The 91,204-nt window shown below is 28.3% G+C and carries 95 protein-coding genes, 3 tRNA genes, 1 other RNA gene, 1 pseudogene and 1 other annotated feature (1 of these 101 only partly in view); of the genes and pseudogenes, 17 read left to right on the forward strand and 83 right to left on the reverse strand.

The features are described 5' to 3' along the window. A protein-coding gene (locus ABHC41_RS02655; protein WP_271892034.1) for a ComEC/Rec2 family competence protein crosses the window boundary here: on the reverse strand, positions 1-231 show its beginning. The gene continues 1,041 nt to the left of window position 1, outside the view; the window shows 231 of its 1,272 coding nt (coding positions 1-231); it begins with the start codon at positions 229-231; its stop codon lies off the left edge, out of view. A gap of 611 nt (positions 232-842) precedes the next feature. Between ABHC41_RS02655 and ABHC41_RS02660 the strand changes: the two genes are divergently transcribed. Beyond that, positions 843-2,489 (forward strand): EAL domain-containing protein, encoded by a 1,647-nt coding sequence (locus tag ABHC41_RS02660; protein ID WP_176698705.1) that lies wholly within the window; start codon positions 843-845, stop codon positions 2,487-2,489. A 228-nt stretch (positions 2,490-2,717) separates the two neighbouring features. Here the strand turns inward: ABHC41_RS02660 and ABHC41_RS02665 are convergent, their stop codons facing one another. After that, positions 2,718-3,875 carry a GNAT family N-acetyltransferase gene (locus ABHC41_RS02665; RefSeq protein WP_195236820.1) on the reverse strand — a complete coding sequence of 386 codons (1,158 nt, stop codon included), beginning with the start codon at positions 3,873-3,875 and terminating at the stop codon, positions 2,718-2,720. 1 nt (position 3,876) lies between these two features. Further along, positions 3,877-4,782 (reverse strand): phosphatidylglycerol lysyltransferase domain-containing protein, encoded by a 906-nt coding sequence (locus ABHC41_RS02670; RefSeq protein WP_092927189.1) that lies wholly within the window; start codon positions 4,780-4,782, stop codon positions 3,877-3,879. Positions 4,783-4,971: 189 nt separating this feature from the next. On the opposite strand from ABHC41_RS02670, the gene ABHC41_RS02675 reads away from it, so the two are divergent. Beyond that, positions 4,972-5,814: a ComEC/Rec2 family competence protein gene (locus ABHC41_RS02675; protein WP_195236819.1), complete on the forward strand. Its 843-nt coding sequence runs from the start codon at positions 4,972-4,974 to the stop codon at positions 5,812-5,814. A gap of 55 nt (positions 5,815-5,869) precedes the next feature. Here the strand turns inward: ABHC41_RS02675 and ABHC41_RS02680 are convergent, their stop codons facing one another. From ABHC41_RS02680 to ABHC41_RS02730, 11 genes and pseudogenes are all read right to left on the reverse strand, one after another. Further along, positions 5,870-6,202: a helix-turn-helix domain-containing protein gene (locus ABHC41_RS02680; protein ID WP_092927193.1), complete on the reverse strand. Its 333-nt coding sequence runs from the start codon at positions 6,200-6,202 to the stop codon at positions 5,870-5,872. A gap of 188 nt (positions 6,203-6,390) precedes the next feature. Next, positions 6,391-7,003, reverse strand: a pseudogene (locus ABHC41_RS02685) (FAD-dependent oxidoreductase). A 19-nt stretch (positions 7,004-7,022) separates the two neighbouring features. Then, positions 7,023-7,340 carry a thioredoxin gene (trxA, locus tag ABHC41_RS02690; protein WP_092927195.1) on the reverse strand — a complete coding sequence of 106 codons (318 nt, stop codon included), beginning with the start codon at positions 7,338-7,340 and terminating at the stop codon, positions 7,023-7,025. 145 nt (positions 7,341-7,485) lie between these two features. Beyond that, complete coding sequence (locus ABHC41_RS02695) at positions 7,486-8,193, reverse strand: tRNA threonylcarbamoyladenosine dehydratase (protein ID WP_092927197.1); 708 nt, start codon at positions 8,191-8,193, stop codon at positions 7,486-7,488. 348 nt (positions 8,194-8,541) lie between these two features. Further along, positions 8,542-8,638 (reverse strand) — tRNA-Sec (locus ABHC41_RS02700). Positions 8,639-8,995: 357 nt separating this feature from the next. Further along, a complete protein-coding gene (locus ABHC41_RS02705) occupies positions 8,996-9,310 on the reverse strand; it encodes a rhodanese-like domain-containing protein (protein ID WP_092927199.1) in 315 nt (104 codons plus the stop codon). 170 nt (positions 9,311-9,480) lie between these two features. Continuing rightward, positions 9,481-10,155 carry a uracil-DNA glycosylase gene (locus ABHC41_RS02710; protein WP_092927201.1) on the reverse strand — a complete coding sequence of 225 codons (675 nt, stop codon included), beginning with the start codon at positions 10,153-10,155 and terminating at the stop codon, positions 9,481-9,483. Positions 10,156-10,169: 14 nt separating this feature from the next. Further along, positions 10,170-12,059 carry a selenocysteine-specific translation elongation factor gene (gene selB, locus ABHC41_RS02715; RefSeq protein WP_092927203.1) on the reverse strand — a complete coding sequence of 630 codons (1,890 nt, stop codon included), beginning with the start codon at positions 12,057-12,059 and terminating at the stop codon, positions 10,170-10,172. Positions 12,060-12,080: 21 nt separating this feature from the next. Beyond that, complete coding sequence (gene selA / locus ABHC41_RS02720) at positions 12,081-13,481, reverse strand: L-seryl-tRNA(Sec) selenium transferase (protein WP_166504903.1); 1,401 nt, start codon at positions 13,479-13,481, stop codon at positions 12,081-12,083. A gap of 220 nt (positions 13,482-13,701) precedes the next feature. Then, positions 13,702-14,742 carry a selenide, water dikinase SelD gene (gene selD, locus ABHC41_RS02725; RefSeq protein WP_271892035.1) on the reverse strand — a complete coding sequence of 347 codons (1,041 nt, stop codon included), beginning with the start codon at positions 14,740-14,742 and terminating at the stop codon, positions 13,702-13,704. A 100-nt stretch (positions 14,743-14,842) separates the two neighbouring features. Continuing rightward, the gene (locus ABHC41_RS02730; protein ID WP_207733495.1) at positions 14,843-15,505 is read right to left on the reverse strand and encodes a helix-hairpin-helix domain-containing protein; all 663 of its coding nucleotides are present in this window, start codon (positions 15,503-15,505) and stop codon (positions 14,843-14,845) included. Between the two features lie 78 nt (positions 15,506-15,583). Here ABHC41_RS02730 and ABHC41_RS02735 point away from each other — a divergent pair, with 78 nt between their 5' ends. Beyond that, a complete protein-coding gene (locus ABHC41_RS02735; RefSeq protein ID WP_166504901.1) occupies positions 15,584-16,894 on the forward strand; it encodes a D-alanyl-D-alanine carboxypeptidase family protein in 1,311 nt (436 codons plus the stop codon). A gap of 111 nt (positions 16,895-17,005) precedes the next feature. Then, positions 17,006-17,251 (forward strand): hypothetical protein, encoded by a 246-nt coding sequence (locus ABHC41_RS02740; RefSeq protein ID WP_092927211.1) that lies wholly within the window; start codon positions 17,006-17,008, stop codon positions 17,249-17,251. Positions 17,252-17,363: 112 nt separating this feature from the next. On the opposite strand, the gene sdaAA is transcribed toward ABHC41_RS02740, so the two are convergent. From sdaAA to nadD, 8 genes are all read right to left on the reverse strand, one after another. Further along, positions 17,364-18,242 carry an L-serine ammonia-lyase, iron-sulfur-dependent, subunit alpha gene (gene sdaAA / locus ABHC41_RS02745; RefSeq protein WP_092927213.1) on the reverse strand — a complete coding sequence of 293 codons (879 nt, stop codon included), beginning with the start codon at positions 18,240-18,242 and terminating at the stop codon, positions 17,364-17,366. A 21-nt stretch (positions 18,243-18,263) separates the two neighbouring features. Next, positions 18,264-18,938 carry an L-serine ammonia-lyase, iron-sulfur-dependent subunit beta gene (gene sdaAB / locus ABHC41_RS02750; RefSeq protein WP_092927215.1) on the reverse strand — a complete coding sequence of 225 codons (675 nt, stop codon included), beginning with the start codon at positions 18,936-18,938 and terminating at the stop codon, positions 18,264-18,266. A gap of 357 nt (positions 18,939-19,295) precedes the next feature. Beyond that, complete coding sequence (locus tag ABHC41_RS02755) at positions 19,296-19,676, reverse strand: RidA family protein (protein WP_092927217.1); 381 nt, start codon at positions 19,674-19,676, stop codon at positions 19,296-19,298. 160 nt (positions 19,677-19,836) lie between these two features. Continuing rightward, positions 19,837-21,054 carry a threonine ammonia-lyase gene (ilvA, locus tag ABHC41_RS02760; protein ID WP_271892036.1) on the reverse strand — a complete coding sequence of 406 codons (1,218 nt, stop codon included), beginning with the start codon at positions 21,052-21,054 and terminating at the stop codon, positions 19,837-19,839. Positions 21,055-21,401: 347 nt separating this feature from the next. Beyond that, a complete protein-coding gene (gene leuS / locus ABHC41_RS02765) occupies positions 21,402-23,822 on the reverse strand; it encodes a leucine--tRNA ligase (protein ID WP_195236818.1) in 2,421 nt (806 codons plus the stop codon). Positions 23,823-23,878: 56 nt separating this feature from the next. Continuing rightward, positions 23,879-24,071: a binding site (T-box leader), on the reverse strand. Between the two features lie 29 nt (positions 24,072-24,100). After that, a complete protein-coding gene (gene rsfS, locus ABHC41_RS02770) occupies positions 24,101-24,451 on the reverse strand; it encodes a ribosome silencing factor (protein ID WP_092927223.1) in 351 nt (116 codons plus the stop codon). A gap of 70 nt (positions 24,452-24,521) precedes the next feature. Continuing rightward, positions 24,522-25,097, reverse strand: a complete 576-nt coding sequence (gene yqeK, locus ABHC41_RS02775) for a bis(5'-nucleosyl)-tetraphosphatase (symmetrical) YqeK (RefSeq protein ID WP_092927225.1) — start codon at positions 25,095-25,097, stop codon at positions 24,522-24,524. Positions 25,098-25,099: 2 nt separating this feature from the next. Further along, entirely contained in the window at positions 25,100-25,786 is a 687-nt protein-coding gene (gene nadD / locus ABHC41_RS02780; protein ID WP_092927227.1) for a nicotinate-nucleotide adenylyltransferase, read from the reverse strand. Positions 25,787-25,903: 117 nt separating this feature from the next. Here nadD and recX point away from each other — a divergent pair, with 117 nt between their 5' ends. Both recX and ABHC41_RS02790 read left to right on the forward strand, forming a co-directional pair. After that, positions 25,904-26,542, forward strand: coding sequence for a recombination regulator RecX (gene recX, locus ABHC41_RS02785; RefSeq protein ID WP_092927229.1), 639 nt, complete (start codon positions 25,904-25,906; stop codon positions 26,540-26,542). A gap of 276 nt (positions 26,543-26,818) precedes the next feature. Beyond that, on the forward strand, positions 26,819-27,736 hold the full coding sequence (locus ABHC41_RS02790; RefSeq protein WP_271892037.1) for a ribonuclease Z: 918 nt from the start codon (positions 26,819-26,821) through the stop codon (positions 27,734-27,736). 101 nt (positions 27,737-27,837) lie between these two features. On the opposite strand, the gene ABHC41_RS02795 is transcribed toward ABHC41_RS02790, so the two are convergent. From ABHC41_RS02795 to ABHC41_RS02835, 9 genes are all read right to left on the reverse strand, one after another. Next, positions 27,838-29,172 (reverse strand): CoA-disulfide reductase, encoded by a 1,335-nt coding sequence (locus ABHC41_RS02795; RefSeq protein ID WP_092927233.1) that lies wholly within the window; start codon positions 29,170-29,172, stop codon positions 27,838-27,840. 183 nt (positions 29,173-29,355) lie between these two features. Next, a complete protein-coding gene (locus tag ABHC41_RS02800) occupies positions 29,356-29,727 on the reverse strand; it encodes a YhbY family RNA-binding protein (RefSeq protein ID WP_092927234.1) in 372 nt (123 codons plus the stop codon). Positions 29,728-29,745: 18 nt separating this feature from the next. Further along, positions 29,746-31,023, reverse strand: coding sequence for a GTPase ObgE (gene obgE / locus ABHC41_RS02805; RefSeq protein WP_092927236.1), 1,278 nt, complete (start codon positions 31,021-31,023; stop codon positions 29,746-29,748). Between the two features lie 137 nt (positions 31,024-31,160). Further along, a complete protein-coding gene (gene rpmA, locus ABHC41_RS02810) occupies positions 31,161-31,451 on the reverse strand; it encodes a 50S ribosomal protein L27 (RefSeq protein WP_071121257.1) in 291 nt (96 codons plus the stop codon). A 13-nt stretch (positions 31,452-31,464) separates the two neighbouring features. Next, the gene (locus tag ABHC41_RS02815; RefSeq protein WP_092927238.1) at positions 31,465-31,782 is read right to left on the reverse strand and encodes a ribosomal-processing cysteine protease Prp; all 318 of its coding nucleotides are present in this window, start codon (positions 31,780-31,782) and stop codon (positions 31,465-31,467) included. 13 nt (positions 31,783-31,795) lie between these two features. Then, a complete protein-coding gene (gene rplU, locus ABHC41_RS02820) occupies positions 31,796-32,107 on the reverse strand; it encodes a 50S ribosomal protein L21 (protein ID WP_092927240.1) in 312 nt (103 codons plus the stop codon). Positions 32,108-32,223: 116 nt separating this feature from the next. After that, the gene (locus ABHC41_RS02825; RefSeq protein ID WP_195236817.1) at positions 32,224-33,627 is read right to left on the reverse strand and encodes an Rne/Rng family ribonuclease; all 1,404 of its coding nucleotides are present in this window, start codon (positions 33,625-33,627) and stop codon (positions 32,224-32,226) included. A 65-nt stretch (positions 33,628-33,692) separates the two neighbouring features. Then, entirely contained in the window at positions 33,693-34,394 is a 702-nt protein-coding gene (locus ABHC41_RS02830) for a TIGR03936 family radical SAM-associated protein (protein WP_092927244.1), read from the reverse strand. Then, positions 34,394-36,238 carry a TIGR03960 family B12-binding radical SAM protein gene (locus ABHC41_RS02835; RefSeq protein ID WP_092927245.1) on the reverse strand — a complete coding sequence of 615 codons (1,845 nt, stop codon included), beginning with the start codon at positions 36,236-36,238 and terminating at the stop codon, positions 34,394-34,396. Before ABHC41_RS02835 ends, ABHC41_RS02830 begins: the two co-directional genes overlap by 1 nt. A 340-nt stretch (positions 36,239-36,578) precedes the next feature. Between ABHC41_RS02835 and ABHC41_RS02840 the strand changes: the two genes are divergently transcribed. Then, entirely contained in the window at positions 36,579-37,772 is a 1,194-nt protein-coding gene (locus ABHC41_RS02840; RefSeq protein WP_092927247.1) for an FprA family A-type flavoprotein, read from the forward strand. 115 nt (positions 37,773-37,887) lie between these two features. Here ABHC41_RS02840 and mgsA read toward each other — a convergent pair whose 3' ends face one another. The 26 genes from mgsA to polA form a co-directional block, all read right to left on the reverse strand. Continuing rightward, a complete protein-coding gene (gene mgsA, locus ABHC41_RS02845) occupies positions 37,888-38,301 on the reverse strand; it encodes a methylglyoxal synthase (protein WP_166504898.1) in 414 nt (137 codons plus the stop codon). A gap of 29 nt (positions 38,302-38,330) precedes the next feature. Next, positions 38,331-39,449 (reverse strand): rod shape-determining protein RodA, encoded by a 1,119-nt coding sequence (gene rodA, locus ABHC41_RS02850; protein WP_092927251.1) that lies wholly within the window; start codon positions 39,447-39,449, stop codon positions 38,331-38,333. Positions 39,450-39,532: 83 nt separating this feature from the next. Next, a complete protein-coding gene (gene minE, locus ABHC41_RS02855; protein WP_092927253.1) occupies positions 39,533-39,817 on the reverse strand; it encodes a cell division topological specificity factor MinE in 285 nt (94 codons plus the stop codon). 19 nt (positions 39,818-39,836) lie between these two features. Then, positions 39,837-40,634 (reverse strand): septum site-determining protein MinD, encoded by a 798-nt coding sequence (gene minD, locus ABHC41_RS02860; protein ID WP_092927255.1) that lies wholly within the window; start codon positions 40,632-40,634, stop codon positions 39,837-39,839. A 31-nt stretch (positions 40,635-40,665) separates the two neighbouring features. Further along, positions 40,666-41,337: a septum site-determining protein MinC gene (locus ABHC41_RS02865; RefSeq protein ID WP_092927257.1), complete on the reverse strand. Its 672-nt coding sequence runs from the start codon at positions 41,335-41,337 to the stop codon at positions 40,666-40,668. A 59-nt stretch (positions 41,338-41,396) separates the two neighbouring features. After that, positions 41,397-44,396, reverse strand: a complete 3,000-nt coding sequence (locus tag ABHC41_RS02870; RefSeq protein WP_092927259.1) for a penicillin-binding transpeptidase domain-containing protein — start codon at positions 44,394-44,396, stop codon at positions 41,397-41,399. 11 nt (positions 44,397-44,407) lie between these two features. Beyond that, a complete protein-coding gene (mreD, locus tag ABHC41_RS02875) occupies positions 44,408-44,896 on the reverse strand; it encodes a rod shape-determining protein MreD (protein WP_092927261.1) in 489 nt (162 codons plus the stop codon). Positions 44,897-44,910: 14 nt separating this feature from the next. Continuing rightward, entirely contained in the window at positions 44,911-45,807 is an 897-nt protein-coding gene (gene mreC, locus ABHC41_RS02880; RefSeq protein WP_240276287.1) for a rod shape-determining protein MreC, read from the reverse strand. A 10-nt stretch (positions 45,808-45,817) separates the two neighbouring features. Beyond that, the gene (locus ABHC41_RS02885) at positions 45,818-46,894 is read right to left on the reverse strand and encodes a rod shape-determining protein (RefSeq protein ID WP_092927265.1); all 1,077 of its coding nucleotides are present in this window, start codon (positions 46,892-46,894) and stop codon (positions 45,818-45,820) included. Between the two features lie 29 nt (positions 46,895-46,923). Continuing rightward, positions 46,924-47,583 (reverse strand): DNA repair protein RadC, encoded by a 660-nt coding sequence (gene radC / locus ABHC41_RS02890; RefSeq protein ID WP_141664395.1) that lies wholly within the window; start codon positions 47,581-47,583, stop codon positions 46,924-46,926. Between the two features lie 44 nt (positions 47,584-47,627). Next, a complete protein-coding gene (locus tag ABHC41_RS02895) occupies positions 47,628-48,212 on the reverse strand; it encodes a Maf family protein (RefSeq protein WP_166504897.1) in 585 nt (194 codons plus the stop codon). A gap of 197 nt (positions 48,213-48,409) precedes the next feature. Continuing rightward, on the reverse strand, positions 48,410-49,381 hold the full coding sequence (locus ABHC41_RS02900) for an RnfABCDGE type electron transport complex subunit B (protein WP_166504896.1): 972 nt from the start codon (positions 49,379-49,381) through the stop codon (positions 48,410-48,412). A 15-nt stretch (positions 49,382-49,396) separates the two neighbouring features. After that, positions 49,397-49,972, reverse strand: a complete 576-nt coding sequence (gene rsxA / locus ABHC41_RS02905; RefSeq protein ID WP_092927272.1) for an electron transport complex subunit RsxA — start codon at positions 49,970-49,972, stop codon at positions 49,397-49,399. A 13-nt stretch (positions 49,973-49,985) separates the two neighbouring features. Further along, positions 49,986-50,579, reverse strand: coding sequence for an electron transport complex subunit E (locus ABHC41_RS02910; protein ID WP_092927274.1), 594 nt, complete (start codon positions 50,577-50,579; stop codon positions 49,986-49,988). Between the two features lie 10 nt (positions 50,580-50,589). Further along, positions 50,590-51,168 (reverse strand): RnfABCDGE type electron transport complex subunit G, encoded by a 579-nt coding sequence (locus tag ABHC41_RS02915; RefSeq protein WP_092927276.1) that lies wholly within the window; start codon positions 51,166-51,168, stop codon positions 50,590-50,592. Beyond that, positions 51,168-52,148, reverse strand: a complete 981-nt coding sequence (locus ABHC41_RS02920) for an RnfABCDGE type electron transport complex subunit D (RefSeq protein ID WP_271892039.1) — start codon at positions 52,146-52,148, stop codon at positions 51,168-51,170. Before ABHC41_RS02920 ends, ABHC41_RS02915 begins: the two co-directional genes overlap by 1 nt. 21 nt (positions 52,149-52,169) lie before the next feature. Then, the gene (gene rsxC / locus ABHC41_RS02925; RefSeq protein ID WP_092927280.1) at positions 52,170-53,507 is read right to left on the reverse strand and encodes an electron transport complex subunit RsxC; all 1,338 of its coding nucleotides are present in this window, start codon (positions 53,505-53,507) and stop codon (positions 52,170-52,172) included. 129 nt (positions 53,508-53,636) lie between these two features. Further along, the gene (locus tag ABHC41_RS02930; protein WP_195236814.1) at positions 53,637-54,569 is read right to left on the reverse strand and encodes a hypothetical protein; all 933 of its coding nucleotides are present in this window, start codon (positions 54,567-54,569) and stop codon (positions 53,637-53,639) included. A 105-nt stretch (positions 54,570-54,674) separates the two neighbouring features. Beyond that, the gene (locus tag ABHC41_RS02935; RefSeq protein WP_240276147.1) at positions 54,675-55,439 is read right to left on the reverse strand and encodes an endonuclease/exonuclease/phosphatase family protein; all 765 of its coding nucleotides are present in this window, start codon (positions 55,437-55,439) and stop codon (positions 54,675-54,677) included. Positions 55,440-55,518: 79 nt separating this feature from the next. Next, on the reverse strand, positions 55,519-56,121 hold the full coding sequence (locus tag ABHC41_RS02940) for a hypothetical protein (RefSeq protein WP_195236813.1): 603 nt from the start codon (positions 56,119-56,121) through the stop codon (positions 55,519-55,521). Between the two features lie 340 nt (positions 56,122-56,461). Beyond that, positions 56,462-56,674 carry a heavy metal-associated domain-containing protein gene (locus ABHC41_RS02945; protein WP_092927286.1) on the reverse strand — a complete coding sequence of 71 codons (213 nt, stop codon included), beginning with the start codon at positions 56,672-56,674 and terminating at the stop codon, positions 56,462-56,464. 146 nt (positions 56,675-56,820) lie between these two features. Continuing rightward, positions 56,821-56,907: transfer RNA gene (locus tag ABHC41_RS02950), tRNA-Leu, on the reverse strand. A gap of 63 nt (positions 56,908-56,970) precedes the next feature. Beyond that, positions 56,971-58,551: an ABC transporter substrate-binding protein gene (locus tag ABHC41_RS02955; RefSeq protein WP_195236812.1), complete on the reverse strand. Its 1,581-nt coding sequence runs from the start codon at positions 58,549-58,551 to the stop codon at positions 56,971-56,973. Then, on the reverse strand, positions 58,551-59,111 hold the full coding sequence (locus ABHC41_RS02960) for a lytic transglycosylase domain-containing protein (RefSeq protein ID WP_195236811.1): 561 nt from the start codon (positions 59,109-59,111) through the stop codon (positions 58,551-58,553). The genes ABHC41_RS02955 and ABHC41_RS02960 overlap by 1 nt, the downstream gene beginning before the upstream one ends. Next, positions 59,104-59,706 carry a dephospho-CoA kinase gene (coaE, locus tag ABHC41_RS02965; RefSeq protein WP_195236810.1) on the reverse strand — a complete coding sequence of 201 codons (603 nt, stop codon included), beginning with the start codon at positions 59,704-59,706 and terminating at the stop codon, positions 59,104-59,106. Before coaE ends, ABHC41_RS02960 begins: the two co-directional genes overlap by 8 nt. Before the next feature lie 8 nt (positions 59,707-59,714). After that, positions 59,715-62,363 carry a DNA polymerase I gene (gene polA / locus ABHC41_RS02970; protein WP_166504892.1) on the reverse strand — a complete coding sequence of 883 codons (2,649 nt, stop codon included), beginning with the start codon at positions 62,361-62,363 and terminating at the stop codon, positions 59,715-59,717. Positions 62,364-62,515: 152 nt separating this feature from the next. On the opposite strand from polA, the gene ABHC41_RS02975 reads away from it, so the two are divergent. Continuing rightward, positions 62,516-62,601 (forward strand) — tRNA-Leu (locus ABHC41_RS02975). 45 nt (positions 62,602-62,646) lie between these two features. Here the strand turns inward: ABHC41_RS02975 and ABHC41_RS02980 are convergent. The 3 genes from ABHC41_RS02980 to ABHC41_RS02990 all read right to left on the reverse strand — a co-directional run bounded on the left by ABHC41_RS02980 (position 62,647) and on the right by ABHC41_RS02990 (position 64,533). Further along, positions 62,647-63,525, reverse strand: coding sequence for a metallophosphoesterase (locus tag ABHC41_RS02980; RefSeq protein WP_195236808.1), 879 nt, complete (start codon positions 63,523-63,525; stop codon positions 62,647-62,649). A gap of 64 nt (positions 63,526-63,589) precedes the next feature. Beyond that, positions 63,590-63,772: a hypothetical protein gene (locus ABHC41_RS02985; protein ID WP_271892040.1), complete on the reverse strand. Its 183-nt coding sequence runs from the start codon at positions 63,770-63,772 to the stop codon at positions 63,590-63,592. 53 nt (positions 63,773-63,825) lie between these two features. Further along, the gene (locus tag ABHC41_RS02990; RefSeq protein WP_195236807.1) at positions 63,826-64,533 is read right to left on the reverse strand and encodes a hypothetical protein; all 708 of its coding nucleotides are present in this window, start codon (positions 64,531-64,533) and stop codon (positions 63,826-63,828) included. Between the two features lie 199 nt (positions 64,534-64,732). On the opposite strand from ABHC41_RS02990, the gene ABHC41_RS02995 reads away from it, so the two are divergent. Beyond that, positions 64,733-65,638, forward strand: a complete 906-nt coding sequence (locus tag ABHC41_RS02995) for a selenium metabolism-associated LysR family transcriptional regulator (protein ID WP_195236806.1) — start codon at positions 64,733-64,735, stop codon at positions 65,636-65,638. Between the two features lie 51 nt (positions 65,639-65,689). On the opposite strand, the gene ABHC41_RS03000 is transcribed toward ABHC41_RS02995, so the two are convergent. The 3 genes from ABHC41_RS03000 to ABHC41_RS03010 are packed head-to-tail and all read right to left on the reverse strand — an operon-like array spanning position 65,690 to position 68,822. After that, positions 65,690-67,084 carry an aminopeptidase gene (locus tag ABHC41_RS03000; RefSeq protein WP_092927304.1) on the reverse strand — a complete coding sequence of 465 codons (1,395 nt, stop codon included), beginning with the start codon at positions 67,082-67,084 and terminating at the stop codon, positions 65,690-65,692. 39 nt (positions 67,085-67,123) lie between these two features. Next, complete coding sequence (locus tag ABHC41_RS03005; protein ID WP_092927306.1) at positions 67,124-67,342, reverse strand: DUF896 domain-containing protein; 219 nt, start codon at positions 67,340-67,342, stop codon at positions 67,124-67,126. 58 nt (positions 67,343-67,400) lie between these two features. Next, on the reverse strand, positions 67,401-68,822 hold the full coding sequence (locus ABHC41_RS03010) for a PLP-dependent aminotransferase family protein (protein WP_092927308.1): 1,422 nt from the start codon (positions 68,820-68,822) through the stop codon (positions 67,401-67,403). 108 nt (positions 68,823-68,930) lie between these two features. Here ABHC41_RS03010 and ABHC41_RS03015 point away from each other — a divergent pair, with 108 nt between their 5' ends. From ABHC41_RS03015 to ABHC41_RS03025, 3 genes are read left to right on the forward strand one after another with little or no spacing between them, the layout of a single operon-like run. Beyond that, on the forward strand, positions 68,931-69,725 hold the full coding sequence (locus ABHC41_RS03015; protein ID WP_092927310.1) for a histidinol-phosphatase HisJ family protein: 795 nt from the start codon (positions 68,931-68,933) through the stop codon (positions 69,723-69,725). A 50-nt stretch (positions 69,726-69,775) separates the two neighbouring features. Further along, positions 69,776-71,113 carry a polysaccharide biosynthesis protein gene (locus tag ABHC41_RS03020; RefSeq protein WP_195236805.1) on the forward strand — a complete coding sequence of 446 codons (1,338 nt, stop codon included), beginning with the start codon at positions 69,776-69,778 and terminating at the stop codon, positions 71,111-71,113. Between the two features lie 9 nt (positions 71,114-71,122). Further along, a complete protein-coding gene (locus tag ABHC41_RS03025; protein ID WP_195236804.1) occupies positions 71,123-71,758 on the forward strand; it encodes a hypothetical protein in 636 nt (211 codons plus the stop codon). Between the two features lie 42 nt (positions 71,759-71,800). Here ABHC41_RS03025 and ABHC41_RS03030 read toward each other — a convergent pair whose 3' ends face one another. Beyond that, positions 71,801-72,922 carry a hypothetical protein gene (locus tag ABHC41_RS03030; protein WP_271892045.1) on the reverse strand — a complete coding sequence of 374 codons (1,122 nt, stop codon included), beginning with the start codon at positions 72,920-72,922 and terminating at the stop codon, positions 71,801-71,803. 177 nt (positions 72,923-73,099) lie between these two features. Between ABHC41_RS03030 and ABHC41_RS03035 the strand changes: the two genes are divergently transcribed. After that, on the forward strand, positions 73,100-74,110 hold the full coding sequence (locus ABHC41_RS03035; protein WP_271892046.1) for a hypothetical protein: 1,011 nt from the start codon (positions 73,100-73,102) through the stop codon (positions 74,108-74,110). A 37-nt stretch (positions 74,111-74,147) separates the two neighbouring features. Here the strand turns inward: ABHC41_RS03035 and ssrS are convergent. Further along, positions 74,148-74,332: non-coding RNA, 6S RNA (ssrS, locus tag ABHC41_RS03040), on the reverse strand. A gap of 83 nt (positions 74,333-74,415) precedes the next feature. After that, complete coding sequence (locus ABHC41_RS03045; protein WP_243239958.1) at positions 74,416-75,225, reverse strand: hypothetical protein; 810 nt, start codon at positions 75,223-75,225, stop codon at positions 74,416-74,418. Between the two features lie 205 nt (positions 75,226-75,430). Between ABHC41_RS03045 and ABHC41_RS03050 the strand changes: the two genes are divergently transcribed. Then, positions 75,431-75,871, forward strand: coding sequence for a hypothetical protein (locus tag ABHC41_RS03050; RefSeq protein ID WP_092927320.1), 441 nt, complete (start codon positions 75,431-75,433; stop codon positions 75,869-75,871). A 36-nt stretch (positions 75,872-75,907) separates the two neighbouring features. Here ABHC41_RS03050 and ABHC41_RS03055 read toward each other — a convergent pair whose 3' ends face one another. The 12 genes from ABHC41_RS03055 to ABHC41_RS03110 form a co-directional block, all read right to left on the reverse strand. Next, positions 75,908-76,549, reverse strand: a complete 642-nt coding sequence (locus ABHC41_RS03055; protein ID WP_092927322.1) for a cyclodeaminase/cyclohydrolase family protein — start codon at positions 76,547-76,549, stop codon at positions 75,908-75,910. Between the two features lie 14 nt (positions 76,550-76,563). Further along, positions 76,564-77,829 carry an imidazolonepropionase gene (hutI, locus tag ABHC41_RS03060; protein WP_092927324.1) on the reverse strand — a complete coding sequence of 422 codons (1,266 nt, stop codon included), beginning with the start codon at positions 77,827-77,829 and terminating at the stop codon, positions 76,564-76,566. A gap of 4 nt (positions 77,830-77,833) precedes the next feature. Continuing rightward, positions 77,834-78,727, reverse strand: coding sequence for a glutamate formimidoyltransferase (ftcD, locus tag ABHC41_RS03065; protein WP_092927326.1), 894 nt, complete (start codon positions 78,725-78,727; stop codon positions 77,834-77,836). Between the two features lie 81 nt (positions 78,728-78,808). Next, entirely contained in the window at positions 78,809-80,848 is a 2,040-nt protein-coding gene (locus ABHC41_RS03070) for a urocanate hydratase (protein WP_195580830.1), read from the reverse strand. 21 nt (positions 80,849-80,869) lie between these two features. Next, a complete protein-coding gene (gene hutH / locus ABHC41_RS03075) occupies positions 80,870-82,438 on the reverse strand; it encodes a histidine ammonia-lyase (RefSeq protein ID WP_166504886.1) in 1,569 nt (522 codons plus the stop codon). Positions 82,439-82,592: 154 nt separating this feature from the next. After that, positions 82,593-83,603 (reverse strand): LacI family DNA-binding transcriptional regulator, encoded by a 1,011-nt coding sequence (locus tag ABHC41_RS03080; RefSeq protein ID WP_166504885.1) that lies wholly within the window; start codon positions 83,601-83,603, stop codon positions 82,593-82,595. 245 nt (positions 83,604-83,848) lie between these two features. Further along, on the reverse strand, positions 83,849-84,043 hold the full coding sequence (locus ABHC41_RS03085; protein WP_092927334.1) for a hypothetical protein: 195 nt from the start codon (positions 84,041-84,043) through the stop codon (positions 83,849-83,851). A 137-nt stretch (positions 84,044-84,180) separates the two neighbouring features. Then, positions 84,181-84,366 (reverse strand): hypothetical protein, encoded by a 186-nt coding sequence (locus ABHC41_RS03090; RefSeq protein ID WP_092927336.1) that lies wholly within the window; start codon positions 84,364-84,366, stop codon positions 84,181-84,183. A 154-nt stretch (positions 84,367-84,520) separates the two neighbouring features. Continuing rightward, a complete protein-coding gene (locus ABHC41_RS03095) occupies positions 84,521-84,709 on the reverse strand; it encodes a hypothetical protein (RefSeq protein WP_092927523.1) in 189 nt (62 codons plus the stop codon). 198 nt (positions 84,710-84,907) lie between these two features. Beyond that, the gene (locus tag ABHC41_RS03100; protein WP_092927338.1) at positions 84,908-85,120 is read right to left on the reverse strand and encodes a hypothetical protein; all 213 of its coding nucleotides are present in this window, start codon (positions 85,118-85,120) and stop codon (positions 84,908-84,910) included. 175 nt (positions 85,121-85,295) lie between these two features. Then, positions 85,296-85,499, reverse strand: a complete 204-nt coding sequence (locus tag ABHC41_RS03105; RefSeq protein WP_092927340.1) for a hypothetical protein — start codon at positions 85,497-85,499, stop codon at positions 85,296-85,298. A gap of 51 nt (positions 85,500-85,550) precedes the next feature. Beyond that, entirely contained in the window at positions 85,551-85,952 is a 402-nt protein-coding gene (locus ABHC41_RS03110; protein ID WP_092927342.1) for a hypothetical protein, read from the reverse strand. Between the two features lie 150 nt (positions 85,953-86,102). Between ABHC41_RS03110 and acpP the strand changes: the two genes are divergently transcribed. Beyond that, positions 86,103-86,330 carry an acyl carrier protein gene (gene acpP / locus ABHC41_RS03115; protein ID WP_092927344.1) on the forward strand — a complete coding sequence of 76 codons (228 nt, stop codon included), beginning with the start codon at positions 86,103-86,105 and terminating at the stop codon, positions 86,328-86,330. A 44-nt stretch (positions 86,331-86,374) separates the two neighbouring features. On the opposite strand, the gene ABHC41_RS03120 is transcribed toward acpP, so the two are convergent. The 3 genes from ABHC41_RS03120 to ABHC41_RS03130 form a co-directional block, all read right to left on the reverse strand. Continuing rightward, positions 86,375-86,599, reverse strand: coding sequence for a hypothetical protein (locus ABHC41_RS03120; protein WP_092927346.1), 225 nt, complete (start codon positions 86,597-86,599; stop codon positions 86,375-86,377). A gap of 238 nt (positions 86,600-86,837) precedes the next feature. Further along, the gene (locus tag ABHC41_RS03125; RefSeq protein WP_092927348.1) at positions 86,838-87,842 is read right to left on the reverse strand and encodes a nucleoid-associated protein; all 1,005 of its coding nucleotides are present in this window, start codon (positions 87,840-87,842) and stop codon (positions 86,838-86,840) included. Between the two features lie 23 nt (positions 87,843-87,865). After that, positions 87,866-88,768, reverse strand: coding sequence for an RluA family pseudouridine synthase (locus ABHC41_RS03130; protein ID WP_092927350.1), 903 nt, complete (start codon positions 88,766-88,768; stop codon positions 87,866-87,868). A gap of 278 nt (positions 88,769-89,046) precedes the next feature. Here ABHC41_RS03130 and ABHC41_RS03135 point away from each other — a divergent pair, with 278 nt between their 5' ends. Then, the gene (locus tag ABHC41_RS03135) at positions 89,047-89,847 is read left to right on the forward strand and encodes an NAD(+)/NADH kinase (protein ID WP_092927352.1); all 801 of its coding nucleotides are present in this window, start codon (positions 89,047-89,049) and stop codon (positions 89,845-89,847) included. Positions 89,848-89,869: 22 nt separating this feature from the next. Then, positions 89,870-90,430, forward strand: a complete 561-nt coding sequence (yfcE, locus tag ABHC41_RS03140) for a phosphodiesterase (protein ID WP_092927354.1) — start codon at positions 89,870-89,872, stop codon at positions 90,428-90,430. A gap of 48 nt (positions 90,431-90,478) precedes the next feature. On the opposite strand, the gene ABHC41_RS03145 is transcribed toward yfcE, so the two are convergent. Further along, positions 90,479-90,685, reverse strand: a complete 207-nt coding sequence (locus tag ABHC41_RS03145) for a hypothetical protein (protein ID WP_141664393.1) — start codon at positions 90,683-90,685, stop codon at positions 90,479-90,481. A 55-nt stretch (positions 90,686-90,740) separates the two neighbouring features. Next, a partial coding sequence (locus tag ABHC41_RS03150) for a hypothetical protein (protein ID WP_347553578.1) occupies positions 90,741-91,204 on the reverse strand: 464 nt, incomplete at its 5' end.

A 91,204-nucleotide genomic window follows, 5' to 3' on the forward strand; every position in this document is an offset into this window, starting at 1 on the left:
ATCTACATTTACTTTTAATCCAACCATAATATTTTTTCTCTTGGTATAATCTCTTACTAAGAATTTATCTATTATATATTCATCGTATTTCGCTTTTGTTTTTTTCCCTTTAACTATACCTATTAAATTTATATTAGATTTATCTTCATAAACATCTTCACAAAAAATATTAGTTATAGGGTATGACACTATTAATACTAATATAAATATTATAAGAAGCGGCCTTCTCATTTTTCCTCCTGCTGGTTTTTATCTTGATTATATTCAAATTTTATATTTTATAAACTAATTTCTTATAATTAACTTATACTTAATTTACTTACCGTTAGTTTCAGACTATTCTTCAACCAAGAAAATACATCTTTCCTCTAATATTTACATAGATTCAAATTACATAAAATTTAGTACTCATAAAAAATATACTAAAATATAGGTTAAAACCAAGCATTCTCAATAAAAATAAATAAATGATTTTTGAACTATCTATCAGTGATTTTTTATTTATAATAATGAAATTTCAAGTAAAGTTTTTAAATCGACAATATTATTGTAATATAACTAAAATATGAAATTAAATTACAAAATAAATAAAATATATGAAAATTTTTGTATGAAAGTGCTAAAATAAATATAAGGTAAAATAAGGTAAATAAAGGGTGATTAGTAAGAAATATATTTTAATAAATATAAAGTGCTTGATAGATATTAATTTTTAATATGGAGTAAATTAAAATGGGTGTAAAGCATATAAGAATTTTTATATAGTTAAATTAAGTAAAATACAAGTTTATGGTCACTACTTTATGAATTATATTTTTAAGGGCAAAAGGAGATTATTGACTATGGGAAAACACAAAATTAAAAGTATATTAATTTTAATTATAGTATTTTTAATAACTATATCAAGCTACAATACTTTATATGCCAATGAAAAAGATAGAACTGTAAAAGTAGGAGTGTATGATTTAGATCCATATTTTAATATAAAACCAAATGGTAAAGTAGAAGGTTATTACAAGGATATTTTAGACAAGATTATTTTTAATATAAATAAAAAATTGCCTATAAATAAAAAAGTAAAAGTTAAATATGTAAAAGGTAACATTCCTTCTTTAATTGAAGATTTAGAAGAAAATAAAATCGATATGATGATTGGACTTCATTACACCAATGAAAGAAAAGATAAGCTTATTTATTCTAAAGAAACTATAGGTACTGAACTATTAGGAGTTTACGTTAATAAAGATTATAAAGATATAAAATCTCTTAATAATAAGAAAGTTGCTTTTATAAAAAGTGAATATGAATCTAAATGGTTAATGGATGAGTTAAAAAGAAAAGGAACAAAGCCAATACTTGTATGGGGAGAAAATTTAGATCAAATAATAGATATGCTAAAAGATAAATCTGTAGTAGCAATTATAGCTCCTGTAAATCAAAAGAAATTAAGTAGATTTAAAAAAATCTATGAATTTTCACCAGGACCTGTATATATAACAGCATCAAAAAATAGCAAATGGATTATAGAAGAGATTGATAACTCACTAGAAAACTCTACTAAACATGAAAAAAATGAATTGGAAAAAATACACCTAAATTATTTTTTTAAAGGTATAAACTCAAAAGAAATAGTAACCTTATCTATTATAGCATCAACATGTATTTTATTTATATTGATAAAGCATATAATACCAGCTATAAAGATAAATAAATTAAGAAAAAATATAAAGGAAAACTTATCAAAAAATAGGTATAAACTTTATTATCAACCTATAATTAATCCTAAAAACGATAAGGTTGTAGGGTTTGAAGCTTTAATTAGATACATAAACCATGATGGAAAAATAATCTCTCCTTATTTTTTTATAAGTGATATTGAAAAATGTAATATGACAGAAGAATTATCAATATGGATATTTAAAACTGTATTAGAAGATTATGAATGGTTTAAGCTAAATACAAACTTAAAAAATGAGGAGTTTTATATTTCTATAAATATATCATACAATGAAATAAGGAGCAAAGAATTCTTAGAAAAAGTTAATTATATAATTGATAATGACAATGATTTTAAGTCGAAAAAAATTGTTTTTGAAATTGTTGAAAATATAGAATCAGGTAACTTTAAACAAATAAAAAGCGGAATGGAATTTTTGCAAAGTAAAAATATAAAAATAGCTGCTGATGATTTTGGTATTCAATATTCAAATCTAGATATATTATCTAAATTTGATTTTGATGTTGTTAAAATAGATAAATATTTTATAGATGAGATTAAAGAAGGTAATTTTAATTATGAGCTTATAATATTTTTAAGTAAAATTTGCAAATTATCTGGCACTAAGATAATCGCAGAAGGTGTTGAAAATAAAGAGCAAGTAGATATTATAAAAAATATAGATAGTGATAATATATTTATACAAGGATATTTTTATGCACAGCCTCAAGATAAAGAGGATATAGCTTTAATTAAAATAATTAAAGAATAAAATTTGATAAAACAACAATATAAAGCAAAAAGGAGCTGACAAAGTCAGCTCCTTTTCTATAATTAGATCTTCCCAATTTACACACTGGTATAGACATATTATCTATAATTCTAAGATTATGCTTTTATATCTAATTAATTTTTTTATTATCAAATTCATTCCATCTAAACCTTAGTAATCCATCTATTATATACTATTAAATATATTTAATATACAATTTAGCATCTTTTATACATATTCATTTATATAATTATCTTTCTTATCAAATATAGTTTTAAACAGCTTTATAACATTATCACTAGCTTTATTATTATTTATAATTAAAGCATCTTCTATGTCTATATATGAAAATCCTAACTGAGTCATTGTGTTTATGTTAAATGTAACATCAGCTTCAGATTGTATTTTTTCAACATAAATTCTTTTATTTTCTAATTTTATATTAAATATTCCATTATTTTCTTTTATAAACTTATCTTCAACTTCTATATTAGCACTTAAGATTAAGTCACTTTCTATATTTAAACTTTCTAAATATCCTTTTAAATTTATTATTCTTCCCATCATAAAAGGCTTAATTTTTATGTCTGACGTTTTAGGATTATCTAGTATAAATCTTATCTTATCATTTATAGGAGCTGATATAGTAACTTTCTTACATTGCGTATTATGATTATATATAAACTTAAGCATAGTTTTTAGAGAATCTATATTTTTATAATATATTTCTCTTACAAACATATTATCTCCATTTAAAAAATATATTATATATCCTTTTGCTTTTTCATCTTCATGAATATATATATGACCATTTTCACTTTTTACTTCTTTAAATAAGTTTTCATAGTATGCTTGATCTCTTTCTATATTTCCATTTGTATCCTTAAGAAAAGAATTACTTATATTTATTAAATCTTTAATGTTAGAATCCTTTGCTTTTATCATCTTTCCTTTTATTTTAAAGTTCTTTAATTCTTCTACATCTAAGTTATATTCTATCTGATCGTAACATTGTTCATATCCATATTTTCTATATAATCTATAATCAATAGGCATTAATATAGATACAAATTGACCTTTATTGTACATTTCATTAAGAGAAAATTCCATGATATTTTTCATATATCCCATCCCTCTTGCTTCTGGGAATGTTGATACTCCTACAACATATGATGTATCGTATATTTTGCTATTTAATTTTAACTTATATTGATTTAGTTGAAGAGAAGAAACTATATTTTCATCTTCTTCTATGACAACTGTATTATAATTTTTATATTTATAATTAAAGTAGTAATCTACGAAACCTTCTTCATCATTAAAACAATAATTCCATATATCTTTTATACTATCTATATCATTGTCTTTGGCATATCTTATATTCATATTATTTCTCCCTAACAGTATACTTTTCAACAAATTTACATGGGTGATATGATAATTTAGCTTTTCTAAGGCCTTCTATACCCATATCTTCTTCTCTATTTACAAATTCTACATCTGGAAATTCATTTACTATAAATTGTTGATTTATATAAGGATATAAGCCTCTTATATCTGGATTCGCTTTTTCTATATGAACTAGTGCCATGTTTTTATTTAAAAGTTCTCCTATTGTAAATGCCTCTAACTTTCCATCTACATATATACCAGCTATTTTTACTCTATCTTTTAGTATGTCATAGCTATCAAATATTTTTTTTATTCCTATTAACTCATCATCCATACCTTCATCAAATTCATTGTGTTCTTCCTTATTTATACTCCACTCTTTTAGTAAATTTAGACACTCCCCAAAGTTTTCTTTATCTAAAAGCTTATATTCAAATCTTCCTTCATATTCCTTTAAGAAGTAATTTATATGATTTCGCTTCTTTTGATTTTTTCTTCCCCCTAAAGTTCTTAAGCTCTCTCCTTCATATATATAATCAAATAAATCTCTTTCTTCTATATATTCAAATCTATCTTTAAAATCTTCTTTAAGTGCTTCTATTACCTCTTTTGTTACACCCCTTAAATATATTTTCTTATTTTCTTTTTCAAAATATTCTATAACAAAATCTATAACTTTGTTTAAATTCTCTTTTTTAGTTAATGGTAATATAGAGAAACTATCTCCTTCGTATTCACCAACTAATACTGCGAAATCTTCTTGTGTATAATAACTTGTTTTGTAAACATGTTGCCACATATATAATGTAGCAAAACAATACTCACATGCTTCATAGTCTACCAAATCAAAATATGGATCTAATTCCTTTTTTGCATTTATATCTATTTCTTTAAAAAACATAACTTCCTCCTGTTTACTATCTTCTGTATAATCTTGACTTTCATAATTTTTATCTATGTATAACTTTAAAAATCTCTAAAGTTGAATTTTTCTTTATTTTTTTGTTTAAAATCTTAACATAATAATCAATATTAACTTATATTACCCAAATTATTTTTTAATAAACATTTAAGTGAGGTGGTTTATCACTTGAGAAGTATAATTTTCTCGCTAATACTTATTATAATATCACTTTTATCTGGTTGTGACAAAGTTTCTCATTTAGAAATTCATATTATCGATGTTGGACAAGGCGATAGCATTCTAATCCAAACACCATATAATAAAAATATCTTAATTGACGGTGGAGACGAAGATAGTGATAACATAGTCAAAAGATATCTCAAAAAACAAAATGTAGATGTTATAGACTATTTAATAGCTACACACCATGATTCAGACCATATCGGTGGTCTTGATAACATAATTAATAACTTCAAAGTTAAATCTATTTATATGCCTGAATATAAGCATGATTCAACTTCCTACTCAAACTTAATATCAGCATGTTCTAATAAAAATCTATCTATAAATTACCTGTATAAAAATGATACTTTGCATGTAGAAGATAATATAATTTTATCAGTGTTAAGTCCTTCTTTTATACAAAAAGATAGCAATTTAAATTCTATAGTATTTAAGCTATCTTACCTGAACAAATCATTTTTATTTACTGGTGATGCTGAAGAACCAAATGAAATTGATATTATAAATTCATTTGATATTAAGGATATAGATTTTTTAAAGGTAGGCCATCACGGCAGTAGCTCTTCAAGTAGTGATCTATTCTTAGATGAAGTTAATCCAGATATAGCTGTTATATCTTGTGGTTATAAAAACCAGTATGGACATCCTCACAGAAATATATTAGAAAATCTTTCTAATAAAAATACCCTAGTTTACAGAACTGACATTTTAGGTGATATTGTTTTTTATAGTGATGGAGACATTATCTACACTAAAAATAACTACGAATATAATACCCATAAATAATATAACAATACATTATATTTATATCAATTAGTTACTTTTTAGTAACTATGCAATTTTATTCTTCACAAGTTATGTGTTGATTACTCCACTCTATCATTTTTGCCATTACATTTAAAAGTGCTAACCCTGATTCGCTAAGATAATACGTAGATTCAACAGTATTTTTTATTAATTTTTTATCATTTATAATAATATTATTTTCTATTAATAAATCTAGCTGCTGGATTAGCATTTTCTTGCTACATTTATTCATCTTCCTTTGTAAATCACCAAATCTTACTTTATCATCTTGTATAGCCCATATAATTCCCCCAACCCATTTTTTACCTAATATACTAGCTAATGCTTCAACGGGGCAATCATATACCATATCACTTATATTGTACATTTTTTGTCCTCCTTATTAAATCTTTGTATATATTAAGTTATAATATTATTTCTATTTTGTCCAATTTTAATCTTTTAAATTTTACTTTAATTTATTTTAGATATTATCTCTTTAAATTTTTTAACGATTTAAATTTTTTTAATAATAAAAAAACCTATGGATAAGTAAATTATACCGTAGGTTTTTTATTATTTCTGTAAACTCATTTGGTTTATTCTCAATTTGTCTAAGTGAGATATTGCACTTGATACCGCCATTTGACCTTCTCCTGATGACTTTAGATATTGATATGGCTTACCTGCACAATCTCCAGCTGCATATAACCATTCTACATTAGTTTTCATTTCTCTATCTGCTTTTATATGAGGTCCTTCAACTTCTAACCCTGGTACCATATAACTTGGCGATACACTATCCTCCATAATAAATATACCATCTGCATATAGTTCTGTATTTTTTAGAACTAATTTATTAACTGTTTTTTCTCCTTTTATTTCTAAAGGTTTATCGTTAATTATTTCTATAGATGAATCTAGTGAATTAGTTAATTTATACATTGGTATATAATATATCTTTGAAGCTATTTCACTCAAGAAGTTTGCATCTTCTTCTCCTTCATGATTGTATCCTACTACTGCAACTACTTTATCTCTATATAATCCCGCATCACAAGTTTCACAATATCCTACACCTTTTACTAGATATTTTTCTTCACCTTTTATTTTTATTTCTTATTTTAGCATTTAATGCAGCAGCCATACCTGCTGATCCACTACCTACTATTGCTATATCATATCTCATATTACTTACTTTCTTATATTTATATATGTGATTTAACAATTTCTTCTAATTTTTGTTTTGGTATAAACCCTACTAATCTATCTACTTCTTTTCCTTCTTTAAAAACTATAACTGTTGGTACAGTATGTATCTCAAATTGTCTAGCTAATTCTAAACTTTTATCTATATCAACCTTTAAAAATTTTGCATCTTCTTTCATATCTTGTTCTAATCCTTCAAATATTGGTGATAACATCTTACATGGTCCACACCAAGTTGCAAAAAAATCTACCACTGTTGTTTCATTTGATAATTCTACCTCATTAACAAATTCTTCTGTATTTATTATTCTAGTCATTACATTATCTCCTTTGTTTATTTTGATAAATATACTATACCAACTATAGTTTCTTATAACAATTAGTTACTTATTTGTAACCACCTATAAATATAACTTTTTAAAAAATAAAAAAGAAGAACACAAAGCATTCTTCTTTTTTATGTTATTTATTTATTAAATCATTTATAACAACAGATGCTATAACTAGACCTCCAACAGATGGTACAAATGAAACACTTCCTGGTGTAACCTTTTTGCCATTCATTATTTTTTCTTTAAGCTCTCTTGGCTTTTCAGTTGAAAATACTACCTTTAATTTTTTTATTTTTCTATCTCTTAGTTCTTTTCTCATCACCTTAGCTAATGGGCACATAGTTGTTTTATGCACATCTGTAACTACTATTTTAGTTGGATCTAATTTATTTCCCATTCCCATAGAACTTATTATTTCAAGTCCCTTCTTTTTGCAAGTTTCTATTAAATGTATTTTAGAACTAACCATATCTATTGCATCTACTACATAATCATACTTTTCACTTAATAGTTCTTCACTTGTTTCTTCATTATATAAACTTTTTATAGCTTTTATATTTATATCTGGATTTATATCAAGTATCCTTTCTTTCATAACATCAACTTTATCTCTACCTACAGTTGAGTGTAGTGCTGGAAGTTGTCTATTTATATTAGTTATATCTACATCATCAAAGTCTACTATAGTAAGATTTCCTACTCCTGCTCTTGCTATAGCCTCTGCTGCAAAACTACCTACTCCTCCAACTCCAAATACTATTACATTTGAATTTTTTAGTTTCTCTATACCTTCTTGTCCTATTATTAGACCGGTTCTAGTTGTAAAGTTTTTTTCCATATCTTATTTCTCCTGAAATTATTTATTATTGTTTTAAAAAAATATATTCTACCAAGTTATATAATGAGATTTACATAAAATTTATAAATCTACCTTTTAACTTATTATTAGTTTCATCATTTAATCTTATTATTTATTTTTATACGATAACTGATTGTATTTTTTATTATGTTAAAATTAAATATAATGATAATTATAATTTAATTGTACGAATTTTAAAAGATATAAATAAAAATAATTCAATAAAACATAAAATCATTTTTATATTAAACATTTATATATATTTATTGTATAGTAATTTAATGTACTCTTATAATAAAAAAAGAACTCATAAGAGTTCTCACAAATTGGCGGGAATGCGTGGGAGTCGAACCCACCTAAGAGGCTCTTAACCCCTCATACTAGTTTTGAAGACTAGAGAGCACACCGGCACTCATCCATCCCCATATTAATCATTTAATAAAAATATCATATTTCTATGCATATTTTATTATATTGACATAAAAGTATTTTTAATACCTTAATAATTTGTAATTATACCATAAATATACTCTATTAACAATCTTTATGCAATATATTTTAATAAAAAATTAAGTTCATAGTTTATTTTAATTGTAAACTATGAATCTCTGTACTATTATTTAATCAGATAATATTTATATTGCATTTCTAATAGATATTTACCATTTAAATTGTGACTTTTTAATATATAATATCAATTTGATAAAAATAAAATGTGCTTAGTAAGTTTTTTCAATAATTCTAGCACATCTTATTATATCATTTATTCTTAATATTTTCGTTATTTTTCAAGTTCATATTTATAGCCTTTTATACCTCCAAATAAACTATATAATTTATTAAATCCATTTATACTTAATACCTTACATGTAGCTTTACTTTGGCTCCCTATTCCACAATATAATAATATTTTCTTATCCTTGTAATCTGCCAAGAAATCCATCTCATCATTTATCTCATTCATTGGTATATTTATAGCCTTTGGCAAATGACCATTTAGGTAATATTCTTCATTTCTAATATCTATAATAAGATCGAATTCATTGTTATCTATCATTGACTTTATTTTTTCTGATTCTAATATATATATACTCATATACAGCCTCCTCTCTTATTTAATATATTATGATTTTTTTCACAATAAGTTACATAGTTAAAGTTAATATTATATATCTAATTATATTTTGACAAATATTTATTGATTTTATCTATAATCATATATTCTTTATTAACAAAATAACTACACCTATATAGGTGTAGTTATTTTTATATATTAGGTATTTGCCACTGTATAGGGCTTTTACCTATTGATTTTAATATTTTATTAGTTTCTAAGAAATGGTTACATCCAAAGAATCCTCTTCTTGCAGATAAGGGACTTGGATGAGGAGATTCTAATATATAATGATGATTAGAAGTTATAAGCGCCTTTTTGCTTCTTGCATTTGCTCCCCATAATATAAATATTACAGGATCTTTTCTATTATTTAAAATTCTTATTATTTCATCAGTGAAAATTTCCCATCCCTTCCCTTTGTGAGAATTAGCTTCATGAGCTCTAACTGTTAGAGCTGTATTTAATAGTAATACACCTTGATCTGCCCACGGAATTAAATAACCATTGTTTGGTATAAAACATCCTAATTCACTATTTAACTCTTTATATATATTTAATAAAGATGGTGGTATTTTTTCTCCTGGTTGCACTGAAAAAGCCAGTCCATGCGCTTGATTTTCACCATGATAAGGATCTTGTCCTAGTATAAGTACTTTTGTATCTTTATATGATGTATGCTTTAAAGCTTCAAATATATTATTCATATTTGGGTATATTATTCTTTCGCTATATTCTTTTTTTAAAAATTCTCTTAATTTTAAATAGTAATCTTTTTTAAATTCTTCTTTTAATAATTCGTCCCAGTCATTATTTAAATTTACCATTTTGTCACCCTTATCTAAAATAGTACTCTGCTATTTTCTTTTCTCTTAGTTATTTTATTTCTATCAAAGTTTTCTAATAATATCACACAATTTTTTCGGCTAGAATTAAGTAAGTCTCTGTATTCGCCTAAAGTTATTTCTTTATTTTCTTTTAAATAATTAATCAAATTATTTTTTAGTGTTTCATACAGCTCTTTATCAATAACATGCTTTTCATCTAATTGTTCTACTTCTTGTCCTATCATAGATTCTAGTACTTCTTCATAAAATTTATTTTTGTTACATATACCATCTATTGTTAATATATTTTCTGATTTATTCATGCTAGAATTTAACTGATTTTTTATAGTGTTTTTTATTTCTAGCTGCTTTGAGTTTAACCTTACTTCAAATTCATATAAAGATATTAGATTATCGTTTACTTTTACTACTTTTTCTTTACTTAACTTATCTATTAATAAGTCCATCTCCTTAGTCTTAAACTTACCTTCAACTTTAGATCTAAACTCTTCTTTTACCATACCATTTCTAAGTCTGTAAGATTTATGATACTTAGTAAGTAAGTCTACACTTTTAAATTTTAGAGTCTCATATTTATTAATATGCATATACATACTATTTATACAGATAGCTTTATCCATATTTATAAGCTCTTGTAAAGCTTTATCTACATTTTCTTCATTTTCTCCAATATAGGCCATTATCTCTTTTTTACTTGGATATATTTCAGTATTTTTTTTAAGATACTCTTCTAATATATCTTTTAATTCACCTTTTTCTTTTATCTTTAATGAATTTATAACGTTTGTATCAAATTTTTTATGCTTTTTAGGGTTTGTGTCTATTATAGTTCCTCCACCTATAGTTTCCATAGGTGAATAACTTCTAATAACAAATTTATCTCCTTTTTTAGCTACTATACTTTCTTCTAATCTTAATTGTACATATCCATCTTCTGATGAGTTTATTATTTCTTTGTCTAATGGTACTGCCCTGCACAAAATTTCTTTTGTACCATGGTAAAGCCTTAACCTATCCCAATGTTTTAAGCTTTTGTTTGAATGATTTACAATAGATATTTTAACATCTAACATCATGGATTCTTCTAAAGAATTTTTTGCACCTAAAACATCTCCTCTTTTTAGATCTTCAACTTTGACATTAGATATATTTATTGCAGTTCTTTGTCCTGCATAAGCAGTGTTTACATTTTCGCCATGAACTTGAATACTTCTTATTTTCGTTTCTATATTTGAAGGATATAGCATTAAATCATCTTCAACACTTATTTTTCCTTCTGTTAGGGTCCCTGTTATTACAGTTCCAAATCCTTTTACAGAAAATACTCTATCTATATTAAGCCTTGCAGGTGAACTTATATCATTATCTTCTATATCTTTACTTATTTCATCAATTTTGTTTATAAGTTTATCTATACCCCTTTTAGATATAGAATCAACTTCTATTATATCTGCATCTTCAAGAAAAGTTCCTTTTACCTTTTCTATTACATCTTCTTTTACTAATTCTATAAATTCTTCATCTACTGTATCACATTTTGTTAAAACTATTATTCCATTTTTGACATTTAAAAATTTTAATATATCTAAATGCTCAATAGTTTGAGGCATTACACCTTCGTCAGCTCCAATTACAAATAAAACCATGTCTAAACCAGATGCTCCTGCAAGCATGTTTTTTATAAATTTTTCATGCCCTGGAACATCAACTATACCTGCTCTTTTTTTGCTCGGCAAATCAAAATATGTAAATCCTAAATTTATTGATATTCCTCTCTTTTTTTCTTCTGCTAAAGTATCTGTTTCTCTTCCTGTAAGTGCTTTTATAAGGGTAGTTTTTCCATGGTCTATATGACCTGCTGTACCTATTACTATATTTTTCATGTTAATCTCCCCTCTTGTATACTATTTAAATATATTTTTAAGTTCATTTATTATTAAATCATATTCGTCTTCAAATATAGTCCTTACATCTAATATGTATTTATTTTCATACACTCTTGCTATTATATGAGCATTACTTAATCTTAGTCTTCTCTCTAGTGTTGATACATTCATATTATTTGGAGTTATCGCGACTACCTTACTTTTTATAGTCTCTAAAGGCATAGATCCTCCCCCAACTTGAGATAAACCATCTTCTACACATACTTTTGCATCTATTTTTAGTTCTTTTATTTTATTTAATAAATCGTTAGCTTTTTCTTCTAATTCATCTATTTTATAAGTTAACATTCTAAGCGTTGGTATTTCTTTAATTGCTTTTTCTTCATCTAAATAAGTTCTAAGTGTAGATTCTAGAGCGCATATAGTTAACTTATCTACTCTTAGGGCTCTTGTTAATTGATTTTTTTTCATTTTATCTATGTACTCTTTTTTACCAACTATTATACCAGCTTGTGGTCCACCTAGCATTTTGTCTCCACTAAAAGTAACTATATCAGCACCTTTTCGTAGAGAATCTAAAACAGTAGGTTCATAAGACAGTCCATATTTTGATAAATCGATAAATACTCCACTACCTAAATCTTCTATCACAGGTATATTATGCTTTTTGCTAAGGATAGATAACTCATCTATATCTACACTTTCTGTAAATCCAAGTATTCTATAATTACTAGTATGAACCTTCATAATAGCTTTAGTATCTTCACTAATCGCTTCTTCATAATCTTTTAAATGTGTTTTGTTAGTAGCACCAACCTCTAAAAGTTTTGTACCACTTAATTCCATTATACTTGGTATTCTAAAAGAGCCACCAACTTCTACTAACTCACCTCTTGATACTATAACTTCGCCATCTTTAGCTAATGTGCTTAATACAAGCAGTACAGCTGCTGCATTATTATTTACCACTAATACATCCTCAGCATTTGTAAGCCTTTTTATTGTATCTGCTAGATGATCGTACCTCGAACCTCTTTGACCTTTTTCAATATTGTATTCTAAATTAGAATATCTAGATGCAGAATTCCAAAGTTCTTCTTTTATACTTTCACTAAGTAATGATCTTCCTAAATTAGTATGTAATACTGTACCTGTAGCATTTATAACCTTTTTTAAGGATAATGCATAGCTTATATTAATCTCATTTTTTATATCTTTAATTATATTATTTAAATCTAAATTTATATTATTTTTATCATCCTTAATATCTATTATTTCTTTTCTTTTTCTATCTATAACCTTCCTTATGCACTCTATGACTAAATTTCTAGGATACTCTTCTAATGTATTTTTTATATCTTCTTGGTTTAAAACTTCATCAACTGAAGGTAGCTTAGAAAATAATTCTCTTTTATTCAAATAAATCACAACCTTTGCTCTAAATTTCTAATTATTTAATAATATTTTATATTATTCTATTTTATAGCTAACCCACCTTCTATGTAGTACATAATATTTTCAAAATAAAATTTTATTTGTTTAGCTATTTTATTGATCTATTTTAGTATGTTTTATGCAAATTTTTTCATATATAAAATATGGAAATCATATGCTGTATGATTTCCATATTTTATATTATCTATATAACAGTTATGTACTTACTAGATTTTTCTTTAACTTCACCAATTACTTTAGCCTCTATAGATCCATTTTTCTTCATATCTTTTATTAGCATATCTGCTAATTCTTCTCTAACAGAAATTAGTAATCCACCTGATGTTTGAGGATCGTACAATATATCTTCTATTTCAGTTGCTATATTATTTGTACTAACATCTTTTCCTATGTATTCTTTATTTCTATACATACCTGCAGGTATTATACCCATTCTTGCCATATCGACAACTCCCTCCAATATAGGAACTTCCTTCGAATCTATTTCAATACTTACATTTGATGCCTTTGCCATTTCTAGGGCATGTCCTAAAAGTCCAAATCCTGTTATATCTGTAACTGAATTAACTTCTATATTATCAAAACTCATTGCTGCATACTTATTTAAATGTATCATAGTTTCTATTACTTTTTCAGAAACTTCTTTATCTACTAATCCTTCTTTCATAGCTGTATTTAATATACCTACACCTATAGGTTTAGTTATAATTAACTTATCACCTACTTTAGATGTTGCATTTGATAATACTTTATCTGGATGAACTATACCAGATACTGAAAGTCCATATTTGGGTTCTTTATCATCTACAGTATGCCCCCCAACTAAAAGTGCGCCACTCTCCTTAACTTTATCAAATCCACCCTTTAATATTTCTGCTAAAACATTCATATCATGACATGATGGAAAACAAACTATATTCATAGCTACAATTGGTTTTCCGCCCATAGCATAGACATCTGATAAAGAGTTTGCTGCTGCTATTTGACCAAATATATATGGGTCATCTATCATTGGAGTGAAAAAGTCTAGTGTCTGAATTAAAGCACTATCATTATTTAATTTATATACAGCTGCATCATCGGATGTTTCTAATCCAACTAATAAATTGTCTGTGCTTTCATTTCTAGGTAGTTTACTTAATACTGATGCCAGAACCTCTGGCCCAATCTTAGCCGCTCAGCCACCTGAAGTAGTCATATCTGTAAGTTTTCTTAACATCTCCATATATATCTCTCCTTGTTATGTCTTATAATAATTATAATATCATATTTTTACTTTTAAATTTACAAGTTTATATCAAATATTATTTTATTTAATGGTTATTTTACTCTATAGTAATCATATCCTTAATATCTTCATATTTTTTATCTCCAATTCCATTTACATTTTTTATTTCCTCAATACTCTTAAACTGACCTTTTTCTTCCCTATAATTTAATATTTTGTTAGCCGTAGCCTCTCCAACCCCAGGCAGTTTGTCTAAATCGCTTACGTTAGCTATATTTATATTGATTTTTGAATTATCTTCTTGAGACTTAGTATTATTTTGTGTTACATTTTCGTTATTATTATTTATTTCTTCACCTATTTTAGGTATTATATAATGCATTTCATCTTCTATAGTCATAGCTAAATTTATTTTATTTAAATCTGCCTCTTCTGTAAATCCTCCTAGTAAATCTATAGCATCTATTAACCTTTTGCTATTTTCAATTGTGACCACCCCAGGATTTTTAACCTCTCCACTTATAAATATCCTTATTTCTTTTGATTTATTTTCATTTATATCATTTTTATTTGCTGTTTTTTCCAATATTTTATCTTTGTCCATTTGTTCATCGTACTTTAAATTTTTAGTTTCTTCTTTCTCACTTTTGCTAACTACATATACATTATCTCTAACTTTTAACCCTCTATTAATTATAGTAGCAGATATAGAAAATACGGTTATGAGTATTACTATTGCAACCTTTTTTTGCTTGTTCAAATAAAATCACTCCTTCATTTTAATTATTGACAAAATTATGTTATACTAAAATATAAGTTTTGTTTTGGAGGTTAGTAAATGAAGAAAATTTTATCAATTTTGGCATCCTTGATGATTATACTCTCACAAATTTTAGGAGCTACTAATGAGGCTTTTGCTCAGGATAAAAAGCCTGACCTTACAGCAGAATATGCAGTATTAATGGACTATGAGACTGGAAAGGTTTTATACAATAAAAATGGACATTCCAGAATATATCCTGCATCAACTACTAAGGCATGGACAGCTTATGTAGTTATAAAGCACGTATCTGATTTAAGTTCAATGGTAACAATAAAAAACTTACCACCTATAGATGGATCTAGTATGTACTTAAAAAATGGAGAATCTTTTACAGTTAAGCAATTATTACAAGCTCTTTTAATACATTCTTCTAATGATGCTGCCTTTGTTTTAGCCAAATATGTTAGCGGTTCTGTGGACAAATTTGTAGACCTTATGAATAAGGAAGCTAAAGCTATTGGAGCTGAAGGTACTCATTTTAACAATCCACACGGTTTACCAGATGAAAAGCACTGGACTACAGCTTATGATATGGCTTTAATGGCCAGACAAGCTATGAGTAATGATGTCTTTAGAGATATCGTTAACACTAAATCTATAAAGTTTGAACCAAATGAGGCTTATCCTCATGAAAGATATTTTATAAATACTAATAAATTTTTAACATCTAATGAGAAAATAGACTACAAGGGTGAAAAAATCGATATTAAATATGATATAGTTGATGGTATTAAGACTGGTTATACAGATGATGCTGGTAGATGTCTTTTAAGTAGTGCTGTAAAAAACGATATGAGATTTATAGCTGCTGTTTTTAAAGCTGTTGGAAATGATTTATATCTAGATTCTAGAACACTACTAGATTATGGCTTTGATAACTTCTCTAATACTACTGTTATTGATAAATCTGACTATATAAAACATAAAAAAGTAATTTTTAGTAAACAAGGAGAATTAATTTACGAACCTGAATATAGTTATAAAGTAGTTCTTCCTAAGGGTACTAAAGATGGAATATATACTACAAAAGTTAAATTAGATGATATTAGTTTACCTATAAAAAAAGGGGACAAAGTTGGTGAACTAGAAGTTTATAATAAAAATAAACTAGAAACTACTATCAACCTTGTAGCTACAGATGATGTCAATAGCATTTTTAGCTTTATAACAGAAAATAAAATCATAATGACAATAATAAAAGTTGTATTGTTAATTGGAATTATTGCTTTTGTATTATTTATAACTATGAGAAGAAAATCAAATAAAAATAGACGTTATGCAAGTATCTATTCAAATAAAAACAAAAAATATAAAAGAAGAAGATAAGAGTAGCAATTTATTGCTGCTCTTTTATTTTGTGTAACATTTGTTACAGACAAGTTTTAACTTTTAAGTTATAATGTATTTTTTAATATATTAAATTATTGGAGGTTTATTATGAGCTGTGGATGTTCAAACATGGATAAAAATAACGGTAGAAATGTAGTAGATTTAGTTAGAAGTAAAGGTAAAGGAGATTTTCCTCTAAGAACTACTCATGATATAGAATGTGTTAATTGTAGTAAAGTATTTACAATGACTACTCATGTAGACAAATGCCCTCATTGCAACATGGTTTATGGAGTTACACCTTGTAGTTCTATGGATAAAAATAATATAAAGCCAGCTGGTGTAAATTATTAATCATTTTAACAAATTAAGTTTTTCAAAGAAGTTACTTTTTATATTTTAAGTAGCTTCTTTATTTTTACTTATATAAAAAGAGCTGTTCTCTATGAGATACAGCTCTTATATATTATCCAAATATTTTCTTAGTTAAAGAACATCCTGTGCAAGTAGCAGCAACTCCACCTAATGCAGTTTCTCTTAACTCCATTGGAAGTGTTTTACCTACTTTGTACATTGCTTCAACAGTTTCATCAAATGGTACTATGTTTAATATTCCAGCTAAAACTAATTCAGCAGATATTAAAGCATTAGCAACACCTATAGCATTTCTTCCTTGGCAAGGCGCTTCAACAAGTCCTGCTATTGGGTCACATATAAGTCCCATAACATTTTGTAAACAGTGAGATGCAGCATGAATAGCTTGTTCAGGTTTTCCACCCATCATTTCAACTACACCAGCAGCAGCCATAGCAGCAGCAGCACCAGTTTCAGCTTGACATCCACCTTCTGCACCAGCAACTGTAGCATTTCTAGTTATTATAGCTCCTATTGCTGAAGCTGTAAATAATGCATCTACCATTTGCTCATCAGTAAATCCATATTCTTTACCTATTGTAACAACAGCTCCTGGAAGTATACCACAAGAACCTGCTGTAGGTGCAGCAACTATTAGACCCATAGAAGCATTAATTTCCATAGTACCCATTGCAGCAACCATAGCTTTATTCATTAATTCTCCACATACACTTCTAGATGAATTTCTATAATTAGTTAATTTCTTAGCTTCTCCACCTATAAGTCCACCCATAGACTTTATATCTTCTTCAACAGCTCTTTCAGTAGCTGCTTTCATTATGCTTAAGCTATACATCATTTTTTCTCTTATTTCTTCTTTAGATAAACCTGACATCTCAGCTTCTCTTTCTAAACATAATTGATGTATAGGCATATTTAACTCTTTACATTTTTCTAATAATTCTGCTCCACTTGTAAAGTTATATTTCATTTTTTCGTCTCTCCTTACTCATTAGAATTTGTCTAAAACTACAACCTTAGCTATTACTTCAAACTTTCTTAATTGCTCAACTAAATCTTGTTCTAATTTTTCATCTGTTTCTATAGTAACAAATGTAAACTCAGATTTAGCTGGCTTATTTGTTGATATTGTTGATATATTTTTATTGTTATGAGCAAGTAATCCTGTTACAAACGATACTGCACCTGGGATATCTTTTATTTCTAGTACTACTGCAGCCTTTGAACCATTAAAATCAAGAGCTAATCCATCCATTTCTGTAAGTTTTATGTTACCTCCACCTATAGAAGCACCCATTACAGTTGACTTTGATCCATCTTCTAAAAGCATTTCCATTTTAACAGTGTTAGGATGTACGTTTTCTCCTAAATCAGTTTTGATAAATTCAAACTTAATACCAGCTTCTTCTGCTAATTTGAAAGAATCTTTTATTCTAGCATCATCAGTCTCAAATCCTAATATCCCACCTACTAATGCTTTATCAGTTCCATGTCCTTTGTATGTTTCTGCAAAAGAACCATGTAACAAGAATTTAACTTCCTTTATACGTTTTCCTGCTATCTTCGAAGCAGTTTTCCCTAGTCTAGCTGCTCCTGCTGTATGAGAACTAGATGGTCCTATCATGTTTGGTCCTACGACATCAAATACACTATAATCCTTAGCCATTGTATTACCTCTTTCTCCTAAAAGTCTTAATTAAAATTTTTTGATTTTAATTGCATTGCATATTAGTATTAATTTTAAATAGCTTAATATTATTATTTATCCAAAACTATCTTATATACATATTTATATCCTTAAATAAATGTATATAAACTAGTTTCTCATAAAATTCAATTTAAAATTTAATCCATTGATAATATTTTATTTAAATTCGTCATATTTTGTCAAGAAGGAAAGCAAAAAAAACTTTTTTGACTATATAATTTTATTTTGTAATTAAACATTTTTTTAACAAACTTTCCTATAAATTACAAAATGACCAGATTTAATCTGGCCATTTTAGTAATTTTTGGTAAAATATTATTTTACAGCTATTACTTCTATTTCAACTTTAACATCTTTTGGTAATCTTGCAACTTCTACACAAGCTCTTGCAGGCTTGCTTTCACCGAAGAATTCAGCATAAACTTCATTTATTTGAGCGAATTCGTTCATGTCTTTTATAAATACTGTAGTCTTAACTACATCTGCAAAGTCATATCCAGCTTCTGTTAATATAGCTTTTATGTTTGTTAGTGATTGAGCTGCTTGAGCTTTAACATCTCCTTCAACTATTTCCATAGTTTCTGGTACAAAAGGAACTTGTCCAGATACAAATAACATATTTCCAGCTTTAACAGCTTGTGAGTATGGTCCTATAGCTTTAGGAGCATTATTAGTGTGTATTACTTCGTGTTTCATTTTAAATTCCTCCTTATACATTAACTATATGTATTTAGTATTAGTCTTTCGATACTATTATACTACTATATTTATATTTGTACACATATTTTTTTAAGCAGGGTTACAAATATACTATATTTTTATTTGTAAACACCTGCTTTTAGTATATTTTTTAAAATTACATTTCTACTATATCAAATCCAGCACTTGTTACTGCATCTTTTATTTCTTTTATATGATCTTCTGATACAGTTTCTACAACTAGCTCAGCAGATTGTTTTCCTAGAGTACTTCCCATTGCTAATCTAGATATATTAGCTGCTAATATATTTCCATTTTTTTCACTTATTATCTTAGTTAATTCAGCAAGTCCGCCTGGCTTATCTTGTATTACAGTATTGAATGAGTATCTTCTTCCTTCTGTAGCTAATGCTGTTCCTATAACTCTATATAAAGTGTTAACGTCTACGTTACCACCAGATATTACACAAACAACGTTTTCATTTTTAGCTGGAACATACTTTCCACTTACCATTGCTGCTGTACTTACTGCCCCTGCACCTTCTGCTATAACTTTTTGATTTTCCATTAAGAATAAAATCCCTTGTGCTATTTCTTCTTCAGTTACAACTATAACATCATCAACTAATTCTTTTATTATTTCAAATGTTAAATCTCCTGGTGTTTTAACTGCTATACCATCAGCTATTGTAGTATCATTGAAAGCTGTAGTTACTTCACCATTTTTCATAGATTCCTTCATTGAAGGTACGTTAGAAGTTTGAACCCCTATAATTTTTACATTTGGGTTTAAAGCTTTAGCAGCTACTGCTATACCAGCTATTATTCCCCCTCCACCGATTGGACATAATATAGTGTCTACTTTATTGTCTAATTGCTCAAATATTTCAAGAGCTATTGTTCCTTGTCCTGCTATTACATATTTATCATTAAATGGATGTAAGAATGTTGCTCCAGTTTCTTTTTGTATTTCAACAGCTTTTGCATATGCATCATCATATACTATTCCGTTTAAAACAACTTCTGCTCCATATCCTTTAGTCGCTGTTACCTTTGCAAGTGGTGCTGTTGCTGGCATAACTATTGTTGCCTTTATTCCAGTCATCTTTGCTCCTAAAGCAACTCCTTGTGCATGGTTTCCTGCACTTGAAGCTATAACACCGTTTGCCTTCTCTTCATCAGTTAAGTTAGCTATTTTGTTACAAGCCCCTCTTAATTTAAAAGATCCTGTTTTTTGTAAGTTTTCGCACTTATAGAAAACATTTGCCCCAGTCTTAGCACTTAGCTTAGCACTTTCTAATAAATCTGTTTTTTTAACTATATCTTTTATAGTTTCTCTAGCTTGTTGTACATCTTGTAAAGTAACTTTTGTCATCGTATAAGTCTCCCTCTTATTAGTAATTTTTGTAATCACCCTTTAACAATTATTATTCTATACTCTTTTTTTACAAAATGCAACAGGAAATCGCTATTTCATAATTTTTTAATTTTTCTAAAAAAGTGACACAATTACTATTTTCTCCTTTATTAATTAAGAGTATACCTTTGTTACACCTTATTTTTTTAACTTGTATACATTATATTTTACTATATATTTTATATCATTTTATTTTAAAATTTTTTTAAATAATTTTAATTTATTTAGTATTTTATTGTATAAGTTTATTTCTTTTATATTATCCCTAAGCGTAAAAAAGAGGTAGCTTAGCTACCTCTTAAAAACTATTTAACAACTATATTAACTAACTTCTTAGGAACAGCTATAACTTTAACTACAGTTTTACCTTCCACTAAAGCTTTTATTTTTTCGTCTTCCATTGCTACTTTTTCCATATCCTCTCTAGATATATTAGTAGCAACACTTAATTTTCCTCTAACTTTTCCATTAATTTGAACTACTATTTCAACTTCATCTTTAACTAATGCAGTTTCATCATATTCTGGCCAAGATATATCAAATATACTTCCTTCTTTACCTATCATTGCCCATAATTCTTCTCCAATATGAGGAGCAAATGGTGAAAGTATAGTAACTATTGTATCTACACCTTCTTTTATAACAGCATCATTTCTAGCTTCTAATTCTTTGTATTTATACATTTCATTTACTAATTCCATTAATGCTGATATAGCAGTATTAAATCCAAACTTTTCATTAAGGTCTTCTGTAACTTTCTTTAAAGTTGCATTTATTGTGTATCTCATAGCCTTATCTTCTTTAGTTAATTCACCTAGAGAAACATCCTTCTTAGCTACATCTGCTAATTCATCTATTAGTCTATATACTCTATTTAAGAATCTAAAGCATCCTTCAACACCTTGATCTGACCATTCTAAATCTCTTTCTGGTGGTGCAGCAAATAATACGAATAATCTAGCCGTATCTACTCCGTATTCTTTTATTATTTCTGATGGTGCTACAACATTTCCTTTAGATTTACTCATCTTAGCTCCATCTTTTAAAACCATACCTTGAGTTAATAAGTTCTTAAATGGTTCTTTAAAATCTAACATTCCCATTTCATTAAATGCTTTAACAAAGAATCTTGAGTAAAGAAGATGAAGGATTGCATGTTCTACTCCACCTATATACTGGTCAACTGGCATCCAATTGTTAACTGCTTCTTTATTAAATGGCTCTTCAGTATTTTTAGGATCTATGTATCTTAAATAATACCAAGAAGAATCAACGAAAGTATCCATTGTGTCAACTTCTCTTCTAGCTGGCTTTCCACAACAAGGACAAGCAGCATCCATAAATGTTTTTGAAGTTGTAAGTGGAGATTCACCTTTACCTGTAAATTCAACATCTGTAGGTAATAATATAGGTAAATTTTCTTTCTTTTCAGGAACTATACCACATTCATCACAGTATACTACAGGTATTGGACATCCCCAATATCTTTGTCTTGAAAGTAACCAGTCTCTTAATCTATAATTAACTGTTTTCTTACCTCTTCCCATTTCTTCTATTTTTTCAATTATAGCTTCAAAAGCTTTTGAAGCTTCCATTCCATTAAATTCACCAGAGTTTACCATTATATTTTCTTCATTTATAACTTCAACTACTGGTAATTCATATTTAGCTGCAAATTCTCCATCTCTTTCATCATGAGCTGGTACTGCCATAACTGCACCTGTTCCATAATCTGCAAGAACATAGTTAGCTATCCATAACTGAACTTTCTCTCCATTTACAGGATTTATAACGTGCTTACCTATAAATAATCCTTCTTTTTCTACATCACTTGAAGTTCTTTCTATTTCAGTCATAGTATGCATTTTAGCCACGAAAGCATCCACAGCCTTTTCGTATTCTGTTCCTGCTACTAATTCTTTTACTAGCTCATGTTCAGGAGCTAAAACCATATAAGAAACCCCATAAACTGTATCTGGTCTAGTTGTAAATACCGTTATAGTTTTATCACTTCCATCTATATCAAAAGTTATTTCAGCTCCAGTACTCTTTCCTATCCAGTTCTTTTGCATTGTTTTAACTTTTTCAGGCCATCCATCTAAAGTGTCTAAGTCTTGAAGTAATTCTTCTGCAAATTGAGTAGTCTTGAAATACCATTGTTCTAGATCTTTCTTTATAACGATAGAATCACATCTTTCACATGCACCTTGAACAACTTGTTCATTAGCAAGAACTGTTTCGCAAGATGGACACCAGTTAACAAAAGATTTTTTCTTATATGCTAATCCATGTTCTAAGAACTTTAAGAATATCTCTTGTGTAAATTTATAGTACTCTGGTGTAGAAGTTGCTACTTCTCTATCCCAGTCAAAGCTAAGACCTAATGTCTTAAATTGCTTTCTCATATCTTCTATGTTTTCCATAGTCCATTTATCTGGATGTATCCCATGCTTTATAGCTGCATTTTCCGCTGGAAGTCCAAATGAATCCCATCCCATAGGATGAAGTACATTGTATCCTTGCATTTTTTTAAATCTAGCTACTACATCACCTATAGAGTAGTTTCTAACATGACCCATATGTAATTTTCCTGATGGATAAGGGAACATTTCTAATGCATAATATTTTGGTTTTGTTGTATCATTTGTATCTGTTTTGTATTGGTTGTTTTCTTCCCAAGTTTTTTGCCATTTGGCTTCAACTTCATTTGGCTTATAAACACTCATTTTAATCCTCCTATTATTTTTATAATATTAAAAAATCCCCGTCTCTAAACATAATGTTTAGGGACGAGGATATATTTTCGCGGTACCACCCTAATTAGTCTATAAATAGACTCTCTTAGATAGTTTTTATGCCAACTACGGCTAAATAGATACTTCTAGCAAGTTCAAAGGTATATTTTACTAGTTTTCACCTACCACTAGCTCTCTGAAAAAACATATTCTTTTACTACTCTAGTCTATTTAATTATTTTTAGTTATAATAGTTTATATTATCACCTTTATGCTAATGTGTCAACATCAACATATGGAGCATCTTTCCATAATTTTTCTAGATTATAGAATGATCTATCTTCTTCATTAAATATATGAACCATTATATCGCCATAATCTAAAAGTATCCAAGTTTGAGATTCGTATCCTTCTTTTCCTCTTGGTTCTATACCAATCTTTGTAAGTTCATCTTCTACATTATCAGCTATTGCCTTTACTTGTCTTTGAGATCCTGCTGTTGCAACTATGAAGTATTCACATAAACTTGAAACAGCTCCTATATTTATTATAGATATATCTTGACCTAACTTATCATCTATTGCATCATATGCAATCTTAGTGATTTGTTCTACTGTCATATTATTTCCTACCTTTCTAAAATTAAACATATTTTTATATTATATCATAAATTGTGATTTAAATATATTACTATTTATTGCTTCTATTCTCTAGCATATAGTTTCTTGCTTTTATAGTTTTTTCATGTATCATTTGATTGTTATCTATAACAAATTTTATAGTATTATTAAAAGACAACAACAATGCTTCGTCTAAATTGCCACCATATACAAGTTCTCTTAATTTTTCCACACCATTAAAGTTTCTATCTTCTTCTATTAAGTCAGCTATATATATTATTTTTTCAAGAAGTGACATATTTTCTCTTCCTGTAGTATGAAATCTTACAGCTCTTATAACATCTTCATTTTCTATATTATATTCATATTTACATATATATGAACCTATTATACTATGAGACAATGCTAAACTATTTTTTTCTAATTTATCTAGTTTTATATCATATTTTTTAACATAAAATTTGACATCCTCATTACTTAAGTATTTTGCACAATCATGAACAATTCCTGCTAAATAAGCCATATCTTTATTATATCCGTAAATTTCGCTAAGTTTTACTGCACAATTGGCTACATTCTCAGAATGTCTATATCTTTTTTCTGGTAACATATTTCTTACTTTATCTTTTATATCATTGTAATTCATTTTTAATCTCCATTATTATATAGTTTCTTACATTCTATATACTCTCTAACTTCTTCTGGTACTAAATATCTTATAGATCCATTATTTTTTAATTTTTCTCTTATATAAGTAGATGATATATCTAAAGATGGTACATATACCTCTATAATATTTGCACTATATTTTTTTCTTAAATCATTTATTTTTTCTTTAGTACTAGCTTTGCTTATGCCCGGTCTTGTAGCTGCTATAAATGTTGCTAATCTAAAATTTTCTTCTACATTTTTCCAAGTTTCTATATCACAAATTGCATCTGCCCCTGTTATAAAATATATATCTATTGAGTCGTATTCTTTTTTCATATCCCTAAGCGTATCTATGGTATAAGTTCTTTTATCTCTTATAATTTCCATATCTGATACTATGAAATCTTCATTGCTCATGGTTGCTAACTTTACCATTTCATATCTATCATATTTGTTTACAATGGTATTTTTTTTATGTGGTGGATTGCCCGATGGTATAAATATTATTTTATCTAGTTTATATTTATCCCTAATAAATTCAGCAGTTGCTAAATGTGCAGAATGAATTGGATCAAAAGTTCCCCCCATAATTCCAACTTTTGTACCTTTATATGTTTTGTTAAACTTTCCTAGTTTTGTCCTATTTATCTCCTCTGCTTTCTCAACTAGATTACTAGTAATCATTTTTACTCTCCTTTATATATTTATACTATTATTTTATCATTTTTTTTATAATATTAAAGATTATAAATCATATTTTAGTGTATACTTATATTTATATAATTATAAAGGAGTTTAAATATGGCTATAATTACTAAAATAGAGGCACAAAAAAGGAATACTGACAGAGTAAATATTTATGTAAATAATGAATTTTTCATGGCTATATTTACTGAATTAGTATATACATTCAGTCTAAAAAAAGGTATGGCTATAGATGAAAATGACTTAAAATCTATACTTAAAGAAGAGATGTATATAAAAGCTAAAACAAAAGCTCTAAATATTTTATCTAAAGCAGATCAATCAGAAAATAAAATAAGAGAAAAGCTTTCAAATGACTTTGAAGAAGATACTATTGATTTAGTTATAGAATTTTTACAAAAAAATAATTTTATAAATGATGAAATTTTAGCTCAAAAAATAGTCAATACAAATGTTAATTTAAATAAATATGGTAAAAATAAAATTAGACAAAATCTATATAACAAAGGTATAGATAAAGATTCTATAGAGCAAGCTATATCTAGCTTAGATCAAGATAAAGAATTTGAAAATGCTATGTATTTAGCCAAAAAAAGATATGATAGGATAAAAAACGACGATAAACATAAAATATATCAAAAAATTTATCAACATTTAGCTTATAAAGGCTTTAGTTATGATATTATTAAACGTGTACTAAATAAATTACTAAACGTTGATGAATACGATATGTAGTTTTAGGAGGATTTACTTTGAGCGAGGTTAAAAGAATATTAATAGGTGCTATAAGCCTAGGAATAGGTATATATAATCTTATTCAACTATATAGACAAGATAGCCTTAGATAAAATGGATTATAAATTTATAATCCATTTTTTGCTATAAATCTTAAAGTTTATACTTTATTTAAATTAATATATATTTTTTATCTATAAATATTTCTTTTTGCTACAGCAAATACTATTTCCTGGGTAATTAATTATATAAAAACTATTTTATGAGGAGTTTATAATGATTGATTTAATTTTACTTGGATGCGGAGGGAATCTCCCTACCCCTAATAGATATTTATCTTCTCTTTTTATAAATTACAATGGTAGTAAAATATTAATAGATTGTGGTGAAGGTACTCAAATATCTATGAAAATGAAAAATTGCGGATTTAAAAACCTCGATCTAATTCTTATAACACATTTACACGGGGATCACTTTAACGGATTACCTGGCCTTTTATCTACTATTGGTAATAGTGGCCGTACTGATGACCTAACTATAGTTGGCCCAGTTGGTATAAAGGAATATATAAATGCTGTTATGGTTTTAATTGAATACATACCTTATAAATTAAATATTATAGAAAATCCTAAAAATACTTTTTCCCTAGACCATGATATATTAAAAGACATTGAAATCTCAACTATGGAACTTGACCATTCTAGAGAATGTCTCGGATATAGTTTATATTTTAAGAGAAGGCCTAAATTTAATAAAGAAAAGGCAATTAGTAATAATGTTCCTATTATACTTTGGCAAAAACTTCAATCTGGAAAAAATATTGTATATAACGAGGTAGAATATACTCCTTCTATGGTGCTAGGAGATAATAGAAAGGGAATTAAAGTTAGTTTTATTACAGATACTAGACCTTTACTATCTATACCAAAATTTATAAAGGATAGTAATTTGTTTGTATGTGAGGGTATGTATGGTGATGATATGGATATTTCAAAAGCTGTTAAAAATCATCATATGACCTTTAGAGAAGCTGCAAACCTTGCTAGATTAGGAAATGTAGACAAGCTTATTTTAACTCATTTTAGCCCTTCTCTTGAAGACCCATATATATATTTAAATAATGCTACTAGTATTTTTAAAAATACAATTATAGGAGAAGATAGATTAAGCTTTAATTTAAACTTTAAAGATTAATTATCAAAACGTATTATATTAATATTACATTAAAAATAGGTTATTAAGCATAATAAGCATACCTAATAACCTATTTTTAATCATTTATCGATATTAAGTTACTATTTAGCCACATTTCCTGCTACGTTTAGTACATCCCAAGTTCTAGCAAATGGAGGTGCATAACATAAATCTAACATACCTAATTGATTAGTTGTTAATTTAGCAAATACTGCTGTTGCTATTACATTAGTTCTTTGAACTGCATCTTTAAATCCAACAACTTGTCCCCCTAATATAACCTTTGTTTTTGCATCATATACTAACTTGACATATATCTTATTTCTACCTGGGTAGTAATTAGTTTGGTTAAAATCAGATATAAACTTAACTTTAAAGTCTAATCCAAGCTTTTGTGCTTGTACTTCTGTAAGTCCTGTAGAACCTGCTTCCATGTCCATAACTTTAATACAACTTGATCCTAAAGAACCTTGGAACTTATTATTAGCTCCAGCTAAATTTTCTCCAACTATTCTTCCTAATTTATTGGCTCCTGTCGCTAATGGAACATAAGAATCTTGTCCGCTTACTATATTTTTTATAGTAGCACAATCTCCAGCTGCATATATATCTTCTATAGAAGATTTTCCATATTCATCAACTATTATTGCTCCATTAGGTAACATATTTATACCTGTATCTTTTATAAAATCAGTAGCTGGTCTAACTCCAGTAGCTATTATAACTACGTCAGCTTTTATTTCACCTTTATTAGTTATAACTTTTTCTACTTTAGTTTGTCCAACAAGTTCTGCTGCAAGTTCTTCTAATCTTAAATCAACATTATGTTTTTTAATTTCCTCTTCTAAAACATCAGTCATTTCTTTATCAAATACATTCTCAAGTATTCTACTTGTTGATTGAATTACTGTTACATTTTTACCTAATTTTTTAGCAGCTTCAACAGCTTCTAGACCTATAAATCCAGCCCCTATTATAACTACATCTTTATTTTCTTCTTTATTTAATAATTCTTTTACTTTTATTCCATCTGCCATGCTCTTTAATGTAGATACGTTTTCTAACTGTACATTCTTTATAGGTGGTATTACACTATATGCACCTGTTGCTACCATTAACTTGTCGTAAGAATCTTCAAATTCTACACCAGTTTCTAAGTTTTTAACTATAACCTTTTTATTTATTGCATCTACTTTTACTACTTCATGATGTATATTTAAGTCTATTCCAGTCTCTCTAAACTTTTCTGGACTTCTTGCTATCATATTGTTAGGGTCATCAAAAAATCCTCCAACAAAATATGGCAATCCACAAGCTCCAAATGATACAACTTCTCCCTTTTCATATACCACAACTTCATAATCTGGTTTAATTCTTTTAAGTTTTGCAGCCGCACTCATTCCAGCTGCAACTGCACCAATTATTATAACTCTCATTTTTGCCTCCTAAATTGCAGTCATTTTATATTTTATAATTAAGTTAGTATTTTGCCTTACTTTTTATACCATTCTTAGTTATTATATTAACATTATTTTTTGTAAAAATCTATATACTTCATTATAATATAAAATCTTTTTTATAAAAAATAACCATCTAAAATAGATGGTTATTTTACTAACTTATTTTCTAAATGCCTTTTTAGTAGGCTTTCCTTTTTTAGTCATATTTTCTGGCTTAACCTTTGGTTTAGCTGGTTCTTGACCTGGGAAGAATATCTTTGGTTCTTCTTGATTTTTTCTATATATTGTAAATTTATATCCTATAGCTTGTACAAATTCCGCTCTTAAAGCTTCACATACAGCATTAGCAGTTTCTTTAGCATCTAATCCTGCATTATCAAGTATAGTTACTTTAACTATTTCTCTAACTCTTAACATATCATCTAATTGTTCTAAGAAACTCTCTGTAACACCATCTTTACCTATTTGAGTAACAGGCTTTAAAGTGTTAGCTATTGATCTTAAGTATGCTCTTTGCTTACCTTTTAACATTTTGTCACCTCTTAATTTTTAATTGTAGAATTCAAATTCTAATTCATATATTCTAACAGTATCTCCATCTTCTATTCCCATCTCTCTTAGTCTATCAAAAACACCTTCGCCTTCCATAGCCTTTTGGAAATATTGGATAGATTCCATATCATCAAAGTTAACAGAGTACATTATTCTTCTTAGTGCCTTACCAGTAACAACATACACTCCGTCTTCTATTTCTATGTTTAAACCTTCTTCTTCTGTATTATCAAGTTCTGGCTTATACATTTCTTCTTCTGTGAATAACTCTATTTCTTCAACATCTCTTAGTATCTCAGAAACATATGCTATTACATCATCTACACCCTCTCTAGTAGCAGCAGACATTTTAAATACTTTATACCCTCTGCCTTCTAAGTTGTTTTTAAATTCTTCAAATACACTTTCATCTTCAAGTATATCTATTTTATTAGCAACAACAATTTGTGGTCTAGTTGATAATTTTTCATTGTATAACTTAAGTTCATCATTTATCTTATCAAAATCTTCTAATGCATCTCTACCTTCTAGTCCTGATATATCAACTATATGTATTAATACTTTAGTTCTTTCAACATGTCTTAAGAAGTCGTGTCCAAGACCAACCCCTTCAGCAGCTCCCTCTATAAGACCTGGTATATCTGCTAACACAAAACTATCACCAAATTTAGTTTGAACAACACCTAAGTTTGGTGTTAATGTTGTAAAGTGATAGTTTGCTATTTTGGGCTTAGCCTTAGTAACTACTGATAAAAAAGTAGATTTTCCTACGTTAGGGAATCCTAGTAACCCAACATCAGCTATCATTTTAAGCTCAAGAGTTACCCATCTTTCTTCTCCATCTGTACCAGATTTAGCAAAAGCTGGAGCTTGTCTTACTGAGTTACCAAAGTGTTGGTTCCCTTTTCCACCTCTACCACCTTTAGCTATTACAGCTCTATCTCCCTCTTCTTTTAAATCCGCTAATATAAGTCCTGTAGCTTCATCTCTAACTACAGTACCTGCAGGAACTTTAAGAATTAAATCCTCTCCATTTTTACCTGCTTTTCTTTTTTTACTTCCGTCTCCACCGTTTTCTGCAGCATATTTTCTCTGATATTTGAAATCCATTAATGTTCTAAGACCTAAGTCAACTTCAAATATAACACTTGCACCGCGTCCACCGTCTCCTCCATCTGGTCCACCAGCTGGAACATATTTTTCTCTTCTAAAAGATACCGATCCGTTACCACCGTTCCCGGCCTTAATAAAAATTCTCGCTCTATCTATAAACAAATTAATCACCTACTTGATCGACCTTCAATTAATTTAATTAGGGTCTTTTTGATTATTTTTCCCGATTTAACTGACTTTAATCAGTAAAATATCTATCTACAAGAAAAAGGAGTGCATTAACACTCCTTTTTTAAGTATTACTCAGCTATAGATACTGGGTATACACTTACTTTCTTTCTCTTCTTATCTTTTCTTTCGAATTTAACAGCACCGTCAACTAATGCAAATAAAGTGTCATCTCCACCTTTACCTACGTTAGTTCCTGGATGTATCTTAGTTCCTCTTTGTCTTACTATTATACTACCAGCAGTAACTACTTGTCCGTCAAATCTCTTAACACCTAATCTCTTAGATATAGAATCTCTACCGTTCTTAGAAGATCCTACCCCTTTCTTAGATGCAAGTAACTGTAAGTTCATGTTTAACATTTGGAGTCACCCCCTACTTTTTTAAGATTTTTATGTTTTTGGGATATTCCCTTTTAATTCCTTCAATAGCTAATTGAAAATGATTTAATAATAGTTGAGAATCATTTAGATGTTTATCTTTAACTATACACTCTATATGACCTTCTTGACCTACTACCTTTTCAAATTCAACTTTAACAAGCTTGTCTAAAGAATTTATGACTGCAATTGCATTAGATGTTACTGCAGAACATACTATATCATAGCCTATTTCAGCGAAATCAGCATGACCTTTTAGACAAAAGCCTTTCATTAAGAAATCATCGTTGTAATAATATTTAACTTTAATCATTACTATTCACTAATTAAGCGTTTATTTTTTCAACAACTATCTTAGTGTATGGTTGACGATGTCCTTGCTTTCTTCTGTAGTCTTTCTTAGCTTTGTACTTGTAAACTACAACTTTCTTAGCTTTACCTTGCTCAACAACTTTTGCTTGAACAGAAGCACCTTCAACAACTGGAGCTCCAACTACTAACTCTCCGTCTTTAGTGCAAGCTAATACTTCGTTTAAAGTAACCACATCACCTTCGTTAGCTTCTAACTTTTCAACGAATAATACATCACCTTCAGCAACTTTATATTGCTTTCCACCTGTTTTAACTATAGCGTACATTAAATACACCTCCTCGGTCTCAAACTCGCCATACAGGTACTTCAGTAAGAAGTTTTAAACCTGTTCTGTGCGGCATTACATTTATTAATATTACTACGTTATTATACATTTGTCAACTAACTATTATAAATTATATTCACTTTTTCTATATTAATTTCAGGTAAACCTTTTAACTCAAGATTTATACTATATTTTTTACTTATACTTTTAATTATATCCTCAAAATTTTTATTTATATCTTCATATACTTTTTTATTAATTTCAATTGTTATATTGTTATATGATGTATGTTCTTTAATTCTCATAGTTTCTTTTTCTATATTATCTATTATAGTTTTGGTAGATATAACAAAAGAGTCGCCCTTGCATAAATTGCACTCATCTAAATAATAATTATATATAGGGTCTTTTTCTCTTCTTCTTGCTATCTCAACTAAACCTAATTTTGTCATCCCTAATACCTTAGATTTTCTTTTATCTTTACTTAATTCTTCTTCTAGTACCTTTATAAGTTCTCTTTTTTGACTTTCTTTTTCCATATCTATAAAATCAATTATAATTATTCCAGATATATCTCTAATTTTTATTTGTCTAGCTATTTCTATAGCTGCTTCTAAATTAGTTTTATATATTGTGTCTCTTAGTTTTATATTGCCTATATTTTTTCCCGTATTTACATCTATAACCGTTAAAGCTTCAGTTTTTTCTATTATTAAGTATCCACCACTACTTAACCATACTTTTTTATTAAGACATTTTTGTATTTGAGAATTTACATTGTATATATCAAATACATCTTTATTTTTTTCTAATATAATTTTGCCTACATATTTTTTATCTATAGATTTTAATAGTTCTTTTAATTCATTATACTTTTTTTCATCATTTGTAACTATTTTACCTAAATCTTCACTTATATAATCTTTAATGTATTTACTTGCAAAATCCAATGATTTATAAAGTAGCTTAGGTCCTATTCCTAATTTAAACTCTTTTAAGATTAACTCATATTGACTTTTTAAGTTTTCTATGTCCTCTTTTAAATCTTCTAAGCTACATCCTACTGCTTCTGTTCTTATAATTATACCTGTATTGTCTTTAATAATTGATTTAGCTAGTTTTTTTAATCTAAATCTTTCTTTCTCATCTGTTATTTTGTTAGACATAGTTATTCTATCATTTGACGGTATATAAACTATATATCTTCCAGATAAACTTATTTCAAGATTTAATTTGGCTCCTTTATTTCCTATCTCTTCTTTATTTACTTGAACCATTATTTCTTGCCCTGCTTTTATATTGTCTTCTTTTTTTAATTGAAGGTATGCAAGTCTATCGAAACCTATGTCTACAAAACATGCTTCTATTCCTGGCAATACTTTTTTTACTATACCTCTATATATATTAGAGACTTTTTTGTTATTTTTATTGTCCTCTATATATACCTCACTTAATTTATTGTCTTCAAGTACAGCCACTTTCTCAGATGATATAAGAGATTCTATTATTATATCCTTCATACTTCACTCCTAATAAATCAATAATCTTTTTAACTACTAAAAAAGGTGGATAAATCCACCTTTTTTTACATAGGACTTACTAATTGTCCATCTTTCACTACATATAAGTCTCTTCTTAATATATCTACATCTAATGGGTCCATTTCTAATTCTAACATTTCTAATATTTTTGGTATAAATATAGAAGTATTTAAGTTAGCCTTAGATCCTGTCGCTATTGTAGCTTCTAAAATTATTTTATTATCTTCTGCATCTAATAAATCAAATAATTTTATCATAGGTCTTATATCTGACTCTACTAACTTACCTTTTTTATTTCTCTTAGTTATCATTATTTCTTTTTGAGCCATAAAATCTAATATTTGATTTTTTATGAACTCTTTAGTTAATATTTTTTCTGTTTCTATAGTAAATACATATTCTCCATACTCTATAGTAGATGATAATGATGGAGTTTGTTTAGTTATTTCCTCAGCTTGTATAAATTTTATACCTTCTGGTAATTGTTCATTCATTCTAGATAAATACTCATCTACAGTTATATCACCTTCTATTTCAACGTCTACATACTCTCCTTGACTTTCTGTACCTAGAGCTAAAGCATTTCCGTAACTTATTTTTGGATGGGGATTGTATCCTTGAGAATGTGCTAAATCTATTTCAGCTCTTCTAAAGGCTCTTTGTAAAAGTTTTTGCAAATCAAGATGCGATATATATATCATATCTCCTTCTTTGTTAAATTTAGTTCTTATTATTTTGTTTTCCATTAACAAAGCCCCCTTCCTATTTCATGTGCATTTATTCCACAACCATTACATTTATGTCTACAATCTACTGTAACTGTGTCTTGTTTAGCTTTTTCATTTTCTCTAACTAAGAATTTCTTAGAAACTCCAACGTCTATATGGTCCCAAGGGAATACTTCTTCATATTCTCTCTCTCTATTAGCATAAAATGCTATTTCTAAGTTATTTTTAGCCATAGCTTCTTTCCAAGTATCTAAATTAAAGTGTTCTGACCAACCATCAAATTTGGCACCCATTTTGAAAGCATCATATATAACTTTACCTATTTTTCTATCTCCTCTAGCTACAACAGCTTCCATTAAACTAGTTTTTGAATCATGGTAGTTATATTTTATATTTCCATTTTTTAATTTTTTAACTAAATATCTTTGCTTTTCTATAACTGTTTCTGTTGTATCTTGTCCATGCCATTGGAATGGTGTAAATGGCTTAGGTACAAATGTAGATGTACTTACTGTAACACCAAATGCTCTTCTTAACTTTCCACCATTTACATCTCTGTAAGTATCGATTACATCATAAGCAAGTTTTGCTATTCCATCTAAATCATCATAAGTTTCTGTTGGAAGACCTATCATGAAGTATAATTTAACACTATTCCATCCCATTTCAAATGCTTTTCTAGTTGCATTTTCTAAGTCTTGTTCGCTTACACCTTTATTTATAACATCTCTTAATCTTTGTGTTCCTGCTTCTGGAGCAAATGTAAGTCCTGACTTTCTTACTTGTTGTATTTTTTCTGCTATCTCCATAGAGAAATTATCAAGTCTTAATGATGGTAGAGATATTCCTATATTTTTAGGAGTATATTCATCAACTAAATAATCAGTAAGCTCTGCTAATTCACTATAGTCACTAGTACTTAACGAAGATAATGATATTTCATCATATCCAGTGTTTTTAACTAGTTTTTCTAGTAATTCTTTTAATCTCGCTACACTTTTTTCTCTTATTGGTCTATATATCATACCTGCTTGGCAGAATCTACATCCTCTTGTACACCCTCTAAACAGTTCAAGTACTATTCTGTTATGAACAGTTTCTATAAAAGGAACTATTAATTTTTCTGGATATGGAACTTCTTCCATATTTTTTATTATTCTTTTTCTTGGTTTTTGAGGTACACCTTCTCTATTTGGTACTACTTCTTTGACAGTTCCATCTTCATTGTATGAAACATCATAGAAGCTTGGTATATAAACCCCTTCTATTGTAGATATCTTTTGTAAAAAGTCTTCTCTAGTTGTTTTATTTTTTTTCCATTCTTTATAGGCATTTATAACTTCTGGGTTTACTTCTTCACCCTCACCTAATATTACTATGTCAACAAAATCAGCTAAAGGCTCTGGATTGTAAGCACATGGTCCACCTACTAATATAAATGGATCATCTAGCTTTCTTTCTTCTCTTAATAATGGTATATTAGCTAAATCTAACATATTCAATATATTAGTGTAAGAAAGTTCATATTGAAGCGTAAATGTAACAAAATCAAAATTTGTTATAGGTTCTCTTGATTCTAGAGCAAATAATGGTATATTTTTTTCCCTCATCATCGCTTCCATATCTACAGCTGGAGCATATACCCTTTCGCAAAATACTTCTTCATCCTTATTTATAACATCATATAATATATGACTTCCTAAGTGACTCATTCCTACTTCATATAAGTCTGGGAAACAATGTGCATATCTTATTAAATTTTCATTTGTTGTATCTTTATGAATTGAATTTATTTCATTTCCAAGATATCTAGCAGGCTTTTCAACTTTTTTTAAAATTCTTTTTAAGTCTACTTTATTCATTTATGTTAAAACCTCCAAATAAGTTTATTGTTTATAAGCATAAGTATTATTATACACGATATAGCATTATCTATCAAAATATTATTAATTATTTTATATAGTTTTAAGTTTTTAAAATTAGTATATTAAAACATTGTGCCTATATTTTATAATTAATAAAAAAAATCTAATTTATACCTTTTATAAAAAGTATTTTTTGTTACAATAATAGTAGGTATCAAATAAATAGCTGCCTAAAGTACATAAGTTATTTATTTTTTACATTTAATTTAAAATTAAATTGTTTTAATGTAATTTATATGGGTATAATCTTTATATAATGTTTTTAGGAGGATTTATAATGAGTAATGTATTTGAAGTAAAAAAAGATATTTACTTTACAGGTGTTGTAGATAAAGATTTAAAAGTATTTGATATTATAATGGAAACAGAATTTGGTACTACTTATAACTGTTATGTTATAAAAGATGAAAAAACTGTATTATTCGATACTGTAAAACCAAACTTTAAGGACGAGTTTTTAAAAAACGTATCAGAAGTTACTGATATAAAAGACATAGATTATGTAGTTATACATCATACAGAACCAGATCATGCTGGTTGCTTAAAATATATATTAGATATAAACCCTGATGTGGAAGTTTACTGTACAGCTGTTGCTAAAACTTACTTAGCTGAACAAGTAAATAGACCTTTTAAGTGCCACGTTATAAAAGATGGAGAAACTTTAAACATAGGTAAGAGAAATCTTAAGTTCATAACAGCTCCATTCTTACATTGGGCTGATACAATGTTTACTTATGTTGAAGAAGATAAAACTTTATTCACTTGCGATGCTTTCGGATGTCACTTTGCAAGTGTAGATCCTGATGCTGTAGAAAGTGAAGATTACTTAAAATCAGCTAAGCACTACTATGATTGTATAGTTAAACCATTTGCTAAGCATGTTTTAAGTGCTATAAATAAAGTTGTTGAACTTAAAATAGACTTTGATACAATATTAACTTCTCATGGTCCTATGCTTACTAAAGATCCAATGGCGGCAGTTAAGAGATATTTAGATTGGTCAACTGAAGTTGTTAATACTACAAACCAAAATCAAGTTGCAATATTCTACTTATCAGCTTACACTAATACTTTAGAAATGGCTAAAAACATAGAAAAAGGATTAGTTGAAGAAGGTGCTGAAGTTAAACTTTATGATTTAGAAGAACTTGATTTAAAAGAAATGCATGATGCAGTAGTTATGTCTAAAGTAATATTATTAGGTTCTCCAACTATAAACAGAACTATGGTTAAACCTATGTGGGATTTATTCTCTACTATAGACCCTATGGCTAACCAAGGAAAAATAGCTGGTGTATTTGGTTCTTACGGATGGAGTGGAGAAGGTATAACTATGGCTGAAAACTTATTAAAGGCTATGGCTTTCAAAATGCCAGTTCCTACTATGAAAAAGAAATTCTTCCCTTCAGAAGAAACTTGTCAAGAATGTGTTAACTACGGTAAAGAATTTGCTAAATTAGTTAAATAATAATATATTAAAGTACCTCATATATGAGGTACTTTTTTAGTTACTTACAAAAATTAATAAACTTCTTCATATTAAAAGAGTATAAAAATAAGCACCTAATATTAGGTGCTTATTTTTATACTCTTTGACTTTTAGTTTTTCTAACTTCTCTCCAAGAAAGCTCTCCCCTATCTAAAGCTTTTATAAAAATCTCTGCTGATGCTAAATTTGTAGCTACTGGTACATGATATACATCACACAATCTAATTAAGGCTTGTATATCCGGCTCATGAGCTTGAGATGTAAGAGGATCTCTTAGAAAGATCACTAAATCTATATCTTGAGAAACTACTAATGATCCTATTTGCTGATCTCCTCCTAAAGGTCCTGAAGCTAACCTAGTTATATTAATATCTGTAGCATCCATTATTATTTTTCCAGTTGTTCCAGTTGCATACACCTTATACTTTTTAAGAATTTCTTCATATCCTATACAAAATCCTACCATTGTATTTTTCATTTCATCATGTGCTATTAATGCTATATTCATATTCCCTCCCGTTTATATTTTGACTTTATCTAAAAGTTAATTTTCTTTCTTCTCATACATACATTTAGTACCAGTCCTAAGTTTGCTAAAGATGTTAAAAGTGAACTTCCTCCATAACTTATGAATGGTAATGTTACCCCTGTAACCGGTATTAAAGCTACTGTCATACCAATATTTTGTATTATCTGGTATGCAAACATACTCATAACCCCAACTACAATTAAGGTTCCATAAAAATCTTTTGCTTCTTTTGCTATAATAAGCATTCGTATCAAGAATATTGCATATAAAACTAAAACAGCTATCATACCTATAGCTCCTAGTTCTTCTCCTATGACTGCAAATATGAAGTCACTTTCCTGAACAGGTAAGAAATCCTCCTGGCTTTGTGTACCACCGTATAGTCCTTTACCTGTTACTCCTCCTGACCCTATAGCTATCATTGACTGCATAACCTGATAATTACCCTTTTTAGTTGGATCATCAGGATGTAAGAAAGCATCTATTCTTTCCTTTTGATGCGGCGCCATTACCATATACATAAGTGGTGCTGCTACTAAAACACCTATTATAACTCTTTTTATCAGTTTCATATCAAGCCCTGCTGTAAACAACATTCCACCTATTATACAACTAAATACTATAGCTGTACCTAAGTCTGGCTGAGCAAATAATAATCCTATAAAAGGAACTGCATACATCACAACAGGTATTATCTCCTTTAAATTATTAAGTTTACCTTTTTTTGATTCTACTATCTTTGCATAGCTTAATATAAATGTAAACTTAACTATTTCTGAAGTTTGAAAATCTAAAGGGCCTAAATTTAACCAAGATCTAGCTCCTCCTCTTGACGCACCAATTACTGGTATTAATACTATAGCCAGTAAAATTAAACTAACTATATATAAAGCCTTATAGTACTTTCCTAAAAAATTATAGTCTATTAATAATATTCCAATGACCATAACCATACCTAGGCCAAAACCTAATCCTTGTTTGTATATCTGTCCATAATTTCCTGTCATATGGGCATGAGTTGCACTACTTAATACAACTAATCCAAATCCAAATATTGCTAAAACAGTAGCTATTAGCTTCCAGTCTAGTTGTTTTATTAACTTAACGGTTGACTTATATTCAATCACATTTTCACCAACTTCCTAATGTCTTTTGTCTTATATTTAGTATATTAAAATATGGGGGACTTAACAATCCCCCATTTAGTCTATTATATATTTCTATCCTTTAAATTCTTTAGTGGTATATTAGCGATTAATGCAGATACTGGCATATCATCATCTTCTCCTCTGGTTTTAGACATTTTAATTTCCAGTCCATCTTCTTCTATTTCAGCATAATTCGCTATTACTTTAAGTATATCTGTCTTTATAAGCTCTAAAAACTTTGGAGAACAATCCGCTCTATCATGCACTAAAACTAACTTTAATCTTTCTTTTGCTACTGATTTACTAGTTTTAGATTCATTTGAAAAAACTTTAAATAAGTCTAACATGAATATACTCCCCCCTTTGCTACTTAGCCATACCAAACATCTTCTTTATTTTGCTAAAAAATCCACTTTCTGCTTCTATTTCTAGTATAGGTACATCATTACCTAATATTCTTTGTGTTATATTTTTGTAAGCTTGTCCTGCTAATGATTTTGAATCAAGTATTGCAGGTTCACCTTTATTTGTAGATACAATTATACTTTCATCATCTGGAACTAATCCTAATAGCTTTATAGCCAATATTTCTATTATGTCCTGCTTGTCCATCATGTCTCCACGTCTTACCATATCGTGTCTTATTCTATTTATCACTAATTCTATAGTTTTTATCTCATTGGCTTCTAATAATCCTATTATTCTATCTGCATCTCTTACTGCAGAAACTTCCGGATTAGTTACTACTATCGCTCTGTCTGCTCCTGCTATGGCGTTTTTAAATCCTTGTTCTATACCGGCAGGGCAATCTATTAATACATAATCAAATGTTTCTCTAAGTTTTTGGCATAAATCATGCATTTGCTCAACAGATACTGCATTTTTATCTCTTGTTTGAGCTGCTGGAAGTAAATATAAATTTTCAAATCTTTTATCTTTGATTAAAGCTTGTTTTAATCTACATGTTCCCTCTACAACATCAACAATATCATAAACAATTCTATTTTCAAGTCCCATTACTACATCTAAATTTCTAAGACCAATATCTGCGTCTACTATAACTACTTTTTTATTTTCCAAACTTAAAGCAGTTCCTAAGTTTGCTGCGGTAGTAGTCTTTCCTACTCCGCCTTTACCAGACGTTATGACAATAACTTCACTCATGTTACTACCCCCTATGGATTAATACTTATTTTTAAACTTTATTTGAATAGTTTTCTATGACTATAGTTCCATCGCTTACAAAAGCTATTTCTGGATTAATTGTTTTTCCTTCAAAAAACTCATCTTCTGGAGCTTCAGCTATATTATTTGCTATTTGTAATATTCTAGCATCTAGGTGGTTAGCTACTACATAAGCACTTTCATTTCCATCTGAACCTGCATGGACAAACCCCTTAACACTTCCCATTATTATAACATTTCCATTAGCTACTATTCTTGCACCTGGATCTACATTTCCCATAACTACTACATTTGACTTTGAGCTTACTTGTGATCCTGATTTCATATCATTCATAACTACTACATCTCCATCAAACTCTATGTTTTCACCAGATCTTAGATTATTGACATATTTTGTTTTAAATTCATACTTTTCTTTTTTATACTCATCATCAATAAATTCAACATCAAACCTTGATGATATGTGTTCTTTTATCTCTAAAATTTGTATATCACTTAAACAATCACAATTAATCTCACATATTTTAGCTCCATTAAAAAATCCTACTGATGACTCTAGCCTGTTTATTATACTTTGTTTTATTTCTTCAAAAGAGGCTTCTTTCTTTATATTTACAATTATCCCTCTTTTGCTACCCTTGAACTCCACAAGTTCTCTGGTACTAAACTCTTTAAAAGACATAACAACCTCCAGAGTAATGTATCATTTTTATATATTCTTCAAAAAATATTTTTTTCCTCTTATTTTTTCATCTGAGAAGCAAAATTTATATCATCATTATTCGATTTATTACTACTTTCTTCTTTCTTGGCAGTACCTTTATTAGCTGCTAAATAATCATCTGTCAATCCAAGATATGTTCCTATTAACTCTCTTACAGGTAACATTGCATAAGTACTTGAATCACCTTGAGGTATCATACATACAACTGCTATCTCTGGATCATCTGCTGGTGCAAACCCTACACTCCATGCAAAAGAATCATAATCTGCTTTATATCTATCTATTTCTTTATCTGTTATTTTAGGGTTTAATTGTTTTATAGCTTTTCTTAGGTATGCAGCGTTTATTTTATCATCATTTTTATCTAATTTAACGCTTACACCTTCTTTTAATTCTTCTTCTATTTCTTTCTTTCTTTCTTCAGTTATATCTTTAGATTTTAGTTCTTCTTTTAATTCTTTTTCTCTTTCCTCTGATAACTCTTGCTCTCTTCCCTCTTTAAGAGTTTCCGCAAGACTTAGCGCTTGATCTAAAGCCACTCCATAAGATCCCATATGGCTTTTTAAATAATCAACCTCATTTTCTGTAGGTATCTTACCACTTTTTTCAGCTGTTCCTGTTTTTGCTGCTACACTAACAGGGAAGTTCTTAAATAAACTCTTAACAGAACTTGAAGTCGTAACTCTCTTCATACCTTCAGTTATATGCTTTAGATTTTCACTATTTTTAAATGGTATCTTTTCTTTTTTATTTTCATCAATATCAACAGATTTATAATCACTAGGTACAACTCTATTTATAACTGATAAATCAACTAAATCACCACCATTTGCTATGGCTGCAGTATATCTTGCCATTTGAGCTGGCGTATATTGATTCTCACCTTGTCCTATAGATAAGTTAAATGTATCTGCTATACTCCATTTAGCAAATTTTAAGTGATTAAACACTATTTCATCAGCTAAAGGCTCTATGTCTTTTTCTTTAACATTTAACTTAGCAAGCCTTTCAATAGCTTCACCTCTAGTGACTGTAGTTGGTTCGTCTGCCCAACTAACAATTTCATCTATTCTTTTTTCATACTCAGCTTCATTCTTTTCCTTAGTTATATCAGTAAACTTATTTTTCATTTCTTTCTCTAAAAATGTTCTAAGTAAAGCTTTAGCTGATTTTAATTTAGTTTCTATACTTGGTACACTACCCTTTTTTTCATCTATTTCGTCATTAAGACCTGTATAATCATCTAATCCAAATAATTTAGCATATTTAAGAGTATCATTTGGACCTATTTTTACATTAGGGTCTTTCCCACCTACTCTATTTTCACCACTACCAATTGTGTAGAAGTAGATATTACATGATTCTTGTATAGCTTTGTATAAATTTGTTGCTCCATGATTACTTCTTGACTTATGCCATACATAATCGGCAAATGGTCTATTTCCAAGCATTATAACACCTGGATCATTTATTGTGTAATTTGGATTCATTCCATTATCTATAGCTGCCATACCTGTAACCATTTTAAATGTAGAACCTGGTTGGAATACCCCTTGAGTAGCTAAGTTTACTTGAGCGTTAGGTGCTAGTACATCATTTTTATTTTTAGGTTGTAATTTTTCATAGTCTTCATAAGATATACCATTTACAAATTTATTAGGATCGTAATCTGGATAACTAGCCATAGCTAATACATCCCCAGTTTTTACATCTATAGCTACTACAGCTCCTGAATTTGCACGAGGTGCAGCTTGTGAAAAACTTTTATTTCCAAAAGGACTTTTGAAAGTTCCTGCTGTTCTAGCTACATCTATAGTTCTCTTTAATACATCTTGAGCTACTTCTTGTAGGTCTTTATCTATACTTAGATATACAGTATCTCCTGATTGCGGTTCTTGTACATCTAGTTCTTTTGTTACTCTACCTAGTGCATCTACTTGAACTTTTTTATGCCCATCAACACCTTTAAGCTTCTCTTCATAACTCTTTTCAACACCAGTTATACCTACTGTATCTCCCTTTGAGTACTTTTTACCTTCTTTTTCAGGATTTAGATATTTCTCTTCTTGATTATATGGCATTTTACCCATATGACCTATTATGTGAGAAGCTAAATTTGTTTCTGGGTAATATCTAACTGGCTCTACTGCCACAGATACCCCTGGAAGTTCCATTCCTTTTTCCTCAATTTGAGATATTGTATTTTGATTTATATCTTTTGCAATGGTAACTGGATTATATCTAGAATAACCTTGAGATTTTATAAGGTCTCTAACTATAAGTATTTTTCTAGCGTCCGTATTACTTAGCTTAGGGTCTATCTTATAGTCATTTCTAATATCTCTAAATGCATTTTTAGCACTAATATCAGGATTTTTTATTTTATAGCTTTCTAACCAATCTTTTTTATTCTTTTCTTCAGTAAACATCCATTTACTTACAAGTATAGGAGGATATTCTCCATTTTCATTAAGCTTTTTTTGTAGCTTACTAGGGTCTAAATTTCTATCTTCTTTCGTAAGTACACCTTCACTAATTAGCTTATCTACAATAAAGTAGAAACTTTCTTTAGCATTTAATTCTTTTGGTATACCTTCTTCTTCTTTGTATTTATCTATTTTATCATCAAACGTATAATAGAATTTACCATTTTTAAAGTATATAGGGAATTCATCTATATATTGCTCTTTATTAGACTCTAAAAGATTAATTATGTCTAATGATATTTCATTAGCCATAGGCTTACCATCTGCGCCTTTTTTGCTTATACCATCTGCAGATACTTGTACAGTAAATAAATTTTTATTTCCTGCAATTAGACGTCCATATCTATCTCTTATTTCTCCCCTTGGAGCTTTTATAGGTAATTCCTTATATGTCTTATTTTCAGCTAATTCTTTATAATAGTCATGTCTAAAAATAGTCATATATAATATTTTAAAGGAAATAACTATAAATACACATATGATGATTCTCTTTATTATCAATAATCTATCTATCTTTTTGTTTTTCTCCATTAAATCACCAACTAATCTTCTTTTAGTTTTAATATAGATTTTTTAGATATTTTGTATAAAATAATACTTAAAAGGCTATTTAAAGTAGGCATTATTAAAATTCCTACAATCAGTAACTTAACTATTCCATAGCTATTATAAACCAAGATAGTGGTTGCTATATTTACAATAGAATCAACTAGCGTAGTTAAAAAAACTAGCGCAAATATAGTCATACTACTTTCCTTGTATATTTTATCTTTTAAATGGCTTATTGTGTAAGAAGTTAAAAATAATATTAAACCATTAACTCCAAATATTCCACCTACGGCTATATCTTTAGTTAAACCTACTATAGCACCTATTATACCTGCTTCTAATTCATCTAAATACAGAGATATAATAGTCATATATATTATTACTATATTAAAGCTCACGCTAAATATATTTATATAGTTAGTAACACTACCTTCTACTATAACTAACAAAATACCTAAAAGACAAAGTAAAACTCTTTTCATATCTATAGTCTCCTTTATCTTATATTTCTAGGTTCAATGATTTTAACATCATCTATATTTTTAAAATCAGCATAAGGTTTAACAACTACAGATTTCATAGATTTATTCTTGTCATCTATAACTTTATCAACTTCACCTATAGGTATACCTTCTGGATATAACCCAAGCCCTGATGTTACAATTACATCTCCTGGGATTACATCATAATTACTATCAAACATATATCCATATAAATATCCTTTATTTTTGTAGTTTTCCTTATTATCTAAAGTAGAGTTTTGAGTTAATACGCCTTTAAATTTAGAGTCTTTTAATAGTCTAAAACTTACTGATGATTTACTATCAAGTAATGAAACTGCTTTGCTATAGTTTTTAGAAACTTCATATACCATACCAACTAAACCATTACCATTTACTACTAAACTATCTTTTTTAACTCCATCTGCACTACCAGCGCTTAGTACAAAACTTTCGTACCAATTGCCATCATTTTTTGAGACAACACTAGCTGCTACAGACTTAGCTTCGTACTTTTCGTCTATAAAGTTTAATGATTTTTTTAAACTTTCTAGTGATTCTACTTCATCTAGTTTTTTATTCAATTCAGCTATTTCTAATTTTAACTCATTCTTTTCTTTTTCTAGCTTATCTATTTTATTAGCATTTTTCTTATAATTAATTAGATCACCAAGGCCATCACCTAGGAATTTAAAACCTTTATTAAATGTCGATTCTACAGCAGATACAGCATCTAAAATAGGTCCAGGACCTATTGGATTTCTACCTGAAAATTTACCTATTGATATTCCTATAATTCCAATTAAAGTGATAGCAACAGTTCCTGTTGCTATCACTTTAACGTTGATCTTTTTCTTCCCTTTTTTATTGTTATCAAATCTCAAAGATATCACCAACTTTTAATTACTTTCTTGCATTCATCATTAATACTTTTTCAAATATTTCTTGGTCTTCTACTGATTTACCAGTACCTAAAGCAACACAATCTAGTGGGCTTTCTGCTATTGTAACAGGCATGCCTGTTTCTTGTTTAACTAACTTATCAAGACCTCTAAGTAATGCTCCCCCTCCAGTTAACATTATTCCATTTTCCATTATGTCTGATGCTAATTCTGGTGGTGTCTTTTCTAAAGTTGATTTTATCGCATCTACTATTGAGTTTATAGGCTCTTTTAAAGCATCTCTAACTTCTGCTGATCCTATTTCTATTGTTTTAGGAAGACCTGATATTAAGTCTCTACCTCTTATTTGCATATTAGTTTCTTGATCACCTTTAAATGTTGATCCTATGCTTATTTTAACATCTTCAGCTGTTCTTTCCCCTATAGCTAAGTTATATTCTTTTTTAACATATGCTACTATAGACTCATCAAACTCGTCCCCACCAATTCTTATTGACTTAGCAGTAACTATACCTCCTAAAGATATAACAGCTATTTCAGTAGTACCTCCACCGATATCTACAACCATATTTCCTTCTGGCTCTTCAACTCTAAGACCAGCTCCTATAGCAGCTGCCATAGGTTCTTCTATTAAGTATGCATCCCTTGCTCCTGCTTGTCTTGCAGCTTCTTCTATAGCTCTTTTTTCTACTTCTGTAACGCCATAAGGTACACATATTGCTATTCTAGGACTTACTACACCCTTTTTAGCTGCTGCTTTTTGTATAAAGTAACTAAGCATTGCTGATGTAACATCAAAATCAGCTATAACCCCATCTTTCATAGGTCTTATAGCTACTATATTACCTGGTGTTCTACCTATCATCTTTTTAGCTTCTTCTCCAACTGCTAAAACTTCCTTGCTATCATCTCTTATAGCAACAACAGATGGTTCTCTTACTACTATACCTTGTCCTTTTATATAAACTAAAGTATTTGCTGTACCTAAATCTATACCCATATCCTTTGTCATCTTTTTAAATCCAAACATCGACATTAACCCTTTTTTCTCTTTTTTTTCTTTTTTTTCCTTAGACATACTTAATTCTCCTTCCTTACTATATCCAATTAGATTATCATACTCTCTTTAAAGCTAAAATATAATCCGTCACCTATGATTATATGATCTATTACTTCTATTCCTATTAGTTCTCCGCACTTAATAAGTCTTGATGTAATGTTTTTATCTTCATTTGATGGCTCGACAGAACCAGATGGATGATTGTGCATTAGAATTATCTTATTTGTACTTCGTTTTATAGCCTCTCTAAATACATCTCTTGGATGTACTAAAGAAGAATTTAAAGTACCTTTTGATACTTCTACATCTGATATTATTTCATTTTTCGTATTTAAAAGAACCACCTTAAAAACCTCTTGCTTTTCATATCTTAAAATATCCATATAATACTTGTATATATCCCAAGGGTTTTTTACCTTATATCGACTAGGCTTAAAACTAGCGATTCTAGACCCTAGTTCTAGCGCTGCCTTTATTTGCGTTGCTTTAGATAGTCCTACTCCATCTATTTCACATAACTCTTCTATGGTCATATCCTTTAGGTATCTTATACCTTGAGTGTCTTTATTTATGATATAATTAGCTAATTCAATAGCATTTTTTGATTTAGTGCCTGTTCGGATAATAATTGCTAACAACTCTGAATTAGATAAGCATTTTTCTCCTTTAACAAGCATCTTTTCTCTAGGTCTTTCTTCTAATGTCATATTCTTTAAAGTCATTTTAACATCAAAAGAGTCCTTCAGTTATATCATCCTCCATAAAAAAAGTTTATATCAAAGTGCATTTTGACTAAATCACTTAACTTTGATATAGGTAATCCAACTATATTGAAGTAATCACCTTGTATCTCCTCAATTAGTAATGATCCATACCCTTGAATTCCATATGCTCCAGCTTTATCTAATGACTCACCAGTATTAATATAATCATTTATATCATCTTCTGATAAGTCCTTAAATTTAACTTTACTAACTACATAATCGATTATTTTTTTATTTGCACTTAAATTAATTAAACTAATACCTGTTATTACTTCATGAGTATTTCCAGATAATAACTTAATAGTATTTCTAGCATCTTCTTTGTCCTTTGGTTTCCCTAATATTGTGTTATTAAACACAACAATTGTATCTGCTCCTATAACCAAAGACTCCTGATTAGATTTTGCTACATCCATACTTTTCTCAAATGCAAGTCTCATTACCACTTGAGGTGGTAACTCATCCTCTAATATAACCTCATCTATATCACTTTTAACTATATCAAATTTTACGTTGATATTTTCTAGAATTTCTTTCCTTCTAGGAGATGCTGATGCTAAGATTATATTCATTTTATCACCTCATTTGGTACTTAGAATTGTACTTATTTAGTCTATCATTATATTGTAAAAAATTCAACACAAATGTCGAACGATTTTTGTAACATAATTGTTATATTTCAATGAGTAGATTTTATTTATTTATAAATTTATTATAATTCCATAAAAAATAAAGGTATGGAAAAAACCATACCTTTATCTTATCCATATTATATAGTTTTAATAGCCTTTTTAGGACATTTTTCTAAGCATAAATGACATCCAACGCATTTTTCCTTATCAACTTTATGCTTACCTTTTAATTCACCTTCTATGGCGTCAAACTTGCATTGCTTTTTACAAATAGTACAACCTATACATAAGCTTTCTTCTATCATAACTTTTTTTCTATTTTCTAAGCTACCTTGTATAACTTTGGTTGGACATTTTTCAACACATACCATACACCCTACACATTTATCATAGTTTACTTTAGCAATTTTATTTTCAAATTCTATTGCATCAAATTTACATGCCTTAGCACAAATTCCACATCCTATACATCCAGCACTACATTTTTCCTTAACTTCTTTTCCAAAATCTTTACTGTTACATTCAACTACAATTTCTTGTTTTGCTGGCTTTTTCGATATTATTCCCTTTGGACAAACTTCAATACATTTTCCACACATTACACATTTTTCTTCATCTATTACTGCTAATCCATCTATTATAGATATAGCACCAAATTTACAATAATCTTTACATGTTCCAAGACCTAAACATCCATATTTGCATAATTTAGCTCCAGAGTTCAATGTAGCTGCTGATCTGCAGTCATAAATACCTTCATATGTATATTTATCTTTTGCTACATCACATCTTCCTTTACATATAACCTTTGCTACTTCTTTCTCACCTTCTTGAGATGATATTCCCATTATTTCTCCTATTTTTAAAGAACAATCAGAACCTCCAACAGGACATCCATTTACAGGGGCATTTCCTTCTACTATTGCATTTGCTAATCCCCCACATCCTGGAAATCCACATCCTCCACAATTAGCTCCTGGAAGTATACTTAATATTTTTTCAACTCTTTCATCTACCTCAACATAAAACTTTTTAGAAGCATATGCAAGTATTGCTCCAAATATAAGTCCCATACCTCCTAAAACAAAAATCGAATTAAGTATAGACATATTATCCCCCCTATTTTATAACTTTATTAATCCAGCAAATCCTAAAAAAGCAATAGACATTAAACTTGCTGATATAAGTGTTATAGGGAACCCTTTAAAACTTTCTGGTATATCTGCTAGTTCTAATCTCTCTCTTATTCCCGCAAATAATACTATAGCTAATGTAAATCCTATACCTGCACCAAATCCGTTAACTATAGTTTCAATTAAGTTATACCCCTCATTTACATTCACTAAAGCTATACCTAAAACTGCACAGTTAGTTGTTATTAATGGTAAAAATACACCTAACGCTTGATATAAGGCTGGACTCATTTTTTGTATTACCATCTCAACAAATTGAACTATAGATGCTATGACTAGTATAAACGCTATAGTTTGTAAAAATTCATTATTAGTTATAACCAATAGTTCTTGTATAAAGTATGTTATTATTGATGCTAATGTTAAAACAAAAGTAACTGCTGCTCCCATACCTAATGCAGTATCAACTTTTTTAGAAACTCCTAAGAATGGACATATACCTAAAAACTGACTTGTTATAACGTTATTAACAAGAACTACACTTAAAAATATAAGTACTAAATTCATTTAATCCACCCCCCTACGCTTTTTTACTTCTTATTTTATTAAATCCTGCTAAAAGAAAACCTAATGTTAAAAAGGCTCCAGGAGGAAGTATAAATAGCAATATAGGTTCAAATGAAGCTCCAAATATACTCATTCCAAATATACTTCCATTTCCAAGTATTTCTCTTATAGTTCCTAAAACTGTTAATGCTAAACTAAACCCAAGTCCCATACCTAATCCATCTACAGCTGATTCAACAGAACCATTTTTAGATGCAAAACTTTCTGCACGTGCTAATATTAAACAGTTTACAACTATTAAAGGTATAAAAAGCCCTAGTGCTTTATCAAGTGAAGGCACATATGCCTTTAAAAGCATACCAACTATTGTAACAAACGTTGCTATTACTACTATAAATGCTGGTATTCTTATTTTATCTGGCACTATCTTTCTAATTAATGAAACAACTATATTTGAACAAATCAAAACTGCTGTTGTAGATAATCCCATACCTAATCCGTTTATAGCTGATGTTGTAACAGCTAATGTTGGACACATACCTATTACTTGGACAAAGGCTGGGTTTTCATCTATTAAACCATTTTTGAATATTTTACCTAATCTCATATTCTTCCCCCTATTTATTCAAGCTTTCATTAAATACTTTTATTGCTGCATTAACTCCCCTAGTTACAGCTTCAGATGTTATTGTAGCCCCTGAAATCGCAGCTATTTGATTATCACTTGTTGCACTACCTTTTACTACACTAAGTTCTTTGGCTTCTTTTTCACTAAATTGCCCTTTAAAATTAGGTTCATTTGCTTTCGTTCCAAGCCCTGGAGTTTCAGCCATATTTCCAATATTTACTCCTGTTATTTTTCCATCTTTTGATATCCCTACTATAACTTCCATAACCCCACCATATCCGCTAGGTAAAGTTTTTATAGTATATCCAACAACATCACTTCCACTAATACCTTCATATACTTCTGATACTATCCCCTCTTCTAATCCATCGATATTTTCTATTACCTTTTTATCTAATTGCTTAAATTCTGTTGCGTCTTCAAGCACTAATTGTCTTAATTCATTGTTTGCTTGTATATTTCTATCTTCAATAATTGGCGCTGTTATTTGATTTATAAACCCAAGTGCTAAAGCTGCTACTGCACATATTGTAAATAATATGGCTCCTAGCCTTAATATATTTTTCATTATTTAGCCACCTCCCCAAATACTCTACCTTTCATGTATTTGTCTATAAGTGGAGTAGCTACATTGGCTAATAATATAGAATATGAAACTCCTTCTGGGTATCCACCATACATTCTTATAACTATAGTTATAACTCCTGCTAAAATAGCATAAACAATTTGACCTGCTTTGGACATAGGTGATGTTGTGTAATCTGTAAGCATAAAAAATGCACCTAACATAAGTCCACCTGCCGCTAATTGATATATAGCAAAGTTTATGTCAAATCCTCCTAGTATAAATGCTAATATAAAAACTGTTCCTATGTAAAATACTGGAATTATGTAATTTATTATTCCCTTATAGATTAGATAAAGCCCACCTAGTACTATGAATATAGATGATGTTTCCCCTATACATCCTCCTATATTACCTATTACCATATCTGTTAGGCTAATTCCATTTGATGTTAATCCTGATATGCCTATTGCTCCACTTTTTAGAAAACTTAATGGAGTCGCTGTTGTATATGCATCTATATTTCCCGAACTTACCCAGTTAACTCCAGGTATTGTCCAAGCTGTCATAGCTACTGGAAATGATGCAAGTAAAAATGCTCTTGCACCTAATGCTGGGTTTAAAAAGTTATTTCCTATTCCACCAAAAACCATTTTAACCACTATTATAGCAAACGCTGAGCCTAATATGCACATCCACCATGGAAGAGATGCTGGCACATTAAATGCTAATAATATTCCTGTAACTACTGCTGAAAAATCTCCTATAGTAACATCTTGTTTAGTTAATTTTTGATATAAAAATTCACATCCTACTGCTCCTACTGTACAGAAGAAAATTACATTTAATGCACTTAATCTGTAAAGAAACACTGCTGATGCCATAGCAGGTAGTAAAGCTATTATTACTTGTTTCATTATGTAAGACGTATCTTGGTTACTTCTCACATGCGGAGAAGACGATACAATCAATTTATTATTCATTTAAATTCCCCCTAGCCCCAATTATTTTTTAGCTGATTCTTTTCTTCTATTTGAAATAATTTCCCTTTTTGCATTTCTTACTGATTGAAGTAGCGGTCTTCTTGCTGGACAAACAAATGAACAAGATCCACACTCTATACAATCTAAAGCTCTATAACTTTCTGCACTTTCAAAATCATTTTTTAAAGAATAAGCACTTATATATAACGGTTGTAAAAATGCTGGACATACTGTTAGACATTTACCACATCTTAGGCAGTTTTGTGGTTTTGGTGTTTTAGACTCTTCATCGTCTAAACATAATATACCTGATGTTCCCTTATTTGTAGGTATGTCTATTGTATACTGCGCTAGTCCCATCATTGGACCACCCATTATTACCTTCCCAACTATCTTATCTTCTTTAAAGCCTCCACATTGGTCTATTATCTCTGATACTAGTGTTCCAACTTTTGTAACTAAATTTTTTGGTTCATTTATACAACTACCTGTAACAGTAGTAATTCTTTCTATTAATGGCATTCCTGTTTTTATAGTTTTAGCAATTTGTGCTGCTGTTCCCACATTATTTACTACTGCCCCTGCATCCATAGGTAGCCCACCGGATGGAACTTCCCTTTTAGTACATGCATATATAAGTTGCTTTTCTGCCCCTTGTGGATACTTAACTTCTAGACCTACAACTTCAATATCATCATATTTTTGAGCTTCTTTTTCTATTGCAGAAATTGCATCAGGTTTATTTACTTCAATTCCTATATATCCCTTTGATACATTTAAAGATTTCATAAGTACTTTTAATCCATAAACTACATCTTCTGGATTTTCAAGCATTAGCCTATGATCTGCTGTTAGATATGGTTCACACTCAGCTCCATTTAATATAACAGTATCAATTTTCTTATCTGGTGGTGGTGATAGCTTTACATGAGTTGGAAAAGTAGCTCCTCCCATACCAACTATTCCAGCCTCCTTTATTATTGATACAATTTCTTCTTTACTTAAATCTTCTAAATTCCCTTTAGGTTTTATGCTTTCGTGTATTTGTTCCTTAAAATCGTTTTCTATAACAATACATGTGCCTCTTCCACCAGCTAATTCATGTTCTTTTATAGCTATTACTTTACCAGATACAGAAGAATGTACGTTACAAGAAACAAATCCTTGTTGCTCACCTATTTTTTGACCAACTTTTACTAAATCCCCAACCTTAACTATCTCTTTAGCAGGTGCACCAATATGCTGTTGAAGTGGTATATAAACTACCTTTGGTGACTTAGCTATTTCAATAGCTTTTTTCTCTGAGTACTCTTTTTTATATGGAGGATGTATTCCTCCTTTGAAAGTTAAGAGTTTCATTCCTTTACCCCCTTACTTATGTATTTAAACATTCCTATCCCTTAGTATAAGTATACTATATCTCATATTAAAACTTAACTATTGTTAAAACTTTATCAACTTAAAAAGACTGTTAATAAAACAGTCCTTTTAAGCCTTACTTATTGATGTTATAAATGTAAAATATCCCTGCATTGATGATAAATACAAGCTTTTTGCCATACTATATTCTCCTTTGTCTATAGATGCAATAGACATATCTATTTTTTCCTCTAAACCTTCTACATACTTAATTAGGTTATCTTTAAATAAATCAGCTGGTTTATAATCAATTTTATCGGCCTCTTTTTTCATATTAGCCACTATATTTTTTCTATCTATTAATATTTTTTTATATTCTTTTACATCAATATTTTCATTACTTTTATCCCAAAATTCTGATTCTAACTTAAAATTAGATACCAATTCATTTAAAAAATTTGATAATTCACCTAAATATGAGTACTTACTTGTATACTTCATAGATAATACTGGTACTTTAAGTTCTGATATAAATGCATCATCAAAAACTTTTTTAACACTATCTATATTATTTTTTAATGAATCTTTGCTAAATGATGAATACGTCTGTACTTTTTTTGTTCCATCAACTTCTATAACAGAAAAAGGTAAATTATTTTCATTCAATTTAGCTTCTATTTTATTCATTTCATTTTCATTATCTATTGATGCCACTTGAATAGTATATAAACTCCAAGAATCTGCTATAGCTACTTTAACATCTCCTTCTACTTTTTCACTAGCTTCTTTTACAACTTTTTTTTCAACTTCTTCTTTGTTATTTTCTTCAGAAACTTCTTTTATTCCAAAGTCTTCAAATCCTTTAAACTTGTCCTCTTTAATATTTATACTTTTAAGAGATGCAATCTTTTCATCCATAACTTTTACAATATCACTATTTTTTAATTTAATAGCTCCAAATGTTCCTATTGATATAACAGGAATCATAATTAAAATTAATCTTAACGTTTTTTTCTTTCGTCTTTTATTAAAACCTCTATATATAGTTTTTCTTTTATTCATTAGTTTGTCCCCCCTAAAACTATTATTACTAATATATATTTTAGGGTTGTACAGATTATGATTAATTTTTGGCTTTAATATAGAAAATAACTATTTTGTATTAATTTATATCCTTATCTTAGCTATTATAGGGTAATGATCTGACATACTCTTTATTAACACATTATAGTCTAATATTTCAATATTATTAGATACAAATATATAATCTATTCTATCAAGACCCGTTGCAAAGGTTAATATGTTTGACTTTTCTAATTCTATAGCTACATCTCTTAAAATATTTTTATCGACACCTATATTGCCTTGATTAAAATCACCAACAACTATATATGGTTCATTATTTAATGTATTTATAAATTCTATAAGTTCATTGAGCTGCCTCTCTCTTTCTTCATTCCCAAGCCCAAGATGTACGTTTATAATATTTAACTTACTTCCTTTTACATTTACTACTGTATGAAGCATCCCCCGTTGTTCTCTTTTGCTACTTAAATATATATGATTCTCATATTTTATAGGATATTTAGAGTATGTAACCAACCCATAATTAGATCCAAGTTTTGTTACGTTTGCACCAAAATGAGAATACATTTTTAACTCTTCTTTAAAACTACTTACTTGAAATCCAGCCTTAGCAGATTCATTTACTTCTTGAAGACAAATAATATCTGCGTTACATACTCTTAAAAAATCTATAATATCAAATAATGTAGGAAACATATTTTTATCTAGCCCACTATGTATATTGTAACTAACTACTTTTAATTCTTTTTTAGGTGGAAGATAAACTATTTCTATAACTACACTTATAGCTATACATATAAATACACATACAAGACTTATTATCTTTCTGATTTTTATACATATCAACTCCTATCATAGTTTTATTTTATATTATATGCCTTTTTATAAAATTAAAGACGTCTCAAAGACGTCTTTAATTTTATATTTATTTTTTATTTAACTTTTCTTTCATAATATAATTTATAACCTTTCTTCTTATATCCTCCGCATTATCTTCATCATCAACACTTATTTCTAGCAATTTAGCTATAGACTTCATATCATTTCTAGCTTTTGATTTATAACTTTCAATTAAGTCTTCTTTTATTCTCTCAGGCTCTAAAATATATTCTCTATCTCCTCTTTGGTATGAAAAATATCTTTTGGAATACTCACTTCTATTTGAATAAATATGGCTAGCTATTCTTCTTAATATACTATTGTAAGAGTTTTTTGTTGTGGCATTTATACCTAAGTATCTAGCAAACTTAATTAATTCTTTTTTGGATTTAAACAAATCTTCTGATTTTATAGACTTTACAATTAAGGATATATTTTTCTCATTAGATCCATTTTTCAATATATTTAAATATACATTGTTACAAGACATATCACTCGATGCTTTTTTTATATTTTCATTTATTATTTTATCTATATTTCCTTCAAGGTATTTTTTTATACCTCTCTGAGATGCATTTCCTTCTAAATCTTTTTGAGTCATTTCAAGTACAATTTTTTTTAAATCATCTCTATATCCTCTTTCATCCACGACACTCCCCCCTTAATTATTTATATTATATTCAAAAGTTTTTTTAATTGTGAATTTTGCTATTGGATTTCTAATTATATGAATTATTTTTTATATTGCTTATGTATATATTATTGATATAAGGACATAATATTAATGTAAAATCAAACATACTCAATCTCCCCCATTTAGACTTCTATTATTTCCCCCAATAGAAGTCTTTTTTTATTTCAAAAATCTTATATAAAAAATTCACTTCGCCCATGTGGCAAATAACTTTGTCCATTGCTCAAAATATTATTTTTTACATTATATACAAAAAAATATGCACAACTGTAAGTTAACAGTTGTGCATATTTTTTTATTCAATTCCAACTAATTCATAACCTATATCTTCTATAACAGATTTTAATTCATCTTTACTTACTGAATCATCCATTTCTACTATAGCATATTTACCTTCTAGATTAACTTCTATTACATTTACACCTTGTATATCTTCACTTAATGCTGTTTTTAAATGATTAACACAATGTCCACAGCTCATTCCATCTATAAGTAATTTTTTTCTCATAGTAATTACCTCCTTTTATACCCTATAAGGGTATTTTATCATACTTTTTATAACTTGTGTCTATATTTTTCTCAAAAAAATTAATAATATTTAATTCCAATATAAATCCTTGTATAAAAAAAGTAGACATAATGTCTACTTTCTAATGGTGCGGAAAGCGGGACTTGAACCCGCACGAGCATAAGCTCGCTACCCCCTCAAGATAGTGCGTCTGCCTATTCCGCCATTTCCGCATATCCTTTATATTATAAAGGATATGACTTTTGCTTTTTTAAGTCAATTATTTTTTTATTAATTTACTTATTTTTTATAGTTAAATTTGTTATACCCTCATAAACGTCAAAATCATTTGGTTGTATTTTACCTTCTATTCTACTATTTGTAACCATATAATCATTTCTTATAACTAAACTTATCATAGGCACATTGTTATTTACATATTTTTGTATAGAATCATATATGTCTTTAACTTGGCTTTCGCTAGTTGCTCTTGTTAAAGAAGCCATATAGTCATTAAGTTTTTCATCTTTATAATCTAAACTTTTTATTATAGGAGTTGCATCAGGTATAAATGATAGTTCCCATCCAACTAGTGCTAAGTCATATTTTTTCCCAGAAATAGCTTTTTCAAGATCTTCACCTTCTAGTTCATCCACCTCAGATTTTATTCCTATAGCTTTTAGATTTTCTGAAATAATATGTGCAGACTTTACCCTATCTGTATTATTCTTATTTACAACTATTTTTAAGTTTATCTGTGAATTACTCTTTGTATTACTTTTGTTTTCTTTTTGATCTTTTGAGTTACTCTTATCACCATCAAACTTAACTTTACTTAAATATTCTTTAGCTTTTTCTTTATTATAATTAATAGATTTTATATCTTTGTTGTAATATTTTGAACTTGTATTAAGTGGGAAATTAACAATATTAGCATCCCCCATATAAGCCTCTTCTAATATTTTTTTCTTATCTATTGAATATGCTATAGCTTTTCTTAAGTTAGAGTCTAATAATATTGGATTATCGTAATTAAAGATTATATTCTCATAATCTCGTCCTTCATATTTAGTAATATTAAATTCAGTTTCATGAAATTTACTTAAATCATTTAAAGATACCTTGGCTATATCACTATCTAACGCCATAACCATAGCAACTTGTGCCTCTTGATCTGGAACTATACCTACTCTTATATCTTTGGCTGTACTTGGTATTTCTTTATAATAATCTTCATTTTTAGTTAAGAACATTCCGTCTCGTTCTTCATATTTTTCTATTTTGTAAGGTCCATTTCCTATTAAATTATTCTTATTATTAGTTATATCTTTTTTAGATAAAGAAGATAAATTATTTTTAGATAATATAGGGAATATAAGTGTCTCTATAGAAAATGAATAATTTTCATTTAAGTTTATATTGAATTCTTTATCATTTATTATATGCACTGATTTTATATTTTTCACTAATTCACTATAAGGATTTTCTTCACTTTTTTTTATAAAATCTACTGTAAACTTAACATCACTAGATGTAACTGGGCTTTTATCATGCCATTTTGCATCTTTTAGTTTTATATTTATTTCCTTACCACCATTTTCAATTGAGTACTCTTTTACTAGTTGCGGTACTACATTGTAATTTTCGTCTATTGTAAATAAGCTATCATATATTAGATTCATTACATACCCAACAGACTTGTCTTTGTTTAATATAGGATTTATAGTCTCGGGCTTTACCATAGTTAAATTTATATAATCTGAGTTTATATCACCCTTACCACTTTCTTTTTTATCTTCAGTTTCAATTTTAGAACTACATCCTACTACAATCATTGCTATAACTAGGATTATAGATAAAACCTTAGTTTTTTTCATTAGTTTTTTCCTTCCTTGCCATATATACTATTATAGTTTTTATAATTATTTTTGACTTTATCTAAATAGTTAGATGTTTCTGTAAATGGTATATTGTGAAGCATTTTACCATCCTTGCTATACTCATTATTTCCAAGCCATTTATTAACGTTACCTGAACCACCATTGTATGCTGCTACAACTAAATCCAAGTTTCCAAATTCTTTATATAGCTTACTTAAATACCAACATCCTATTTTTATGTTAGTTTCAGGATCAAATATATCTATATTATTTTCTAGATTAAGCTCATCTATAGCCCAATTTCTAGTTATATCACTTATTTGCATTAATCCTTTCGCTCCCTTATTAGATATGGCATCCTTTTTAAATTTGCTTTCAGCCTTCATAATACTATAGACTAAATTTTCTTCTATATTAAATTCTTTTGAGTATCTTTCTACATAATCTGAATACTTTTTAGGATATAAGATTTTATGTATTGTTTTAGTTTCTATTAAAAAACCAGTTAATATAATCAATGAGATAGATAATATTATAAGTATCTTTTTATTATTCACACCAATTCTCCTTTATATATTCAATGAGTTGGTTAGCTTTTATCTCTAATTCTTCAAATGAATAGGAATTATCTATTGTATAGTCTGCATATTTGATTTTTTCTTCTTGACTCATTTGAGACATTATGCGACTTAAAGCTTCATCTTTTGTACAATTATCCCTTTTTTGTATTCTTTCTATCTGTATATCTTGATTACATGTTACAACTAGTAATTTATCTACTACATCTAAATATCCACCTTCAATTAATAATGCTCCATCAATTAAAATAATATCGTTATGTTTTAACCTATATTCTTCAATTTTACTAATTATCTTCTCATAAATTTTAGGATGGGTTAAATTATTTAATTCTATAAGTTTTTCTTCATTGTTGAAAACTATATTACCAAGTGCCTTTCTATCTAAAGTCCCATCTTCTCTTTTTATATCCATTCCAAATTTATCGAATACTTCTTCAAGAAGCAAATTATCTTCAAATATATTCCTTGAAATTATATCTGCATCTATTACTTCTATGTTTTTACTCTTAAATATGTTAGATAGGCTACTTTTTCCACAGCCTATATTCCCTGTAAGTCCTAATATTAGCATATACTCACCTACTTTGTTTCATACCAAGAATTACCTATATTTAAATCTACATCTAAATGCACATCCATGTTAACTGCATTTTCCATTTCATCTTTAACTATTTTTTTAACTTCTTCTACTTCATCATCATAAGCTTCTACTATAAGTTCATCGTGTACTTGAAGTATTAATTTTGACTTTAATTGTCTTTCTTCTAACTTCTTGTAAACATTTACCATAGCTATTTTTATTATATCAGCTGCACTACCTTGTATAGGCGCGTTCATTGCAGCTCTTTTACCTGCATTTCTTAGCATAAAGTTACTTGATTTAAGTTCTGGAATATATCTTCTTCTATTTTGTATAGTAGTTATATATCCATTTTCTGTTGCATTTTCTACTACCTTATCCATAAAATCTTTTATTTTACTATATTTATTAAAGTAGTTTTCTATATATTCTTTAGCTTGCTTTACAGGTATATGTAAATCCTCTGATAGTCCAAAATCACTTTTTCCATAAACTATGCCAAAGTTTACAGCTTTTGCATCACTTCTTTGCTTACTTGTAACTTCATCCATATTAACATTAAACACTTGTGATGCTGTTTTTGTATGTATATCTTCATTGTTTTTAAATGCTTCTATCATAGTTTCATCTTGACTCATGTGAGCTAATACTCTTAATTCTACTTGAGAATAATCCGCATCAACTAAGCTACAACTTTCATCTGATATAAATACCTTTCTTATGTTTCTTCCCATTTCAAGTTTAACAGGTATATTTTGAAGATTTGGCTCTGTTGATGAAATTCTTCCTGTTGTAGTTATAGTTTGATTAAATGATGAATGTATCCTACCATCTAATGGATTTATTATAGCTAATAAGCCTTCAACATAAGTTGAATTTAACTTAACAATTTGTCTATACTCTGTTATTTTATCTATTATTGGACTTTTATCCCTTAGCTTCTCTAATACTTCTGCATTTGTTGAATACCCTGTTTTAGTTTTCTTGATTATAGGTAATTCTAGCTTTTCAAATAATATAACACCTAATTGTTTTGGTGAATTTATATTAAATTCTTCTCCAGCTATATCATATATTTCTTGTTCTAATTTTTTAATTATAGTTTTAAATTCTATACCTAATTCATGTAATTTTTCTTTATCAACCTTTATTCCTTGATATTCCATCTCACCTAAAACTTCTACTAAAGGCATTTCAACATGATAAAGTAATCCATCCATTTCACTTTCTTTTATGCTTTTTTCCATTATAGGATATACTTCATATACTGTATTTATAACTTTTCCTATATAATCACATAGCTCTTCTAATTCTAAATCCTCATATTTTTTTGCTTTTACACCCTTACCTAGCAACTCTTCTTTTGACTTAACTTTTTTAGTAAGATATTTCATAGCTATTGCACTACATTCATAAGATGTAGATGATGCTGAATCTATTAAATACTCTGCTATTGTTATATCAAAGTGCATGTTCTCTAATTTTATATTATAAGGTCTTAAAGCTATATAATCCTCTTTTAAATTATATCCAAATTTCTTTACTTCCTTACTTACAAGTACTTCTTCTAGCTTATTTATCTCTTCTTCATTTATATAATATATATTAGTTCCATCTACACTTATAAAAATATGTATAATATTTTTTTCTAATATGTTCCCTTGTCTACTTACAGTATCTATGTATAGCTTTCCTTCTTTTTTAATATCATTTATAAATGCGTCTATATTTTCTAATTTTTTTATATTTAAATTAGACTCAATTTCCTCTGTTTCATTTCCTCCATCTATACTAGATAGTCTAGATAATAAACTTGTAAAACCTAAATTCCTAAATGATTCTATTACCTTATCTTTATCATAATCTCCATATTCTAAATCATCTAGATTTATCTCTATAGGCACATCTCTTATTATAGTAGCTAACCTCTTACTCATTATGGCAAGTTCTTTATTTTCTTCTATTTTCTTTTTCACACTACCTTTTAGGTTTTCTACATTTTCTATTATATTTTCTATGCTAGAATATTCTTTAATAAGTTTTATCCCTGTTTTTTCACCTATACCTGGTACGCCTGGTATATTATCCGATTTATCCCCCATAAGACCTTTTAAGTCTATAAATTGAGTTGGAGTCATTTCATATTTTTCCATTACAGAATCAAAATTATACTCTTCAACTTCTCCTACACCTTTTTTAGTTATTAAAGTTGTAGTCTTATCTGATGCTAACTGTATAGCATCTTTATCTCCTGTAACTATGTATACATTGTATCCATTTTCTTCACCTAGCCTTGATACTGTTCCTATTATATCATCAGCTTCATAACCATCTATTTCTAATCTATTTATATTAAATTTGTCCAATAAATCTTTTAATGGTTCAAATTGTTCTCTTAATTCGTCTGGCATTTTCTTTCTTCCAGCTTTATATTCATCAAACTCTAAATGTCTAAATGTAGGAGCCTTTCTATCAAATGCAACACTCATGTGAGTAGGCTTATATGTATCTATTATCTTAAATAACATTGTTGTAAATCCATATATAGCATTTGTTCTTAGCCCTTCCTTATTAGTCATTTCTGGTAATGCATAAAATGCTCTATTTATTATAGAGTTCCCATCTATTATAATTAATCTCTTATTCAAATTTATCACTCCTAGTTTTTGTCTATCTAGTATAATAGTTATTATATACCACTCTTATACTATTTATATTACCATAATATTAAAAGTATATTAACCATAAATATGTTGCAAACGTTTCATTAAGTTGCTACAATATTTATATACTAATACTTGCCGAATTGGTGGAATGGCAGACACGACAGACTCAAAATCTGTTGATAGTATTATCGTGTGGGTTCGAGTCCCACATTCGGCACCATTTAAGTTCTAACTATAACAGTTAGAACTTTTTTATTTATAAGTACTATTTTTTTGACTTTAAGTTTATTTGTACTATTTCAGGCTTACAATTTATTCTTATTACTACCTTAGAACCGCCTAATCCTTTACTTAAAATCATCTTAGATCCATTAAGATTGTATTCACCTAAATCGTATTTTGGGAAAAACTCTCTATTTGGTGAAAGCACCCCTCCTATTTTAGGTATCCTTACTATTCCTCCATGAACATGTCCTGAAAGTACCAAATCTGCTCCCCAATTAGAATAATTTTCAAAAAAGAATGGATTATGAGCAAGTAATATATTGTAGCTATTTTTATCTATTTTACCTAAACTTTCATCCATGAAATTTTTATCTAAAGCTTTATTTTTATTTCTATAGTTACTGAAAAAATATGGATAATATTCTAGCGGTACTACTACCCCATATAAATTTATATAACTACTTCCTTTATTAACTTTTATCTTATCATTATTTAGATCTATTATGTCTTTATCTTTAAGTAATCTAAAATATTCTTTATATTCTTTTTTATATTTCTTATTAAGAGATTTCTGCTCGTGATTTCCAACTACATGGACTACTTTATATTTACAAGATATATAATCAATTAAGTCTAAAGCCACTTTAAAATTATCTTTTTCTCCATCTACTAAATCTCCAGTAATTACTATTATATCTGGATTTATTTTGTCTATCTCTTCTATAAGTTTTATATTACTTTTTCCAAATGTTTTATTATGTAAATCACTAATTTGTAATATTTTATAATTATCAAATTCTTTAGGTATCTTTTCATCTTCTATATTATATTCTATTTTTTCTAATGTAGTTGCTTCTCTTTTTAAAAATTTATATGTAATACCAACTGCTATGCCTGTTATTAATATTTCACTTATCATTGATTTACCTTCCTTGTCTAAATTTAAAAGAGCGACTAATTACAAATTAATCGCTCCTTTAAGCTTAATCCTTTTTCTTTACTTTGCTATAAAGTTTTGATGTCTTAGTCCTATCGCTTCCACTATCTTTTGCTCCTATATGAAGACCATCTTTTATCCCTAGTTCTGATCCATGCTCTGAAAGCATGTTTCTCCTTTCAGATTTAGTCTTAGGTCTATCTTTTAATCTATTTTTATTGTTATTCATTATTACTTCCTCCTAAATACTTAGTATTTAGGATTAATTTAACCAAAAAAAACTTATTTATTATCTAAATATTGCTTTAATATATTAACAAGTTTTTCTTGATTAATGATTTTTATATCCTCTATCTTATTTTCTTTGCTAAAAATTACTAGTAATTTAATCTCTCCGCTACTTTCAACTTCATACAAATCTATATTTCTATTACCTGCCTTGCTATATGCTTCTAAACTTGGGGATTTATCACCAAAGTATTCATATACTAACCTTGTATCCTTTCCTATGAAATTGTTAATATCTATTTTTTCTACACTGCTTAATGATATAGGTAATGCATCATTATATCTATCTACAATTATATCAGCACCATCATTAATATATTTTTCATTTAAATCTTCCTTAGATATCTCATAGGTTTGTACTTCTACAACATGATCATCTCTTAAATTTATATATAAAGCACTCTTATCTAACTTATTGCCTTCAGTATATTTTGGATATATAAGCCTTTTATCTCTTATTTCCCTTGGATTATCCGAGTCTATATAATAAGTTGTACAATATGGTTTCCCCATATTTTCTATAACATATTCATAGTCTTTATTCATTATCTCATTAACATTATTTTGAACCTTCGTCATCATCCTATGTTTCATTTCTTCATTAGGTAGGCTTTCATTTGTATTAATATTCTCGCTCTTACTACATCCCGTTACAAATGCACTAATGATAATGATGCTATATAATAATTTCCGTAGCTTCATAAATTAGTCCTCCTTTTGTTTATTAACACTTATTTTTTCCGATTTTATTTTACACATAATTATTCTAGTCTATCATTTATATGATTATATACTATTTATATAATAATAATAATACTTTTATGTATTTTGTAATGATTTTGTAACAGGTCATTTTTATACTATGCTATAATACTTATAAACAATATAAGGAGGTTTTGTCTTGGATTTTAAGCAATTGGAAGTGTTTGTTGCAGTTTGTAAGTATGAAAGTTTTTCTAAAGCTGCGAAGGAATTATTTTTAACTCAACCAACAGTTAGCTCTCATATTAATAACCTCGAAAAAGAACTCGGTACTGTTCTTATAAATAGAAATAATAAGAATTTAACTTTAACAAAATCAGGAGAAATACTTTACAATCATGCCATATTAATATTAAATAATTGTAAAAAAGCAGTTTATGATATAAAAGAGTATTCCGAAAAAATAGAGGGTATTATAGATATAGCTTGCAGTTCTATCCCTGAATCTTATATTATTCCTAATTTTTTAAATAATTTTTCTAACCAATTTAAAGATGTTAAGTTTAATATTAGTCACTATGACTCTAAGTCTGCAATTTCAGAAATCTTAAATGAAAGAATAAGTTTCGGACTTGTTGGTTCAAAGTCTAACAACCCACAAATTGAGTACATAGATTTAATGGATGATGAGTTAGTCCTTATAACTCCTTTAGACGTTGTCCTTCCTAATTCTAATGGATTTATAGATATTGATTTATTATATTCTCTTAAGTTTATTATGAGAAAAGAAGGTTCTGGAACTAAAGATTTAATTATAAATAAGCTAAAATCTAATAATTTTGATACGGACAAACTAGATGTAATAGCCCATCTTGAATCTAATGAATCTATAAAAAAACTTGTACAATCTGGTCTTGGAGTTTCTTTTGTATCATATATATCTTGCATTGATGAATTAGAATCTAAAAAACTAAACATCTATAGAGTAAAAAATATAGAATTTAAAAGAAAGTTTTATTTTATTTATTCTAGAAAAAAAGTTTTTTCACCTTTAGAAAATAAATTTTTAACAGGACTATATAAATATTTCAATATAAAAAGATAGACCAAAATAAAAGGTCTATCTTTTTTAATAGTCAATTACTTCTAATATTACTTAAAGATTTATGTTAAAGAATGCTTTATATCCTTTATACATCTCATATATATCAACTTTAGAAACTATTTCATATGGAGCATGCATATTTAACACACCTACTCCACAATCTATAACCTCAGCACCATAGTTTGCTAATATATAGGCAATAGTTCCACCACCACCTTGGTCTACTTTTCCAAGTTCAGCAGTTTGCCATACAACTTCGCCTTGGTTGAATATTCTTCTTACTTCTGCCATAAACTCTGCATTAGCATCATTGCATCCGCTTTTTCCTCTTACACCTGTATATTTGCTTAAAACTATACCATGTCCCATGTATGCAGAATTTCTCTTATCATACACCTCTGGGAAATTAGGATCATATCCTGCAGATACATCAGCCGATAATACCTTAGTATTTGCCATAGCTCTTCTTACTCTTAAGTTACAATAGTTTCCTTCTAAAGCTATAAGCTCTGCTACTGTATTTTCAAAGAATTTAGAGTGCATACCAGTATTTCCTTGAGACCCTACTTCTTCCTTATCTACACATAATGCTACTGCACAGTATTCAGGTTCAGTAGTTTCTATTAAGGCTTTGACAGCACCGTATGAACAAACTCTATCATCATGCCCATAAGCTAATACCATAGATTTATCAAATCCTAAGTGACGAGCACGACCAGAAGGTACTATTTCTATTTCAGCACTTAAGAAGTCTTCTTCTACCATATTGTATTTTTCATTTAATATCTTTAATACATTTTGTGCTACAGTTTCTTTTTCTTCGCCTTCAAGCGGCATATGACCAACTAGTAGGTTAAGTCCTTCTCCAGTTATACCTTCAGAAAGTTTCTTTTGCATTTGATCTCCTGAAAGATGTACTAGTAAGTCAGTTATACAAAATACTGGATCTTCTTCATCTTCACCTATACATATATCAATTTTTTTACCATCATTTAGGATAACTACTCCATATATTGAAAGTGGTATTGCTGTCCATTGATATTTTTTTATTCCTCCATAGTAATGAGTTTTAAAAAGTCCTAGATTAGCTTCTTGATATAGAGGGTTTGGTTTTAAGTCAATCCTTGGAGCATCTATATGACCACCTACTACTTTCATACCTTCTTCTAAAGATTTTTTACCCATAACAAACATAGCTACTGATTTATCTTTATTGACTGCATATATTTTGTCTCCTGGATTTACCTTTCCTTTTTGTATAGCTTCCTCTAGTGATATGTATCCATTTTCTTTTGCCATATTTACTATTTCTCTAGCAGAGGTTCTTTCTGTTTTTCCTTTGTCTAAAAATTGCATGTAATCTTTAGAATAAGACATTACATCTTCTATATTATTTTTACTTCTTTCAATATCCCATGCATTTTTAGCTTCATACTTTAAATTCATATTGCCCCTCCTTAAGTAATTATTAAATTTATATTATATTTAGTTTTGACTATTTTGGTTATTTTTCATATGCTCGTCGTATTCTTCTTTTGATACTACCTTTATATTATCTAATCTAGATCTAAAGTGCGCTCTAAAATGTTCTAGATATTCTTTTCTTAATCCTTCTCTTTCTATAGTTTCTTCTTTTGTTAATCCTTCTGCTTTATTCTTTTTAGCTAATTCATTTATTCTGTCTAGTTTCTTTTGATCAAACATTATTTCATTCTACTTAAAATAAATTTATTTTAAGTATTCTCCTTTCTATTTTCTTGTCTTAATAAAAAAATTTATTATTTTTTATTGTTATATTATCTTTATATTTATAAAGAAATTCGTCTAAGTTATCACTTATTATAGATATTCCCTTTTCTATATCTTGTATACTTGCCCTAGCTATATTTATCCTAAAAAACCTATCATCTACTATATTATCAAAAAAGTAAGTTCCTGGAAGAACAGATACTCCTTTATCTAATAAAAATTCTGTTAAGTCATGTGATAAATAGCCTCTTGGTAGTTCTATAAAAAAGTTAATACCTCCACTTCCATTTCTTATCTTTAGTCTATCGCTTAATTTATTATATATCAACTCTTTTGCCAAATTATATTTTTGTGTATATTGACTTTCCACACCTTTAAGATATTCATCCCAATTAAAGTTTTCCATATAATAATACATTGATTTTTGAATCAAACCTGGCGTTGATATATCAGATGAGTACTTAGCCCAAAGTACCTTTTTTAGTAATTCACTTGGAATTTCAACTATACCTATTCTAAGTCCAGGCATAAATATTTTAGAAAAACTTTTTATGTATATAACCCTATTTTTATCATCATAACTCTTTAATGGTTTATTATCAAGAGAATTAAATTTAAAATCACTTATAAAATCATCTTCTACTATATAAAAATCATATTTTTCAGCTAGTTCTATTAGTTTTTTCTTTTTATATGTAGAATATGATATGCCTGTTGGATTTTGAAAATTTGGCATAGTATATATTATTTTAGGCTTTATCTTTTCAAGTTTAAGTTTTAATACTCCTATATCGATTCCATCATCTAACATTGGTATTGATATTATCTTTGCTCCTCTACTCTTAAATACTTCTATAGCTCCATTATAAGTTGGCTCTTCAACATATACTACATCTGAGTAATTTATAAGACCTTTGCAAACAATGTCTATACCTTGCTGAGCTCCTGATATTATTTGTAGATTATCCTTAGTTGTATTTATATCTTTATTATGTAGATATTGTGCTATTTTTTCTCTTAATGGTTCATATCCTAAACCTTCATCATATTCGAATATAGTACTTCCTTCATTAGTCAAGGCCATATTTATAGCCTCTTTAAAATCATCTATTGGAAATATTTCTGTAGAAGGATTTCCTGTATCAAAACTTATTATACCTTCTTTTCTTTGTATAGTACTTGAACTTTCTTGATTTATAGATGTAGCGAAAGTTCCACTTCCCATACTTTTATTGACATATCCTTCTTTTTCTAATAATTCATATGCCTTTACTATTGTCGTATTATTAACCCCTATTAACTTTGCTAACGTTCTTATTGGCGGTAGCTTTTCATATTCCTTTATTTTATTTTCACATATAAGTCTCTTTACATGATTATATATTTGTAAATATTTAGGACTATCTTTGATTAAATCTAAGTTATATTTTTCCATACTATCCCCACTTGCTTCTTTGATATTATCACTTGATGGTTATTACTATATTTGATAAGATTTATTATGTATATAATACCAAAATTTTATCAAAAAGGGGAAGTTTTTATGTTTTATGATTACCATATGCACTCAAGTTTCTCAAATGATAGTAAGACCGATATGGAAGATATGATTAAAAAATCAATAGACTTGGGTCTTAAAGAAATATGCTTTACAGATCATGTTGATTATGACCTTGCAAATGATTTTGATTGGGGTATTGATTATGATAAATACTTTGAAAAATTAGATTTCTTTAAATCTAAATATGCTAATCAAATATCTATAAAAAAAGGTATAGAACTTGGTCTTCAAAAGCAAATAATAACTAAGTGCAGTAATGATGCTAATAAATATCCTTTTGACTTTATAATATGTTCTTTACATGCTATAGATAGAATTGACTTATATTTTGGCGAGTTTTTTAAAGATAAAACTCAACATCAAGCTTATGAAGCTTATTTTAAAGAACTATATAATATTGTTAAAAACTACAAAGACTATTCTGTATTAGGACACCTAGATCTAGTTAAAAGATATGGAGATTATAAAAATATTTTAGATGATAGCTTATTTTCAGATATAATAGAAGCTATATTAAAACAAGTTATACAAGATGGAAAAGGAATTGAGATAAATACATCTTGTTATAGATATAATCTTCCTGACTTAACACCTTCAAGAAGTATAATAAATATGTATAAAGACTTAGGTGGTGAAATAATAACTACAGGATCTGATTCTCACCATCCATCTCAAATAGCATATCAATTTGATTATATTTACTCTTATCTAAAAGAAGTAGGATTTAATCATGTATGTAAATTTACCAATATGAAACCTGAATTTGTAAATATATAATTATTTTTTCACCTCCTTATGAATATATTTAAACATAAGGGGGTGATTTATTGAGAATACCCAATCTTATTTTTTCTACAGCCGTGTTGTTTATTTCCAACTTAATAGTTAGGGTAATTGGTTTTTTATATAAAATATTTTTATCAAGGTCAATTGGTGAAATTGGTCTTGGAATATACCATATATTATTTAATTTCTTAATGATTTGCTTAGCTTTAACTACTACAGGTATACCTACTACTTTGAGTTGTTTAGTTGCTAATAAAAAGGCTCTTAATGATAAACACAATAGCAATGTATTGTTTATATCTACACTTTATGTAGCATTTTTTATATCACTTGTGATTTCTCTTATAATAGCTTTTAATGCCCGTTTTTTGTCATTAAAACTATTAAAAGATGCTAATTTAAGTTTATTAATTTTATCTATCTGTCCAGCAATAGTCCTTATAACAGTATCAAATATATTAAGAGGATACTACTATGGTTTGAAGGAAGTCGTAGTTCCTGCTATAGGGCAAGTTCTAGAGCAATTAAGTAGAATATTTTTCGTAGCTTTAACTATTTTATTTATAAATAATAAATCTTTTAATTGTTATATTGCACTTTTAGGTATTTCTATTGGAGAGGCCATAAATATATTATATATATCAATTTGCTTATATAAAAACTCAAATTTATATAATACCTATACTATAAAAATAAATGATTTTTACAATGCTTCTATAGAAACTATTAAAATGTCTATTCCTATAACTTGCAATCGTATGTCAAATATATTACTTCATTCTTTAAGCTCTATAATTGTTCCTTCTAGGCTAGTCTTATCAGGCATTAGCTATAGTCAAGCATTAAGCATGTATGGTGTTATAAATGGGATGGTTATGCCTTTTATATACTTACCATTTACCTTAGGTTCTGCATTAATTGTAAACTTGATACCTAGCATATCTCAAGAGATGTCGCTTGGTAGATACAAAAGTGTAAAAGAAAAAATTAATTTTGCTATGCTTTTAACACTAGGTGTAGGAATATTTTCATCAGTATTTTTTTATATATTTGGTGAAAAATTATGCCTTTTAGTATATGATAATGAACTCGCAGGTACTTACTTAAAATCAATGTGGTTAATACCTCTATTTATGTCTTTAAATCAGACATTATCAGGCATACTTCATTCTATAAGGAAAGAGGTAATTTCAAGTTTAATTACTATTTTTAGTATGTGTATTCAGCTATTTGGAGTATATTTACTTACTCCTCTACCTAATCTAAATATTTATGCATATATCTATACAACAACTTTAATGTCATTTTTCACATGTATATTACATATTTTTGTTGTTATCAAAACTTTAAAAAACTTTTCTAAAAATATTAAATCTTAGGAGGTTATTATGAAAAATATTAATCCATTTTATATATATACAGATAAAAATGTTTTATATATTAAAAATATAAATGGGCAAACAGAAAGATTATCTCACAATATACATTCTTATTGCGCAACTATAGATAATTCTAGTAATATACATATCTGTGCACTTGACACTAGGGGTAGACTAAATCATTTTCTCAAGCACAATGGCTCTTGGAAAAAAAAATCTATTTTGAAAGCCCTTAATACTACAAAAAATATTAAGGATATGAGATTGTATTCTATTGATGATTCCTTAAATGTTTTTATCGTCGAAAAATACCCTCTATCAGATAATTTGCATAAGCTATCTCACTTTAACTTTGATGTACCTAATTATCGATTATCTAAATATATAATTGATAATGTTCTAAAAGATAATGGATACTTTTATAAACTTGATATAGATGATTTTTCAAATATAGTACTAGAATATAAACCTTCTTCATCTTCTGATCGAACTACATCTAAACTTTTTTTTAATAGTAGTTCTAAACAATGGTCTAAATCTAATATTGAAAATACCATTCATTCAAGTAGATGTTCAAATGAAGGTAAAACAACTATAAAAGATGATATTTTTGAATATTGTTATGGGATAACATATAAAATATGAAAAAGAGCTATCTAAAACAGATAGCTCTTTTTCCTTTATATACTATTCTCCACAACTTCCAAAGTCACAAACTTTAGAGAATGTATCTACAACTCTTGGTTGCACACCATTTGGTGAAGTTAAAACAACTAGTTGCTCATTAATTAAAGTACTGACATTATTTTGTAAGCAAAGTATTAAATCTATATCATTTGGTATGCTTAATTCACAATGACATTCACAATCATCATGATCTATACAGCTTAGTAAAGCTTTTCCGATACAATCTACTGTTAAATGTGTTTGGAATTCTTGTCTTAATGTAAATCCTCTTCCATCTGATGGCACACCTATTGGTGCTGATAATGTATTAAATAAGAATTCAACATCACGGCATCTCTTAGATTGACCTCCATGGCATTTTACAGCAGGAAATGCAAAAGCTATAAATTCTGTGCATCCGCATCTTCCTCTTAATTCTAGTACTAAATCTTCTACAAGTACACTTAATCCTTTTTGTTTATATACTACTGATTGTCCTTTTCCCCTATTACAACATCTTCTATGTGTTTCTCCACATACTGCATATTCAAAAGTAGTTTCACATCTTTTTCCTACTGTTGGTTCTAACGGTTCTATATCAAAATCTTCTAAAGTTGTCATTCCTGTATTTATTATTATTCCATTATGGTTTATACAAATTTTTTCTATTTCTACATTTACTTGACCTACTCTAGGTATTGGACCATTTATTTCTACTAATTCAACATCAAATACTAATGGAGCACCATTTGGAGCTGTTGCATCTGTAAATGTTTGAAATACCATAGTATCAAATATCCTATTGGCCTCAATTACAACTGGTACACTGTTTGATACATTAAATCTTGGTGGATTTATAGGACCAAGACACTCAGGTCCACATTTATTTTTTATACATGTATCAGCATCTGGTTCACAAGGCTCACAGCACTGTGGTTCTGGATGACATACACACTCGCACTCGCACTTCATATTGTGGTTACAATCTGAATGTTTATCACAGTTTGAGTCTTTTTTACATCCACATCCTCTAGTTAAATCATCATCTACTTCTTGACTTACATGTTCTTCTAAACAGTCGTTTTCCATTTGATCTATATGCTGATTAGGAACTCTTTTTCTATTTCTTTTTAAATCTTGCATATAATGTCCTCCCCTTAAATGAATTATTGTTAATATTCAGCTTTTCACGCTTAATAAATATTATGCATTTAACTTATGATTTGTTACTTACTTGTACTTCTATTTACTAAAACTAGAATAATTTTCTATTATGACAATATACATTTAATATGAATTAATTTACAGGGAGATGATTTTTTGGGTTTTGTTAATGATTGCCATACAATAATTAGACGTTCTAACAAGGATATATTTAGATTTAGAACATCTAATGTTTTAACTTATGATTATTTTGATACCTATAGTAATCTGATCAAATCAACATATATTACAGATAAACCTTTAGATTTTACCAAGTTTTATTTTAACCTAGATAATAATGATAACATATATGGTATTTACATAGATAATAGCTTAAAATTAGTTGATATAAAAAATTCTGAAACTACATTTACTAATTTTGATGTGTTTACTTATAATAGCAATAAGTTTACTTTATTATTTCCTTATATTAAAAAATTAGATAATGAAATTCATATTTTATACTATGTTTATAGCAATGATAGCGGTAATATTTGTGCACTTATTCACCATCATAAATTAAATGGTGTTTGGACGGAAAATAAAATAGATTTTATAAATAATACTATTTTAAATAATTTCACAGTGATTTGGATTCAAAACTCACCTACAGTTTTTTACCTAAACCTCGTAAACGGATTTGAAGAAGTTTTTATGTCAAAGTTTAATTTAAGTACTTCAACTTGGTCTAAGCCTTCTCAATTAACTAATACAAGAAAAAATAAAATATACTTATCTGTATTAAAAGATAGCCTAAACTTTTGTCATATAGTATTTTGTGAAAATGTTGATAATGGGTATGCTGTTAAATATATAAATGGTTATTTAATGGATAATAAACTAGATATTAATATATCTAAATATATAACAGGTTCTTCATCCTGCATGTATCCAAGTATTATGAAATTTAAATCTGATATATATATTATGTGGGTTAACTATAATAGATTACATACATCTATTTCAAATGATTTAGGAAAGACTTGGAGTGATCATAAGATTGATGAGTTTAGTTTAGAGGAAGAGTTTACTAGATCTTTATTTTACTCTAATTATAAATATGACTTAGATTACAATACAACTTCAGTATTTACTACTTTTGATGACATAGGTATATTGGGATTTTAAATTAAAAGAGTGTTGCTTTTGCAACACTCTTTTAATTTAAAATCCCGAAACACCGTTAGCTTACGTAAATTCATACCCGAGATACTCCCAGGTGGGTGACCTGCCAATAACTTTTAACTTCCCAGTTAAAAACTAGGCTTGTTATCCATCATTAGACTTAGTCTCCCTTATAACATTTGTCGGTTGAATTTAAATAAGCAATATCGTATGCTTCAGGATTTTATATACTTATTATATAACAAAATCAGTAATTTTAAAAGTAGTTTTATATAGTAATTAATGAAATATTAAGATATATTTCCATATTACTCATCTAAATCATCTATGTACTCACAAAAGTCGTCATCATCTTCATTAAAATCATCATATGCATCATATTCACTATCATAACTATAATATTTTTTATCATCTTTATCATCATCGACTCTTAAAAGGCTTCCCAATAATTTTAAATTATTCATGCTTCCCAAATTATTTAAACTCGCTAGAGAACTTATACTAAATCCATTTTCTTCTATATCATCTGGTAAAAATAATTCTGCAAATAAATCTATTTTCTTTTTCATATCTATAGCCTTTTCTATAGATTCTTTCCTTTTTTCAGGAAAAACTTCTAAAATTTCCCTAATCATCATATTCTTCTTATCTTCCTCATCCATACATCTAAAAAAGTTTGTTTCTTCTTCCTCGATATCCTCTATTGAACTAAGTTTCTTTATTCCCCTAACTAAGTCTAATACACTCTCAATCTTAACTAAAAACTTTCTTTCATCTTGTGACATATACTTTTTAGTTCTAGTTATTATTTCCATGCCACGCTCTAAATCTTCATCACTTAAATCCATAAGTTTTAAACCTTTATTTATATCATTTATACTAAATGCAATAGAATTATTATTTGAATTATCACTACTCTTTTTTCTTCTTTTTTTATTAACTCTTACTTTTTTTGTTTTATCTCTACTATTTCTATCATTTTTTTGAGTCATATCAATATTTTCCTTAACCCCCTTTGATTTAGCTTTATTTTTATTATCAAATAAGGATAAATCTCCTAATGATATATTCCCGTTACTAAGTGCAATCATTCCAAGTATTAAAAGTAGATTATTCAATAATCGTCACCCCTTAAAATATACTTCTCCCTCATATATATTTATGTTTTATTTGTTATTAGTGTTACTTTTTTTTATTTCGTGTGCATATATATTATCTATAGAAATTTTTATCTAAGATAGAATCTCTTCACATTTTATAATTTTTTCTATATATAAATAGTATGAGAAAAATTCAATATATATTATAGAAAGGGGCATTTTTATGAAAAAGATAAATGCAGAAGCTTTAGAGAAAATGGCTAAAGAAAAAAATATAGATAAAGATAAAATAGAACAAATTGCTGACAGCTATAAAGGTAAGTCTGAAGGTGAGTTAATGGATGAACTAATCAAAATAGGTCAAACTCTAAAGGGAAGAGATGAAGTTGTCTCTAAATTTAAGACTTTCCTAGATGAAGAACAGCGAAATAAACTAGATGTTATAATGAAAAAAATATCTGATGCTGAAATTGAAAATAAAATTAATGCTAAGAAATCTAAAACTAAAAAAGGATCTGGAGCTTCTACTAGTGAATCTAAAAATTCTAAATCTAGTAAAAAGTCTAAGCCTAGCAAAAACAAAATATCTTCTCCTAGTGAGTCATCTTCCCCAGCACATCCAAAAAAAGTAGTTAAAAAAGTCAAAAAAACTAAAAGACCATAAATAAAAAAAGCTATCCTAAAATTAGGATAGCTTTTTTTAACTTATTTTAGAATGTATATCCTCTATTACCTTATCTTTAATCTTATTTCCTAGCTCTAATATTTCACCACAACATTTAGTATAGTGATTTTTTGTATTATCATCCTTAATACTAGATAAATTTACCTTTACATTAAGTATAGCACCTTCTAACCCTGTATAAATCATTAATGTCCCTACACCTATATCTGTTATGGCATTTTGATTTCCATAAGTAGCTATATAATCTACTAATTTTAATGCTTCTAGTGATAATTCTGCTGTCTTATACGGAACTTCTATTGAAAATAAAGTTGCATCTTGAATTGCACTATTTCTATTTTTTATTTCTTCCTCACTATTTTTAGGCATTTTTAAAGCCTTCATAACTTCATTAAATGCTTCTGTATCTTTATCAACTAAGTTTACTAGTTCTTGCCTTATATCTGATAGTTGATTAAATATATTTACAAATTCTATTCTTATAGCTTCATCTAAATTTTCATATTTTTTCTTTCCAAAACTTAAATGAGCCATCATTTTGCAAAGTCCTACCCCTATATTACTAGCTAAAGCAGCTACTGAACCTCCACCAGGAGCTGGTGAGCTAGAATCTACTTCATCAGAAAATTCATTTAAACTCATATCTATTAATTTCATACTTTCCCCATCCTTTAATTGTTATAACATACACGCTTATCTTTTACTACTAGTTTTCCATCTTTATAAACTCTATCTACATGGTTTATTCCAAAGTGATACATTAAGTATTCTATATTAGGAGAATCAAATATAACAAAATCTGCTCTTTTACCGACTTCTATTGATCCTATTTCATATTGCCTATCAATACAATACGATGCATTAATAGTTACTGCATTTAAAACTTCATTTGGAGTCATTTTCAATCCTAAACATCCTAATTGCATTGCAAATTGAAGATTTTCACTTGGACAACTCCCTGGATTATAATCACTAGATATAGCTACTCTAACACCTAAATCTATCATTTTTCTTGCATTTGCATATGATTTATTTAAATTAAATGATGTTGCTGGAAGAATATTAGCTACTACATTTTCTTTTGCCATCATTTTAATACCATCTTCACTAGCTGCCATTAAATGGTCGGCTGATATACAGCCTAATTTTGCAGAAAGCTCTGCTCCTCCTAGTGATACAATCTCATCAGCATGAATTTTTAGTTTATATCCACATTCCTTTGCCTTTTTAAGTATTAATTCACTTTCTTCTATTGAAAATACACTATCTTCACAAAATACATCGCAAAATTCAGCTAAATCTAATTCCTTTATCTTCTTCATGTCTTCTAATATTTTAAATATAAACTCATCATGATTTTCTCTATATTCTAACGGTATAGCATGTGCTCCTAAATATGTATGTACTAAATCTATAGGATGATCATTATCTAACTCTTTTGCAACTTCAAGTTGTTTTATTTCTGTATCTAATTCTAATCCATAACCACTCTTAGCTTCTACTGTTGTTACTCCAAACTCTAACATTCTATCTAAGCTTTTTTTAGCTTTATCGTATAATTCTTCTTTAGTAGATATTTTAGTAGCATTAACCGTGCTTAAAATTCCTCCACCTTGTTTTAATATGTCTATATAAGAAACACCCAAAAGTTTCTTATAAAATTCATTTTCTCTTGATCCGCCATGCACTAAATGAGTATGTGAATCTATAAGCCCTGGTGTTACTAATAAACCATTTGCATCTACTACCTCTGTTTTTTCATCTATCATGCTATGATAATCATCTTTACTTCCTATTGAAATGAATTTACCATCTTTTATTGATATATATGCATCTTCTATCATTTCTATATTGCTCATATCTTTTTTACTTTTAGTTTCATCACTTTTACAAGTAGCTAATTTACCAATGTTTTTTATAATCAAATCTGCTATCATACTATTACTCCATCAAACTAGTTTCTAATACTTTTTCTAAATCAAAGTTTTCTAATCCTAAATAATAAGAAGCAACATCTATAAGTGCCTCCATAGGGCAAAGTCCTACTACTTCACTTCCAGTAACATTTACTCCAAACCTTCTAGCTTCCATTTTTACAGCTTCAAAAGCCCTATACATACTAGTTTTTGTGTAATCAGTTAGATTCATCGTTACTTGAGTAATTTTTCTTTCTGGTATTTCAACAGGTCCCGCTTTTATATACCTATAACCTCCGCTTGAGTGTCTAATAGTTTTAGCTATTTTATTTGCAATTTCTATGTTATCAGTATCAAGGTTTATATTATATGCAATAAGAGGTCTCCTAGCACCTATAGCTATTGCACCTGCGCTTTCATGCTTTTTAGCTTCTCCAAAATCAGGTATCCAATTGCTATCTTTTAGCTTTTCATCTAAACCTTCAAATTCTCCTTTTCTTACGTTAGCAAGATTTTGTCTATCAGGTTTTGTCGCTGCATCTTCATATAAAAATACTGGTATACTTAATTTATCTGAAACTTCTCTTCCAAGTTCTTTAGCTAAATTGACAGCATCCTCCATAGTCATATCTTTTATAGGTATAAATGGACAAACATCAGTTGCACCAAATCTTGAATGTTGCCCCTTATGATTATTCATATCTATTATATTTTTAGCAACTTCTATAGACTCAAACACTGCCTTTTTAACTTGTTGTGGTTCTCCTATAACTGTTACAACCAGTCTATTGTAATTTTTATCAGCTTCATAGTTTAATAGCTTTACACCTTCTTTTTTTCTTAGTGGTTCTACTATTTTCTCTATTTTTTCTAAATCTCTTCCTTCACTAAAATTTGGTACGCATTGAACTACGGCCATATACTTCCCCCCCTATAACTTTATATGTTTTATATAGAATTTAAAATTTATTATGTGGTTAATATTTTCTATAATAATTTGCTAAAAATTTAAATTCTCTATAATCTCATCTATAACTTCTTCTTCTACCAAATATGGTAATGTTATATGATCTTTGCCTTTACACATTTTATTATATTCAATAACTGTACTTATAGAATTTTCATTTCTAGCCCATGCTCTTCTTGCAACACCACTCATAACATCCCAAGGCATAGAACTTCTTAATATATCGTCAACTCTTAAAGATCCATCTAATACCATTCCAAACCCGCCATTTATAGATTTACCTATACCAACTCCTCCTCCATTGTGAAGAGCTACCAAACTCATTCCTCTTGCACAATTACCTGCAAAACAATGAGTTGCCATATCAGCCATTATATTACTTCCATCTTTTATATTTGATGTCTCTCTAAATGGAGAATCTGTACCTGACACATCATGGTGATCTCTACCTAACATTACTGGTCCTATTTCACCTTTTCTTACCATGTCATTAAATTTAAGTGCAATGTTAGTTCTTCCCATAGCATCTTGATATAATATTCTAGCTTGAGTACCTACAACCAAAGCGTTTTTCTTTGCATCTCTTATCCATATCCAGTTATCTCTATCTTGATATCTTCTGTCTGGATCTATTATCTCCATCGCTGCTTTATCTGTTTTTTCTAAGTCTTCTTCTTTTCCTGATAGGCATACCCATCTAAATGGACCATATCCATAGTCAAACAATTGAGGCCCTAGTATATCTTCAACATATGATGGGAATATAAATCCATCTTTTTCATCTACTTTATTTTTTGATATTTCCTTACACCCTGCATCATATATAGCTTTCATAAAACTGTTACCATAATCAAAGAAATATGTTCCTCTTTTATTAAGTTCTTTTATCAAATTAAAATGATTTACTAGAGTTTTATTTACAAGTTCTATAAATCTAGTTTTATTCTTATCTAAAAGCTCTGTTCTTTCTTCAAATGTAATACCTTGTGGGCAGTATCCTCCATCATAAACAGCATGACAAGATGTTTGGTCAGAAAGTAAGTCTATAAATATGTTATTATTAACAGCATATTCTAATAAATCTACTATATTTCCATGATATGCAATGGCACATTCTTTTCTTTTGTCCATATACTCCTTCGCTAAATTAAATGCTTCTTCACAGGTATTAGCAATTTTACTAACCCAACCTTGATTATATCTTGTTTCTATTCTTGAATAATCAACTTCAGCTATTATACCTACTCCACCAGCAATTTCTATAGCCTTACCTTGAGCACCACTCATTCCTCCAAGGCCCGAAGTTACAAATAGTTTGCCTTTTAAATCTTCTTCCTTCCCTAAACCTAGTACTAATCTTCCTGCATTTAAAAGTGTTGAATAAGTTCCATGAACGATTCCTTGCGGACCTATATACATCCATCCTCCAGCTGTCATCTGTCCATAATTTGAAACACCTATAGCAGCTGCTCTTTTCCATTCTTCTTGGTTATCAAACATTCCTATCATAAGACCATTTGTAAGTATTACTCTTGGGGCATCTGGTTTTGACTTAAAAAGACCTAATGGATGGCCAGATTGTATAACTAATGTTTGATCTTCAGTTAAAACTTTTAGATACTCTTTAACCAGTACATATTGCATCCAATTTTGAAACACTTGCCCTGTTTCTCCATAAGTTACAAGCTCATATGGATAAAGAGCTATATCAAAATCTAGGTTATTATCTATCATAACCTGAAAGGCTTTACCTTCTATACATTTTCCTTCATACTCTTCTATAGATTTTCCTTTTATATTTCCTTTTGGTCTAAATCTATATCCATATATTCTTCCCATTGTCATTAGTTCTTTTAAAAACTCTGGTGCTAATTCTTCATGATAATTTTCAGGTATATATCTTAATGCATTTTTAAGCGCTAACTTTATATCCTCTTTAGATAGTTTTGCCTCTCTTTTTGGCGCTCTTCTTATTCCTTTAATAAATTCACAATTATCTTTAGGTATTTCATTAATTTTTATAGACATTCCTTCAAATATTTCTTGATTTAAAATATTTAATGTTTTCTCCATTAGCATCCTCCTTATAGTGCTTTATATAAAACTTACTTCTGGAATTTCTTCATTTACTAAAATATCTTCTTCTATAGCTTCTTCTACTTTATCAATTATTAAATTTGAAATTATTATATCTTCGCATTTATCAATATCTTTATACATTATCCTATCTTTATCAACAAATGGTATATTATCTCTCACAACTTTATAGGCAGCCTTACTTCCTACTCCTAAATTATTATTTTCTCTTAAATCTATGGCTTGGACTGCTCCTAATATTTCCATTGATAATACTTTTCTAGTATTTTTCATTATTTCTCTTGCTTTTCTAGCTGCTATAGTTCCCATAGAAACATGATCTTCTTGATTTGCTGATGATGGTATTGAATCTACACTTGCTGGATGTGCTAAAACTTTGTTTTCAGATACTAGAGATGCTGCACTATACTGCACAATCATAAATCCTGAGTTTAATCCACCTTTATTTACTAAAAATGCTGGCAAATTATGATTTATTGCTGGGTTTACTAATTTTTCTAATCTTCTTTCTGATATATTAGCTATCTCTGCTAATGCTATTGATAAAAAATCAAAAGCTAATGCCATTGGTTGTCCGTGGAAGTTTCCACCTGATATAACTTCTTCTTGATTTGGAAATATTATTGGGTTGTCTGTTACTGAGTTGATCTCTATATTTACTTTATTTTTAACATATTCTATAGCATCTTTGCTAGCACCATGTATTTGAGGAGAACATCTTAATGAATATGCATCTTGTACTCTTATTTCTCCTTGTTTTGTTGTCATTTCACTATCTTTAACTATATTTAATATATTTTTAGCCGTATTTATTTGACCTTTATGTGGTCTTACTCTATGAACCTTCTCGTCCATTGCACAAGATATTCCATTTAAACCTTCCATAGTTAAAGCTAATGCTATATCTGCATGCTTTAATAGATTTATGGAGTCATATAGTGTTAATAAACCTATTGCCGTCATAACTTGTGTTCCATTTATAAGAGCTAAACCTTCTTTATAAGATAAGTCTTCTAATATATCTATGTTTGCTTTTTTCATTGCTTCTTTTGAAGGTAATCTTTCACCTTTATATATAGCTTCACCTTCTCCTATCATAGTTAAAACCATATGAGATAGTGGCGCTAAATCTCCAGATGCACCAAGTGAACCTTTCTCTGGTATTATAGGATGTACTCCTTCATTTACCATACTTATTAATACTTCTAATGTTTGTAATCTTATCCCTGAATATCCCTTTGACAAAGCATTTATTCTAAGTAGCATAATAGCTCTTACTATTTCTTCGTCTAGTGGATTTCCCACTCCACAAGAATGACTTATAATTAAATTTCTTTGTAATTCTTTTGCGTCATCTTTAGATATAACTATATCTGAAAATCTTCCAAAGCCTGTAGTTATTCCATAAGATACTTTATCTTCTTTCACGAATTTATCTACTAAAGCTCTAGATTTTTGAATATTATCTATAGCTTCCTTACTAAGCTTTACCTTATAATCATTCCTTGCTACTTTTACAACATCTTCTATGGTTAAATCATTTCCATTTAGTGTAATTATCCCCACAGCGTAACCTCCCCAATGTAAAAATATATTCTATTTAAAAGACTTCTATACTTTTTTATGCAATCCTCCTTAATAATAATTAAAATTATATGATATAGCTATAATAAAAAAGTGTCCTAAAATAATGCTAGTATTATTTTAAGACACTTTTTTATTATCTTTCTATTACACTTTCTCTTTCAACTATTCTGTATGGTAATTCTATTTTCTTTTCGTCTAACTGTTCTTTATTTATCATTTTGATTACCATTCTTATAGCTACAGCTCCCATATCATATAATGGTTGATGTACTGTAGTTAATTTTGGTCTATACATATTAGCTATTTTTACATCATTAAATCCTGCAACTGATATATCTTCCGGTACTTTATATCCAGCATCGCATATTGCATTTATGGCTCCTATTGCAGCTTCATCTCCCGTTACAAATGCTGCATGAGGTATTATTCCTTCATCAAGTAGTTCTTTCATACTTTCATATCCAGCTTCATAAGTAGTTCCACCATATTTAACTAAGCTCTTATCTAATTGTATATTTCTTTCATTTAAGGCTTCTTCATATCCCGATAATCTTTCCATTTCAAGTACTGTATCATCTTTACTAGTCATCACAAATGCTATTTTTTCATGCCCTTTATCTAAAAGATATTTAGTCATATCATAAGTAGCTTCTTTATTACTTGTACTTACTGTATATATATCATAATTTCTTGCTGTTTTACTTATATAAGTTGCTGGTATTCCACAGTTTTGTATATAGTTTATATGATCTTCTTCTACTTTCCAAGATATCATAACGATACCTTCAACTTGTTTTGCTCTTAGTAAATTTATACTTTTTAATTCTTGTTCTTTATTTGAGTAAGTATTAGCTAATAATATCTCATAATCATACATTTTAGCTACTTCCTCTATACCATTTAATATTTCATTTACAAAAGAATCCGATACTTCTGGTACTATAACTCCTATTAGCTGACTTTTTTTAGTAACTAAACTTCGAGCTAGAGGGTTTGGTATATAACCTGTTTCCTTTATAACATCTAAAACTTTTTGCTTTACTTCATCAGTAACTGGTTTTGAATCATTTATAACTCTCGATACCGTAGATATAGAAACTCCAGCTCTTTTTGCCACATCTTTTATAGTTATGTTGCTTTTCATTTTAGTTCCTCCTTATACATATTTTATGTATTTTAAAGTTTAATCCGTCTACTTTCTTAAATTTTAATTTTACCATATATTATAAATTTTATAAATATTTTAAGACGATTATTTATTAGTTTTATTATGTAATATAATTTTTATACCCAAAAACAGCGTATTAATTTACCTTCATAAGTAAATATTTTATCTCTAAATTAAAAAAAAAGCAACGGTATTTAACACCGTTGCTTTTTTGGTAAATATTAACAGCAATCTCCGTCTTCGAAAAGACCTCCACAAGAACATGTTATTAATAATAATATTAAGAATGGTATCCAATCAGTTATACAAATCTCACTCCAACATTCTTGGAAAGCTAAGAATAAGAAGAATAATACTATTATCCACCAAGCTCCACCTGCGAAAAATCCACAATCTCCAAAAAATCTATCTAGCATAACAAATTCCTCCCTTTGATAAATTTTTTAATGAATTAACTTTTAGATGTCTATACATAATCTAAAATTTTGTATAGTATATAATATGAATCTTTTAAATTTTTGTTACTCATAATGTTTTTTATTTTTTAATTTTACTAACAATCTCCTCCAATTTCTCCACAACTACAAACTATTAATAGTAATATTAAGAATGGTATCCATTCAACTATTTCTATTTCACACCATTGTTCTCCAAATACTAAGAATAAGAAGAATAATATTATTATCCACCAAGCACCTCCAAAGAAACCATCACAACCACCAAATAATCTATCTAACATTTTGCTACCTCCTGTTGTTATTATAATTTGAGTTTTCACTCTTAACATATAATATGCAAGAAATTAAATTTGTGATATTAGTTTGTATAATTTTTATTTTTATAATTTAAAATAAAAAAACAAAAGAATGCAAAGCACTCTTTTGTTTTCTTATTTAGCATCCACAGTCGAAGTTAGCCTCACAGCATCCAAAATCTCCATCATTAACTCCTACACATGAACACACTATTAATAATAATATTAGGAATGGAATCCAGTCAGTTATGCATATATCGCTCCAACATTCTTGGAAAACTAAGAACAAGAAGAATAGTATTATTATCCACCATCCTCCTCCTCCCATACAATCAAAAACTCTACTTAATTTGCTACTCACAAAAATCCCCCCTACATAAGAATAATTCTTTAGTGAAGTATATTTATGTCTCGTTAGGGCTTTTGCCCACTTAATACATAGTATGTAATTTTTCAAAAAGTGTTATTATTTTTTTATAATTTATAAAATTTTTTGTTAATAAAGAACTCTAAATAGAGTTCTTTATTAACAACATCCACATCCACAATCAAAATCAAAATTAGTCAATAAAAGTATTATAAGAACTATCCAAATAATACCCATATCATCACATAATATCCATTCAAGAAGATCATCTCCTAGTAAAAGTATTACACCTATTACTATCAATACTATTAGACCAGTGTTGCCAAATAATCCTCCTCCAAAGAATCTTGATAATCCTTGATCTGTTGACATTAATATCCCACCTTTAATTTTATGAATAATAGTATATTACTAACTATTTAATAAATATTATGTAATAATGTGTAAAATTGTTACCCTTTTATTAAATTAAATCATAATATATTTGTCTATTACTAAATTTTTTTACACAAAAAAAGAAATCAAATGATTTCTTTAAAAAAGCTTATTAACAAAGACTTTCATCAAAATTAAATAATAAAAGTAGTACTAATATAATCCACATCCAAGCATTATCGTTTTCTAGAAAGTCATCTAATAAATCTGTAAATATAACAATAAATACTAATACTATAACTATTAGCATTCTATTGTTTAAAATATTATTATTCCCTCCAAACAAACGAGTTAGGGTATCTTCTAATTTTGCCATTAAACCCCCCCTTTTAATTCATGATGTCTTTATTAAATGTATATAAGATTACTATACTAAGTTTTTATTGATTATTAACCTATCAATCTCTCTATCACATAATTTATTGTACTTTTCTACTTCTCCTAAATATATCTTTTTACCTTCTGTCTCTTTTAAGCTTTTTACTAAACTATCTATGGACTTTACCTTATAGTTTTTATAATTATCTATTAAAAATGTTGTATCAGTATTATTTAATCCTTCTTTAAGACTATTAAGTCTTTTTATATAGTCTTGTTTATTTTCTAATACATAATATTCCTTATCTATTATATCTTCTAGTATAATATTTGTTTCTGCCACATAATCTTTAATCTTTTGCATATCTAATGTTACTGAATTATAATAAAAATTTCCTAATATTACTAAAAATACTCCAATTGAAGATATTAGTAAACTTATATACTTCATAACAATTCCTCCTATGTATAAAATTTATATATTAATTTATATTCTCATTAAAAAAGTTTATTACATTTTCTTAAAAACTCTATTGAAAAATTTTTAATATTATATTAAACTACAAGTAAATTTATAAACCGTTTCTAGGAGGGTTAAACCATGTTTGAAAAAATAAAATCAATAATAGCTGAACAATTAGGAATAGATAACACAAATGTAATGACTAAAGATACTTCTTTAATAGAAGATTTAGAAGCTGACTCTTTAGATGCTGTTGAAGTTATAATGGCTCTTGAAGATGAATTTGGAATAGAAATTCCAGATGAGGAAGCTGAAAACTTCAAAACTATAGGTGATATCTGTAAATATATAGAAGATAACCAATAATCTAAAGAAGTAAAGCCGAGCATATGAAGCTCGGTTTTAACTTATTAACAGCAAAAATCATCATGGCAACCATCATTTCTCCCAAGCATAAATACTAAAAATACTAAAAGTATAATCCAAACTAATGAATTATTTTGGTCGAAAAAACAATCTAAGTTTCCATTTGAATTAATTAAAAGAAGTACAACCAATCCTATTATCAAAAAAAATATCATTGGATTATCATCTACAAAATCAAACCCTCTTAACATATCTTTTAGTTGTTCCATATTTACCCCCTTAATATGTAACAATTTTAGTCCTATTATATTTATATGGCTTTCAATAATATATATTGCATGTACACTAAAAATTTAAATTTACTCCTATTAATTAAAATCTTATTTTTAATATGCTTAAATTTCTTGAAATTACTTTACGCTAAAAATTAAATATGTATTTTGAGTTTAATACAAAATATTTGTATACAAAAAGCACCAAAGCTTTATAAGTCTTTGGTGCTTTTTACTACTTCTCTTCGTAAAATCTAATATTTTTTAATGTTATATCTATACTTCCATCTGGGTTTTGCTTTACACTGTATTTCATTGGGTCTTCAAAATCTTCTAAATTTCCTTTTAAATCAAATCCATTATCCGTTTTTATACTTCTTTTCTTAAGCTTTTTTTCAACCCATGTTTTATCTATATTGAAACCTTCATCTAATCCCTTATCTTCCATATGTTCTTTGAAGCTTTCTTTTAGATTTTCATCTTTTATATTATTTTCTATAAAATCATTCACATCTATTTCATGCTTTTCTTTTAATGTATAATTAAGTACACTTCTCATATCTTCTGCTTGTTTTATATTTTCTGTTAATGCATTTGTTATCCAATTTTCCGCTGACTTTTTAAATACCTTCGTCTTATATTTGTCATCATCAATTCTTTCTGCATTTAAGAATTCCTTAATGAACTTTGATTCACTTTCTTCCTTCTCTGCATCTTTATCTAACAATCTTAAATGAAACTCATCATTTATTCCACTTACTCCTATAATTGCACATTGCTTTTGTCTTCCTGTTTCTGGTATACCTATTTCATTTGCAACCATTTGTATATTAAACTTATCATCTATAAATTCTATAGAGTGAGTGTAAAGTTTTTTATAATCTAGCTTAAGTATAGCTACATATTTTTCATCCTTAACTGTATATAAACATATTGCTAAATCACATGAATCTATTTCTGAATTGATTTTCATTATATCAAATAAATATGCTGCTATTTCCTTAGAATTTTCTAAGAAAGTGATTTCATCATATATTATCTGCTCACAGCAATTTTTTATTATATTATTGTTATAATCCTTAAATATTCCTTTTCTTAAATCATCATCTTTAGTTACTCTTTTTATTATTTTTTGGAAAAACTTATCTACCTCAGGATTTATTTTTCCCTCATAGTCATTTAGTATTGGAACATCACTATTTTTATCTAATACATGTATTATAAACTTATGAATTATCATAATCTCACCTCTAATTATATTTGTTATTTTAGCTTATTTATTAAGTCTTCTATATCTTTTGGTAAATTAGCCTTAAACTCTAACTCTTCTTTCGTTCTAGGCTGATTAAATTTTAAGCTATATGCATGTAATGCTTGTCTATTTATGAGATTTTCATCTACATATCCATAAAGCTCATCACCTATTATACCATGACCTATATAGTTCATATGGACTCTTATTTGATGTGTTCTCCCTGTTTCAAGCTTTACTTCTAGTACTGTAGCATCATTTAATCTTTCTAATACTTTATAATGAGTTACAGATTCCTGCCCTCTTTCATCCACAACTCTTTTTATACTATCTTCCGTGGGTCTATATATTGGTTGATTTATAGTTCCAAAATCTTCTTTTACTATTCCTTTTACAACAGTTATATAAGTTTTTTCAACTTTATCTTTGCTCATATCTAATGATAAAGTATGATGTGCATAAGCATTTTTAGCAACTATAACTAAACCAGATGTATTCATATCTAATCTATTTACAAACCTTACTTTAACTTTTTCATTTTTCTTGATTATATAGTCAGTTATCCCATTTGCTATTGTGCTTTCACTATGGCTTTTAGTCGGATGTACCACCATAAACGGTGGTTTGTTAACCATTATTATATCAAAGTCATCATACAATATGTCTAAATTTAAATCTTGTGGTGTAAAATTCGCCATATCTTCTTCTATTTTTACTTCTATTAAATCACCTTTTTTAACTTTAGTACTAGGCTTTTTAAATTCACCGTTTACTAACATACTTTGTTCTCTTTTCATCTTTGATAATGATCTTACAGAGAAATTTAATTTATCTAATAGTATCTCTTTTAACGTTGAATTTTCTTCACTCGTATAAGATATGATATTATACCTTTGTTCTTCCTTTTTAAACAAATCTGCACCTACCTTCTTTTCTTATAACATTATATATTTTATACTATTTTAGATTAATAGATAAGACCTTTTATTATTAATATCTTACTTATATTTGTTTATAAACTTTAAATTTTACTTATTTTTAGTATACATAAATTCTTTCTTTATGTATTATCTTATATATGTACCTCTATAATCAACTATTTGAGTATAAAGAGTTTATTTGTCTACTTTTAATTAACTATAATTTAACCTATTAAGTTATGCTATAATACAAAGTATAGAGGGGTGGAAAAATGAGAAAAATTATAACTGTAAAATCAAATGAACTTAAAAAATCTATTGCAACGAAAAACTTATTAACTAACAAACTGATCTCTGCTGGATTTGAGGTAATCGATTATTTCCATCCAGATACAGAACTTGTTATATCAATTGGTGGGGATGGATCTTTTTTAAAGACTGTTCACGATTTTAATTTTCCTGATGTTCCAGTAGTCGGGATAAACACAGGGCACCTTGGCTTTTTCCCAGATATTTCTCCAGATGATATTGATAGATTTATAACATCATACATAAATGAAGATTATTTGATACAAGATATACCTCTTCTTGGTGCTAGTATCTGTACTGATAAACATTGTAATGATATATTTGCTATAAATGAAGTCGTTGTAAAAGGAGATAAATCTAGGATTATACACATTGACGTAAATATAAATGATAGACATATACAAAAATTTAGTGGAGATGGAATGATTATATCAACTCCTACAGGTTCAACAGCCTACAATTATGCAGCAGGAGGTAGTATTGTTGATCCAAGTATAAGCTTAATGCAGCTTACTCCACTTTATCCTATAAATACAAATGCTTATAGAAGTTTTACTTCTAGTATTATATGTTCTAATGATTCTGTAATAAATATTACTCCTGAATATAGATTTGAAAACTCAATTATAATAGTAATAGATGGAGTCGAGCATAAATTTAATCGTATTTCTAGCATTAAAACTTTTATGTCTGATGTTAAAATAAAATTACTCAGAATGTCAAACTATGAATTTTGGAGTAGGGTTTCTGAAAAATTCTTGTAATCTTAACTTAGGAGGAAATGAAATGAAAATAGGTGTAATGAGCGATACTCATGGAAGTTTACTTTATTTTGAAAAGGCACTAGATGCATTATCTGAGTGTGATGTGATTTTACATGGTGGTGATGTTCTGTACCATGGACCTAGAAATGATATTCCAGAAGGTTATAATCCAAAAGGAGTAATAGCCAAAATTAATGAACTTAATAATATAATTATCGCTAGGGGAAATTGTGACGCTGACGTTGATCAAATGGTTATAAATCATCCTATCCAAAGTCCGTATGTTATGAATCAATTTGGTGAAACTAGAATAATAATGACTCATGGATATACTAAGTCTAAAGAAGATACTATACAAGATGCTAAAAATATGGGTGGAGATATACTTATTCTTGGTCATACTCATGTTAAAGAACTTTATATAGATGAAAATTTAATAGTATTAAATCCTGGAAGTACATCAATTCCTAAAGATGGCACTCATTCAGTCGCTATCATAGATATAAATCAAAGTGATGATGAAGTTGATATGGAATTTAACTTACTAGATATAAATAGCGGTGACGTAATACATATAAATTAAAAGGGAGAGGTTATTTTAGCCTCTCCTCTATTTATATATATCTACTTTTTATTCATCGTTTCCACTTTTTTTAACCGTTTTAGAATCGCTCACTTTTTTACTATTTTTTATTGGTTCACTCTTACTATCATGTTTGCTATCGTGTTTGTTGTCATGCTGGCTATCGTGTTTGCTATCATGTTTGCTATCATGTTTACTATCGTGTTTGCTATCATGCGAGCTTTTACTACTCTGCATTTTTTTTCTAAAATTCATATCCCATATACTCCTTATTTTTTAATAATTATATTTTCCTATTTTCTTGCTAGTCCTAACAACAATTGTTATTGTTATTATCATTATCACAATTATCATCATCGCAATTGTTATTATTGCAATTTATTTCGTCATGTTCAAATTTATGTTTTTTTCCACAACATCCACAAGTAACATATATATTTATAGGTGTATGAACAGTTATTGGTCCTATATTGTTGTTTGCATTTGATTGATTGTTTGCACTAGATTCTGATGTTGAATCTACATCTGCACTTGCATCTGCTGTTGAGTCTGAGTCTGATGTTGAATCAGATGTTGCGTCTGCATCTGCTGTTGAGTCCGCATCTGCTGTTGCATCTGAGTCTGATGTTGAATCCGCATCTGCTGTTGCATCTGAGTCTGATGTTGAATCAGATGTTGCATCTGCGTCTGATGTTGAATCAGATGTTGCGTCTGCATCTGCTGTTGCATCTGAGTCTGATGTTGAATCAGATGTTGCGTCTGCATCAGATGTTG

Source organism: Romboutsia sp. 1001216sp1, from assembly GCF_039841805.1.
GTDB lineage: Bacteria > Bacillota > Clostridia > Peptostreptococcales > Peptostreptococcaceae > Romboutsia_C > Romboutsia_C hominis.

Bases quoted from the DNA above. Each gene is read 5' to 3' on its own strand.
- ABHC41_RS02660 (WP_176698705.1), top strand. From the start codon at position 843: ATGGGAAAACACAAAATTAAAAGTATATTAATTTTAATTATAGTATTT.
- ABHC41_RS02665 (WP_195236820.1), bottom strand. From the start codon at position 3,875: ATGAATATAAGATATGCCAAAGACAATGATATAGATAGTATAAAAGAT.
- ABHC41_RS02670 (WP_092927189.1), bottom strand. From the start codon at position 4,782: ATGTTTTTTAAAGAAATAGATATAAATGCAAAAAAGGAATTAGATCCA.
- ABHC41_RS02680 (WP_092927193.1), bottom strand. From the start codon at position 6,202: ATGTACAATATAAGTGATATGGTATATGATTGCCCCGTTGAAGCATTA.
- trxA (WP_092927195.1), bottom strand. From the start codon at position 7,340: ATGACTAGAATAATAAATACAGAAGAATTTGTTAATGAGGTAGAATTA.
- ABHC41_RS02695 (WP_092927197.1), bottom strand. From the start codon at position 8,193: ATGGAAAAAAACTTTACAACTAGAACCGGTCTAATAATAGGACAAGAA.
- ABHC41_RS02705 (WP_092927199.1), bottom strand. From the start codon at position 9,310: ATGAGTATATATATATTAGAATCAGAAAAAATAAAGTCAATGATAGAT.
- ABHC41_RS02710 (WP_092927201.1), bottom strand. From the start codon at position 10,155: ATGGTAAATTTAAATAATGACTGGGACGAATTATTAAAAGAAGAATTT.
- selB (WP_092927203.1), bottom strand. From the start codon at position 12,059: ATGAAAAATATAGTAATAGGTACAGCAGGTCATATAGACCATGGAAAA.
- ABHC41_RS02735 (WP_166504901.1), top strand. From the start codon at position 15,584: ATGAAGAAAATTTTATCAATTTTGGCATCCTTGATGATTATACTCTCA.
- ABHC41_RS02740 (WP_092927211.1), top strand. From the start codon at position 17,006: ATGAGCTGTGGATGTTCAAACATGGATAAAAATAACGGTAGAAATGTA.
- sdaAA (WP_092927213.1), bottom strand. From the start codon at position 18,242: ATGAAATATAACTTTACAAGTGGAGCAGAATTATTAGAAAAATGTAAA.
- sdaAB (WP_092927215.1), bottom strand. From the start codon at position 18,938: ATGGCTAAGGATTATAGTGTATTTGATGTCGTAGGACCAAACATGATA.
- ABHC41_RS02755 (WP_092927217.1), bottom strand. From the start codon at position 19,676: ATGAAACACGAAGTAATACACACTAATAATGCTCCTAAAGCTATAGGA.
- ilvA (WP_271892036.1), bottom strand. From the start codon at position 21,054: ATGACAAAAGTTACTTTACAAGATGTACAACAAGCTAGAGAAACTATA.
- leuS (WP_195236818.1), bottom strand. From the start codon at position 23,822: ATGAGTGTTTATAAGCCAAATGAAGTTGAAGCCAAATGGCAAAAAACT.
- rsfS (WP_092927223.1), bottom strand. From the start codon at position 24,451: ATGACAGTAGAACAAATCACTAAGATTGCATATGATGCAATAGATGAT.
- yqeK (WP_092927225.1), bottom strand. From the start codon at position 25,097: ATGAATTACAATGATATAAAAGATAAAGTAAGAAATATGTTACCAGAA.
- nadD (WP_092927227.1), bottom strand. From the start codon at position 25,786: ATGATTACTAGTAATCTAGTTGAGAAAGCAGAGGAGATAAATAGGACA.
- recX (WP_092927229.1), top strand. From the start codon at position 25,904: ATGGCTATAATTACTAAAATAGAGGCACAAAAAAGGAATACTGACAGA.
- ABHC41_RS02790 (WP_271892037.1), top strand. From the start codon at position 26,819: ATGATTGATTTAATTTTACTTGGATGCGGAGGGAATCTCCCTACCCCT.
- ABHC41_RS02795 (WP_092927233.1), bottom strand. From the start codon at position 29,172: ATGAGAGTTATAATAATTGGTGCAGTTGCAGCTGGAATGAGTGCGGCT.
- ABHC41_RS02800 (WP_092927234.1), bottom strand. From the start codon at position 29,727: ATGTTAAAAGGTAAGCAAAGAGCATACTTAAGATCAATAGCTAACACT.
- rpmA (WP_071121257.1), bottom strand. From the start codon at position 31,451: ATGTTAAACATGAACTTACAGTTACTTGCATCTAAGAAAGGGGTAGGA.
- ABHC41_RS02815 (WP_092927238.1), bottom strand. From the start codon at position 31,782: ATGATTAAAGTTAAATATTATTACAACGATGATTTCTTAATGAAAGGC.
- rplU (WP_092927240.1), bottom strand. From the start codon at position 32,107: ATGTACGCTATAGTTAAAACAGGTGGAAAGCAATATAAAGTTGCTGAA.
- ABHC41_RS02825 (WP_195236817.1), bottom strand. From the start codon at position 33,627: ATGAAGGATATAATAATAGAATCTCTTATATCATCTGAGAAAGTGGCT.
- ABHC41_RS02830 (WP_092927244.1), bottom strand. From the start codon at position 34,394: ATGGAAAACAAAATAATAAGAACTAAATTTAACAAAGAAGGAGATATG.
- ABHC41_RS02835 (WP_092927245.1), bottom strand. From the start codon at position 36,238: ATGAATAAAGTAGACTTAAAAAGAATTTTAAAAAAAGTTGAAAAGCCT.
- ABHC41_RS02840 (WP_092927247.1), top strand. From the start codon at position 36,579: ATGAGTAATGTATTTGAAGTAAAAAAAGATATTTACTTTACAGGTGTT.
- mgsA (WP_166504898.1), bottom strand. From the start codon at position 38,301: ATGAATATAGCATTAATAGCACATGATGAAATGAAAAATACAATGGTA.
- minE (WP_092927253.1), bottom strand. From the start codon at position 39,817: ATGTTAGACTTATTTAAAGTTTTTTCAAATGAATCTAAAACTAGTAAA.
- minD (WP_092927255.1), bottom strand. From the start codon at position 40,634: ATGAGTGAAGTTATTGTCATAACGTCTGGTAAAGGCGGAGTAGGAAAG.
- ABHC41_RS02865 (WP_092927257.1), bottom strand. From the start codon at position 41,337: ATGTCTTTTAAAGAGTTTAGTACCAGAGAACTTGTGGAGTTCAAGGGT.
- ABHC41_RS02870 (WP_092927259.1), bottom strand. From the start codon at position 44,396: ATGGAGAAAAACAAAAAGATAGATAGATTATTGATAATAAAGAGAATC.
- mreD (WP_092927261.1), bottom strand. From the start codon at position 44,896: ATGAAAAGAGTTTTACTTTGTCTTTTAGGTATTTTGTTAGTTATAGTA.
- ABHC41_RS02885 (WP_092927265.1), bottom strand. From the start codon at position 46,894: ATGTCTAAGGAAAAAAAAGAAAAAAAAGAGAAAAAAGGGTTAATGTCG.
- radC (WP_141664395.1), bottom strand. From the start codon at position 47,583: ATGACATTAGAAGAAAGACCTAGAGAAAAGATGCTTGTTAAAGGAGAA.
- ABHC41_RS02895 (WP_166504897.1), bottom strand. From the start codon at position 48,212: ATGAATATAATCTTAGCATCAGCATCTCCTAGAAGGAAAGAAATTCTA.
- ABHC41_RS02900 (WP_166504896.1), bottom strand. From the start codon at position 49,381: ATGTCTATACTTAATTCGATTTTTGTTTTAGGAGGTATGGGACTTATA.
- rsxA (WP_092927272.1), bottom strand. From the start codon at position 49,972: ATGAATTTAGTACTTATATTTTTAAGTGTAGTTCTTGTTAATAACGTT.
- ABHC41_RS02910 (WP_092927274.1), bottom strand. From the start codon at position 50,579: ATGAGATTAGGTAAAATATTCAAAAATGGTTTAATAGATGAAAACCCA.
- ABHC41_RS02915 (WP_092927276.1), bottom strand. From the start codon at position 51,168: ATGAAAAATATATTAAGGCTAGGAGCCATATTATTTACAATATGTGCA.
- ABHC41_RS02920 (WP_271892039.1), bottom strand. From the start codon at position 52,148: ATGAATAATAAATTGATTGTATCGTCTTCTCCGCATGTGAGAAGTAAC.
- rsxC (WP_092927280.1), bottom strand. From the start codon at position 53,507: ATGAAACTCTTAACTTTCAAAGGAGGAATACATCCTCCATATAAAAAA.
- ABHC41_RS02930 (WP_195236814.1), bottom strand. From the start codon at position 54,569: ATGAATAAAAGAAAAACTATATATAGAGGTTTTAATAAAAGACGAAAG.
- ABHC41_RS02945 (WP_092927286.1), bottom strand. From the start codon at position 56,674: ATGAGAAAAAAATTACTTATAGATGGAATGAGCTGTGGACATTGTGTT.
- ABHC41_RS02955 (WP_195236812.1), bottom strand. From the start codon at position 58,551: ATGAAAAAAACTAAGGTTTTATCTATAATCCTAGTTATAGCAATGATT.
- coaE (WP_195236810.1), bottom strand. From the start codon at position 59,706: ATGCTAATATTAGGACTTACAGGGAATATAGGCTGTGGAAAAAGTAGC.
- ABHC41_RS02980 (WP_195236808.1), bottom strand. From the start codon at position 63,525: ATGATAAGTGAAATATTAATAACAGGCATAGCAGTTGGTATTACATAT.
- ABHC41_RS02985 (WP_271892040.1), bottom strand. From the start codon at position 63,772: ATGAATAACAATAAAAATAGATTAAAAGATAGACCTAAGACTAAATCT.
- ABHC41_RS02990 (WP_195236807.1), bottom strand. From the start codon at position 64,533: ATGAAGCTACGGAAATTATTATATAGCATCATTATCATTAGTGCATTT.
- ABHC41_RS03000 (WP_092927304.1), bottom strand. From the start codon at position 67,084: ATGAATTTAAAGTATGAAGCTAAAAATGCATGGGATATTGAAAGAAGT.
- ABHC41_RS03005 (WP_092927306.1), bottom strand. From the start codon at position 67,342: ATGTTTGATCAAAAGAAACTAGACAGAATAAATGAATTAGCTAAAAAG.
- ABHC41_RS03010 (WP_092927308.1), bottom strand. From the start codon at position 68,822: ATGGAAAAATATAACTTAGATTTAATCAAAGATAGTCCTAAATATTTA.
- ABHC41_RS03015 (WP_092927310.1), top strand. From the start codon at position 68,931: ATGTTTTATGATTACCATATGCACTCAAGTTTCTCAAATGATAGTAAG.
- ABHC41_RS03025 (WP_195236804.1), top strand. From the start codon at position 71,123: ATGAAAAATATTAATCCATTTTATATATATACAGATAAAAATGTTTTA.
- ABHC41_RS03030 (WP_271892045.1), bottom strand. From the start codon at position 72,922: ATGCAAGATTTAAAAAGAAATAGAAAAAGAGTTCCTAATCAGCATATA.
- ABHC41_RS03050 (WP_092927320.1), top strand. From the start codon at position 75,431: ATGAAAAAGATAAATGCAGAAGCTTTAGAGAAAATGGCTAAAGAAAAA.
- ABHC41_RS03055 (WP_092927322.1), bottom strand. From the start codon at position 76,549: ATGAAATTAATAGATATGAGTTTAAATGAATTTTCTGATGAAGTAGAT.
- hutI (WP_092927324.1), bottom strand. From the start codon at position 77,829: ATGATAGCAGATTTGATTATAAAAAACATTGGTAAATTAGCTACTTGT.
- ftcD (WP_092927326.1), bottom strand. From the start codon at position 78,727: ATGGCCGTAGTTCAATGCGTACCAAATTTTAGTGAAGGAAGAGATTTA.
- ABHC41_RS03070 (WP_195580830.1), bottom strand. From the start codon at position 80,848: ATGGAGAAAACATTAAATATTTTAAATCAAGAAATATTTGAAGGAATG.
- ABHC41_RS03080 (WP_166504885.1), bottom strand. From the start codon at position 83,603: ATGAAAAGCAACATAACTATAAAAGATGTGGCAAAAAGAGCTGGAGTT.
- ABHC41_RS03085 (WP_092927334.1), bottom strand. From the start codon at position 84,043: ATGCTAGATAGATTTTTTGGAGATTGTGGATTTTTCGCAGGTGGAGCT.
- ABHC41_RS03090 (WP_092927336.1), bottom strand. From the start codon at position 84,366: ATGTTAGATAGATTATTTGGTGGTTGTGATGGTTTCTTTGGAGGTGCT.
- ABHC41_RS03095 (WP_092927523.1), bottom strand. From the start codon at position 84,709: ATGGGAGGAGGAGGATGGTGGATAATAATACTATTCTTCTTGTTCTTA.
- ABHC41_RS03100 (WP_092927338.1), bottom strand. From the start codon at position 85,120: ATGTCAACAGATCAAGGATTATCAAGATTCTTTGGAGGAGGATTATTT.
- ABHC41_RS03105 (WP_092927340.1), bottom strand. From the start codon at position 85,499: ATGGCAAAATTAGAAGATACCCTAACTCGTTTGTTTGGAGGGAATAAT.
- ABHC41_RS03110 (WP_092927342.1), bottom strand. From the start codon at position 85,952: ATGAAGTATATAAGTTTACTAATATCTTCAATTGGAGTATTTTTAGTA.
- acpP (WP_092927344.1), top strand. From the start codon at position 86,103: ATGTTTGAAAAAATAAAATCAATAATAGCTGAACAATTAGGAATAGAT.
- ABHC41_RS03120 (WP_092927346.1), bottom strand. From the start codon at position 86,599: ATGGAACAACTAAAAGATATGTTAAGAGGGTTTGATTTTGTAGATGAT.
- ABHC41_RS03125 (WP_092927348.1), bottom strand. From the start codon at position 87,842: ATGATAATTCATAAGTTTATAATACATGTATTAGATAAAAATAGTGAT.
- ABHC41_RS03135 (WP_092927352.1), top strand. From the start codon at position 89,047: ATGAGAAAAATTATAACTGTAAAATCAAATGAACTTAAAAAATCTATT.
- yfcE (WP_092927354.1), top strand. From the start codon at position 89,870: ATGAAAATAGGTGTAATGAGCGATACTCATGGAAGTTTACTTTATTTT.
- ABHC41_RS03145 (WP_141664393.1), bottom strand. From the start codon at position 90,685: ATGAATTTTAGAAAAAAAATGCAGAGTAGTAAAAGCTCGCATGATAGC.